Here is a 111,641-nt window from a genome sequence, read left to right as displayed (position 1 = left end):
TCCACTGGGTGGTGCCGCCTTGCAGGGTGTGCTCGGACTTGTAGCCGATCAGCCCGCGTGGGTAGCTCATCTTGTCCATGATGCTGTCGCAGGCGTCGATGCAGGCAGCGCAGCCGATGCACTCCATCTGCAGGCCGTCGCGGATGTCGATACCGGTGGGGCATACCTGCACGCACATGTGGCAGTCGATGCAGTCGCCCAGGCCCTGGGCCTTGTGGTTGGCGTCCTTCTTGCGCGGCCCGCGCGACTCGCCGCGCTGCGGGTCATAGGCGATGGTGAGGGTGTCCCTGTCGAACATCACGCTCTGGAACCTGGCATACGGGCACATGTGCATGCACACCGCCTCGCGCAGCCAGCCTGCGTTGATGTAGGTGGCACCGGTGAAGAACAGGATCCAGAACAGGCTGACGCCACCCAGCTGCAGGGTGAACAGCTCCTGGGTCAGCGGCCGGATGGGGGTGAAGTAGCCGACGAAGGTCAGTGCGGTCAGCAGGCTGACGCCCAGCCACAGGGTGTGCTTGGCTGCGCGGCGCGCCAGCTTGTTGGGGCCCCAGGGCGCCGCATCGAGCTTGATGCGCTGGTTGCGTTCGCCCTCGGTGACCTTTTCGCACCACATGAACACCCAGGTCCAGGTGCTTTGCGGGCAGGTGTAGCCGCACCAGACGCGCCCGGCGAACACGGTGATGGCGAACAGGCCGAAGGCGCAGATGATCAGCAGCGCCGACAGCAGGATGAAGTCCTGCGGCCAGAAGGTGGCGCCGAAGATGTGGAACTTGCTGTCGGCCAGGTCCCAGAGGACCGCCTGGCGCCCGTCCCAGTTCAGCCAGACGGTGCCGAAAAACAGCAGAAACAGAAAACCCGCGCCACCCAGGCGCAGGTTTCGGAAAAAGCCGGTGAAGCTACGGGTGTGGATGTGTCTGTCGCTGCTGGCGGCCTTCTTCTTGAACGTGGAGGGCTCGGCAATTTCAACGATCTGGACGGGAATTCGTTCGCTCATGGTTCGTCGCTCATCAGGCCTCGATCAGGCCAGAGCACTATGGCGTCCCATCTGTTTGCATAACAGGTGCAGATATCTGGATAAAAACCGTATCAGATTATCCCTTGAAACCCTGCAGCCCTTATATGATCGAGCCCTCCTCGGAGGTCTTCAAATGCCTGCGACTATCCACCGCACCTGCCACGGTGAGCGCGTCAGCCTCTGCCTCGGTGATCGGCACCCGTTGCCCGGCCAGGGTCGCGATCGACATGCGCAGGTCGGCATCGGTGATGATCTGCACCTCTGCCGCTTCACCTTCGATGTTCAGGTCGTCGGCTATCAGGGTGCAGCGCTTGGTGGTTTCGTTGATTTCAATGGGCATGGCGGTGTCCTCGAACGGGGGGCTTACAGCTGTGACCCCGTTGCCGGCCGGGTTGCTGAGCGTGGCCGATCAGCGGTCGACAGCACTCGCGCGCCAGGCTGTTGTCCATCCAGTATCCCCTTGCTGATGGACGCTGCTCATGGACGCCTGGTGGCACCAAGTCTGGTCGACACTGATTGCCGAATTCGCCGATATCACCGATGCCAAGCAACTGACGCAGGTGACGGTGCGCCTGTTGATGGCTGCGCTGCTGGGGGCGGTGCTGGGCTTCGAGCGCGAGCTCAAGGGCAAGGCGGCGGGAGTACGCACGCACATGCTGGTGGCCATCGGTGCGGCGCTGTTCGTGCTGGTGCCGCGCATGGCCGGGGCGGACGACGCAGCGTTGAGTCGGGTGGTGCAGGGGATCGTCGCCGGCATCGGCTTTCTGGGGGCGGGCACCATACTCAAGGGCAAGGAGGACGATGCGGGTCATGTGAAGGGCCTGACCACTGCTGCGGGCCTGTGGATGACCGCCGCCATCGGCGTGGCCGCAGGCATGGGGCGCGAAGCCACTGCACTGGTGAGCACGGTGCTGGCGTTGCTGGTGCTGGGGGTGATGCCGTGGGTGGTCGACCGCCTGGAGAAGCGCAAGCCAGAGGATGACCAGCAGAACGAGTAGGGCAGCAAGCACTGAGGGGAGCCTGGGCTCCCCTCAAATTTTGTTGCGTGTGCTCTTTTTATTATTGGAGGGTGGTCTATTGTTGTTTTTGGCGACCCTTGCCTCTTGTTGCGTTGCGATCCCCATCCGGGATCAAGAGCAAACGTATTTTTTTGAGCGCTGATCGACCTTTATCATTGCTGATCCAACCGAGACGGGCGCTACCTTGGGGTAGTTTTATTGTTCTCTATCAGGTCGCGGGGCACGCCCCCGAAAAGCCATCCACTTCAAAAAAATCTGTTAGCTGCGCCTCTGCCGTGTTGTTCTTGTTATGTCAGAGCCGGTACGTCTTATTTTTATTGGGTTGTCGCATTTTTTATTGTTGTTGTACGAAAGATATAGCAGGTGCCGTGCCAACTTTTCAAAACCCAATAAAATCAATGGCTTGCTGGTTTGGTGGAAAAATCGTCACGGGAAATTGTGCTGATTTGTTTCCGTGTTACCCGGATTTTCCCTGTCGGGTGTGGGGGCGGTAACACTCACCCCCCCATTGGGCCTGTTGCTGCGCACCGTTACCGGGCAGCGCGTGCCCTGGCCACACGCGACCCGCTGGCGCGGCCCAGCACGGCACTGATGCGCTGGCCGGCGTCGATCAGCTTGTCCAGGTCGATGCCGGTCTCGATGCCCAGGCCCTGCAGCAGGTACAGCAGGTCTTCACTGGCCACGTTGCCACTGGCGCCCTTGGCATACGGGCAGCCGCCCAGGCCGGCGACCGAACTGTCGAACACGTTGATTCCCTCCAGCAGGCTGGCGTACACGTTGGCCAGCGCCTGGCCGTAGGTATCGTGGAAGTGCCCGGCCAGCTCGGCACGTGGCACCTGCGCGCCGACCACTTCGAACAGGCGGCGGGTGGCGCCCGGGGTGCCGGTGCCGATGGTGTCGCCCAGCGACACTTCATAGCAGCCCATGTCGCGCAGCTCGCGGGCGATGGGGGCGACCTGCTCGGCATCTACCTGGCCTTGATAGGGGCAGCCCAGCACGCACGAGATATAGCCGCGTACCTTCACCCCGTGTTCGCGCGCCGCGTGCATGATGGGCGCGAAGCGCTGCAGGCTTTCGCTGATCGAGCAGTTGATGTTGCGCTGCGAAAACGCCTCGGACGCGGCGGCGAACACGGCCACCTCCTTGACGCCTGCGGCCAGTGCGTCTTCGAAACCGCGCAGGTTGGGGGCCAGCGCCGCATAGGTGATGCCGGGCTGCTGGCGGATGCTGGCGAACACGTCGGCCGAACCGGCCATCTGCGGTACCCACTTGGGCGAGACGAAGCTGCCCACCTCGATATAGGACACACCGGCGTCGGTCAGGTCATCCACCAGGCGGACCTTGTCCGCCACGCTGATGGGTTGGGCTTCGTTCTGCAGGCCGTCGCGGGGGCCGACTTCGACCAGACGCACATGGGTAGGCAATGACATGGCTAGGGTTCCTGTGGGCCTCAATGGCCGTTTTTCTGATTGTTCAGGGTGGTGGCCAGCGCCTGCTGGCAGCGCTCCTCGGCGGTGTCGAGTTCCAGCTGCATCTGCTGGATGTCGAGCAGTTGCTGTTCGAGTTGGGCGCGGCGCTCGGCGATCTTCGCCAGCATGCTGTGCAGCTGTTTCTGATTGCCGCTGGTGGGGTCGTAGAGTTCGATCAGCTCGCGGCACTCGGCCAGCGAGAAACCGATGCGCTTGCCGCGCAGGATGAGCTTGAGGCTGACCTTGTCGCGGGCCGAATACACACGCTCCAGGCCACGACGTTCGGGGCTGAGCAAGCCCTGCTCCTCATAGAAGCGGATGGCCCGGGTGGTGATATCGAGTTCGCGGGAAAGGTCGGAGATGCTGTAGGTCTGGCTGCTCATTGCATGGCTCGGGGAAGGGGGCATGCGGCTAAGCTACTGGCTGGTTGACGTATACGTCAAGCAGGCATTCGGGATGCCTGTCGCGGGTCACGCCCGCTCCCACAGCTTCAGCGCAGGTCGGGTGGGAGCGGGCTTGACCCGCGATGGCTTCAACGCAGCCCGCAGCTTATGCGCGTGCCTCCCGCTCGTCCTGCGCCACCACCGCCTGGCACAACTCGATCATCTGCTCGCGCATCCAGCGGTTGGCCGGGTCCTGGTCGGTGCTTTCATGCCAGTACAGGTGGGTTTCCAAAGGCGGCACGTCGCCCACCGGCAGGCTCACGTAGTTCAGTTGGTGGCGCCGCGCGAAGCGCTCCGGCACGGTCATCACCATGTCGGTCTGCTGCAGCACCTGCGAAGCCATCAGGTAATGCTGCGAGCGCAGCGCGATCTTGCGCTTGAGCCCCTGCTTGCCGAGCGCCAGGTCCACGTAACCCAGGCCGTTGCGCCGGCTGGAGATCTGGATGTGGGTCAGGCTCAGGTAATCCTCCAGGCTGATCCTGTCCCTGGCCAGCGGGTGGCCCTGGCGCATCGCGCACACGAACGGGTCCTGCATCAGCTTGACGTGACGCACCTGCGGGTCGGTGTTCAGCGGTGCATCCACGGCAAAGTCCAGGCGTCCGGCGGCCAGCTCCTTGGTGGTCTCGCGGCGCTTGCACAGAAAGCTCTCGATCACCACGTTCGGCGCCAGCCGGCGCAGGCGCTGGAACAGCGATGGCAGCACCACCGCCTCGGTAAGGTCGGTCATGCTGATGCGGAAGGTCTTGTTGGCCTGCAATGGGTTGAAGATGCGGCTCTCCTGCACCGACACCCGCAGCAGCGACAAGGCATTGCGCACCGGGCCGATGATGTTCTGGGCCATGGGCGTGGGCACCATGCCCTGGGCCGTGCGCACGAACAGCGGGTCGTTGAAGGTCTCGCGCAGCCGCGCCAGCGCGTTGGACACCGCAGGCTGGGTGATGCCGACGATCTGCCCGGCACGGGTCAGGTTGGCTTCGGTGTAGATCGCATCGAAGACGATGAACAGGTTCAGATCGACCTTGCTGAGGTTCATGGATGCCGCTCTTGTTGGAGTTATGGCCCGATCATATATCGGTTATGAATGTTTATACACGCCGAGAATAGGCTAGGTGGATTTTGCCCGGTGATCTAGCATCCAAGCCAGATCTCTTAAATCACTCGCCTTTCCCAGCAGGTACCGCTCATGGATTTCGCCTATTCACCCAAGGTCCAGGCACTGCGCGAACGCGTCACCGCGTTCATGGACGCCTATGTATATCCCGCCGAGGCGGTGTTCGAACGCCAGGTTGCCGAAGGTGATCGCTGGCAGCCGACCGCGATCATGGAAGAACTCAAGGACAAGGCCAAGGCCGAGGGCCTGTGGAACCTGTTCCTGCCCGAGTCGCAGCTGGGCGCCGGCCTGACCAACCTGGAGTACGCGCCGCTGGCCGAAATCATGGGCCGCTCGCTGCTGGGGCCGGAACCGTTCAACTGCTCGGCCCCGGACACCGGCAACATGGAGGTCCTGGTGCGCTACGGCAGCGAGGCGCAGAAGCGCCAGTGGCTGGAGCCGCTGCTGCGCGGTGAGATCCGTTCGGCGTTCGCCATGACCGAGCCCGACGTGGCCTCGTCCGATGCCACCAACATGGCCGCACGGGCGGTGCGCGACGGTGATGAGTGGGTGATCAACGGCCGCAAGTGGTGGACCTCCGGCGCTTGCGACCCGCGTTGCAAGATCATGATCTTCATGGGCCTGAGCAACCCGGACGGGCCGCGTCACCAGCAGCACTCGATGATCCTGGTGCCTACCGATGCACCGGGGGTGAAGATCGTTCGCCCGCTGCCGGTGTTCGGCTACGACGATGCGCCCCATGGCCACGCCGAGGTGCTGTTCGAGAACGTGCGCGTACCGTATGACAACGTGCTGCTGGGCGAAGGGCGCGGCTTCGAGATCGCCCAGGGCCGTCTCGGGCCGGGGCGCATCCATCACTGCATGCGTTCGATCGGCATGGCCGAGCGTGCCCTTGAGCTGATGTGCAAGCGTTCGGCCGAGCGCACTGCATTCGGCAAGCCGCTGGCGCGCCTGGGTGGCAACATCGACAAGATCGCCGACTCGCGCATGGAGATCGACATGGCCCGGCTGCTGACGCTCAAGGCGGCCTACATGATGGACACCGTCGGCAACAAGGTGGCCCGCAGCGAGATCGCGCAGATAAAGGTGGTGGCACCGAACGTGGCGCTGAAGGTGATCGACCGGGCCATCCAGATTCACGGCGGGGCAGGGGTCAGTGCCGACTTCCCGCTGGCCTACATGTACGCGATGCAACGCACCCTGCGCCTGGCCGATGGGCCGGATGAAGTGCACCGCGCGGCGATCGGCAAGTACGAGATCGGCAAGTACGTGCCCCGGGAGATGCTGCGCAGCGGGCACTGAGCCCGCGTCGATGCCCTCGCGGATCGCCTGCTGACCGGGTGCGGCGGGCCTGATCCGCGAGGGTATCGACACGCTGCCCGAGGCTACTCCACCCGTTTCACCTCCTCGGCCGCCGTTCGTGTCTTGAACAGCGACAGCAGCACGCCACCGGCCAGCAGCCCGAACGTCACGCACAGCGACAGCAGCGGCGGCACCTTGCCGATCAGGCCGTGGGCGAAGATCTTGCCGCCGATGAATATCAGCACCAGCGCCAGGGCGTACTTGAGGTAAACAAAGCGGTGCACCAGCGCCGCCAAGGCGAAGTACAGCGCACGCAGGCCCAGGATGGCGAAGATGTTGGAGGTGTACACGATGAAGGGGTCCTGGGTGATCGCCAGGATGGCCGGCACGCTGTCTACCGCGAACACCAGGTCGGCCAGCTCGATCAGCACCAGGGCCAGGAACAGCGGCGTGGCGTACAGCAGTGCCCTGGGCTGGCCAGCCGGCTTGAGGCGCACGAAGAAGCGCGCCCCATGCAGGTCATCGGTCACGCGCATGTGCCGGCGCACGAACCTGATCACCGGGTTGTGTGCCAGGTCCGGGTGCGTTTCGTGGCGGGTGAACAGCATCTTGAGGCCGGTAAACAGCAAGAATGCGCCGAACAGGTACAGTATCCAGTCGAATTCCTGCACCAGCGCACTGCCCAGGCCGATCATCAGGGCGCGCAGCACCACCACGCCCAGAATGCCCCAGAACAGCACGCGGTGCTGGTAGCGGCGCGGGATGCCGAAAAAGCCGAAGATCATCGCCATGACGAACACGTTGTCCATCGACAGCGACTGCTCCACCAGCAGCCCGGTGTAGAACTCCAGCGCGCTCTGCGCACCCAGCTCCAGCCACACCCAGCCACCGAACAGCAGCCCCACGCTGAAGTAGGCCGAGTACAGCAGCAGGCTTTCGCGCATTTCGATGTCGTGCGGGCGACGGTGCAGCACGCCAAGGTCCAGGACCAGCAGAGCCACCACCAGGGTGATGAACACCAGCCACAGCCACACGGCCGTGCCCAGGAAGTCGTCGAAGAGAAATAACGGCAGAGCGCTCATGAGCCCCTCCTTGTCGTCGTAGTTGTATGAAAACAACTGTGACTCCGACATGGCGGCGATCAGCCGTCAGAGGGGCCCGGTGTCACTGAGCCAAAGCCTAGCTCGCCTCTGGAAAGGGTGAGGGGGGAGGCTGTTACAAATGGTTTCCCGGGTGGGTGGGTCAGTAGACCCAGACTTCCACGCGGCGGTTGCGGATTCGGCCTTCCTCGGCGGCATTGGTCGCCACGGGCATCTGACCGCCCAGGCCCGTCACTTCGCGCAGGTTCACCCCTTCGCGCACCAGTTCGCGGCGTACCGCCATGGCCCGCAGCCGCGAGAGCAGGGCGGCGCGGTCGGGGTCGTCCTTGGCGTCGCCAAACCCCACCAGCACCACGCTGTGCTGCAGCTTCTGGTGTTCGCGCAGGTACTCCAGCACGCGCTGGACATCGCGCAGTGCCTTGTTGTCGAGGCTGGCGCTGCCTTCCTGGAAGCGGAAATTGACATTCAGGCGCCTGGCGTTGGCGATCAACTGGCGGTACTGCGCCGGCATCCCCGGCAAGGCCTGTACCTGGACCGGCCGCACCTGCTGTGCGACGAACCCGCTGCTGGCCACGATGGCCTGGCCCGCTGCGCTCTGGGCGAACTCCACCAGGGCATTGGCCAGCGGGTTGCGCTGGGCGGGTGGCAGGTACAGGTACAGTCGCCGCGACAGCGGGTAGTCTTCGCTGGCCACCAGGGCGGGGGTCGGCAGCATGGCCTGGGAGGTGCCGTCGACGATGGCCAGCACCTTGGCCCCGTGCACCGACGCCAGGCTGCTGAAGCCGATGGCCTGGCGGTCGGCACTGACCTCGTCGGCCAACTGCTCGCCGGACTCGAAACGCCTGGCGTGGCTGGCCAGCGAATACTGTTGGGCGTCCAGCACCAGGGCCTTGAAGGTGTCGAAGGTGCCCGAGCGGTCATCGCGGGCGTAGAGGTGGATCGGCCCGCTGCCGGCGCCCAGTTCATCCCAGGTGGTGATGCGGCCGGCGAAGATCTGCGCCAGTTGCGTGGTGCTCAGCTGGGGCAGCGGGTTGTCCGGGTGCACGATGACGGCCACGCCATCGAGGGCGATGACCTGTTCGGCGTCGGCACTTTTCAGGTCGCCCAGCGCGTGCAGCGCCTGCTGCTCGCTGTCGTTGATCGGGCGTGAGGTGGCCGCCAGGTCGGCGTCGCCGCTTTTGAGCGCAGCAAAGCCGGTGCTCGAGCCATGGGCGGCAATGCTCACGCGCAGTGTCTGACCCTGTGGCGAAACCCCCTGCACCCACACCTCGTTGGGCCGTGCCCCGGGCAGGGTCTGGATCGACCGGGCGCCCTGGGCCTGCAGCAGGCCGCGTACCAGCGCGGGGCCGAGCACGCTGCCCACGGTATTGGAGCCTTGCAGGCGCAGGCTGGCCGGCTCGGCGCAGCACAGCGCCGGCAGCAGGCCAAGCAGCAGACAGAAAGATCGCAACATTGCCGGGGATGCTCTGCACTCAAGATGGTGAGCGCAGATTAAGACAGATCGATGACAGTCCAATGACTGCCATCGAGCGCATGGCTCAGTTCAGTTCCAGCCAGATCGGCGCATGGTCGGAGGGTTTCTCCATGGCGCGCAACTCGTAGTCGACCCCGGCGGCCTTGATGCGCGGCAGCAGTGCCTGGGAGGTCAGGATCAGGTCGATGCGCAGCCCGCGCTTGGGCTCGTCCTCGAAGCCGCGGCTGCGGTAGTCGAACCAGCTGAAACGGTCGGCCACTTCCGGGTGCAGATGGCGGAAGCTGTCGGTCAGGCCCCAGTTCTTCAGGCGCGCCATCCACTCGCGCTCTTCGGGCAGGAAGCTGCACTTGCCGGTCTTCAGCCAGCGCTTGGCATTGTCTGGGCCGATGCCGATGTCGCAGTCCTCGGGCGAGATGTTCACATCGCCCATCACAACCAGTGGCTGGTCGTTCTGGAATCGGGATTCGAGCAGGGCCTGCAGGTCTTCGTAGAAGCGCTGCTTGGCCGGGAACTTGGTGGGGTGGTCGCGGCTTTCGCCCTGGGGGAAGTAGCCGTTCATGATTGTGATGGGGTTGCCGTGCTCGTCGGCGAAGGTGCCCCAGATGAAACGCCGCTGCGCGTCCTCTTCATCGGTGCTGAAGCCCTTGACCAGGCTCAGCGGCGCCTGGCGCGACAGCAGGGCGACACCGTAGTGGCCCTTCTGCCCGTGAAAGTGCACGTGGTAGCCCAGCGCCTGCACCTCGGCCAGCGGGAACTGCTCGTCGGACACCTTGGTTTCCTGCAGGCCGATCACGTCCGGCTGGTGCTTTTCGATCAGCGCGGCCAGTTGATGGGGGCGGGCGCGCAGGCCATTGATGTTGAACGAGACGATCTTCATGGGGGGGCGCAATCCTGAGCAAATCGGGAATGCTAGCCTATGGCGCCCGGCGTGTCAGCACGCGTGGCGTCCTGGCCTATAGTCAAAGGGAACGTTGGCCAGCGCGCACTACTCAGAAAGAGGCATTGAAGCCCACCAGGAGAGTCACCATGTCCGATACCCCTGCCGTACCGGCCGAAGTTCGTCAGCTCGACAGCGGCTACAGCCGTGAGGCGCGCTCGCTGCTGTACCAGGCCTACCGGCATGAGCCGACCTTCCGCTACCTGTTCGAGGCCGATCGCCCCGGCTACGACCATCGCGTGCGCGCCACGGTACGCGAGCTGGTGCGTCAGCATTTCTTCCAGGACCTGCCGGCGCTGGGCCTGCTGGTGCAGGACCGGCTGATCGGCATTGCCCTGATCGCCCCGCCGCAGCGGCGCCTGGGCATCACCGAGAGCTGGGCGTGGCGCCTGCGCATGCTGCTGAGCGCCGGCCTGCGCTGTACCCGGCGCTACCTGGACTACCAGGCCGCGGTCATGGCCTGTGTGCCGGGCGACGCGGTGCATGTGCTGCCGCTACTGGGCATTCACCCGCAGTTCCAGGGCCATCACTATGGCGAACAGTTGCTGCTGGCGCTGCATGACTGGTGCGCCGAGGACGAACAGTCCGAAGGGGTGGTACTGAATACCGGCAATGACCACTACCTCGAGTTCTACAAGCGACAGGGCTACCTGGAAATCGGTGAAATTGCTGTAGGACCAATCCGCGAGCATGTGTTTTTTCATCCCAATCCCCAGCGTTTGCGCCAGGCACAGGCCTGAAGGGGTGGTGTATCAGACCGTCGGCGAGCTGCGGGCAACCGCCAAGCTCTGGTAGCATCCGCGCCTATGACGTATTCAGGACGATTCACCTGCGGGTTGATTTTATGGGTTGCCAGCTGCGCGGTGTACGCACAGAGCGAGCTGGTAGTACGCATCAAGCCCGCCAACAACGAGCTCAAGGCCAACGTCGAAGGCTATATCGGCAGCCTTGGCACCCGCGATGAAGAAGCGCTGCTGCGCTTCAGCCGCGGCGCCGTGGAGCAGGCCAGAAAAGCCGCCCAGGCTCTGGGCTACTACCAGGCGCAGATCGACAGCCAGGTCAAACCTTCGCCCAAGGCCGACAAGGGCCCGCAACTGGTGCTCAGCATCGAGCCGGGCGAGCCGGTGCGCCTGCGCGAGGTGACCGTGCGCGTCGAGGGCCCGGCCAGCGAGATGACGGCCTTCCGGGTTCCTTCGAGCAAGGCGCTGCGGCCTGGGGCAGTGCTCAACCATGGCAACTACGAGGACGCCAAGCGGCTGATCCAGAACCAGGCCTCGCGCTACGGTTTCTTCAGCGGGCATTTCCTGCGCCAGCGCCTGGCGGTCGACCCGGCGGCGGGTGTGGCGGACATCGAACTGGTGTACGACAGCGGCCCGCGTTACCAGCTGGGCAAGGTCCGCTTCGAAGGCGACGCGCCGTTCGACGAGAGCCTGCTGCAACGCATGGTGCCCTTCAAGCAAGGCACCCCCTACGACTCCGAACTGATCGCCGAACTGAACAACGCGCTGCAATCGAGCGGCTACTTCGAAGGCGTGCGGGTCGACGCTGCGCCCACTGCCGCCGTGGCGCAGAGCATCCCGGTAGAGGTGCAACTGCAAACCCGCAAGCCCCGCACCATGGGCCTGGGCCTGGGCTTTTCGACCGACGTCGGGCCGCGCGGCAAGGCCAACTGGACCCGCCACTGGGTCAACCCGCAAGGCCACAGCTATGGCCTGGAAACCGAACTTTCGGCGCCGCGCCAGAACGTCGGCCTGTGGTACGACATACCGCTCGACCCGCCGCTGACCGACAAGCTGCGCTTTGCCGGCGGCTACCAGAACGAAGAGATCGCCGGCACCGACAGCCTCAGCAAACTGCTCACCGTGGGCCCGGAATGGCACAGCAAGCTGCCCAGCGGCTGGCAGCGCGTGGTATCGCTCAAGTGGCAGCGCGAAGAGTACCGTCTGGGTGACGATTCGGGCTTGAGCACCCTGCTGATGCCGGGTGTGAGCTACAGCTACCTGCGCAGCGACAACCGCATCGACCCGCACAACGGCTACCGCTTGCAGTTCGACGCGCAGGTGGCCAAGGAAGGGCTGCTGTCCGACACCAACCTGCTGCATGGCAACGTGCTGCTCAAGGGCCTGACCACCGTCGCGCAGAACCACCGCTTCCTGGGCCGGGTGCAGTTCGGCGGCAGCGCCACCAACGGCTACAAGTCGGTGCCCCCCTCGCTGCGCTTCTTTGCCGGTGGCGACCAGAGCGTGCGTGGCTACGATTACCAGACCCTTTCACCCAAGAACGCCGATGGCGACCGTATCGGCGGGCGCTACCTGGTGGCCGCCAGTGCCGAGTACCAGTACTCGATCGCCGAGAAGTGGCGCCTGGCGACCTTCGTCGACCAGGGCAACTCGTTCAACAGCCTGGAGCTTCCCAGCCTCAAGACCGGCGTCGGCTTCGGTGTGCGCTGGGTGTCGCCGGTCGGCCCGCTGCGGCTCGACCTGGCCAAGGCGCTGGACGATGACGGCGGCATACGTTTGCACTTTTCCATGGGGCCCGAGTTGTGAGCAAGGTGTTGAAACGCGGCGGGCTGGCCCTGCTGGCGCTGCTGGTCGTGCTGGTGCTGGCCGTGGGTATCCTGCTGGGTACCCAGGCCGGCAGCCGCTGGGCCTTGAGCCTGGTGCCGGGCTTGCAGCTGGACAATTTTCAAGGCCGCCTTGGCGGGCAATGGCAGGCCGATCGGCTGATCTGGCAGCAGGGCGAGGACCGGGTCGAAGTGCTTGCGCCGGTGTTTGCCTGGTCGCCCGGCTGCCTGTTGCGCATGACCTTGTGTATCGACCAGCTGCGCGCCGGGCAGGTCAACCTGGACTTCGCCCCCAGCGAGGCAGCGCCCGACAGCGGGCCGCTGCAGTTGCCCAGCCTCCAGTTGCCAGTGGCGATCGAACTGGGCGAAGTACAGGTCGGCCAGTTGCATCTGGACGGCAGCGAGCAGTTGAGCCAGTTGCAACTGGCTGCGCACTGGACCGCCCAGGGCCTGCAGATCGACAGCCTGAACCTGCAACGCGAAGACCTCAGCCTGAACCTCAGCGGCCTGCTGCAACCGGTGGGTGACTGGCCGTTGCAGCTGCAGGGTCAGGTGCAACTGCCGGCCATCGACGACCAGCCCTGGCAACTGGCGGTGCAGATAAAAGGCGACCTGCAGAAAAGCCTCGACCTGCAGGCTGACAGCAGCGGCTACCTGCAAGGGCGCCTGGCGGGTCAATTGCAGCCCCTGGCCGAGCACCTGCCGGCCCAGGTACGCCTGAGCGCCACCGGCTTCAAGCCATCGGCCGGATTGCCGGACACCCTGCAGTTCGAGCAGCTGGAACTCAGTGCCTATGGCGACCTGGCAAAAGGTTACCAACTGGTGGGCGCCGGTCGCCTGCCGGCCGAGCAGGGGCCGATCAGCCTGAGCCTGCGTGGCCGGGTGGATGCCAAGGGCGCCCAGATCGCCGCCCTGGACCTGAGCGCCGCCGCGCAGCAGCGTGTCACGCTCAGCGCCACTGCCGACTGGCAGAGCGGTCTGGTTGCCGATGCCAGCATCGACTGGCTGGACTTCCCGTGGCTGCGCCTGTACCCGCTGGACGAGGCTCCGCAGGTCACGCTGCGGCGCCTGAACGCCAAGGTCAACTACCGCGACGGCAACTACCAGGGCGATTTCAGTGGCGACCTGGACGGGCCGGCAGGTGCCTTCAAGGTCAGCAGCCCGTTCAAGGGCGACCTGGGCCAGGTCAGCCTGCCACAGCTGGCCCTTGAAGCCGGCCAGGGCAAGGTGGCCGGCAGCGTCGCCGTGCAGTTTGCCGAGGGCGTGGCGTGGGACGCGGCGCTGGAATTGTCGGCGCTCAACCCGGCGTACTGGCTGGCCGAGCTGCCGGGCACCCTGGCGGGCCCGCTGCGCAGCAAGGGCGAACTCAAGGGCGACACGCTGCGCCTGAATGCCGACCTGGACCTCAAGGGGCGATTGCGCGGCCAGCCCGCCGTGCTGCAGGCCAAGGCCGACGGTGCAGGCGAGAACTGGACCCTGGGCACCTTGCTGATCCAGCTGGGGGACAACAAGATCAACGGCAGCGCCAGTGTGCAGCAACGCCTAGCCGGTCAGCTTGACCTCAACCTGCCGCGCCTGGGCCAGCTGTGGCCGCAACTGCAAGGCCAGCTCAAGGGTCGGCTCGATGTGGCCGGTACGCTCAAGGCGCCGCAGGGGCAACTGACCTTGCAGGGCCAGCAACTGGGCCAGGCCGAAAACCGCGTGCAACGCCTTGACCTGGACGCCCGGCTGGACAGCGCCCAGCGTGCCCTGATCGACCTGCAGGCCGGGTCGATCCGCCTGGGCGAAACCAACCTGGGCACCCTGACCGCCAAAGGCCAGGGCGACATTGGCAAGCAGCAATTGCAACTGGCCCTCGATGGGCCGCAGCTCAAGCTCGACCTGGGCCTGGACGGTCAGCTCGACAAGGGCAACTGGCGCGGACGCCTGGCCCGCGGCCAGGTGCAGGCGGGCGGGCAGGACTGGCAGCTGCAGGCACCGGCCAGGTTGCAGCGCCTGGCCAATGGGCAGGTGGATTTCGGCGCCCATTGCTGGCGCTCCGGGCAAGCCAGCCTGTGTGGTGAAGACCAGCGCCTGATGCCCGACCCGCGCCTGCGCTACCACCTCAAGCAGTTCCCGCTGCAAAGCCTGGCGCAGTGGTTGCCCAAGGACTTCGCCTGGCAGGGCATGCTCAATGCCGACATCAACCTCGACCTGCCGGCCAGCGGGCCCAAGGGGTCGATCGTGGTGGACGCCAGTGGCGGCACCTTGCGGGTGCGGGAAAAGGATCGATGGCTGGACTTTCCGTACCAGGCGCTGCGCCTGAACAGCACCCTGGGCCCGCGCCGCGTGGACACGCGCCTGGAGTTCGTGGGCGGGCGCCTGGGCGAGCTGACCCTGTCGGCGCGCATCGACCCGCTGGCGCGCAACAAGCCGCTGAGCGGAGACTTCCGCCTGAGCGGGCTGGAGCTGTCGGTGGGCCGGCCGTTCGCGCCGATGGTCGAGCGCCTGGCTGGCCAGCTCAACGGCAGCGGACAGATCACCGGTACGCTGCTGGCGCCCCAGGTCAACGGCAACCTGACGCTGAGCAATGGCGAAGTGTCGGGGGCCGAGTTGCCCATCAGCCTCAGCGACCTCAGCCTGCGGGCACAGATCGCAGGCGAGCAGGTGCAACTGGAGGGCGAGTGGAAGAGCGGCCCGGTCGGCCAGGGCCGCCTGAGTGGCCAGATCGGCTGGGCCCAGGGCCTGGCGGTGGAGTTGCAACTGCAGGGGCAGCGCCTGCCGGTCACCGTCGAACCCTACGCCAACCTGGAGGTGGCGCCGGACCTGAAGATCCACATGATCGGCGAAAAGCTCGCGGTCACCGGCAAGGTGCTGGTGCCCAAGGGCAAGATCACCGTGCGCGAACTGCCGCCTTCGACTGTCAAGGTGTCGGATGACACGGTCATCGTCGGCCACCAGACCGAGCAGGGCAAGGCGCCGATGGCCGTGGCCATGGACATCGACGTGGAGGTGGGGCAGGACAAGCTGGCATTCAGCGGCTTCGGCCTGACCGCCAACCTGTTGGGGCGCGTGCACATTGGCGACAACCTCGATACCCGTGGCGAGCTCAGCCTGGCCGATGGGCGCTACCGCGCCTATGGCCAGCGCCTGACCATCCGCCGTGCGCGCCTGCTGTTTGCCGGGCCGATCGACCAGCCCTACCTGGACATCGAGGCCATTCGCCAGACCGACGACGTGATTGCCGGCATCCGCCTCAGCGGCAGCGCCGAACAGCCCACCACCCAGGTGTTTTCCGAGCCGGCGATGAGCCAGGAGCAGGCCTTGTCGTACCTGGTGCTGGGGCGTCCGCTGGGCAATACCGGCGAAGACAACAACATGCTGGCGGAGGCGGCCCTGGGCCTGGGCCTGGCGGGCAGCGCGGGGATTACCGGCAGCCTGGCATCGAGCCTGGGCATCGAGGACTTCCAGCTCGATACCCAGGGCAGCGGCGACAATACCAGCGTGGTGGCCAGCGGCAAGCTGACCGAGCGCCTGAGCCTGCGCTACGGCGTAGGGGTGTTCGAGCCGGCCAACACCATCGCCTTGCGCTACCTGCTCAGCAAGAAGGTCTACCTGGAGGCTGCCAGCGGTATCGCCAGCTCGCTGGATATCTTCTACAAGCGCGACTTCTGATACGGCCCGTCAAGGGCTGCGCACACAACAACGCCAGGCGCGACCGCTCGCGCCTGGCGTTGTTGTGTGCGGGGTGTGTCTAGCGCGTGTGCGCTTCCTGGCGCCGGATGTTGCCGATCTGGCGCAGGCTCAACCCGTACTTGTCGGCCAGCACGCTGCGTGACTGGCCATTGGAGCTTTCCTGCTGGATCTGCTGGTTGCGCAGCTGGCGATTGAAGTGGTCGGCCTTGGGAATCTCCAGCGCCATGCCGGCGTAGCGCTTGATCAATGCATCCAGCGCTTCGGTTGGCAGGATCTCGGCCAGCGTGGTGCGCTCGCGGTGCTTGGGAATGTACTTGGGGCGGCCGCCGTAGATGGTGGTCAGGCGGTAGGCATGCTCCAGCCCGATGCATTCGATGAGCATCTGCAGTGACTGGGGCAGTTGTTCGATGTCGATCTTGTTCAGGTCACACAGTTCCATGATGACTTCCTTGTTGGCGGTATGAGCGAAGGGGCCACTTCATCGGGTGCCGTCCGTGCCTGAGCATCCTTGCCAGGTGCGGCGCGCCCCACGTCGACAGCGTTGAACTGCCAAGTGGCCTGAAGGAATTCTCGGTCAACCGCCAAGGGGAGATCTAGGCAGCAAGCGGGTCAGGGGAGGTAGTCTTTCCGTACACATTGCGTGAGGAAGTCGGTGGTCTGTTGTAGGAACCAGCGGCGCCAGGGAGGGCGTGGCCGCGTGTCTGCGGCGAGCCTGCTCCAGTGCTGTGGTTCAGGTTGCTCAACCCTGAACGCAGGGCACGGGCACACCTGGCGGATGATTTCAGGTTGTCGCGTCGGGAAAAACCGGGAAACATCCTCCTGCGTGACGTGGCGTTGTATCATGGCCGCCGGCCGCAGTAGGGCCCTCAAACCCGTTGTCGTAAGGATTTTTCAATGACTCAAGCTCAACGCCTGAAATACTCGATCCTGGTTGCCCTGGTGGTGCTGGCAATCATGCTGGGCGGCTCGTACCTGCAGAACGCCGGCGTGATCAGCGAAAAGGTGTTCCAGTACATTGCCATCGGCGTAGCCGTATTGGCCGTGATCGTGAACGGCATCATGCGGCGCAAGGTCAAGTTCTGACCGCTTGCGAGGCTGCGGCCGGCGTCACCCGGCCGTTGGCCTAGCGTGAAACCGGCTGTTCCAGCACCGCGCGAGCCTCGGGGTTGAGGCTGTAGCACTTGTCGCTGCCCAGGCTGATCACACCTTCGACGCACAGGCGCTTGAGCACTTCGCGAACGCTCAGGAACGACAGCGGAATATCCAGCTGCTCGAGCTGGCTGTGCACCCCGCGCACCCCGATACTGCGCCCCTCTCTGGCGGCCGCGTGCAGCGCATCGATGACCTTCAGCCGGATCAGGCTGGTGCGCAGGCCGAATGCCTTGAGCAGTTCGCGGATATGTTCGTTGCCGGCGCGGTCCGGTTCAGCCGCTTCGGGCTTTTCCGGCAGCGGCGCGTGGGCTTTGCGTCTGAAACGCAGCGGTGTGATTGGCTGTTGCTGGTTGTACATGTGAAAACTCCCTTTCCCGAGCCTGTCCAGTTTGCGTGTGGTGCTCTCACTCTATAAGACGAACGAGCGCGGCAAATCTGCATCGGCAAGGCAAAAAATATTGCCTTTATGTAGAGAAAGACGAACGAGCGGCGCAAAAGCGGTAAATTTTCATGATGAAATTCGTCTAGTCAGGATGTTCGTTCACCCTGATGCTGCCGGAGTCCGCGTGTCTGCCAATCGCTCGATCCCCTCGTTCTGCCTGACGGCCCTGCTGGTTGCTCTGAGTTGTTCAGCCCACGCCCGCGAGGCGCCGCCGGGCGAGGCCCGGGCCGAGATCCGCCGCACCAGCTTCGGTGTGCCGCACATCGTGGCCCGCGATGAGCGTGGCCTGGGCTATGGCATCGGGTATGCCTACGCGCAGGACAACCTGTGCCTGCTGGCCAACGAAGTGGTGACCGTCAACGGTGAGCGCTCGCGGTTCTTCGGGCCGCAGGCGCTGACCCTGGAGCAGCGTGAAAACCTGGCCAGCGACGTGTTTTTCACCTGGCTGAACACGCCGGCGGCGGTGTCTGCGTACTGGCAGGCGCAACCGGCGCCGATCCGTTCATTGCTCGAAGGCTACGCGCTGGGCTACAACCGCGCGCTGGCCGAGCGCACTGCCCAGGGCTTGCCAGCCCAGTGTCAGCAGGCCGAGTGGCTGCGCCCCATCACCGCCCTGGACCTGGTCAAGCTGACCCGGCGCCTGCTGGTCGAGGGTGGGGCCGGGCAGTTCGTCGAAGCCGTGGCCGGTGCCGCGCCCCCCGGTGCAGCGGCGGGGTTGCCGGCTGCGGCCTTCAGTATGGCCCAGGCGCGTCAGGCCAACTTTGCGCTTGAGCGCGGCAGCAACGCGGTGGCGATAGGGCACGAGCGTTCGGCCAATGGCCGTGGCCTGTTGCTGGCCAACCCGCATTTCCCGTGGGTGGGTGGCATGCGCTTCTACCAGATGCAGTTGAGCATCCCCGGCAAGCTGAACGTGATGGGCGCCGCGTTGCCCGGCCTGCCGCTGATCAATATCGGTTTCAACCGGCATCTGGCCTGGACGCACACCGTCGACACCTCCCGGCACTTCACCTTGCACCGCTTGCAACTGGACCCGAAAGATTCGACCCGCTACCTGCTCGACGGCGTGTCCACCCCCATGACCCGCCAGCCGGTGAGCGTGTCGGTCAAGGCTGAGGACGGCCAGCAGCAGGTGGTCACCCGCGAGCTGTACGGCACGATCTACGGCCCGCTGGTGCAGTGGCCCGGGCGGCTGGACTGGACCGGGCAGGTTGCCTTCAGCCTGCGTGATGCCAACCTGGGCAACACCCGCGTGCTGCAGCAGTGGTACAGCATGAACCAGGCCGACAGCCTGCAGGCCCTGCAGCAGTCGGTGCAGCGCCTGCAGGGCATACCCTGGGTCAACACCCTGGCGGTGGATGCCAGGGGGCAGGCGTTGTACCTGAACCAGTCGGTGGTGCCCTATGTGGATGCGCCGCTGCTGGCGCAGTGCAGCGACCCGGCGGCGGGCCTGGAACTGATCGTGCTCGACGGTTCGCGCAGCGCCTGCAACTGGAAGGTCGATGCGCGAGCGGCGCAGCCCGGTATCTTCCCCGCGCAACTGCAGCCAAGCCTGCTGCGTGGCGACTTCGTACAGCACTCCAACGATTCGGCCTGGATGGTCAACCCGGCGCAGCCGCTGCGCGGCTACTCGCCGATCATCAGCCGCGAAGACGTGCCCCTGGGCCCGCGCAGCCGCTTTGCCCTGCAGCGGTTGAACCGCCCCGGCAAGATCAGCGCGCAGGACCTGCACCACATGGTCATGGACGACAAGGTGTACCTGGCCGAGCTGGCGCTGCCCGACCTGTTGCAGTGGTGCAAGGGCGCGACGGCCGATCCGCAGCTCAAGGCCGTTTGCGACAGCCTGGCGGCGTGGGATGGCAAGGCCGGCCTGGCCAGTGGCATCGGCCTGGTGCACTTCCAGAACATCCTGCAGGCGTTGCAGGAGCACGGTGAGTTCTGGCGCGTGGCATTCGATCCGGCCGACCCCCAGCACACCCCACGCGGCCTTGCGCTGGAGCGTGCCGAGGTGGCCAGGGCCGTGCGTGCGGCGGCATTGGCGTCGCAGGCGCAGGTGGCCGAGGCCGGGCTGAGTGCGAATGTGCAGTGGGGGCAGATCCAGCAGGCGGGCGACGGCACGCCGATGCATGGCGGGCCGTCGAGCCTTGGGGTGTACAACGCCATGCAGAGCGTGCCGGGCGAGGGGGGCAAGCGCACCGTGATCAGCGGCACCAGTTACCTGCAGGTGGTCAGTTTCGATGACAAGGGGCCGCACGCGCAGGGGCTGCTGGCGTTTTCCCAGTCCAGCGAGGCGGGGTCGGTGCATGCCAGTGACCAGACCCGTGCGTTCTCGGCCGGGCACTGGCACACCATTCCATTCACCGAGGCGCAGATCAAGGCGGACCCGCAGTATCAGGTGCAGGTGATACGTGAGACGGATACTGCAGCTGTAGCCAGCAGCCCACGTTGAGCGTCGGCTGCATCGCGGGTCAAGCCCGCTCCCACCAGGATTGCGCACTACCTGTGGGAGCGGGCTTGACCCGCGATAGCGTGGCTACGTATTCAGATCCCGCAACAACAGCCCGTAGCCCAGCTCCACCTGTTCGGGAATCGGCAGGTACACCGTGTGCCCATCCCCCGGCGCCACCTCCAGCGGATTGCCCGCGCGATCCCGCAGCTGGTGCAGGTCGAAATGGTAGTTGCCCCGCGGCGTCATCAGCTCCAGGTGATCGCCCAGCCCGAAACGGTTCTTGACCTTGACCTCGGCCAGCCCGTCGACCCGTTCCCCGGTCAGCTCGCCCACGAATTGCTGGCGCTCGGACACCGAGTTGCCCCGCTCGTAGTTCTGGTACTCGTCGTGCACGTGGCGGCGCAAGAAGCCTTCGGTGTAGCCGCGTTGCGCCAATGACTCCAGGTCGAGCATCAGCGAACGGTCGAATTCACGCCCCGCCAGCGCATCGTCGATGGCCTGCCGGTACGCCTGGGTGGTGCGGGCACAGTAGAAGTGCGACTTGGTACGCCCCTCGATCTTCAGCGAGTGTACCCCCATGCGGGTCAGGCGCCCGACGTGCTGCACGGCACGCAGGTCCTTGGCGTTCATGATGTAGGTGCCGTGCTCGTCCTCGAATGCCGGCATGTCTTCGCCGGGCCGGTTGGCTTCCTGCAGCACGAACACCTGGTTGGTGGGGGCGCCGACGCCCAGGGTCGGCTGGACTTCGCGCACGATGTCACCCACCTCGTTTTCCTGGGCCGGGGTGGCGCTGTACTGCCAGCGGCAGGCGTTGGTGCAGCTGCCCTGGTTGGCATCGCGCCGGTTCAGGTAGCCCGACAGCAGGCAGCGCCCCGAATACGCCATGCACAGGGCGCCGTGCACGAACACTTCCAGCTCCATCGCCGGCACCTGCTGGCGGATCTCTTCGATTTCTTCCAGCGACAGCTCCCGGGACAGGATCACCCGGCTCAGGCCCTGGGATTGCCAGAACGCGACACTGGCCCAGTTCACCGTATTGGCCTGTACTGACAGGTGGATCGGCATGGCCGGGAAGTGCTGGCGCACCAGCATGATCAGCCCAGGGTCGGACATGATCAGCGCGTCCGGGCCCATGGCGATCACAGGTTCCAGGTCCTTGAGGAAGGTCTTGAGCTTGGCATTGTGCGGGGCGATGTTGACCACCACGTAGAACCGCTTGCCCTGGGCCTGGGCTTCCTGGATGCCCAGCGCCAGGTTGGCATGGTCGAATTCGTTGTTGCGCACACGCAGGCTGTAGCGCGGCTGGCCGGCGTAGACCGCATCGGCGCCATAGGCGAAGGCATAGCGCATGTTCTTCAGGGTGCCGGCAGGGGCGAGCAGTTCGGGTCGGGCGAGGTGGGTCATGGCAAGGTCGCGACAAAAGCGCGGATGCTACGCGCCTGCACCACCGATTTTATTGATCCACGGCAACGGCACTTTCTGCAGTGCGCCGCGCACTAATCATCAGAGCGCAAAGGAGCGGACATGAACGAATCGGTATTGCAGCAAAAAGCCCTGATGTGGTTGCTGGTCCTGGTGACCCTGGCCTTCATCTGGATTCTATTGCCCTACTACGGCGCGGTGTTCTGGGCGGTGATCCTGGGCATCGTGTTTGCGCCGTTGCAGCGCCGGTTGCTGTTGCGCCTGGGCTGGCGGCGCAACCTGGCAGCGGGCATCACGCTGCTGGTGTGCCTGCTGATCGCGATTCTGCCGGTGATCGTCATCAGCACGCTGCTGGTTCAGGAAGGCGCCACGCTGTACAAGAACATCGAGAGCGGCCAACTGGATATCGCCGGCTACATCGAGCGCTTCAAGGACATGCTGCCCGCTGTGGCCCAGCATGGCCTGGAACGCCTGGGTATGGGGGATCTGGAGGGCTTGCGCGACAAGATCGCCAAGGGCGCGATGCAGGGCAGCCAGTTCTTCGCCACCCAGGCGTTCAGCTTCGGGCAGGGCACGTTCGAGTTCCTGGTGAGCTTCGGCATCATGCTGTACCTGCTGTACTTCTTCCTGCGCGATGGCGCCGAGCTGGTGCGCAAGATCCGCACGGCGGTGCCCCTGGCCGAACACCAGAAGCGTCGCCTGCAACTGAAGTTCAATCGCGTGGTGCGTGCCACGGTCAAGGGCAACCTGCTGGTGGCGGTGACCCAGGGCGCGCTCGGCGGGTTCATCTTCTGGGTGCTGGATATCCCCAGTGCGCTGGTGTGGGCGGTGCTGATGGCGTTTCTGTCGCTGCTGCCGGCGGTGGGTGCCGGCATCGTGTGGGGCCCGGTGGCCGCGTACTTCCTGCTCAGTGGTTCGATCTGGCAGGGTGTGGTGCTTGCCGCCTTCGGGGTGTTCGTGATCGGCCTGGTGGACAACGTGCTGCGCCCGATCCTGGTGGGCAAGGACACCCGCATGCCCGACTACCTGATCCTGATCTCGACCCTGGGCGGGCTGGCGGTGTTCGGCCTCAACGGCTTCGTCATCGGGCCGTTGATCGCGGCGCTGTTCATGTCCAGCTGGGGGATTTTCGTGGCGACCAAGCCTCAGGTGCAACTGCCCTGAGGCGCCGCTGGCGAGCGTCACTTCCAGCTATAGGACATGCCCACGTAGGCTGCGAAGCCTTCGCCGGGGGTGGAGCGTGCGGCATCGAGGCCCTTGTCGTCGTAGCCGGGCGTCACGGTTGCGGCATAGCGCTGGTTGGTGAGGTTGCGCAGGTCGAGCCAGGTGGCCCAGTCCTGTCGGGGGGAGGCGTAGCCGAAGGTTGCGCCCAGCAGGGCATACGCATCGGCCTGGTAGGAGTTGGCGTAGTCGACCTGCACCTTTGAGGCCATCTGCGTGTTGAGCCCGGCATAGAAGCCGCTGGGATGGTCCAGGCGCACCTGCGCCTGGTAGTAGTGCATCGGCATGCCGGGCAGGCGGTTGTCGCCGAACGCCGCGTCATCGCGGTAGTGGAAGTCGCTGAAGGTGTAGGCCTGGCGCAGCGACACCCGGCCAACTCCGCTGTGTTCCCACAGCAGGCTGTCGAGGCTGGCTTCCACCCCCTGGTGCACGGTAGGGCTGGCATTCACCTCGCCGACGATGGCGTTGGTGGTGCTGCTGGCGGCCACGGTTTCCACTGTCAGCAGTTCGTGGCGCACGGCCGAGTAGTACCAGGCCAGGTCCCAGCGCCCCAGCCGCGAGTCGCCGCGTGCGCCGAGCTCCAGGGTGGTGGCGGTCTGGTTGCGCAGCTCGATGGGTTGGGTCTGCAGGCCTTTGATCGCTGGCGAGCTCCAGATCAGTGCCCAGGGGTGCGCAGGCTCCACCGAGCGGCTCAGGTTGCCGTACAGCTGCAGCGCGGGGCTGAAGTCGTAGCGCAGCCCCAGGCGCGGGGCGTAGTCCCAGTCATGCTGGCTGACCTTGCCGCCGCTGGCCGGATAGGTGACGGCGCTTTCGCGGCGGGTATAGATGATCGCCAGGCCGCTGGTCAGCCACAGGTCTGGCACCAGTTCCAGTTCGTTGCTGAAGTGGAGGACGCTGTCCGAGCCCTGGTAGGTGAAGTCGCGGGTCTTGGTGCCTATGGGCTGAGTGGGGTCGGTCTCGACCCGCACGAACTCCGAGGCCCCCGTGTTGGGCAGGTGCTTTGTGGTGCGCCAGCCGAGGGTGGTCTTGCTCTCGTGGCCGAACAGGGTGTCGCGGCGCAGGTAGTTGAGCGTGCCGCTGACGTCGGTGTACGCCACCTTGAGGCGCTTGGTGCCTTCACGCAGGTCCATCGGGTAGTCGTGGTAGACCAGGCCGGCTTCCAGTTGCGAGTCGTCATCGAGGTAGAAGGTGGTCTTGTTGCCCAGCCAGGTGCTGCCCGGTTGCGGGCGGCTGGCGTCGCGGCTCAGGTACAGCGGGTTGGCAGCGCGCGGGTGGTGCTTGATCTGGTCCTTGGTCAGGCGCCCGGCCAGTTCGTTTTCAGTTTCGCGGTAACGCAGGTAGAAGCGGGTTTCCAGGTTGGGGTTGAAGCGGTAGCCGACGTTGGCGGCGATGCCCTTGCTGCTGCCGCTGCTGTGGTCCTGGTAGCCGTCGTATTCCGAGTCGGTGAGGGCGACGTAGTAGTCCAGGTCACCCAGTACCTGGCCGGAGCTGACCTGGCGTTTGCCGTAGCCACGGCTGCCGGCCTCGACCCGTACCTGCAGGGGCGCGGCGTCGTAGCCGGTGTGGGTCACGTAATTGATGGCGCCGCCCAGGGCCAGGGCGCCGCGATCGAAGCCGTTGGCGCCGCGCAGTACCTCGGCGCGGCTTAGCCACAGGGGCTCGAACAGTTCATAGGGCGTGCCGCCGGGGCCGGTCAGTGGCAGGCCGTCGAACAGGGTGTATACACCGGAGCCGTGGGCGCCGGGGGCACGGTTCAGGCCCGAGCCGCGAATCGACAGTTTGATGCCGTCGTTGCCGGCGGATTGGGCGAACACGCCGGGCTGGTAGGCGAGCACGTCCTGGTTGCTGGCGACGCGGCCTTGTTCGACCTGTTGCATGTCGATCAGGTTGGTGGCCCCGGGGATTTGCTGCAGGCGCTCACGGGCGTCCTGAAGTTCGTTGTGTTCCTGGTCCTGGATCAGTACCTGGCCGAGTTCGATGCCTGGGTTGGCTTGGGCGGTGGCGGTGCAGGCGATCAATACGGCGAGGGACGAGCGGGGCAGGGTGGGGTGCATCGAAGGGGTTCCGGAACGGTTGGGCGGGTATCTGACGTTGCAAGTATCAGACGAAGCACAGTGGGTGATCTGTAGTGCAGTCATGCTTTTGATCTGCTCTGGATATGTTCACGGTCGTCGATTTTACCGATTGGTGTGTTTATCCGGCATGGATAGCGCTGCGAATGACGCCTTCCGCTCTTACAGCGGGTCACTTTTGCAAGGACGCAAAAGTAACCAAAAGGTCCCCGGCCAAACATACGGCCCTACGCTTCGCTCCGGGTTCCCTCCCTCCGGCGCCGTCCAGGGGGCACGCGACCCGAGTTGCTGCGCAACTCTAACAGTCGCTCGCTTCGGCTAACGCCGAAGGGGCTACGCCCCGCCCCCTGCACGACACCTCCACTCGGCCTCCTGACAGGCCGGACAATCAAGATCAAGATCAAGAGCAACGGCGGTTTGGTGTATTGGTTGTTCAATCGCCAAAAACAAAACACCCCGCCGAAGCGGGGTGTCCTGTCAATGCATCAGCACTCAACCAAGCAACTGCAAACCTGCATGCTGCACCAGGTCCAGCAACGGCTGCGGATAAACACCCAGCACGAACGCCAGAATCGCAATCGCCAGCAACATCACGCCACCGGTACGCTGCTCCCAGTTCAACGGCGCATCGTGACGACGCAGGTTCGGCTCGATCAGGTACAGGGTGACCATCACGCGCAGGTAGTAGAACACCCCGATCGCACTACCGATCACCAACGCACCCACCAGCCACCACAGCTGCGACTCGACGCCGGTAGCAATGATGTAGAACTTGCCGATGAAGCCCGCAGTCAGCGGAATACCCGCCAGCGACAGCATCATCACGGTCAGCACCGCCGTCAGGTACGGACGACGCCAGAACAGGCCGCGGTACTCGTACAGGGCATCGGCATCACGGCCCTTGTAAGGCGAGGACATCAGGGTGATGACGCCAAACGCGCCCAGGCTGGTGATCACGTAGGTCACCAGGTACACGCCAATGGCTTCCACCGCCATGCCCTTGCTCGCCACCAGGGCAATCAGCAGGTAACCGAAGTGGGCAATCGAGGAGTAACCCAGCAGACGCTTGAGGTTGCTCTGGGTCAGCGCCAGCAGGTTGCCGACCAGAATCGAGGCCACTGCAATCACCGACAGCACGGTGGTCAGCACGCCGCTGCTGGCAGCAGGGGAGAGCATGAACAGGCGTACCACAACGGCGAATACAGCCACCTTGCTCGCGGTGGCCAGGAACGCTGCGACCGGCGCCGGAGCACCTTCGTATACGTCCGGGGTCCACAGGTGGAACGGTACCAGCGACAGCTTGAACGCCAGGCCGACCAGCATCATGCCCAGGCCCAGCTGGGCAATCAGGCTTGGCAGGCTGGTGGTGGCCAGGGCCTTGCCGATGCCGTCGAAGCTCAGGCTGCCGGCGTCGGCATACAGCAGCGCCATGCCGAACAGCAGGAACGCGGAACCGGCTGCCGACAGCACCATGTACTTGATGCCGGCTTCCAGCGAACGCTTGTTGAAGAATGCATACGCCACCAGGCCATACACCGGTACCGAGAGCAGCTCCAGGCCGATGAACAGGCCGGCCAGGTGTTGCGCGCAGACCAGCACCAGGCCGCCCAGGGCCGCCATCAGGATCAGCAGGTAGAGCTCTTCGCGGTTGCCCGGGTAGCCCTTGCCGCCGTCACCCAGGTAGGCATGCGCCAGGGTCACGCAGGCCAGGGTGGCGACCAGGATCAACGCCATGTACAGGCACGCGAAGCTGTCGACGGTCAGCAATGGGGTGACCGCCAGCGGGGCCACCTTGAGGGTCGGGATGATCGACAGCAGGGCCAGGTTCAGCCCCACGGTCGACAGCAGGAAGGTTTGCGAGTGATTGCGGCGCCAGGCGATGGCCAGCATCACCACGACGATGGTGATACTGGTGATCAGCAGTGGCGCAAGCGCAATAAAGTGTTGAATCGTCAGGTCCATAGCGCTCTTACCGGGCCGAAGCGAGTTGAGTGAAAGCGGAGCCGAGCCACTGCTGCACACCACTCATGGTGGCGGCGGAGGTATCCAGGAACGGCTGCGGGTAAACGCCCAGCACAATCAGCAGTACCGCCAGGCCCAGCACCATGATCAGTTCGCGGTTGTCCATGCCGGCCAGTACTTCGTCGGACTTGGCCGGGCCGAAGTAGGCGCGGTGGATCATGATCAGCGAGTACACCGAGCCGAACACCAGGCCGGAGGTGGCAATCGCGGTGACCCATGGGGCACTGACGAAGCTGCCGATCAGGATCAGGAACTCGCCGACGAAGTTGCCGGTACCCGGCAAGCCCAGCGAAGCCGCGGCGAAGAACAGGCTGATGGCCGGCAGGTAGGCGATGCGCGACCACAGGCCACCCATCTGACGCATGTCACGGGTGTGCAGACGCTCGTACAGCTGGCCGCTGAGGATGAACAGCGCCGCCGCCGACAGGCCGTGGGCCAGCATCTGGATCACCGCGCCCTGCAGGGCCTGCTGGCTGCCGGAGTAGATGCCGATCAGCACGAAGCCCATGTGCGAGACGCTGGAGAACGCGATCAGGCGCTTGATGTCGGTTTGCGCGAAGGCCAGGAATGCACCGTAGAAGATCCCGATCAGACCCAGGGTCATGGCGATCGGCGCGAACTCGGCCGAGGCATTCGGGAACAGCGGCAGGGCAAAACGCAGCAGGCCGTAGGCCGCGGTCTTCAGCAGGATACCGGCCAGGTCGACGGAACCGGCAGTCGGCGCCTGGGCGTGGGCGTCAGGCAGCCAGGAGTGGAACGGTACCACCGGCAGCTTGACCGCGAAGGCGATGAAGAAGCCCAGCATCAGCAGGTATTCGGTACCCGCCGGCAGGTCGGCCTTGAGCAACTGGGTGTAGTCGAAGGTGATCACACCGGTGTTGCCGTAGTTGACCAGTACCAGGCCCAGGATCGCCACCAGCATGATCAGGCCGCTGGCCTGGGTGAAGATGAAGAACTTGGTGGCTGCGTAGATCCGGGTCTTCTTGCCGTCCGAGGAGCTGTGACCCCAGAGCGCGATGAGGAAATACATCGGCACCAGCATCATTTCCCAGAAGAAGAAGAACAGGAACAGGTCCAGGGCCAGGAACACACCGACCACGCCGCCCAGGATCCACATCAGGTTGAGGTGGAAGAAGCCGACGTGGCGCTGGATCTCTTTCCAGGAACACAGTACCGAGAGCACACCGAGCAGGCCGGTGAGCAGGATCATCAGCAGCGACAGGCCGTCCAGGGCCAGGTGCAGGCTGATGCCGAAGCGCTCGATCCACAGCACTTTGAACTCGTAGGCCCACTGTGGCGCGGCACCCGGCGCAGGCGCCAGGGTGTAGTCGCCGTTGGCCCACAGCCAGAGGCCGATACCAAGCAGCAGGGACATGGTCAGCAGCGCGATGTAGCGCGGCAGGGTGGCGCCGAAGCGCTCACCCAGCCAGCACAGCAGGCCGCCGATAAAGGGGATCAGGATCAGCCAAGGCAAAATCATGACGGGCTCAATTCCTTTCGCAAAGTCGCAAGGTTCATATCAGACCGCAGCCACAACAACGGCACCGAGCACAAGCACGGCACCAATGGCGATCGAGGCGGTGTACCAGCGCAGCTGACCGGTTTCGGTTTTGCTCATGGCGGCATGACCGCCCTTGGCCAAACGCGGAATCAGGCCGATGCTGCGGTCAACCGGATCCTTGCGCAGGATGTGGCTGATCAGCAGGTAAGGTTTGACGAACAGCTTGTCGTAGATCCAGTCGAAGCCCCAGGCGGCGAACCACCAGGCCGACAGCACACGACCGATACCGCTGTTGGCGATCGCGGTAACCAGGCGACGCTTGCCCAGGAACAGCATGGCGGCCAGCAGGATACCGGCGATGGCGATGGCACCCGAGGCGATTTCCAGGCTGTGCTTGGCTTCGCCACCGGCATGCCCGACGCTCTGCGGCAGCACGCCGGCCAGCGGTGGGTGGATCCAGGCGCCGACGAAGGTCGACAGCACGATCAGCACGCCCAGCGGCAGCCAGTGCGAGATGCCGTGGCCAGCGTGGGCTTCGGTCTTGGCTTCGCCGTGGAAGGCGATGAAGATCAGGCGGAAGGTGTACAGCGAGGTCATGAACGCACCCACCAGGCCGGCGTACAGCAAGCCGCTGTTGCCGCTGGCGAAGGCTTCCCAGAGGATCTCGTCCTTGGAGTAGAAGCCGGCGGTCAGCAGCGGCAGGGCAGCCAGGGCGGCACCACCGACGATGAAGCTGGCGTAGGCCAGTGGCAGTTTCTTCCACAGGCCGCCCATCTTGAAGATGTTCTGCTCGTGGTGGCAGGCAACGATCACCGCACCGGAGGCAAGGAACAGCAGGGCCTTGAAGAAGGCGTGGGTCATCAGGTGGAAGATCGCGCCGTCGAAGGCGCCCACGCCCAGGGCCAGGAACATGTAGCCGATCTGGCTCATGGTCGAGTAGGCCAGGATACGCTTGATGTCGGTCTGTACCAGCGCGGCAAAGCCGGCCAGCACCAGGGTCACGCCGCCGACCACACCCACCAGGTGCAGCACGTCGGGTGCCAGGGCGAACAGGCCGTGGGTACGTGCGATCAGGTAGACACCGGCGGTCACCATGGTGGCGGCGTGGATCAGTGCCGATACCGGGGTAGGGCCGGCCATCGCGTCTGCAAGCCAGGTCTGCAGCGGCAGCTGGGCCGATTTGCCCACGGCGCCGCCCAGCAGCATCAGGGTTGCCAGCACGATCCAGAAATCACCGGCCTGGAACTTCTGCGGCGCCAGCACCAGCAGTTGCTGGATGTTCAGGGTGCCCAGTTGCTGGAACAGGATGAACAGGCCGATGGCCATGAACACGTCGCCGATACGGGTGACGATGAAGGCCTTGAGCGCTGCGTTGCCGTTGTTGCGGTTGCTGTAGTAGAAACCGATCAACAGGTACGAGCACAGGCCCACGCCTTCCCAACCGAAGTAGATGAACAGCAGGTCGTCGCCCAGGATCAGGAACAGCATGCTGGCAATGAACAGGTTGGTGTAGGCGAAGAAGCGCGAGTAGCCGGCTTCACCACGCATGTACCACGAGGCGAACAGGTGGATCAGGAAGCCCACGCCGACCACCACGCCGAGCATGGTCACCGACAGGCCGTCCAGGTACAGGGTGAAGTTGGGCTTGAAGTCGCCCACCTGCATCCACTGCCACAGCAGCTGGCTGTACGCGCCGCCTTCAGGCGGGGCGACGTTGAACTGCCAGATCACGTAGGCGGCCACGATGGCCGAGAGGCCGATCGAACCGACACCGATCAGCGCCGACAGGTTCTCCGAGAACCGCCCGCGCGAGAACGACAGCAGCACAAAGCCGATCAGGGGGAAGACGAAGGTCAGAAAGAGTAGGTTCATCCGCGCATCTCACTGGCAGCATCGATATCGAGAGTGTGGAAGCGGCGATACAGCTGCAGCAGGATCGCCAGGCCGATACTGGCCTCGGCGGCGGCCAGGCTGATCACCAGGATGAACATGATCTGCCCGTCCGGTTGCGCCCAGCGGCTGCCCGCCACGATGAATGCCAGTGCCGAGGCGTTCATCATGATTTCCAGGCTCATCAGTACGAACAGAATGTTGCGGCGCACCATCAGCCCGACCAGGCCGAGGCAGAACAGGATGCCGGCGACGGCCAGGCCGTGTTCGAGAGGAATTGCTGACATGATTTACTCCTTCGCCTCGTTGCGGCCGAGGTGGAACGCCGTCACTGCTGCAGCCAGCAGCAGCATCGAGGCCAGTTCCACCACCAGCAGGTAAGGGCCGAACAGGCTGATGCCCACGGCCTTGGCGTCAACGGTGGTATGACCGATGGCGGCGCCGCTCGGCTGCACGAACAGCACGTACAGCAGTTCGGCCAGCAGCAGGACGGCGAGGAACACCGGCCCGCCCCAGATGCCGGGCTTGAGCCAGCCGCGCTCCTGGGCGACCGAGGCCGGCCCCAGGTTGAGCATCATCACCACGAACACGAACAGCACCATGATGGCGCCAGCGTAGGCGATCACTTCGAGCACGCCGGCAAACGGCGCGCCGAGGGCGAAGAAGGTCATCGCCACGGAGATCAGCGAAATGATCAGGTAGAGCAGGGCATGCACCGGGTTGGTGTTGGTGATCACCCGCAGGGTGGACACCACGGCGACACCGGATGCGAAATAGAAAGCGAATTCCATCTTTCTTCCTTAAGGGAGCAAGCTCTTCACGTTGATCGGCTCGGCTTCGTTCTGCGCGGCGCCCTTCGGCTTGCCGGCAACGGCCATACCTGCAACACGGTAGAAGTTGTAATCAGGGTTCTTGCCGGGGCCGGAGATCAGCAGATCTTCTTTCTCGTACACCAGGTCCTGACGTTTGAACTCGGCCATTTCGAAATCCGGGGTGAGCTGGATCGCGGTGGTCGGGCAGGCTTCCTCGCAGAGGCCGCAGAAAATGCAGCGCGAGAAGTTGATGCGGAAGAACTCGGGGTACCAGCGACCGTCTTCGGTCTCGGCCTTCTGCAGCGAGATGCAACCCACCGGGCAGGCCACGGCGCACAGGTTGCAGGCCACGCAGCGCTCCTCGCCGTCGGGGTCGCGGGTCAGCACGATGCGGCCGCGGTAGCGCGGCGGCAGGTAGACCGGCTCTTCGGGGTATTGCAGGGTGTCGCGTTTGCGGAACCCGTGGGAGAACACCATCACCAGGCTGCGCAGCTGGGTGCCAGTGCCCTTAACGATGTCGCCAATATACTTGAACATGGGTCAAATCCTCACTGGGCCGCAACAGCTGGCGTGTTGAGCAACACGAGCGCAGCGGTCACCAGCAAATTGATCAGGGTCAGCGGCAGGCAGAACTTCCAGCTGAAGTCCATCACCTGGTCATAGCGCGGGCGCGGGATCGAGGCGCGCAGCAGGATGAACAGCATGATGAAGAACGCGGTCTTCAGGGCGAACCACACGAACGACAGTTGCGGCAGGATGCCGAACGGCCCGTGCCAGCCACCGAAGAACAGGGTTACCAGCAGCGCCGAGATCAGGATGATGCCGATGTACTCGCCCACGAAGAACATGCCCCATTTCATGCCGGCATATTCGATGTGGTAGCCGTCGGCCAGTTCCTGTTCCGCTTCCGGCTGGTCGAAGGGGTGACGGTGAGTCACGGCCACGCCAGCGATGAAGAAGGTACAGAAGCCGAAGAACTGCGGAATGATGAACCACAGGTTCTGCGCCTGGTATTCGACGATGTCGCGCATGTTGAACGAGCCGACCTGGGCCACGATGCCCATCAGAGCCAGGCCCATGAACACTTCGTACGACACGGTCTGGGCCGAGGCCCGCAGGCTGCCGAGCAGGGCGTACTTGTTGTTCGACGACCAGCCGGCGAACAGGACGGCGTACACCGACAGGCCGGCCATGGCGAAGAAGAACAGCAGGCCGATGTTCAGGTCCGCGACACCCCAGGTCGGGGTGATCGGGATGATCGCGAAGGCGATCAGCAAGGCGCTCATGGCCACCACCGGCGCCAGGGTGAAGATCACCTTGTCGACGAAGGGCGGGTTCCAGTCTTCCTTGAAGAACATCTTCAGCATGTCGGCGGCAATCTGGAACATGCCGAACGGGCCGACGCGGTTAGGACCGTAACGGTCCTGCCACCAGCCCAGCAGGCGACGCTCGACGAAGCTGAGCAGCGCACCGCAGACCACCACCGCCAGCAACACCACGATGGCCTTGATGACAGTGAGGATCACATCGATCACTTCAGGGGTGAACCAGGTCATTGTGCTGCCTCCTGCAAGCCTTCGACGGATGCACCGAAGATGGCAGGCGGGATGCCGGCCAGGCCTTTGGGCAATGCAACCAGGCCTGCGCCCAGTTCCTCATTGATGCGCAGCGGCAGACGCAGGGTCTGGCCGGCCACGTTCAGGCTCAGCAGTGCGCCGTCGTTGACGCCCAGGCGGTCGGCTTCGGACTTGGCCAGTGCCACGTAGGCCTGCGGGATGCGCTCCTGCACCGGGGCGGCGCGCGAAGAGTTCTCTTCACTGCCGAACAGGTGGTAGAACGGCACGGCCTGCCAGGTGCCACGGGCCGGCGAGAACGCCGCCGGAACGCTGGCGAACCAGTTCAGCCTGTCGCCCTGGGTCTCGATCAGGCGGGTGCCCGGGTCGCCTGCACGCAGGTGACCACCGACCTCGTCCTGGAACTTGTTCCAGGCCTGCGGCGAGTTCCAGCCCGGCGACCAGGCGAACGGCACCTGCTGGCGCGGTTCGGCGGAGCCCGAGTAGCCTTCCATGGAGAAGGCGAACGCGGTGTCCGGGTCTTGCGGGGTACGTGGCTCGTGCACGCTGATGTTGGCGCGCATGGCGGTACGGCCCGAGTAGCGCAGCGGCTCGCGGGCCAGTTTCATGCCCTTGATGCGGAACGCGGCCGATGGCGCGGCGTTGACGATGCCGGCCAGTTGCGGCACCACGCCAGCCACGGCGTGGGTCACGTGGTCCAGCTGGGTCCAGTCGACCGGCTTGTTGAGCAGGGTGGCACGCAGTGCATGCATCCAGCGCCAGCCTTCGTGCACCAGGATGCTGCTGTCCAGGTACTGCGGGTCGAACACCTGGAAGAAGCGCTGGGCGCGGCCTTCCTGGCTGACCAGGGTACCGTCGCCCTCGGCGAAGGTGGCGGCCGGCAGCACCAGGTGCGCGCGGTCGGTGGTCGGGGTTTTCTGGTGGTCGGCAACGATCACCACCTTGGCCGCGGCCAGGGCAGCGTCGACCTTGGCAGCCGGTACGCGGCTGTACAGGTCGTTTTCCAGCACCACGATGGCATCGGCCTTGCCGGCGATCACGGCGTCCAGCGCCGCATCGATCGACTCGCCACCGAGCATGGCCAGGCCCAGGCTGTTGGCCTCGGGCACCACCAGGCTCAGCGAGCCGTTCTTCTCGCGCAGCTTGAGTGCCTTGGCGATGTTGGCGGCAGCTTCGATCAGAGCCCTGGAGGCCAGCGAAGTACCGGCAACCACCAGTGGGCGGTTGGCCGCGACCAGGGCGTCGGCGATGCGCTTGGCCAGGTCCAGGGCTTCGGCGTCCAGGCCTTCGACGGCTGGGGCGCTCGGGTCGATGGCGTGGGCCACGGCGAAACCGATGCGGGCCAGGTCGTCCGGCGCGGCGTGCACGCACTCTTGCGCCACGTCGTCGAGCTTGGTCTCGCTCAGGCTGGCAATGAACAGCGGGTACATGGCGTGCTGGCCGATGTTCTTCACCGCGGCATCGAGCCACGGCTGAACGCGCATGGCATCGGCCATCGCCTCGGCCTTGCCCTTGACCGACTGACGCAGGGCCAGGGCCACGCGGGCAGCGGTCTGGGTCAGGTCTTCGCCAAGCACGAACACCGCGTCATGGTCTTCCATGTCGCGCAGGGTCGGCACCGGCAGCGGGCTGTCGTTGAGCACCTGCAAAGCCAGGCGCACGCGCTCCAGCTCACCGGCTTCCATGCCTGCATAGAAATGTTCGGCACCCACCAGCTCGCGCAGGCCGTAGTTGCTCTCCAGGCTTGCACGGGGCGAACCGATACCCACGATGTTGCGCCCGCGCAGCATGTCGGCGGCCTTGTCCAGCGCGGCGTCCAGGCCCAGTTTCTGGCCGTCCTGGAGCAGTGGCTGGCGTGGGCGGTCGGTACGGTTGACGTAGCCGTAGCCGAAGCGGCCACGGTCGCACAGGAAGTACTGGTTCACCGAGCCGTTGAAACGGTTCTCGATGCGGCGCAGTTCACCGTAGCGCTCGCCCGGGCTGATGTTGCAGCCGCTGGAGCAGCCATGGCAGATGCTCGGGGCGAACTGCATGTCCCACTTGCGGTTGTAGCGCTCGGAGTGGGTCTTGTCGGTGAACACACCGGTCGGGCAGACCTCGGTCAGGTTGCCGGAGAACTCGCTCTCCAGGGCACCGTCCTCGACACGGCCGAAATACACGTTGTCGTGCGCACCGAACACGCCCAGGTCGGTACCGCCGGCGTAGTCCTTGTAGTAGCGCACGCAGCGGTAGCAGGCGATGCAGCGGTTCATCTCGTGGGAGATGAACGGGCCGAGCTCCTGGTTCTGGTGGGTACGCTTGGTGAAACGGTAGCGGCGCTCGTTGTGGCCGGTCATCACCGTCATGTCTTGCAGGTGGCAGTGACCGCCTTCCTCGCACACCGGGCAGTCGTGCGGGTGGTTGGTCATCAGCCATTCGACGACGCTGGCGCGGAACACGCGGGCTTCTTCGTCTTCGATGGAAATCCAGCTGCCATCGGTGGCAGGGGTCATGCAGGACATGACGATGCGACCACGGGTGTCGTTCTCGTCGGTGTACTGCTTGACCGCACACTGGCGGCAGGCACCGACGCTACCGAGCGCCGGGTGCCAGCAGAAATAGGGGATGTCGAGGCCTAGCGACAGACACGCCTGTAACAGGTTGTCTGCACCGTTGACTTCGAGCTCTTTGCCGTCTACGTGGATAGTGGCCATGGTTCAAAGTTCTTCGTTGGCCCGCGTCTGCGGGCGTGGCTAATGGAAAGCTGTATGCCTGCGGTTCGCCGTCATCCGGGCGAGCATCGCGGGCAACGGGCGGCACGGACCGCCCGTCTTCTTGTTCGTTATGCGCCAACCACAACGGGTTTGGCCAAGTCCGGGCGCGGTGCAGCAGTGGCTGCGATGCCGGCTTCGAACTCGGGGCGGAAGTATTTGATGGCACTGCCCAGCGGCTCGACCGCACCGGGTGCGTGAGCGCAGAAGGTCTTGCCTGGGCCGAGGAAACCGACCAGCCCCAGCAGCGTCTCGATGTCGCCTGGCTGACCCTGGCCTTTCTCGATGGCGCGCAGCAGCTTGACGCTCCACGGCAGGCCGTCGCGGCACGGGGTGCAGAAGCCGCACGATTCGCGGGCAAAGAACTCTTCCATGTTGCGCAGCAGCGAGACCATGTTGACGCTGTCGTCAACGGCCATGGCCAGGCCCGTACCCATCCGGGTACCGACCTTGGCGATGCCGCCGGCGTACATCTGGGCGTCGAGGTGCTCGGGCAGCAAAAAGCCGGTACCGGCGCCGCCTGGCTGCCAGCACTTGAGCTTGAAGCCGTCGCGCATGCCGCCGGCGTAGTCTTCGAACAGCTCGCGGGCGGTGACGCCGAAGGGCAGTTCCCACAGGCCAGGGTTCTTCACCTTGCCGGAGAAGCCCATCAGCTTGGTGCCGTGGTCTTCGCTGCCTTCGCGGGCCAGCGACTTGTACCAGTCGATGCCGTTGCCGACGATGGCCGGCACGTTGCACAGGGTCTCGACGTTGTTCACGCAGGTCGGCTTGCCCCACACGCCCACGGCGGCAGGGAAGGGCGGCTTGGAACGCGGGTTGGCGCGGCGGCCTTCGAGGGAGTTGATCAGTGCGGTTTCTTCACCGCAGATGTAACGCCCGGCGCCGGTGTGCACGAACAGCTCGAAATCGAAACCGCTGCCCAGGATGTTCTTGCCCAGCAGGCCGGCAGCCTTGGCTTCCTCGACCGCACGGGTGAGGTTGCGCGCGGCGGTGGTGTATTCGCCACGCAGGAAGATGTAGCCGCGGTAGGCCTTGAGCGCGCGGGCACTGATCAGCATGCCTTCGATCAGCAGATGGGGCTGTTGCTCCATCAGCATGCGGTCCTTCCAGGTGTTGGGCTCCATTTCGTCCGCGTTGCACAGCAGGTAGCGGATGTTCATGGATTCGTCTTTGGGCATCAGGCCCCATTTGACGCCCGTCGGGAAGCCCGCACCGCCACGGCCCTTGAGGCCGGAGTCCTTGACGGTCTGCACGATGTCGTCCTGCGACATCTGCGCCAGTGCCTTGCGGGCAGCGGTGTAGCCGTCCTTGGCCTGGTACTCGTCGAGCCACAGTGGCTCGCCGTCGTCGCGCAGGCGCCAGGTCAGCGGATGGGTTTCGGCGGCGCGCGCGATGCGGTTGGCCGGGCCGAAGGAAGTGATGGTCATACGTAACCCTCCAGCAGTTTGGAAACGCCGGCAGGTTGCACGTCGCCAAAGGTGTCGTCGTCGATCATCAGGGCCGGGGCCTTGTCGCAGTTGCCCAGGCAGCACACCGGCAGCAGGGTGAAACGCCCGTCTGCGGTGGTCTGGCCCAGGCCGATGCCCAGCTCGCTCTGGATCTGGCTGACCACCGACTCGTGGCCGCCGATGTAGCAGACCATGCTGTCGCACACACGGATGATGTGGCGGCCGACCGGCTGGCGGAAGATCTGGCTGTAGAAGGTGGCCACGCCTTCGACGTCGCTGGCAGGGATGCCCAGCACTTCGCCGATGGCGTACACGGCGCCGTCCGGCACCCAGCCGCGTTCCTTCTGAACGATCTTCAGGGCTTCGATGGACGCCGCGCGCGGGTCCTCGTAGTGGTGCATCTCGTGCTCGATGGCCGAGCGCTCGGTTTCGCTCAGGGCGAAACGGTCGGTTTGGATAAGCGTGTTATTCATGCTTAGCGGTCCACGTCAGCCATAACGAAGTCGATACTGCCCAGGTACGCAATCAGGTCCGCGACCATGCTGCCGCGGATCACCGAAGGGATCTGCTGCAGGTGCGGGTAGCTCGGAGTGCGGATCCGGGTGCGGTAGCTCATGGTGCCGCCGTCGCTCGTCAGGTAGTAACTGTTGATGCCCTTGGTCGCTTCGATCATCTGGAAGGACTCGTTGGCCGGCATGACCGGGCCCCACGAAACCTGCAGGAAGTGCGTGATCAGGGTCTCGATGTGCTGCAGGGTGCGCTCTTTTGGCGGCGGCGTGGTCAGCGGGTGATCCGCCTTGTACGGGCCTTCCGGCATGTTGCGCATGCACTGGTCGATGATCTTGATGCTCTGGCGCATTTCTTCCACGCGCACCATGCAGCGGTCATAGGCATCGCCATTGCTGGCCAGCGGCACTTCGAACTCGAAGTTCTCGTAGCCCGAGTACGGGCGTGCCTTGCGCAGGTCGAAGTCGCAACCGGTCGAACGCAGGCCGGCACCGGTGACGCCCCATTCCAGGGCTTCCTTGGTGTTGTAGGCAGCCACGCCGATGGTACGGCCCTTGAGGATGCTGTTCTGCAGGGCGGCCTTGGTGTACTCGTCGAGGCGCTTGGGCAGCCAGTCGACGAAGTCCTTGACCAGTTTTTCCCAGCCGCGCGGCAGGTCGTGGGCCACGCCACCGATACGGTACCAGGCCGGGTGCAGACGGAAACCGGTGATGGCTTCGATCACGGTGTAGGCGCGCTGACGGTCGGTGAAGGTGAAGAACACCGGGGTCATGGCGCCGACGTCCTGGATGTAGGTACCCAGGAACAGCAGGTGGCTGGTGATGCGGAAGAACTCGGCCATCATGATGCGGATGGTGTCGACCTTCTGCGGCACCTTGATGCCGGCCAGCTTCTCGACCGCGAGCACGTAGGGCAGGTTGTTCATCACCCCGCCCAGGTAGTCGATGCGGTCGGTGTAGGGGATGAAGCTGTGCCAGGACTGGCGCTCGGCCATCTTCTCGGCACCACGGTGGTGGTAGCCGATGTCCGGGACGCAGTCGACGATCTCTTCACCGTCCAGCTGCAGCACGATACGGAACGCACCGTGAGCCGAAGGGTGGTTGGGGCCAAGGTTGAGGAACATGTAGTCCTCGTTGGCACCGGAACGTTTCATGCCCCAGGCTTCGGGGTTGAAGCGTGCGGCTTCTTCCTCGAGCTGCTGCTTGGCCAGGTTCAGGCTGTAGGGGTCGAACTCGGTGGCGCGCGCCGGGAAGTCCTTGCGCAGCGGATGGCCTTCCCAGGTGGGCGGCATCATGATGCGGGTCAGGTGCGGGTGGCCGGCAAAGTCGATGCCGAACATGTCCCAGACTTCGCGCTCGTACCAGTTGGCGTTGGGCCAGATACCGGTGACGGTGGGCAGGTTCAGGTCACCTTCGTTCAGTGCCACCTTGATCATCACGTCGCTGTTACGCTCGACGGACAGCAGGTGGTAGAACACGGTGAAGTCGGCGCCCGGCAGGCCGCGACGCTGGGTGCGCAGGCGCTCGTCCACGCCGTGCAGGTCGTACAGCATGCTGTACGGCTTGGCCACGTTGCGCAGGAAGGTCAGCACTTCGATCAGCTTGGCGCGGGCAACCCAAAGCACCGGCATGCCGGTGCGGGTGTCCTGGGCGGTGAACGCCTCGGGGCCAAAACGATTGTTCAATTCGACGACCACATCCTGGTCGTCAGCCTTGTAAGGCGGGATGTAAATAGCGGTGTCCGCTGTCATGGTCTCGATCGCTTTCGGTCAACGTAGAGAATGAAGCCAGGCCGCCTGCTCGAATGAACAGGCGGCAGGTCGCTGGATCAGACTTCGTCGGGGCTGCGCAGGTGGGTAACCTGGATACGCTGTTCACGACGCTGCTCTTTCTGCGACGGCATCTCGGCGCGGTACACGCCTTGATCGCCGACGACCCACGAAAGAGGGCGCCGCTCCTTGCCGATCGATTCCTGCAGCAGCATCAGGCCTTGCAGGAACGCTTCGGGGCGAGGCGGGCAGCCAGGCACGTAGACATCCACGGGGAGGAACTTGTCGACCCCCTGAACGACCGAGTAGATGTCGTACATGCCACCGGAGTTGGCGCACGAACCCATGGAGATGACCCACTTGGGTTCGAGCATCTGCTCGTACAGGCGCTGGATGATCGGCGCCATCTTGATGAAGCAGGTGCCGGCGATGACCATGAAGTCGGCCTGACGCGGCGATGCCCGGATGACCTCGGCGCCGAAGCGGGCGATGTCGTGGGGTGCCGTGAAGGCCGTGGTCATTTCCACGTAGCAGCAGGAGAGGCCGAAGTTGTACGGCCACAGGGAATTCTTGCGCCCCCAGTTGACGGCTCCACTGAGTACATCTTCGAGCTTGCCCATGAAGATGTTCTTGTGGACCTGGTCCTCTAGCAGCGAATCGGAGACGGTTTCCCGTTCACCGATTGGATACTGCTCGTTGGGCGCATCGGGGTCGATCCTGGTGAGATTGTATTGCATTGCCAAAGCCTCATTGTTTCAGCTTCGCTTGCCGCTTGCGACGACCTTCGGGAGCCCAATCGAGGGCCCCGACGCGCCATAGGTAGACAAGACCTGCCAACAGAATTGCTATGAAAACGAGTGCTTCGACGAATCCGGTCCAGCCGCTTTCGCGGACGGACACAGACCATGCAAAGAGAAAGAGGGCTTCGATATCGAAGATCACGAACAGCATCGCGACCAGATAGAATTTGGCGGAAAGACGCAGGCGGGCACCGCCTGTTGGCAGCATGCCGGACTCGAACGGTTCGTTCTTGCTGCGGCCCCAGGCCTTGCTGCCCAGCAGGGCGGACAGGCCGAGCATGAAGGCACACAGGCCGACGACACCCAAAAGGAAGATGGCAAAGCCCCAGTTGTGGGCGATGAGTCCTGTCGAATCGGGCATGCTGAAAATCCTTAACAGAGCGCTTGGTCTCTGAGCTTGAAAAGAAGTAGAGCAGTGACGATATGTCGCAGCGAAATCTATCGCGCTGATTTTATGGGTAAACCCGTAGCAAGTAAAATTTCTGCAGCAAATTTATTCGTAGCATTAAGAACAAAAATCTTTCGTAACTCGCTGCAGGCCACGTATTCCGTGGATTGCGCGTGCTTTTGTTAATTATGTTTCTTGTATGGCGTAACGAAATGCAAGTTTCGAAATGATAATTAATATCATTTGAAGAGCTCTTGTTATTCCTACCTCCTGCGTCAACTAAAAGTTGTTGTTCAAGGGTGTGGCCGGCAAGTTTGTGCGCCCCTGTTTCGGGCAGTGTCTGCGTGCTGGCGCTGGGCTCTGGCTCAGGGTTGTGCGCGGGGGTGGCGCGTCGGTATCTGCGCTGCCACGGCCGTCCGCTGACGCCGGTGTGCACTAGCATAGCCAATCGGGGGTAATAAGGAAGCCTTGTGCCGGGCGGCTGGCCTTTTCGCCGGCAAGGCTGGCGCCTGCGCGGGATATGAATGGCACAAGACCCGGAGCCCCATCACAGGCCCCGGGTCTTGCGTGTTACCCGAATGTCACCAATCGATCAGCCGATCAGTGGAACTGCTCTTCTTCGGTCGAGCCGGTCAGGGCGGTTACCGAAGACTTGCCACCCTGGATCACGGTGGTCATGTCGTCGAAGTAGCCAGTGCCCACTTCCTGCTGGTGCGCCACGAAGGTGTAGCCTTTGGACGCGTCGGCGAATTCCTGCTCCTGCAGCTTCACGTAGGCAGTCATGTCGTTGCGGGCGTAGTCGTGCGCCAGGTTGAACATGCCGTGCCACATGTTGTGGATGCCAGCCAGGGTGATGAACTGGTGCTTGTAGCCCATGGCCGACAGCTCGCGCTGGAACTTGGCGATGGTCGCGTCGTCCAGGTTCTTCTTCCAGTTGAAGGAAGGCGAGCAGTTGTAGGACAGGATCTGGTCCGGGTATTCCTTCTTGATGGCTTCGGCAAAGCGGCGTGCTTCGTCCAGGTCCGGCTTGGCGGTTTCGCACCAGATCAGGTCGGCATACGGTGCGTAGGCCAGGCCGCGGGCAATCGCCTGGTCCAGACCGGCACGTACCTTGTAGAAACCTTCCTGGGTACGCTCACCCACCACGAATGGCTGGTCGTACGGGTCGCAGTCGCTGGTCAGCAGGTCGGCGGCGTTGGCGTCGGTACGGGCCAGGATGATGGTCGGTACACCGGCGACGTCGGCTGCCAGGCGGGCAGCGCTGAGCTTCTGTACGGCTTCCTGGGTCGGAACCAGTACCTTGCCGCCCATGTGGCCGCATTTTTTAACCGAGGCCAGCTGGTCTTCGAAGTGAACGCCGGCGGCGCCTGCCTCGATCATGTTCTTCATCAGCTCGTAGGCGTTGAGTACGCCGCCGAAACCGGCTTCAGCGTCAGCCACGATCGGTGCGAAGTAGTCGATGTAGCCGTCGTCGCCCGGGTTCTTGCCGGCTTTCCACTGGATCTGGTCGGCGCGACGGAACGAGTTGTTGATGCGCTTGACCACGGTTGGCACGGAGTCCACCGGGTACAGCGACTGGTCGGGGTACATGGACTCGGCCGAGTTGTTGTCGGCAGCCACTTGCCAGCCGGACAGGTAGATAGCCTGGATACCGGCCTTGACCTGTTGAACAGCCTGGCCGCCGGTCAGGGCGCCCATGCAGTTGACGAAATCTTTTTCAGGGCGGAACGAAGGGTGGGCGCCTTTGGTTACCAGGTTCCACAGCTTCTCGGCACCCATGCGGGCCAGGGTGTGCTCAGGTTGAACCGAGCCACGCAGACGAACGACATCAGCGGCAGAGTAGGTACGGGTCACGCCTTTCCAGCGTGGGTTCTCGGCCCAATCTTTTTCGAGGGCTGCAATTTGCTGTTCGCGTGTCAGTGCCATGAAAGTAAACCTCGTCGCATAGGTCGGTAAAAAATGTTCGCTCTGTCGGCTGCGCTGTGCGTACAGGGGCAGCTCCGATTGCTCGCTGGTCAGAAGCACTGGCAGCCAGTGGTGTGGGCGAAATGGCGACGTTGAACGATGGGGCTCGAAGGGGGAAGTGAGCAGGTCCTTGGCGTGGCTGTCGGGCAGGTTGGCTCGTGGTTGCCGTGCTGCGTCGATCAGGGTGTGCCGTCTACCGTTTGATGCGCTTCCGTCCCTCGGGACAACTTCGTTCCAGTCGCAATCTCGTCAAACCGCCTTGTGGGCTGTACAGACACGAATCGGCTCAGGTCGGGTAGGTCAGAGCGCAACTCGAAGGCCCTTGCCAGGGCCTCTGATTAGCGGGAGCGGGGCCATCATGCCTCTGCGATTCGGGGGCGTCAAATGTTTTGTAGTGCTTTTTTTCATCCACTACATCTTTGGTCTAATACGACTCGTCAGTCAGTTTCGAGGCCTTTGGTCGAGGCCTTGAACGGCGCGGGGTCAGTCCAGTGCCTCGACTTTTACCCGCAAAGTCATGTTCTCACCGCGCTGGGTGGAGTAACTGAGGGTCGAAGCGCTGCGATCGGCCTGACTTTGAGCGTTGACACCTGCCAGGCTGATCCACTCGCCAAGCTTGCCGGTGACCTTCGTGTCGGTACTTTGCACCTTCACTACATCGGGACGTTCCTGGCTCATCCGGTCATTGTTGGTGCTGATGGCAAGGTGCACGGTTTCGCCGGTGACGCTGGCAGTGACGTAGAAACCCTGGGTGACGTTGCGGTACTCGGTGTTGCTCTGCACGCGTCCGTAGCTGTCGGTCTGGGTGCTGGTGATGGGAATGCTCTGGCCAACCTGGATCAGCGCCGGAGTGCCCTCGCTGGCCTGCACCTGTTGCAGCCCACCCTCGCGGTTGGCGGTGCCGTAGCGGATCACGCGGGCGTTACCGCGGTTGTCCTGGACGTTGCTGTCGGTGTTGTCGACGCTGATCAGCAGGCGCTTGGGGGCGGTGTCCAGTTGTTGCAGCAGGGTGCGAAGTTCGTCGATCTTGCCGGGCTCGGCATTGACGATCAGCTTGTTTTCGAAGGTGCTGACACTGCCGTCCTTGCCGATGAAGGCTTGCGCGGCTGGGAGCAGTTCGGCGCTGGTGCGGTGGTTCAGCGGCAGGACTTCGGTGGCGGCCAGCGCACTGAGGCTGAACGACAGAAGCAGGGTGGCGAGCAGGGGGCGTAGCGGCATGTCCATGGTCTCCGCGGGTGGAGTGGACATGATGGCAAATTTGTAGCGGTTGTGCTGGCCTGTTCGCCGGCAAGGCCGGCTCCCGCAGGTATGGGAGCTGGTCTTGCCGGCGACAGGGCTGGCGCTTACTGCGAGTCGCGCACCATGTCCACGTGCGGCAGGCCGGCCTCGAGGAACTCCTCGCTGACAACCTTGAAGCCCAGGCGCTCGTAGAATGCGGTGGCATGCACTTGTGCGGTGAGCTTCTGCTGGCGCAGATCGCGGTTCTGCGCCTCGGCGATGGCGGCCTGCATCAGTGCGTCACCCACCTTGAGCCCGCGCCAGTCCTTGAGCACCGACACGCGCCCGATCTGGCCATCCTGCAACAGGCGGGCGGTGCCGATGGCGTAGTCACCCTCAAAGGCCAGGAAGTGCACGGCGATGTTGTCGTCGGCATCCCACTCCAGCTCTGGCGGCACGTTCTGCTCGGCAATGAACACCGATTCGCGGATACGGCGGATGTCGGCGTTGTCTTTCTGCCAATCGGCCAGGCGTACTTCGATCTTATTCATTGGCAAATCCCAGGCTTCCTTGCTTGACCAGTTCGCAGATCAGGGTAAGGCCATTTTCGTCGCCAAGCCATGGCGCGAGGTTTTCCACGTGCAGGGCGTCGGCGGCGCAGATCAGCTTGAGCAGGTCGCGCAGTTCGCCCGGCAGCAGGCGGCTCTGGCCGCTGGCGAACAGCAGCACGTTGTCGTCGACTTCCGACCAGGCCAGGCGCGCGCTCGGGTTGCGGATCAGGATCGCACCCTGTTCCAGGCTGTCGATCAGGTCTTCTTCGCTCAGTGCCTCGCCAGCCACCAGTTCCGGGTAGCGTGGTTCGGTCATGAACTGGCCGAACCAGGTCAGCAGCAGGCGCTCGTCGCTCATGTGCTCGGCCAGCAGGCCCTTGAGGCGGTCCAGGGCGTCGCGCTGGATCTGGTGCGGGTCGCTCACTGGCTGGGCGTCGGCGTCGGTGTAGCGCTCTTCGTCAGGCAGGAACTGGCTGAGGAAGTCGGTGAAGTGGGTCAGCACTTCGGCGGCGCTCGGCGCGCGGAAGCCGACCGAATAGGTCAGGCAGTCGTCTTCTGCCACACCGTAGTGGGCCAGGCGCGGTGGCAGGTAGAGCATGTCGCCCGGTTCCAGGGTCCACTCGTCGGTCTGCTCGAAGTCGGCCAGGATGCGCAGGTCGGCGTGCTCGATCAGCGGGCTGTCGCTGTCGCACATCTGGCCGATCTTCCAGTTGCGCTTGCCCTGGCCTTGCAGCAGGAACACGTCGTAGTTGTCGAAGTGCGGGCCCACGCTGCCACCCGGGGCGGCGAAGCTGATCATCACGTCGTCGATGCGCCAGCTTGGCAGAAAGCGAAAGCTCTCCAGCAGCTCGCCCACTTCCGGCACGAACTGGTCGACGGCTTGTACCAGCAGGGTCCAGTCGCGCTCAGGCAGGGTGCTGAAGGTGTCGTCGTCGAACGGGCCGCGGCGCAGTTCCCACGGGCGCTCGCCATGTTCGATGACCAGGCGCGATTCGACTTCCTCTTCCAGTGCCAGGCCGGCCAGTTCATCGGCATCGATCGGGCTTTCGAAATCAGGGAAGGCCTGGCGAACCAGCAGGGGCTTCTTCTGCCAGTAGTCGCGCAGGAATTCGCGGGCAGTCAGGCCGCCCAGCAGCTGAAGTGGGGTATCAGGATTCATGTGTAACCTATTGAAAAAAAGTAATTTTCTTTCAGCAATAAAAACGCCCGGCCAAGCCGGGCGTCAAAACGCGGGGGCAATCAGATGCGTTTGGCTTGTGCCGCGGCATTACCGATGTAGTTGGCCGGGGTCAGCTTCTTCAGCTCGGCGCGGGCTTCGGCCGGCATGTCCAGGCCATCGATGAAGGTTAACAGCGCTTCAGGGCTGATACCTTTGCCGCGGGTCAGCTCTTTGAGCTTCTCGTACGGGTTTTCGATGTCGTAGCGGCGCATCACGGTCTGGATCGGCTCGGCCAGGACTTCCCAGCAGGCGTCCAGGTCTTCGGCGATGCGGGCTTCGTTGATTTCCAGCTTGCTGATGCCCTTGAGGCTGGCCTCGTAGGCGATCACGCTGTGGGCGAAACCGACGCCCAGGTTGCGCAGCACGGTGGAGTCGGTCAGGTCGCGCTGCCAGCGCGAGATCGGCAGCTTGCTGGCCAGGTGCTGGAACAGCGCGTTGGCGATGCCCAGGTTGCCTTCGGAGTTCTCGAAGTCGATCGGGTTGACCTTGTGCGGCATGGTCGAGGAACCGATTTCGCCGGCAATGGTGCGCTGCTTGAAGTAGCCCAGCGAGATGTAGCCCCAGATATCGCGATCGAAGTCGATCAGGATGGTGTTGAAGCGGGCGATCGCGTCGAACAGCTCGGCAATGTAGTCGTGCGGTTCGATCTGGGTGGTGTAGGGGTTGAACACCAGGCCCAGCTCGTCTTCGATGAAGTCGCGGGCGTTGGCTTCCCAGTCGATCTGCGGGTAGGCCGACAGGTGGGCGTTGTAGTTGCCCACGGCGCCGTTGATCTTGCCCAGCAGCGGCACGGCGGCAACCTGGGCGATCTGGCGCTCCAGGCGGTACACCACGTTGGCCAGCTCTTTGCCCAGGGTAGTCGGCGAAGCCGGCTGGCCGTGGGTGCGCGACAGCATCGGTACGTCGGCGAAGCGGTGGGCCAGTTCGCGGATCGACTCGGCGATCTGGCGCATCAGCGGCAGCAGCACGCTGTCGCGGCCTTCGCGCAGCATCAGGCCGTGGGACAGGTTGTTGATGTCCTCGCTGGTGCAGGCGAAGTGGATGAACTCGCTGACCTTGGCCAGTTCCGGCAGCTGGGCGGCCTGCTCCTTGAGCAGGTACTCGATGGCCTTGACGTCGTGGTTGGTGGTGCGCTCGATCTCTTTGACGCGCTCGGCGTGCTCGAGGGCGAAGTCGTCGGCCAGGGCGTTGAGCACGGCGTTGGCTTCGGCGGAAAACGCTGGTACTTCAGCGATTTGCGGGTGGGCGGCCAGGCGCTGGAGCCAGCGGACCTCAACCAGGGCGCGGAAACGGATCAGGCCGTATTCGCTGAAGATGGGGCGCAGGGCCTGGGTTTTGCCGGCGTAGCGGCCGTCAACAGGGGAAACCGCAGTGAGCGAGGAAAGCTGCATGGGGTGTTCTCGGACAGTCGGGCAACGAAAAGGGCGCATATCATACATGAAAAACGCGCCCGGGTTTTGAGGGTGACAAAAGGTCTTTCGGGCCTTTTCGCTGGCAAGCCAGCGAAGGCCGCGACGCGGTCAGGGTCAGCCGCGCAGCATCGGGTACAGCTCCTTGAGCAGCTTGCGCCGGCTGATCACCAACTGCCAGCGGTGCCCGCCCAGCTGGCGCCACAGGCGCGCAGCACGGATGCCGGCCAGCAGCAGGGCGCGGATCTTCGAGGCATTGTTGGGCTGCTGCAGGTTGCGCATGTCGCCATGCACCTGGATACGCTGGCGCAGGGTGCTCAGGGTGTCCTGGTAGAGGGCGCCGCACGAAGCGATCACGTTTTCATGCACCAGGCCGAAATGATCGGCCTGGGACTGGATCTGCGGCAGGCGCTTGCCGATGGTGTCGAGCATGTCGCCACGCTTGGCCAGCTGGCGCTCCAGGCCCAGCATCGACAAGGCGTAGCGCAGCGGCTCGCGCTGCAGGCTGGCAGGGTCGCGCTCCAGCGCGCTGGCCAGGGCGCGGTAGCCATCCTTGAGGTTCAGGTCGTCACCGCCGAACACCTCCAGGGTGTCCTTGGGGTCGCGTACCAGCAGGCTGCCGAGCATGCAGCCCAGGTCGGCCTCGCTGGCCTGGCCCGTGCGGGCGATTCGGTCGACCAGCACGGCGGCCTGGAATACCCCGCCCAGGGCGACCAGTTGCTCTTGCATCTGGTTCATCAGCGGCTGCTCCAGGGCTCGGCCACTTCGATCACACCGCCCCCCAGGCATACCTCACCGTCATAGAACACCACCGACTGGCCCGGCGTCACGGCGCGCTGCGGCTCGTCGAAAACGGCGCGGTAGCCGCTTGCGGTGCGTTCCAGGGTGCACGCCTGGTCGCTCTGGCGGTAGCGCACCTTGGCCGTCAGCTGGCGCGGGCTGGAGAGGTCGACGGGGTTGACCCAGAAGATCTCCGAGGCGAGCAGGGCGCGGGAGAACAGCCACGGGTGCTCGTTGCCCTGGCCGACCACCAGCACGTTGCGGCTGAGGTCTTTCTCCAGCACGTACCACGGCTCGTCGCTGGCATCCTTGAGGCCGCCGATGCCCAGGCCCTGACGCTGGCCGATGGTGTGGTACATCAGGCCGTGGTGCTGGCCGATGACTTCACCCTCGGTGGTCTGGATTTCACCGGGCTGCGCCGGCAGGTATTGCTTGAGAAAATCGCTGAAACGGCGCTCGCCGATAAAGCAGATACCGGTGGAGTCCTTCTTCTTGGCCGTGGCCAGGCCGTTTTTTTCGGCGATGGCGCGCACCTCGGGCTTTTCCAGTTCGCCCACCGGGAACAGCGTGCGGGCGATCTGCTCGCCGCCGACGGCGTGCAGGAAGTAGCTCTGGTCCTTGTTCGGGTCCAGGCCCTTGAGCAGCTCGGTACGCCCGTCGATGTCGCGGCGGCGCACATAGTGGCCGGTGGCGATCAGGTCGGCACCGAGCATCAGGGCGTAGTCGAGGAACGCCTTGAACTTGATTTCGCGGTTGCACAGGATGTCCGGGTTCGGCGTGCGCCCGGCCTTGTACTCTTCCAGGAAGTGCTCGAACACGTGGTCCCAGTACTCGGCGGCAAAGTTGGCAGTGTGCAGCTTGATGCCGATGCGGTCGCACACGGCCTGGGCATCGGCCAGGTCTTCGCGGGCGGTGCAGTATTCGGTGCCGTCGTCCTCTTCCCAGTTCTTCATGAACAGGCCTTCCACCTGGTAGCCCTGCTCGATCAGCAGGAGGGCGGAGACGGAAGAGTCCACGCCGCCGGACATGCCGACGATGACGCGTGTCTTTTCGGGTTCGTAGAGTGCTGGACTGGTCATAGGTACCGGCTGTGTATCTGGAAAAAGACGTCGATTCTATCAGGCTGCGCCGCGCAAGGCGAAAGCCGCGGCTTCAATTGCGGATCAGGCTCAGGCTGTGCAGCGGGCCGGCCAGGTAGTCGTCGATGCATTGCGGCACCAGCTCGCTGCGCCAGCGCTCGGGATCTGCCAGCAGTTCGTCGCGGGTGAGCCAGGTGGCGCGCACGATGTCGGTGTCCAGGGCGCGCTCGGGGTGGTGGCGAAGCGGGCGGGCAGCGAAGCAGATGCGCTGGTAGGTCACGCCATTGCTGGGGGCGGTATAGAGGTAGATGCCGACGATGCCGGTAAGCTCGACGTCCCAGGCGGTTTCTTCGAGGGTCTCGCGCAGGGCGGCTTCGAGCAGGGTTTCGTTGGCTTCGAGGTGGCCGGCGGGCTGGTTGAAGACGTGCCGGCCGGCCTTGAATTCCTCGACCAGCAGGAAGCGGCCGTTGTCTTCGACGATGGTGGCGACGGTGATGTGGGGTTGCCAGGTCATGCGGGTGCTCCTGCTCAGGGCAGCGTCGCCTGCATCGCGGGTCAAGCCCGCTCCCACACAACCCCTGTGGGAGCGGGCTTGACCCGCGATGCAGACGACACAGATTCCAGAAAGCACAAACCCCGGTGCGTGGCCGGGGTCTGTGTGTCAGCTCAAGCCAACCTTACAGCGCGGCAACCGCGTTGTTGAAGGTCTGGCTCGGGCGCATTGCCTTGGCGGTCAGCTCGGCATCGGGGTAGTAGTAACCCCCGATTTCAACCGGCTTGCCCTGGACTGCGTTGAGCTCGGCGACGATGGTCGCTTCGTTCTCGGTCAGTGCCTTGGCCAGCGGTGCGAAGCGTGCTTGCAGCGCCGCGTCATCGGTCTGTGCAGCCAGTGCCTGGGCCCAGTACAGGGTCAGGTAGAAGTGGCTGCCACGGTTGTCGATGCTGCCAACCTTGCGCGCAGGGGACTTGTTGTTGTCCAGGAACTGGCCGGTGGCCTGGTCCAGGGTCGCAGCCAGTACCTTGGCCTTGGGGTTGGCGTAGGCGGTGCTCAGGTGCTCGAGCGAAGCTGCCAGGGCCAGGAACTCGCCCAGCGAATCCCAGCGCAGGAAGTTTTCTTCCACCAGCTGTTGCACGTGCTTGGGTGCCGAACCGCCGGCGCCGGTTTCGAACAGGCCGCCGTTGTTCATCAGCGGCACGATCGACAGCATCTTGGCGCTGGTGCCCAGCTCCATGATCGGGAACAGGTCGGTCAGGTAGTCACGCAGCACGTTGCCGGTGACCGAGATGGTGTCTTCGCCGGCACGGATGCGCTGCAGCGAAACCTTCATGGCCTCGACAGGCGACAGGACGCGGATGTCCAGGCCGGTGGTGTCGTGGTCTTTCAGGTACTTCTGGACCTTCTCGATCAGCACGCCGTCGTGGGCGCGTTGCGGGTCGAGCCAGAAGATCGCCGGGGTGGCGCTGGCGCGGGCACGGTTGACGGCCAGCTTGACCCAGTCCTGGATCGGCGCGTCCTTGGTCTGGCACATGCGGAAGATGTCGCCGGCCTCGACGTCCTGGGACAGCAGCAGGTTGCCTTTGCCGTCGACGACGCGGATCACGCCATCAGCCTTGGCCTGGAAGGTCTTGTCGTGGGAGCCGTACTCTTCGGCCTTCTGTGCCATCAGGCCGACGTTCGGCACGCTGCCCATGGTGGTAGGGTCGAAGGCGCCGTGTTGCTTGCAGTCTTCGATCACCGCCTGGTAGATGGTGGCGTAGCAGCGATCCGGGATCACTGCCTTGGTGTCCTGCAGCTGGCCTTCGGTGTTCCACATCTTGCCCGAGTCGCGGATCATCGCCGGCATCGAGGCGTCGACGATGACGTCGCTCGGCACGTGCAGGTTGGTGATGCCCTTGTCGGAGTTGACCATGGCCAGCGCCGGGCGCACGGCATACACGGCCTGCACGTCGGCTTCGATCTGGGCCTGCTGCTCGGCTGGCAGGTCCTTGATGCGGGCGTACAGGTCGCCGATGCCGTTGTTCAGGTTGAAGCCGACCTGCTCCAGTACGGCGGCGTGCTTGGTCAGCGCGTCCTTGTAGTACTCGGCGACGATCTGGCCGAACATGATCGGGTCGGAGACCTTCATCATGGTGGCTTTCAGGTGAACCGACAGCAGTACGCCCTGGGCCTTGGCTTCTTCGATCTGGGCAGCGATGAAGCTGCGCAGGGCCTTGGTGCTGAGCACGGCGCAGTCGACGATTTCGCCGGCCTTGACCGCGGTTTTCTCTTTCAGGACGGTGGTCGAACCGTCCTTGGCCAGCAGTTCGATGCGCAGGCTGTCATCGGCTTCGATCAGCGCGGCTTTTTCGCTGCCGTAGAAGTCGCCGTTGTCCATGTGCGCGACGTGCGACTTGGAGTCGGCTGCCCAGGCGCCCATCTTGTGCGGGTGCTTGCGGGCGTAGTTCTTGACCGACAGCGGTGCGCGGCGGTCGGAGTTACCTTCGCGCAGTACCGGGTTCACGGCGCTGCCCTTGATGCGGTCGTAGCGGGCGCGGGCTTCTTTTTCCGCGTCGGTGCTGACGGTGTCCGGGTAGTCCGGGATGTTGAAGCCCTTGGCTTGCAGTTCCTTGATCGCGGCCTTCAGCTGCGGTACCGAGGCGCTGATGTTCGGCAGCTTGATGATGTTGGCTTCAGGTGTGGTTGCCAGTTGGCCCAGTTCTGCCAGGTGGTCGGCCACTTGCTTGTCGGCGCCGAGCTGTTCAGGGAAGGCAGAGAGGATACGGCCAGCGAGCGAGATGTCACGGGTTTCGACGGCGATGTCGGCAGTGGCGGTGAACGCTTCGACGATGGGCAGCAGTGAGTAGGTGGCGAGGGCGGGGGCTTCGTCGGTGAAGGTGTAGATGATCTTGGATCGGGTGGGCATATTCGGGTTAACTCTCTGTTTTGCTGAGCGTGCGCGGAATCTCGAGGGGTGCGCAGGATAGGCGCTTCGCTCAAGCGGATCCATGAGCAGAAAGTCGAGGATTCCGGGCTGTGATGGTGGGTTGCATCAGTCGAGTGTCAAACGGCTGAACTGCGGTAACAGCCCAGTCTTGTCGGGGCCGGACGTCTCTATTCGGACCGGTCGCCCCCAGTGACCCTTTGGTCACCGGCGGAGTATATCAAACCCTTGGTCGTAATCATCAAGGTCAACATGTCGGATGGCCACTTTTAGACCAAAGACGTAGAGCGTTTTACGCTGGTATGACGGTTTTTTCGGCGAGGTTTGCGTCTGCGTTCAACTGGGTTAGGCTCTGGGGATTGCATGAAGTCCTATCAACCAGAAAAAAGCGGAGTGCAGCATGGGATACCAGAAAATCAAGGTTCCGGCAGTCGGTGACAAAATCACCGTCAACGCAGACCATTCTCTCAATGTTCCCGACAATCCGATCATCCCCTTCATTGAAGGTGACGGTATTGGCGTCGATGTCAGCCCGGTGATGATCAAGGTGGTCGATGCTGCAGTCGAAAAGGCTTATGGCGGCAAGCGCAAGATCTCCTGGATGGAAGTGTACGCCGGCGAGAAGGCCACCCAGGTCTACGACCAGGACACCTGGCTGCCCCAGGAAACCCTGGATGCGGTGAAAGACTACGTGGTATCGATCAAGGGCCCGCTGACCACCCCGGTCGGCGGTGGCATCCGTTCGCTGAACGTCGCCCTGCGCCAGCAACTGGACCTGTACGTGTGCCTGCGTCCGGTGGTGTGGTTCGAGGGTGTGCCCAGCCCGGTGAAAAAACCTGGCGACGTCGACATGGTGATCTTTCGCGAGAACTCCGAGGACATCTATGCCGGCATCGAGTGGAAGGCCGGCTCGCCCGAGGCGAACAAGGTCATCAAGTTCCTCAAGGAGGAAATGGGTGTCACCAAGATCCGCTTCGACCAGGATTGCGGCATCGGCATCAAGCCGGTTTCCAAGGAAGGCACCCAGCGCCTGGTGCGCAAGGCCCTGCAGTATGTGGTGGATAACGACCGCGAGTCGCTGACCATCGTGCACAAGGGCAACATCATGAAGTTCACCGAGGGGGCCTTCAAGGACTGGGGCTACGAGGTGGCCAAGAACGAATTCGGCGCCGAGCTGCTCGATGGCGGCCCGTGGATGAAATTCAAGAACCCCAAGACCGGGCGTGAAGTGATCGTCAAGGACGCCATTGCCGACGCCATGCTCCAGCAGATCCTGCTGCGTCCGGCCGAGTACGACGTGATCGCCACCCTCAACCTGAACGGTGACTACCTGTCCGACGCCCTGGCGGCGGAGGTGGGCGGTATCGGCATCGCGCCGGGTGCCAACCTGTCGGACACCGTGGCCATGTTCGAGGCCACCCACGGCACGGCGCCCAAGTACGCCGGCAAGGATCAGGTCAACCCTGGTTCGGTGATCCTGTCGGCCGAGATGATGCTGCGTCACCTGGGCTGGACCGAGGCGGCGGACCTGATCATCAAGGGCACCAACGGGGCTATCAAGGCCAAGACCGTGACCTACGACTTCGAACGCCTGATGGAAGGCGCGACGCTGGTGTCGAGCTCGGGCTTCGGTGAGGCGCTGATCAAGCACATGTGAGCGGGCAGCAAAAGGCCGGCCTGTCCGTGAGGGCAGGCCGGCCCTGGTGTTCCTGGGGTGTTCAGGCGTCGATCGTGGTCGCGCTGCCGGCGGGCTCGCTCTGGGCGCTGGTGACGACGGGTCTTATGTTCTGCGCATGAAACCCCTTGGGTGCCTGAATGATATCGAATGTGACGACTTGTCCGGCCTTCAGGGTCTTGTAACCTTCCATGTTAATGGCAGAGAAGTGGGCAAACAGGTCCTCATCCTTGCCATCCTCGTTGATGAATCCGAATCCCTTGGCATTGTTGAACCACTTGACTTTGCCGGTTGCCATCCTCATATCCCTCTGCAAAGGACTCCATCACTGGAGTATCATCCACTCCATCCGCCTATGAACCTGCGAAAATTCTGGTTGACTGCGCGGATCTTTATCGACCACGGTGGGCTCTTATTGGTTGTAACACCGATTTGCCGATAGTCAAGGTCAGGCGACGGCCGTTCCGGCGTGTGGCCAGGCGGTCCACATTCAACCTTAACCTGTCGAAATGATGAATTTCTTTCCATGCATGCACATAGCCAGATTCGACTAACATTCAATCAGGATCGCCCGCAGCAGGATGAGGACGATGGCTCTGGTCTGGCGGTACAGGAAGCCAAGCCCGCGCTGCAGGCACCACCGATGTACAAGGTGGTTTTGTTCAACGATGACTACACACCGATGGATTTCGTCGTCGAAGTGCTCGAGGTGTTTTTTAACCTGAATCGCGAGCTGGCGACCAAGGTCATGCTGGCCGTCCATACAGAAGGGCGGGCAGTGTGCGGATTGTTTACCCGCGACATCGCCGAGACCAAGGCCATGCAGGTCAACCAATACGCCCGGGAAAGCCAGCATCCGCTACTCTGTGAAATCGAGAAGGACGGTTAATCGCCGACCACTTGGGTATGAGGTGAAGCTATGTTAAACCGCGAGCTCGAAGTCACCCTCAATCTGGCCTTCAAGGAGGCCCGTTCGAAGCGTCATGAGTTCATGACCGTCGAACACCTTCTGCTGGCGCTTTTGGATAATGAGGCCGCCGCAACCGTTTTGCGTGCCTGTGGAGCCAACCTCGACAAGCTCAAGCACGACCTGCAGGAGTTCATCGACTCCACCACGCCACTGATCCCCGTGCATGATGAAGACCGCGAGACCCAGCCAACCCTGGGCTTCCAGCGGGTGCTTCAGCGTGCCGTGTTCCATGTACAGAGCTCGGGTAAACGTGAAGTCACCGGCGCCAATGTGCTGGTGGCGATCTTCAGCGAGCAGGAAAGCCAGGCGGTGTTCCTGCTCAAACAGCAAAGTGTCGCGCGAATCGACGTGGTCAACTACATCGCCCACGGTATCTCCAAGGTGCCGGGCCATGGCGAACACCAGGACGGCGAGCAGGACATGCAGGACGAAGACGGCGGCGAAGCCTCGTCCTCGAGCAATCCGCTGGATGCCTATGCCAGCAACCTCAACGAACTGGCACGCCAGGGGCGTATCGACCCGCTGGTGGGGCGCGAGACCGAGGTCGAGCGCGTGGCGCAGATCCTTGCGCGTCGGCGCAAGAACAACCCGCTGCTGGTGGGCGAGGCCGGGGTGGGCAAGACCGCCATCGCCGAAGGCCTGGCCAAGCGTATCGTCGACGGTCAGGTGCCTGACCTGCTGGCCCAGAGCGTGGTCTATTCGCTGGACCTGGGCGCCTTGCTGGCCGGTACCAAGTACCGTGGCGACTTCGAGAAGCGCTTCAAGGCGCTGCTCGGCGAACTGCGCAAGCGTCCGCAGGCGATCTTGTTCATCGACGAAATCCACACCATCATCGGCGCCGGTGCGGCATCGGGCGGGGTGATGGATGCGTCCAACCTGCTCAAGCCGCTGCTGTCTTCGGGTGATATCCGTTGCATCGGCTCGACTACGTTCCAGGAGTTCCGCGGCATCTTCGAGAAGGACCGGGCCCTGGCGCGGCGCTTCCAGAAGGTGGATGTCAGCGAGCCGTCGGTGGAAGACACCATCGGCATCCTGCGCGGCCTCAAGGGGCGTTTCGAGTCCCATCACAGCATCGAGTACAGCGATGAGTCGCTGCGTGCCGCAGCGGAGCTTGCAGCGCGCTACATCAATGACCGGCATATGCCGGACAAGGCCATCGACGTGATCGACGAGGCGGGGGCGTACCAGCGCCTGCAGCCGGTCGAGAAGCGCGTCAAGCGCATCGATGTGCAGCAGGTGGAAGACATCGTCGCCAAGATTGCGCGCATTCCGCCAAAGCACGTCACCAGTTCCGACAAGGAGCTGCTGCGCAACCTGGAGCGCGACCTGAAGCTGACCGTGTTTGGCCAGGATGCCGCGATCGATTCGCTGGCCACCGCCATCAAGCTGTCGCGTGCCGGCCTGAAGGCGCCGGACAAGCCGGTGGGCTCGTTCCTGTTTGCAGGCCCTACCGGGGTGGGCAAGACTGAGGCGGCGCGTCAGCTGGCCAAGGCGCTGGGGGTCGAGCTGGTGCGTTTCGACATGTCCGAGTACATGGAGCGTCACACCGTGTCGCGCCTGATCGGTGCGCCTCCGGGCTATGTCGGTTTCGACCAGGGCGGCCTGTTGACCGAAGCCATCACCAAGCAGCCACATTGCGTGCTGCTGCTCGATGAAATCGAGAAGGCTCACCCGGAAGTCTTCAACCTGCTGCTGCAGGTGATGGACCACGGTACCCTGACCGACAACAACGGGCGCAAGGCGGACTTTCGCAACGTCATCGTGATCATGACCACCAACGCCGGCGCCGAGACTGCGGCACGGGCCTCGATCGGGTTTACCCATCAGGACCACTCGTCCGACGCGATGGAAGTGATCAAGAAGAGCTTCACGCCGGAGTTCCGCAACCGCCTGGACACCATCATCCAGTTTGGTCGCCTGAGCCACGAAGTGATCAAGAGCGTGGTCGACAAGTTCCTCACCGAACTGCAGGCCCAGCTGGAAGACAAGCGCGTACTGCTGGAGGTGTCGGATGCTGCTCGCAGCTACCTGGCAGCCGGTGGCTACGATGCGCAGATGGGTGCGCGGCCCATGGCGCGGCTTATCCAGGACAAGATCAAGCGGCCGCTGGCCGAAGAGATCCTGTTTGGCGAGCTGGCCGAGCATGGCGGCGTGGTGCACATCGACCTGCGCGATGGCGAGCTGGTGTTCGACTTCGAGACCACGGCCGAGATGGCCTGATCGCGTTCGCCGGCACGGCCGGCTCCTGCGGGGTGATGCAGCCCTGGTAGGGGTCGGCCTTGCCGGCGAGGCTTTTCAGGCAGGCACGCAAAAACGCCCGGCACTGGCCGGGCGTTCTTGTGTGTAGCGTTTAGCGGGCGCGGTAGGTGATGCGCCCTTTGCTCAGGTCATAAGGCGTCAGTTCGACGCGGACCTTGTCGCCGGTGAGAATACGGATGTAGTTCTTGCGCATCTTGCCGGAGATATGCGCGGTAACGACGTGCCCATTTTCCAACTCCACGCGGAACATGGTGTTGGGCAGGGTGTCGACGACAGTGCCTTCCATTTCGAAGCTGTCTTCTTTCGACATGCAGTAAAGCCCTCGGTGTCCAGTTGCCGGCCCGGTGCAACTGCGCCAGGCTAAAAAGTGGCGTGCATTGTGCCCGAAAAATGGGGTTCAAGCCAAGGGTTTCAGTTAAGCGTGACCCATCGTTGATTGATCAGCAGCTCGATGGGGCGGTACTGGGTCTTGTAATTCATCTTTTTGCAGTTCTTGATCCAGTACCCGAGATAGACCGCTTCAAGCCCCAGGCGCAGGGTTTCGCTGATCTGCCAGAGGATCGCGAAACGTCCCAGGCTGCGCCGTTCTTCCTGGGGTTCGTAGAAGGTGTACACCGCCGATACGCCGTTGGGCAGCAGGTCGGTGACCGCCACCGCCAGCAGCTTGCCGTCCAGGCGAAACTCGTAGAAGCGTGAAAACGGCAGGTCGCGGACCAGGAAGGTGGAGAACTGGTCGCGGCTGGGCGGGTACATGTCGCCGTCGGCATGGCGCTGCTCGATGTAGCGGCGGTACAGCTCGAAGTATTCTTCGTTGAACCGAGGGCGTGCGGGGGTCACCACCAGGTCGGCGTTGCGCTTGATGATGCGCTTCTGCTGGCGATTGGGCGTAAAGCGAGCCGCCGGAATGCGCGCAGGTACGCACGCGTTGCAGTTCTGGCAATGCGGGCGGTACAGGTGGTCGCCGCTGCGACGAAAGCCCATTTCCGACAGGTCTGCGTAGACGTTGGCGTCCATTGGCTGGCTCGGGTCGAGAAACAGCGTGGTGGCTTGCTCGTCTGGCAGGTAGCTGCAGGCATGGGGTTGAGTGGCATAAAACTTCAACCGCGCCAGCTCTGTCATGATCAACCCCTCGGGAGGTGCGTTTGGATTAAGTGTAAGCCAGCTGTGAAAACTCGCCTAGCAAACGCCAGGACGTCAGGCCCAGCTGACGTTGGCCGGCTGGTCGAGGTAGTTGCGCAGGTACTCGGCAAAGGCGCTGCGGGCGATGGCGCGGGCGCCGAGGCTGTGCAGGTGGTTGGTGGGCATCTGGCAGTCGATGAGCACGAAGCCGGCCGCCTTGAGGTGTTCGACCAGGTGCACGAAGCCCACCTTGGAGGCGTTGTCGGCGCGGCTGAACATCGATTCGCCAAAGAACAGGCGGCCCATGGCCAGGCCGTAGAGCCCGCCTACCAGCTCGCCGTTTTCGCGCACTTCCACCGAGTGGGCGAAGCCCTGCTGGTGCAGCGTGAGGTAGGCAGCCTGCATGGGGTCGGTGATCCAGGTGCCGTCGGCATAGTCGCGAGGCGCCGCACAGGCACTGATCACGCTGGCAAAGTCCTGGTCGAAGCTGACCTGATAGCGGCCCTGGCGAATGACCTTGCGCAGCGAGCGCGACACGTGCAGCTCGTCCGGGAACAATACGGTGCGCGGGTCGGGCGACCACCACAGGATCGGCTGGCCGTCCTGGTACCAGGGGAAGCAGCCATGGCGATAGGCCTGCACCAGGCGCTCGGCACTCAGGTCGCCGCCGGCGGCGAGCAGGCCGTTGGGTTCGTGCAGGGCCTTTTCCAGGGGCGGGAAGTCCAGGTTGTTGCGGCTCAGCCAGGTCAGCATGGAGGTGGGTCGCCGTGCGGTGGAGGAGGGGAGGGGAAGGATCGCCGCAAAAGGCTTCGTCGGCAAGGCCGGCGCCTGCCGTTGCGCCGCCGGCGTTGGCGGGCGGCGCAACTTAACCTGCACTATGCTGTCCCAACTACGCAAAAACCCCGCATAAGCCTTTGTCACAAAAGAGAATGCGTGCTCAAATTGCCGTATAGGAAATTGGCCCCCGTTTACGCCTCGTTCCGGCGTGCCGTCATGGCGGCAGGCGGGCAGTAATGTTAAAAGTAGTGGTTTGTTGACCCGGTCGCCCGGTCGACCCCTGTTGGACGCGCATTGAGCGCAGGAATAGACGCGTTTTGAAGAAATCCACCGCAACACCCAACCCCGAGCCGATCTGGCGCCAGCAGCTGCACTACCGGCTCAAGGAAGGTGCGCTGATCGCCATGGGCGCGCTGTGCCTGTACCTGTGGATGGCCCTGCTCACCTACGACCAGGCCGACCCGGGCTTCAGCCATACCAGCAATGTCGAGCAGGTGCAGAACGCCGCCGGTCGCGCCGGGGCGTTCTTTGCCGACGTGTTGTTCATGGTGCTGGGCTATTTCGCCTATATCTTCCCGTTGCTGCTGGCGATCAAGACCTGGCAGATCTTCCGCGAACGTCATCAGCCCTGGCAGTGGAGCGGCTGGCTGTTCTCCTGGCGTTTGATCGGCCTGGTGTTCCTGGTGCTGTCGGGCGCCGCGCTGGCGCATATCCATTTCCATTCGGCCCCGAGCCTGCCGGCCTCGGCGGGCGGCGCGCTGGGCGAAAGCCTGGGTGACCTGGCCAAGAATGCGCTGAACGTGCAGGGCAGCACCCTGATGTTCATCGCGCTGTTCCTGTTCGGCCTGACCGTGTTCACCGACCTGTCGTGGTTCAAGGTGATGGACATCACCGGCAAGATCACCCTCGACCTGTTCGAACTGTTCCAGGGTGCTGCCAACCGCTGGTGGGCCGGGCGCAACGAGCGCAAGCGCCTGGTTGCCCAACTGCGTGAAGTCGACGAGCAGGTGCACGACGTGGTGGCGCCTGTGGTGCCCGACCGCCGCGAGCAGCTCAAGGCCAAGGAACGCATCATCGAGCGCGATACCGCGCTGAGCAAGCATGTGGCCGAACGCGAGCAGCATGTGCCACCGGTGATCATGCCGGCGCCGGCCAAGGCGCCAGAGCCGAGCAAGCGCGTGCAGAAGGAAAAGCAGGCACCGTTGTTCGTGGACAGCGCCATCGAAGGCACGCTGCCGCCGATTTCGATTCTCGACCCGGCCGAGAAGAAGAAGGTCAACTATTCGCCAGAGTCCTTGGCGGGCGTGGGCCATCTGCTGGAAATCAAGCTCAAGGAGTTCGGGGTTGAAGTGTCGGTGGACTCGATCCACCCCGGCCCGGTGATCACCCGCTACGAAATCCAGCCGGCCGCCGGGGTCAAGGTCAGCCGCATCGCCAACCTGGCCAAGGACCTGGCGCGCTCGCTGGCGGTAACCAGCGTGCGCGTGGTCGAAGTGATCCCGGGCAAGACCACGGTGGGTATCGAGATCCCCAACGAAGACCGCCAGATCGTGCGCTTCTCCGAGGTGCTGTCGTCGCCGCAGTATGACGAGGCCAAGTCGCCTGTGACCATGGCCCTGGGGCACGATATCGGCGGCAAGCCGGTGATCACCGACCTGGCCAAGATGCCGCACCTGCTGGTGGCCGGTACCACAGGTTCCGGTAAATCGGTGGGCGTGAACGCGATGATCCTGTCGATCCTGTTCAAGTCCGGCCCCGAAGACGCCAAATTGATCATGATCGACCCGAAGATGCTCGAGCTGTCGATCTACGAAGGCATCCCGCACCTGCTGTGCCCGGTGGTCACCGACATGAAGGACGCCGCCAATGCCCTGCGCTGGAGCGTGGCCGAGATGGAGCGCCGCTACAAGCTGATGGCGGCCATGGGCGTGCGCAACCTGGCCGGCTTCAACCGCAAGATCAAGGACGCCGAAGAAGCGGGCGAGCCGATCTACGACCCGATGTTCAAGCGCGAAAGCATGGATGACGTGCCGCCGCTGCTCAAGACCCTGCCGACCATCGTGGTGGTGGTGGACGAATTCGCCGACATGATGATGATCGTCGGCAAGAAGGTCGAAGAACTGATCGCCCGTATCGCGCAGAAGGCGCGGGCTGCCGGTATCCACCTGATCCTGGCCACCCAGCGTCCGTCGGTGGACGTGATCACCGGCCTGATCAAGGCCAACATCCCGACCCGCATGGCGTTCCAGGTATCGAGCAAGATCGACTCGCGCACCATCATCGACCAGGGCGGCGCCGAACAACTGCTGGGCCATGGTGACATGCTGTACATGCCGCCGGGCACCAGCCTGCCGATTCGCGTGCACGGCGCCTTCGTGTCCGACGAAGAGGTTCACCGCGTGGTCGAGGCCTGGAAGCTGCGCGGCGCCCCGGACTACAACGACGACATCCTCAGCGGTGTCGAAGAGGCCGGCAGCGGCTTCGATGGGGGCGGTGGTGGTGGCGGTGACGATGACGCCGAAACCGACGCGCTGTACGACGAGGCCGTGCAGTTCGTGCTCGAAAGCCGTCGTGCCTCCATTTCCGCGGTACAGCGCAAGCTCAAGATTGGCTACAACCGCGCCGCCCGCATGATCGAGGCGATGGAAATGGCCGGTGTGGTCACTGCCATGAACACCAACGGTTCGCGTGAAGTGATTGCGCCCGGACCGATGCGCGACTGATGATTCCTTATCTGCCGGCGGCCATTGACGGCCGCCGGCCCACCCCTACTGCAACGAGGATTTCCATGCGCCTGATTCGCATGCTGTTGGTTTCCGCCATGGCCCTGTCCAGCGCTTCGGTTTTCGCCGCAGAGGCGGACGTCAAAAGCCTGACCCAATTGCTGGAGACGTCCAAGACCATTTCTGCCGGTTTCTCGCAACTGACCCTCGATGGCAGCGGCACCCAGTTGCAGGAAACCACCGGTCAGATGGCGGTACAGCGCCCTGGCCTGTTCTACTGGCACACCGATGCGCCTGCCGAGCAGGTGGTGGTGTCGGACGGCAAGAAGGTGACCCTGTGGGACCCGGACCTGGAGCAGGCGACCATCAAGAAGCTCGACGAGCGTCTGACCGAAACGCCGGCCTTGCTGTTGTCGGGTGATATCTCGAAAATCAGCCAGAGCTTCGATATCACCTCCAAGCAACAGGGTGACGTGATCGATTTCACGCTCAAGCCCAAAACCAAGGACACCCTGTTCGACTCGCTGCGCCTGTCCTTCCGCAAGGGGCTGGTGAACGATATGCAACTGATCGACAGCGTCGGCCAGCGCACCAATATCCTGTTCAGCGGGGTCAAGGCCAATGAGCCGATCCCGGCGAGCAAATTCAAGTTCGTCGTGCCTGAAGGCGCCGACGTGATTCAAGAGTAAAGAGGTCAAGCCCGCGTCCATGGACCTGTTTCGAAGTGACCCTGTTGCCCAGCCCTTGGCCGCGCGCCTGCGCCCGGCCAACCTGGACGAATACGTCGGCCAGCAGCACCTGCTGGCGCGCGGCAAGCCGCTGCGCGAGGCACTGGAGCAGGGCGCGCTGCACTCGATGATCTTCTGGGGCCCGCCCGGGGTGGGCAAGACCACCCTGGCGCGTTTGCTGGCACAGTTCTGCGAGGCGCACTTCGAGACTGTTTCAGCCGTACTGGCCGGGGTCAAGGAGATCCGCCAGGCGGTGGAGATCGCCAAGCAGCAGGCCGCCCAGTACGGGCGGCGCACCATCCTGTTCGTCGACGAAGTGCACCGCTTCAACAAGTCGCAGCAGGACGCCTTTCTGCCGTATGTGGAAGACGGCACGCTGATCTTCATCGGCGCCACCACCGAAAACCCCTCGTTCGAACTCAACAACGCCCTGCTGTCGCGGGCGCGTGTGTATGTGCTCAAGAGCCTGGACGAAGCCGCGTTGCACCGCCTGGTGGAGCGCGCACTGACCGAGGAGCGCGGCCTGGGCAAGCGCAACCTGAGCCTGGGCGACGAAGCCTTCAAGATGCTGCTGGCTGCCGCCGATGGCGATGGCCGGCGCCTGCTCAACCTGCTGGAGAATGCCTCGGACCTGGCCGAAGACGGCAGCGAGATCGGGGTGGAGCTGCTGCAAAGCCTGCTCGGTGATACCCGTCGACGTTTCGACAAGGGCGGCGAGGCCTTCTACGACCAGATTTCCGCATTGCACAAATCGGTGCGCGGCTCCAACCCCGATGGGGCGCTGTACTGGTTCGCACGCATGCTCGATGGCGGCTGCGACCCGTTGTACCTGGCGCGGCGCGTGGTGCGCATGGCCAGCGAAGACATCGGCAACGCCGACCCGCGTGCGCTGAGCCTGTGTCTGGCCGCGTGGGACGTGCAGGAGCGCCTGGGCAGCCCCGAGGGCGAGCTGGCCGTGGCCCAGGCCATTACGTACCTGGCCTGTGCGCCCAAGAGCAACGCGGTGTACATGGGCTTCAAGACCGCCCTGCGCGAAGCCGCCGAGCATGGTTCGCTGGAAGTGCCACTGCACCTGCGCAACGCACCCACCAAGCTGATGAAGCAGCTGGGCTACGGCGACGAGTACCGTTATGCCCACGACGAGCCCGATGCCTATGCGGCGGGCGAAGACTACTTTCCCGATGACCTCGCGCCGCGCCAGTACTACCAGCCGGTGCCTCGCGGCCTGGAACTGAAGATCGGCGAGAAGCTGCGCCACCTGGCCGAACTCGATCGCCTGAGCCCGCGCCAGCGGAGGAAGCCATGATTGCCCTGGTGGCCGCAGTCAGCGCCGGGGGCATTGCCGGCACGCTGCTGCGCTTTGCCGCGGGAAATTGGGTCAATGCCCACTGGCCACGCCACTTCTATCTCGGTACGCTGGCGGTCAACCTGATTGGCTGCCTGCTGATCGGCTTGCTCTACGGGCTGTTTCTGCATCGCCCGCTGGTGCCGGTCGAGCTGCGCGCAGGCCTGATCGTCGGCTTCCTTGGCGGCCTGACGACCTTTTCATCCTTTTCCATGGACACCGTACGCCTGCTCGAAAGCGGGCAAGCGCCCCTGGCGTTCGGCTATGCCAGCCTCAGTGTAGTGGGTGGCCTGCTCGCCACCTGGGCCGGTTTGTCCTTGACCAAATTCTGAACCAGCGAGAAAACGATATGCTCGATTCCCAACTGTTACGCGGCCAACTTCAGGAAGTGGCGGATCGCCTGGCTTCCCGTGGCTTCAGCCTGGATGTCGCGCGCATCGAAGCACTTGAAGAGCGCCGCAAGTCTGTGCAGACCCGCACCGAACAGCTGCAGGCCGAGCGTAACGCCCGTTCCAAATCCATCGGCCAGGCCAAGGCCAAGGGTGAGGACATTGCCCCGCTGATGGCCGACGTCGAGCGCATGGCCAACGAACTGGCTGCCGGCAAGGTGGAGCTGGAAGGTATCCGCGAAGAGCTGGACGCTATCCTGCTGACCATCCCCAACCTGCCGGACGCCAGCGTACCGGTGGGCGCCGATGAAGACGACAACGTCGAAGTGCGCCGCTGGGGCACCCCGCGCAGCTTCGATTTTGCGATCCAGGACCACGTCGCCCTGGGCGAGCGCAACGGCTACCTCGACTTCGAGACCGCAGCCAAGCTGTCGGGCGCGCGGTTTGCCCTGCTGCGCGGCCCGATCGCCCGTCTGCACCGTGCCCTGGCGCAGTTCATGATCAACCTGCACACCGCCGAGCATGGCTACGAGGAAGCCTACACCCCGTACCTGGTACAGGCCCCGGCGCTGCAAGGTACCGGCCAGCTGCCCAAGTTCGAGGAAGACCTGTTCAAGATCAGCCGCGAAGGCGAGGCTGACTTCTACCTGATCCCGACGGCCGAAGTGTCGCTGACCAACATCGTGGCCGGCGAAATCGTCGATGCCAAGCAACTGCCGATCAAGTTCGTCGCCCATACCCCGTGCTTTCGTAGCGAAGCCGGTGCGTCGGGTCGCGATACCCGCGGCATGATCCGCCAGCACCAGTTCGACAAGGTCGAGATGGTCCAGGTGGTCGAGCCGGGCAAGTCGATGGAAGCCCTCGAAGGCCTGACTGCCAACGCCGAGCGCGTGCTGCAACTGCTGGAGCTGCCTTACCGCGTACTGTCGCTGTGCACCGGCGACATGGGCTTCAGTGCCGTGAAGACCTACGACCTGGAAGTGTGGGTGCCGAGCCAGGACAAGTACCGCGAAATTTCCTCGTGCTCCAACTGCGGCGACTTCCAGGCGCGCCGCATGCAGGCCCGCTGGCGCAACCCGGAAACCGGCAAGCCGGAGCTGGTGCACACCCTCAACGGCTCGGGCCTGGCTGTAGGCCGTACCCTGGTGGCAGTGCTGGAGAACTACCAGCAGGCTGATGGCAGCATCCGTGTACCGGACGTGCTCAAGCCTTACATGGGTGGCCTGGAGATCATCGGTTAAATGGAGTTCCTGCCGCTGTTCCACAACCTGCGGGGCAGCCAGGTGCTGGTCGTGGGTGGAGGCGAGATTGCCCTGCGCAAGTCTCGCCTGCTGGCCGATGCAGGTGCCGTGCTGCGGGTGGTTGCCCCTGAAATCGAGGGGCAACTGGCCGAACTGGCACGCTCCAGTGGCGGCCAGACCCTGGCCCGCGGCTATCACGAAAGCGACCTCGACGGTTGCCAGCTGATCATCGCCGCCACCGACGACCAGGCGCTCAACGCACAGGTATCGGCCGATGCGCGCCAGCGCTGTGTGCCGGTCAACGTGGTGGATGCGCCGGCCTTGTGCACGGTAATCTTCCCGGCGATCGTCGACCGTTCGCCACTGGTGGTGGCGGTGTCCAGCGGCGGCGATGCGCCGGTGCTGGCACGCCTGATCCGCGCCAAGCTGGAAACCTGGATTCCTGCCGCCTATGGCGAACTGGCCGGCCTGGCCGCGCGCTTTCGCCATCGGGTCAAGGAGCTGTACCCCGACGTGAACCAGCGTCGTGGGTTCTGGGAAGACGTGTTCCAGGGCCCGATTGCCGAGCGCCAGCTGGCCGGGCAGGGCGCCGAAGCCGAACGCCTGCTGCAGGCCAAGGTGGATGGCGCGCTGCCGCAGACCTCGGGCGAGGTGTACCTGGTGGGGGCGGGGCCGGGTGATCCGGACTTGCTGACCTTCCGTGCGCTGCGCCTGATGCAGCAGGCCGATGTGGTGCTGTACGACCGCCTGGTGGCGCCCGCCATCATCGAGTTGTGCCGGCGCGACGCCGAGCGCATCTACGTGGGCAAGCGCCGTGCCGATCACAGTGTGCCGCAGGACCAGATCAACCAGCTGCTGGTGACCCTGGCCAAGCAAGGCAAGCGCGTGCTGCGCCTCAAGGGCGGCGATCCGTTCATCTTCGGCCGGGGTGGCGAGGAGATCGAAGAGCTGGCCGAGCATGGCATACCCTTCCAGGTGGTGCCGGGCATCACTGCGGCCAGCGGCTGCTCGGCGTATGCCGGCATCCCGCTGACCCATCGCGATTATGCCCAGTCGGTGCGCTTCGTGACCGGCCACCTCAAGGACGGTACTAGCAACCTGCCGTGGAATGACCTGGTGGCGCCTGCGCAGACCCTGGTGTTCTACATGGGGCTGGTGGGCTTGCCGACCATCTGTGCCGAGCTGATTCGTCACGGTCGTGCGGCTAGTACGCCGGCGGCGCTGGTGCAGCAGGGCACTACCACCAACCAGCGGGTGTTTACCGGCACCCTGGCCGACCTGCCGCAACTGGTGGCGGAGCATGAAGTGCATGCGCCGACGCTGGTGATCGTGGGCGAGGTGGTGCAGCTTCGCGAGAAGCTGGCGTGGTTCGAAGGGGCTCAGTAACAACAGCTTCGCCAGCAAGGCTGGCTCCTGCAGGTACACGCGACCCACTGCAGGGGCCAGCCTTGCTGGCGAAGGGCCCCTTCAACCCCTGATCAAAAACTGGTCTTGTCCCAAATCCCCCGGCCCACCAGCCGCTCCCGATCATGTCGCGCCGCAAAGTCCTGCAATGGCCCCTTGGGCACGATCCCGTTCGGGTTGATGGTTTTGTGGCTCATGTAATAGTGATGCTGGATATGCTCCATGTTCACCGTCTCGGCCACTCCCGGCCACTGGTACAGCTCCCTCAGCCAGTTCGACAGGTTCGGATAATCGGCGATGCGCCGCAGGTTGCACTTGAAGTGCCCGTGATACACCGCATCGAACCGAATCAGCGTGGTGAACAGCCGCCAGTCAGCTTCGGTCAGGTATTCGCCGGCCAGGTAGCGCTGGTCGTTCAGTAGCTTTTCCAGTGCATCCAGCTCGGCAAACAGCTCGTCAAACGCCTGCTCGTAGGCTTTTTGCGTAGTCGCAAAGCCTGCGCGGTACACGCCGTTGTTCACGGCAGGGTAGATCCGCTCGTTCAGTGCATCGATGCTCGCGCGCAGCGGCTCGGGGTAAAGGTCCAGGCGATTGCTGGTCAGCCCGTCGAAGGCGGTGTTGAAGATACGGATGATCTCGGCCGACTCGTTGTTGACGATGCGTTGTTCCTGCTTGTCCCACAGCACCGGCACCGTGACCCGGCCGGTGTAATGCGGGTCGTCGCGGGTGTAGCGCTGATGCAGGAATTCAAGCTGGTCGAGCTTGTCGCCTGTCGAACCCAGGGCTGTGTCGAAGGTCCAGCCGTTCTCGCCCATCAGCCAGCTGACCACCGACACGTCGATCAGCTTGTCCAGGCCCTTGAGCGTGCGAAAGATCAGCGTGCGGTGCGCCCAGGGGCAGGCCAGCGACACATACAGGTGATAGCGCCCGGCGTCGGCTGCGGGCAGCTGATTGCGCCGCTGCGCGTTCTCGCGCTGGAAGGTGCCGTCTTTGCTGCTTTCATACCACTGGTCATGCCAGCGGCCATCGATCAACAGGCCCATGGTGGTCTCCTTGGCGATTCGTTCAACTTGGAGCCCAGTGTACGGGTTCAAGTTCGAACCAATGGCGCAAAGCATCGGCCTGTTTGATCGAAAACCCCGATCAGTCGCCTAGCTCAGGCGTTGATCCCACCAGTGCTGCGCCTGCGTGAAGGCGTCCTCTCGGGTTTGCCCCAAGCCGCGTAGCGCCAGCGCCATGCTCGATACAAGAGCCAGTTCACCGTAGCTGTTGCGGGCCTCGCCGCGCCATACTGCCAGCAGGTGCTGCAGGTCGAGGCTGGCCGGCTTCACATGGCGCTGGGCCGACAGCTGCGGCCATTCTTCATCCCAGTCTTGGCCATGGGCAGTGCCGTACAGGTGGCTGGTGGCATCCGGATTGATCTCGATCTCACCGCCGTCACCCTTGACCACAATCGCCGTATCGCCCAGCAGCCGACTGGCTTCGCGGTGTACGGCCTGGTAGCCGGGGTGGAAGATGCTCTGCAGGCCGCACCGCGCCCCCAGCGGGTTGAGCACCCGTGCCAGGGAGTGAATGGGCGAGCGCAGCCCCAGGGTGTTGCGCAGGTCGATCATGTGCTGCAGGCGCGGCGCCCAGTCCTGCAGGGGGATGAACGCGATGCAGTGCTCGTCCAGGGCACTGGCGACGCTGGCCCAGTCGCGGCACAGCGGGATCTGCACCTGTTCCAGCACCTGCTCGGTATACAGGCGCCCGGCGGTGTGAGCGCCGCCGCCGTGTAGCAGGATGCGCACGCCGTTTTTCGCAAGGCACTTGGCCGCCAGCAGAAACCACGGCAGGTGGCGCTTCTTGCCCGCATAGCTCGGCCAGTCCAGGTCGACCGCGATGGGCGGTGCCTGTACACGCTGGCGCACGGCTTCGGTGAAGCCGGCCAGCTCCTCGGGGCTCTCCTCCTTGTGACGCAGCAGCATCAGGAAGGCGCCCAGCTGCGTCTGCTCGACCTTGCCGTCCAGCAGCATGCCCATGGCCTCGCGGGCTTCTTCCCGGGTCAGGCCGCGGGCGCCGCGTTTGCCTTTGCCCAAAATGCGCACGAACTGGGCGAAGGGGTGTTCGGCGGGCGTTTCGAGGGTGAGCGGGGTAGGGGCAGTCATATGCAGTTGGTCGGCTTTGGCAGGCCCGCGAGCTTCGCGGCAAGTTTGGCGGGGGTGCCGTTGAACAGGCGGTTCAGGTGCAGGCTGTTGCCTTTGTCCGGGCCCAGCTTCAAGGCGGTGTACTTGATCAGCGGGCGCGTGGCCGGCGACAGCTCGAACTCCTGGTAGAACTGGCGCAGCAGCTCCAGTACCTCCCAGTGTTCGGGAGTCAGTTCCAGGCCTTCGCGCTCGGCCAGGGCTTGTGCCACGGGCTTTGACCAGTCCTTCAGGTCGACCAGGAAGCCGTCCTTGTCCAGGGCAATGTCGCGGTTGTCGAGGCTCAGGGTGCTCATAGCCAGCTGTTGACCTTGTCGTGGTCCAGCGACAGCTGCACGAATGCCGGGTAGTCGATGGCCCGGGCCGCGTCGCTGGAGATACCGCGGGCTTGCAGGTCTTCTTCCAGCGCAAACAGCCTTGCGCCCAGGTTGGCTTGTTGCAGCGCCTTCAGCGGCTCGCTGCCGGGCTGCAGCGCATACACCGCGTCGCCGCACAGCAGCAGGCCATCGTTGCTGCCCAGCAGGCGCAGGCAACTGCTCAGGCGGTTATCGCCGAAGGGCGAATGGGAAATGACGTGCAGGGTGCTCATCAGAGGGTTACCAACTGGTCAAAACGGTCGATCAGGGCTGCCAGTGCAGCGTCGTCGAGTACCTCGACGTCCAGTGTCAGGTGTTCAGCGTCCAGGCCGCGCTCGAGCAGGCTGCGGGCGTCGGCGAACAGGGCCTCCACGCCGAACATCGGTAGCGCCTGGAGATTGGCCGCCAGGTTCTTCTGTTGCAGCTGTGCCGGTTGCTGCGCAGGTGCCAGCTGAAACACGCCATCATCCAGAAACAGCATGCCCAGCGGCAAGTCGAAGGCGCCGCCGGCCAGGGCGATATCCAGTGCCTCGCGGGCCGACGGGCCGGCCCAGGGGGCCTGGCGGCTGATGATCAGCAATGACTTGGCCATTCAATCGCCTCCAAAGCAGACCAGGCGGTCGGCGGTTTGTGCAGCTTCGTGCAACTGACCCAGGCCCGACAGCTCCCACGGCGCGGGCAGGTTCACCGCGGGGCGTTGATAACGCTGGGCTTCTTCGGCGTTCAACACGCCACGGCGCAGGGCGGCGGCAATGCACACCACTGCATCGAGCTGGTGCTCGGTGACGAAGGCACGCCATTGCGCCGGCACGTCCAGCTCATCCTGCGGCGCGACCACGTTGGCCGAGGCGCTGTGCACGCCATCCTGATAGAAAAACAGCCGCACGATCTCGTGCCCGCTGGCCAGGGCAGCCTGGGCGAACAGCAGTGCACGGCGCGAGGAGGGCGCATGGCCGGGGGAAAATACCGCGAGGGCGAACTTCATGGCAGGCTCTGTCAGCAAAACTGCGCCCATGATAAAGCAAAAAGCCCGCGCCTTGTGGGCGCGGGCCAGGTTGGGGCAGCTTGGCAAGCGGCCTCAGTTCTGAGCTTTGGACTCGGGCAGGAACCAGTTCAGCACCAGCGCACAGATGCCGCCGGTTGCCACGCCAGACTCCAGCACATTGCGCAGTGCCGATGGCATGTGCGCCAGGAATTCCGGCACCTGCGCCACGCCCAGGCCCAACGCCAGGGACACCGCGATGATCAGCAGGGCGCGACGGTCCAGGCTGATGCTGGCCAGAATATTGATACCCGAGGCCGCTACGGCACCGAACATCACCATCGCAGCGCCACCCAGCACCGGCTCCGGCACCGCCTGGATCACCCCGGCCACGCTTGGGAACAGCCCCAGAATCACCAGCATTGCGGCAATCCAGATACCGATATGGCGGCTGGCAATACCGGTCAGCTGGATCACGCCGTTGTTCTGCGCGAACACCGAGCTGGGGAAGGTGTTGAATACACCGGCCAGCAGCGAGTTGGCGCCGTTGACCAGCACGCCGCCCTTGATGCGTTGCATCCACAGCGGGCCTTCGACCGGCTGGCGCGACACCTTGCTGGTGGCGGTAACGTCGCCGATGGCTTCCAGCGAAGTCACCAGGTAGATCACCAGCATCGGAATGAACAGCGCCCAGGAGAAACTCAGGCCGAAGTGCAATGGCACCGGCACCTGGAACACGGCGGCTTCATGCATGCCGGTAAAGTCCAGGCGGCCCAGGTAGCCGGCCAGTGCGTAGCCGACGGCCAGCGCGATCACGATCGCGCAACTGCGCATCCACACCACCGGGATGCGGTTGAGTACCACGATGATGGCCAGCACCACGCCGGACAGCAGCAGGTTTTCGCCGTTGGCGAAGGTACCGTTGGCCATGGCGCCGAAACCGCCGCCCATGCTGATCAGGCCCACCTTGATCAGCGTGAGGCCGATCATCAGCACTACTATGCCGGTGACCAGGGGGGTGATCAGGCGCTTCACGAACGGCAGGATGCGCGAAATGCCCATCTCAACGAACGAGCCGGCAATCACCACACCAAAGATCGCCGCCATCACGCCTTCTACGGGCGTACCTTGCTTGACCATCAGCGCGCCGCCGGCGATCAGCGGGCCAACGAAGTTGAAGCTGGTGCCTTGCACGATCAACAGCCCGGCGCCGAAGGGCCCGAAGCGTCGGCATTGCACGAAGGTGGCGATCCCGGAGATCACCAGCGACATCGACACGATCAGGTTGGTATCGCGGGCCGATACGCCGAGTGCCTGGCAGATCAGCAGGCCGGGGGTAACGATAGGCACGATGATCGCCAGCAGGTGCTGCAGGGCAGCGAGCAGGGCGATCAGCGGCCGGGGCCGGTCTTCCAGGCCTAGAACCAGTTCATTGGCCTGTTCGGGCGCTTGTTCGAGTGAGCTCATGGGTGTTGCTGCCCCGGGCAGAAAAAAGGAGCGCATTCTACGGCGCGCGCGGGGATTGGGGTAGTCCAGTTTGCCAGCATTATCTGGCGCTACAGCCCGCGGGGCGTAGGGGTCGGCCTTGCCAGCGAACGAGCGCGAAGCCAGCGCCCCTCAAACGCCACCCACAAAAAAGCCCGCCGAAGCGGGCTTTTTCAACACTCAACCAACCAAGCTCAGATCAGTCGTCCCGACCCATCAGCCCGAACAGTTGCAGCAGGCTGACGAACAGGTTGTAGATCGATACATACAGGCTGATGGTCGCCATGATGTAGTTACGCTCACCACCGTGGATGATGGCGCTGGTCTGGAACAGGATGCACACCGACGAGAACAGCACGAAACCTGCGCTGATCGCCAGTTGCAGGCCGCTGATCTGGAAGAAGAAGCTTGCCAGCACAGCGCCCAGCAGCACGAAGAAGCCTGCGGTGATGAAGCCGCCCAGGAAGCTCATGTCCTTGCGGGTGATCAGCACGTAGGCCGACAGACCACCGAACACCAGTGCGGTCATGGCGAATGCCGAGCTGACCACTTCAGCGCCGCCGGCCATGCCCAGGTAGCGGTTGAGGATAGGGCCGAGCAGGAAGCCCATGAAACCGGTCAGCGCGAAGGTGGACACCAGGCCCCATACCGAATCACGCAGCTTGTTGGTGAGGAAGAACAGGCCGTAGAAGCCGATCAGCACCACGAAAATGTTCGGGTAGCCGACGCGCATCTGTTGGGCCACATAGGCCATGACACCACTGAAAGCGAGGGTGATGGCCAGCAGGCCATAAGTGTTGCGCAGGACGCGGCTGACCTCTTGCTGTTCGACCTGCAGGCCGTGGTTGACGGCGTAATCCTGTTCGCGCATGGCGACACTCCTGTGGGTTTGAAACGTTCAGATGCAAAGATCATAACAGAGGCGCGCAGACCAGCCACCTAGAGAGTTTGACAGCTTGTTTCATTTCGGTATTATGGCGCCCGCAATACGAGGAAGCGTGGCCGAGTGGTTTAAGGCAACGGTCTTGAAAACCGTCGATGGGCAACTATCCTAGAGTTCGAATCTCTACGCTTCCGCCATATAAAGTCTTGTTTTTAAAGGATTTTTTCAGGTCGAGGACTCCAAAAGGGAGCGATTTGGGAACACTTTGGGAATAACAGACATAAAGAAGGGGCCTTGCGGCCCCTTTTTTGTTGCCCTCAGTTCAACCTGAGCGCCTGATTCAGCAGGCCCACTACATCCGGGCCGTCCTTGCTGATCCACTTTGCGTAATGCTTGAAGATCATCGCTGTGGAAGTGTGGCCCATTTGGTCCGCAATCCACTCTGGCGTGGCTATTCCGCTGCTCAACATCTGGCTGGCGAATGTATGGCGGCAGGTGTTCGGGCCCCGCTGACGCACGCCGGCGTTCTTCAGGTGAGAGATCCACCACCCATGGCGCAGTGCGTCCGACGTCTGATACGGCTCGCCGGTAATAGTGTTGTGAAACACGAAACGCACGTGCTGCACCTTTTTTGTTCGATTATCGCGGTCGGTGACCTCGATCTCCTCAGAGGGCAGGTGCTGGGTGTGGCGTGCTTGGGCTCTCAAGGCTCGTAGAGCGGGAGCCAACAGCTTCACCTGGCGTGTCGATCGGCGCGTTTTGGTCACCTTGTACTGGCTGCTGACGCGCGCGCGCCGGAACAGCGCAGTGCCTGCCTCAAGGTCGACATCCTCCCAGGCCAGGGCCATGGCTTCGCTGACGCGCGGGCCGCTCCAGATCATGAACTCCGTCAGGTTGATTTCCTGCTGCCGGCTGGTCTCGGTGCGAAGGATGGCGTCGATCTCCTCGCGGGTGAATGGATCGGGATCATCTGCATCGGGCAGGGTGATAGTGATGCCGTCAGTTGGGTCGTGGGCACTCCGGTTGCGCGTGCGGTACAGCCGAAAAATCTGCCGCAGATGGCTGACGATCTCGCGCACAGTCTTATTGTGCAGTTTGGGCATCAGTGTGTTTTGCACCCAGCCCTGGACATCCAGGTGATCGATCTGGTCGGCCTGAAGGTCACCCCAGCGCGGACGGATGTGTTTTTCAGCCCGACTGCGGTACATGGCGAAGCCACTGGCGGCCATCTGGTTGCGTTTAATGTCGAGCCAGTGGTCGATGTAGTGCCCCAGGGTGTTTGTTTTCACTCTGGCCGAATTGGGAAAGTGGCGGGCATAGCTGAAAGTGCCGGCCTGGATTTCGTAGTTAATGATGCCGACCAGGCGCTCGGCGTTGGCCAGGCTCGCTGGCGACGCATCGCCAGGAATCGTCTCCCTGCATAGCTCGCCCTGGTAACGGAAATACACGCGGATATGCTTGCCGCGTACTTCGACTCCATCTGCCATTTGCTTTGTCACTCGGAACAGAAGAACGGCCCAGTGTATGGGCCGTTGGAAGAGAGTGGCCCATTGCGAGGCCTAGAAGATGTGGGGTGAGATTCTTGCTACGTCTGCCCCTGCGGTGGGGCGTCGGTGCCCGAGCAACCAGGATGTTCGAAGCGCGAGCAGCCGTAGCTCAGTTCCCGGCTCTGTGCTTCCTTAAGGAGATCTGGCGCAAGTCCGAGTTTGTGAGCCAAAGCCTCAGCCGCTTGGGCTGGGCCAGCGGTGCAGCTAGCACTCAGCTTGCAGCCTTTGGCCTTGGCAATATAGGTGCCGGTGCTCTGGCGAACATTGATAGTGACGGGCTCAACGGGCATAACGCCGACCTCCGATCGCCTTCTTGGCGGCGATGTTATCCATATAGGTCGCCCATTCAGCTGATTTGCGTTGCTGACGTAGCCGACTACAGGCGGCGTGCGTGCGGGTTGCGCGATACTTTCCGCAGATGTCGCACAGGTTTGGCAAGTCCAGTTGATTGGACGCCAGGCGAGGGCGGGTACTTGGGGATGTGATAGCCTGTGCCGCGCTGGCCTTGGGGGTTTGTACTTGCATGGTGCTTCTCCTTGGGGTTGGTCAGGCGCTGGGGAGTTGCCGCTCCCTGGCGCCTTCTTTTCCGGCTTTGGCCGGTGTCAGCTGAGGCAGTACTGCTTACCGTCCTCGATCACGAACAAATCCACATCGCGTTGGCGGTACAAACCGCCGGGCCCTCCATGAATGACGTAGTCATCAAACGGCGCCTTCGCGACGCGAACTGAAAACACCTCGCCCGTCTGATGGGCGTACTCGCTGGTTTTCTTGAGTTGGGCGTAGAGCTGCTGACCGATGGGACGACAGCCAGCTGGACCGTGCGCCCCTTCGAAGCCCAGCCATGCATTGCGAGTTTCCAGATTTATGAAACTGCCACCGTTGGGGTGGGTGGCCAGGTCATAGCCGCGGGGCTTTGCCCATTTCTCGAAGGCGAACATCAGTTCCAGGTTGGCCAATGATTGAGTGCTCATGGCGCCGCTCCTTGAGTGCCCAGGCGTTGCCGCGCCTAGGCGAGTTGATTAATGAACCAGTGTCGTCAGCAGATCAGGGACGGCGTAGCCGACTGCCACCAGCAGAGCCAGGGTCAAACCGCTGGCCACCAGCGTGGCTAACGCTTCGCGTCGGCTGTGGTGAAATAGCTCGTCGTTGTCATCGTTGCGCATGGTGCTTCTCCTTGGGGTCGATACCTGGGCGTTGCCGCGCCCTGGTGGGTTAGCTGGCTTTGAAGGTCCAGCACTTCACTGTGGTGCTGCGCTGGTTCGCAGCGTTGTTCCGGTTGTTAAAGGCAGCACGCACGGCGCTGTCGACCGCGCGATTGGCGTCGATGAATGGCCGCGACCGGCTGTTGCGCAGCAGCGTGCGCAAGGTGGCGGCGTCGGCCAGCTTTTGCTTGTGCTCAGCGGCGCGCTCGCAGAAGTCGTTGAGGTTGATGGCGATCAGGTCGTCTTTCTTGCTGTGGTTGACCACGGCGTCATCACTGAGCGATTCCAGGTATTCGTACACCTCCCAGAACTCGGCCACTTCCTTCGGATCAGCGTTCACATCGTGTTGGCGGGCGATGGCCATGCAGGTCAGCTCGCGCAGCACACCGGCGTGCTGGCGGTCGGACATCGGTACGACGACTCGCAGCGCGTCGACCAGAGCCATCAGCTGTGCATGGTTTTTGATGATCCGTTCAATACGGATCTCCCGCATTTCGCGTAGAGCCTGTTCGTGCACCTTCAACTGGGCACGGAAGGTCTCCATGATTTTCTGCTCGGCCTTAGCAGCCATCAGCAGGAAGTGGCTGACTTCGCTGGCCTGCAGGTGGTTCAGGTTGTCGGCTGCGGCTCGACTGTCGCTTGTGACTTCAGGTCGAACAAAGTGAAGTTTGACGATGCGAGTGAGGATCGCCTCGGATGCCGCGACCGTGGCGTTCTGACTGAATACCAGGCTTGCACGGAAAGGCGGTGCGTTGGTGTCGTTACCGCCATTCTTCACGCCGGTCAGGCCCAGGCCCCGACCGTTGTAGAGCGGCTTGAACTGGTCGAAGTCGAAGGACTTCGCTGCCCCTGTCTCGGTGTCGCTACGGTCAGCCTCAAGCATCACATTGGGCATGTTAGAGGTCTGGCTCAGCCAGCGGCGCAAGCCTGCCTTGGTCATCTTCACCGGGTCGTCACCTTCTTCGTCCGGACGACCCAGGAGCTTCCACAGGAACATCAACAACGTGGACTTACCGGCGCCGGCCTCGCCGGTCACCTCCAGGAATGGGAATGACTGGAACTCGGCACGGATCTGCTCGGCGAACAGCGAGCCGAACCAGAAGGCGAGGGCGATAACGCCTTGGGTGTTGAAGCATGTCCACAGCCATTTAAACCATTCGTCCCGGTACCCCGAGACGTCCTGGTTGATCTCCATCTTGATGGACTTCTGTAGTGTCTTCAGGCGTAGGCCCTTGAACTCGAAGTAATCCTCCGCGTTGGCCTTTTCCAGAATGCCCCCGCGCACGGCTAGGTCACCGAACACGTAGCAACCGTGTTCTTTGCTGTAGCCGACGTAATCGATGGTCTTCACGGTTTTCAGGCCGAACAGCTGGTTTTGCATGATGCGATCGAGTTGGGAGCCGGTGCCGGTGAACACCGCTCCCGCCGCCATGCCGAGCAGACGCTTCTTGAACTCGCTGGCCGCTGCTACCTGGCCACCGGTGAAGGTGTTCAGGACGCTGGGCTCGTCATGGGGGAAGTCGACGCGGAAGTAGTACCAGGACTCATCCGTCACTTCATTGCGCTGGAAGTACAGCGCCTGCGGGTTGCAGTTGGCGATTTCAATCACCATCCCGCACTGGCGCATGGCCTTGTCGCGGAGCTGGCGATCGTTCAGCAGCGCATTTTCATGGCTGTCGGAGTCTTTCAGCTGTTGGGTAGTCTTTGTCAGTTTCTCCGTGTCCATCTTGAACCAGTAGAGACGGTTCTCGAATGAGAAGTGAAATTCAAAGCGCTCACGCCAGTCGTACATCAGCACGCCTTTCTCCGCTGCGGACTCTGCCAACAGCAGACTGCCGTGATAGCGCGCTTCGCGGATATCGCGCTCGACCTGGTCCAGTCGCTTGACGGAGTCGTCGACGAACGCCCAACGTTGATGCAGATCGTTCCAGTCAACCTTGCGGCTACGCTGCGGAATCTGCGCAGCTTCGCAGCTGTAGCCGAGTTCGCGCGCCATGGCCGTATGCTTGCGGGTGAAACGATGGGCGCCGGGCTCGTTGTCCAGACCCCACACCAGAGTGGGCAGTTTTTTCCCCTGGTCGGTGCGTTGCTTGGCCAGTGCTTTGAGCGATTCAAAAGGGAATGCCCCGGAGCTCATCGCCGCAACCGCATCAAGGCCGTTATGCAGCAACGCGATGGCGTCGAAGATACCCTCGACGATCCACAGCTCCTGGACTTCCAGCAGGTCAATGGATGGCGGGCACCACCAGTAGCCTTTCGGGGATTGGCCGGGAGCGAATCGGGCTTTCTTCTTGCCGAACCGGTGCGGCTGGTCAATCAGGCGCTCCCAGAACCCGCCTTTCTCCAGGGCAAACCGAATTGTCGCGCTGCCGATGTTCAGTTCACGGTCCCAGTAGTTCTCCTGGGTGTACCAACCCTTGACCAACCCCAGGTCGAAGCCCCGAGCAAACTTTAGATAGGCGTCAGCAGAGGCGCGGGGTGCCTCCTGGGTGGTCGGGTAGCGCTTGCTGTAATCGTCGAACAGGTCGTCGAACAATTCTTTGACGTGCCACTGCTCACCACACTTGCTCTCGCGGCCGCACTTGATGAACCAGGGCTCGTCCTGCCTTGAGTACAGTTCTTTCTTGCCGCAGCTTGGGCAGGTGCCTTGGCGCAGGTACTGCGTACCGGCCCTGGGCTTCAGCCCGTACTGGTCCTGCAGGCGCTGCAGAACTTCACTGCGCAGCTGCTGCTCCATTGGTTTGATGTTCACTTGGCACGCTCCGTTGCACAGGCGTCGAGCTGTTTCTTCAGCTCGCTGCGGGTACGGCAGATGCCGGCAAGGTGGGGCAGGTCCAGCAGTACCTTGGACCCGCGCTGGCCGCTGGGTACATGCCGGTAGCGGTCGGAGTACCAGACCTCGGCCATGGTGGTGTCGTATTGGCTGTTGAGCCACTGCAGGTATTGCTTCGCCTGCTTCTCATCGAGCTTCAGTTGAATGGTGATGTTGCTCATTTCGGCCACCAATGGAATGCAGTTTCCCCTTACCCACGCGGAACGGGGCATCGGGAAGGGGTTGGTTCGGAGTTACTTCGAAGTGTTGCGGTGTTGCTGCAGGCGCCGAGGTAGATAACGCGCCGGCACCTGGTAACGCTGTTGGGTGGTGGTATCCAGCAGGATCAGCCGTGCCCGAAAGATCCCGCTGGTGGGGCAGACACCTAGGAGCCGCAAGCGTCCAGTGGTCTTGCTTTCGAACTCGGCGACTGCCAGCTCGGCGATGCGTTGCACCAGGTGATCAGGAACCTCAAGTGTCTGGCACAGGTATTGAGTGCAGTTCTCCAGCACCTGATGGTCACCGGCGAGATGCAGGCCCTCTTGGCGGAACAGGAAGGCCACAGCCGCCTGCTGCATCGCAGCGCGGTAGTTGGTTTCAGGATTCAAGGTCAGGGCTACAGCGTTCATGCGGTGGCTACCTCCATGTCCAGTTGGTCCAGCAAATCAGGATGATCGTCGGCGGACTTCATCGCTTGACGACGCATCACCACAGGGGCGACTGGCAACCGCACAGCCGGATTGGCCATGCCGCTGGGGCTCATTTCGTGGGTCATTTCGAACTGGGCGCGCACCGACCAGCCGCAGGCCTCGTTGGTGCATTGCAGGTAGGCCACCCGAAGGAAGATGTGCGTGCCTTCACTGGTGCGGATACGCATGCGCTGGCTGCAATGAGGGCAAACGAGCTTGTAGGTGCTCACTTTTCACCCCCTTCGCTGTGCAGTTGGATAGTGGCGATCACCTCGGCGTGGCGAGCAGCCTGGTAGCGGCTGTGGGCCTGCAGAATGGCCTTGGCTTCGTCTTCTTCAATGACGCCATCGGCAAGGGCTTTTTCGATGATCTGGTCGACAACGCCACGTTTGGCGGCGGTGTTCACCGTGCGGGTGTACAGCTCGACGTTGTCCAGGGTTTCAGGTGCAACCAACGGCACGTACATACCGCCGTAGAGGCTGGCAATGAACTCCGGAAGAAACGTTGTGCCGGCATCGCACTCAAGCAAATGGATCTGGTCGTAGCTCAGTGGGCGGCTACCGGCGTTCTCGTATACATGATTGTCGAACCGCTTGAGCTCGTAACCGAGGCGGGCGGCAGCGCATTCACGGCCACCCGGAAAGGCGCAGACCACTGCACTGACCACCTGGCGTAGGGTTTCTAGAACTGGACGCTTCATCTTCTGGTTTCTCCCCGGCTACAGTGCCGCTACTTTTGCTTTTGTTCCGAAGATGATTGATGCGACTCGTTTGCGAGGATCCCCGGTATGACTTCTCGTCCAATTTCTCTCGATAGTTCCTGCAAAATGCAAAACGAAAGGCGTCCTCGGGGAAGCGAGTCATGGCCTGCCCAGCGATGCACTACCTGCGTGACGGTGCGTGGCTCATAACCATGGCTGATAGCGAATTGGCGGAAATTGCTCCCCTTTTCAACCAATCGAGCCAGTATCTGGCGCTTCTCCATGGTTTTGCTCATGGTTGGAGTGTTCCTAGTTGGTTAAGATGTTCTCATATGGGAGCAAGGTTAGGTTCTCAATTGAATACTTGTCAAGAGGCAAAGGTCCCAAATGGGAATTGGTGAGAGGATTCGACAAGCAATCGAGGCACGAGGGCTTTCGCTCAAGGAGGCCGCTAAGTCGTGCGGTTTATCCTATAGCTCGTTGCAAAATTGGGTTGGTGGATTGCGTGAGCCAAGGCCTGAAGCACTTATTGCTTTAGGTTCCCATTTGGGAATTTCCATTGATTGGCTATTGACTGGCGAAGGTGGGATGTTCCGAGGGGAGTCCGAGCCTCAGGTGGGAGGATCTCCTAACGATCCACAGGAGGAGGCCATCTTGGCGTTGTTCCGATCGTTGGGCGAGGCAGGAAAGCGGGAGATACAGAGCGCTGCTGAAGAAAAGAAACGTTTGATGGATGTCGAGCAGCGTCTTAAGGATTTGACTGAGGCCCTTGCTGATATCAAACGGCCGGCATAATCTGTACCCATCAAGAACAGATCGGTCAGACAGGATGCCAAAGGCTCGATGTGCTCCAGGAAGCATAGGGCTGTAGAGCTGTGTTGCGGGGCATCTTCATAAAAACATATGGATGTGGTTCATGTTGAAGTTTTTTCTGACTACCGCGCAGTTACCTCTTTTGAGTGATTCCTCATTTTTTCTGAAACGATCAGTTCAGCAGCTTATTAGGACGGTCTACAAGTTATTTAAGTTTTTATGGCAGTCCGCGCCACTATGGAAGATGACATTTGTACACGTCTGGGTGATGCGGTAAGACTAACGAATAGGCTTGTCTGTTTTTCTATTGATGTGCTTAACATATATAAAAGGTAGCTGTATGAATATGGTCAATGAGGTTAAGGTTGAAGTTGAAAAGCTTATCCTTGAAAATACAATCCACAAGGTCATTGTTCATACTGTTATTAAGAAGGATGGAAAGTTTGAGTTGGATCCTAGGGACGAGACGCTAGAGGTCGGTGTTACAGTTCAGCGTCTAATCGATCAGCTTGCACATCTTTATGCGACCAAAGCTGGTAAGGAATATGGTCGATTTGAAGAAGATGAAGTGAATTATCCCGTGAGCGGGTTTCTCAGGGACTATTACACGTCCGAAGCTCTTGACTTGGTGCAGGCATCTTTGAATATGTCTGGAACCTTGATAAGGGAGGCCCAGCGAACTGCCTCTCCCGGGGGACATGTCTTTTTTGCTCACTTCACTAGGAATACAGCAAGTGACAATGATGATTACTTCATCGTGGCGATTCTTAATGATGAGCTTGGTACTGCGTTAAAAGATAAAGAAGTCGTAGACTCGGTGCATTTGGATATTAAAGGCTTTCGCTTGGCTGGTCGTATTAACCTCACGAAGTGGCAAGAGAAAGCTGAAACTTATCTCAGTTTTCTCAAGGGGAAGGGGCAAGATAAGGTCTCGGGATTTTTCAAGGCATTTCTAGGGTGTAATAACTCTGTTGCCGCTGCGGCTGAAACGAGAAGTCTTACGCAGGTTTTAGAGTTGTTTGCCGAAAACAAAGAGATGGTCGACGAGGTTAAAAGTGAGTTTCTTCGCAAGGCGTATAGTATCTGCAAGGGGTATGCGGATATTGATCGTCCGTTCGAGCTAGAGACATTTGCAAATGAACTGTGGCCTGATAACCCAGAAGAGCTAACAACCGCTATATTGGAGTCGGATGCTAATATTTCTGATGGCTTTGTGCCGGATAAGCGCTCACTAAATAGATTAGTTAAATTTAGTGGTAAGTCAAAGCATTGGAGGTTGGATTTTGATAGACTGGCTTTGGAGAATAAAGAGATCCAGTTCGATAAAGATACTGGCTCCTTGACGATCTCGCAGTTGCCTGCTGAACTGCTTGAGCGGATGATGAAAGAGCATCGAGACGACGAAGAAGATGAGGCTTAATTTTACACAGCTATTACCTATATACAGAGTCATGCAGCCAGTGCGTGGCTCTACCTATACGGTGTATGTGAGCCTGGAGATAAAAGAAAGTTTAGGGTTGATTCTTGATGATGATGATGCTCTTCCTGATTCAGGCTTCCATTTTGCTGGTAATTGCCATGAAATAGTTGAGGGTGGAACTATTGAGATGAGGGTTGACTCTCCTAGGCTTGGGCTTGGGATTTTGGCGAACTCCTTTTCTGACTACCTATCAAGGGCAGGTGTTGCATTAAAGGAAAAAAATCATTTTTTTCTTAAAGACTGTTCGTTTTATTCTAAAGATGATGTTGTCCCTCTTGAGGTAGTGAGCTATAGGTCGGTTTTGCGGTTTATAGGCTTGCTGGAGGAAAGTGCTTATTATTTAGATGAAAAAGCGGAGGCTTTGATTTTCTACAAGGACGGTAGATTTGAGGTTCCTGTTAAGTATGGGCATCAAGATGTTTCTGTATTTGACAATGCTGCTCTGGAAAAGCTTCATGTGTTGATGAGTGGTAAACTCCATGAGGAGCAAAAAAGATCTCTTCTTGCTGAAACTGTAATTGAGCTTACTGCGTCTTTGTCACCATCTGAAAGGTTCTCGTATTTAGTAAAAAATATCGATGAGCTGTATAGTAAGGCTCAAGTTGGATATAATTTGTTTTCGACGGACTTTACGTACGAGAAGGCAAAGGAGGAAGTTCATACCTTTAAGTTGGAGACTACTTCAAGGTTGCACAAGGTTATTTCTGAAATTCAAACACAGCTGCTTGGCATTCCAATTGCTACTTTTATTGCTTTGAGTCAAATAAAGAGAACTAATGCTCTGGATGCGCAATTTGCTATAAACACAGTTATCTTTTTTGGTGCTGTGGTTTTTTGTTTGCTTTTGGGAGGTCTTTTGGTGAATCAGTACCTTACGCTGACCACAATCGAGGCCGATGTGAAACGTCAAAGAAAGGCATTTGAAAAGCGTTTTGAGACAACGCCGGAGGCTTATGTTGGTGTGTTTGATGGCATATGTTCGCGCCTGGTTTTTCAAACCGGTGCGATTGTTTCCATCGCGGTTTTGACGGTATTGGTTGCCTTGATTTCACTTGTTTTTTATGTTGTTCATACGCGTCCAATTTTTGATGCTCTATTTTCTTGATATTCCGCATGCTCGTGAAAATTTTTTAGGGTAGTGGTCTCTTTATTTGGACTCATTGATCTGTAATTTTTCCATTCCCTATCCACTGCACGCTGAGCACTGCCTTTACTGGCGTACAGGTGGGTGAGCCGCCGAGCATTGGTCTGATCTCCCACAGCGACTGTGTTTTGCTGTCCTGTCTTTTCATCGCGATACCAGGCGGATATTCCGGTGTGTTTCTCACGGCTTTGGACCAAGTCCGCAATGCCATCTTGTTCCGGTAGTTTGGACTCAAGATCTAGGCTGGTGGTGAAGCTGTCAGATGTAAAGCTGTGACGTAGATTTCCACCCAACCAAATGATGGCGTCGATTTCTGCCTTGACCCCAAAGAGGCTGTAGGTCTGATCGGGGGTGAGCTCTGGTCGGCCTTTGGCCAGGTTGTAACTCAGCGTCGCAGTGCCGCGCTGTATACGTTTCCACTCGGCCCGGGCGGCCTGCAATGCGCTGGCCTGATCGGTGTAGCTGTGCCGCAGCTCTTTGAGGTTGTCACCGGCACCGGCGATAGCTTCCTTCTTCTCTGCGCTGTTGACCTCGTAGTAGTACGCCTTGACGCCGGTGTAGCTGTCGCGGTCAGCCTGCAGAAACCGATGTTGGTCGCCATCTGCCCGCGTCAGTATTACATGCGGTAAGGCCTTGCCACTGGCGGTGGTGCTGTTGCCGGCCGGCATGAACAGCAACCGGCCAGCCTTCACGGCTGATATCGCGTCGTGCTCCTGGCCCAAGCGGGTCAGTAAGTTGGCGTCGCTTTCGTTGGCTTGGTCCAGGTGCACCAGCTCGATGGCGGCGAGCAATGGGCTGATCACCGGCGCCAGGCCGTGGGCGGCGGCAATGGCTCCGATTACGGTGCCCAGGGCGGTGCTGCTCCAGCTGCGTTCGCGTTTGGTCTTGAGTCCTCCCCGCAGATCCGCGCTGCGGGCGCGAATGCTGAGAGTGTCCGGGGCGCCGCTGTGCTCGGTTTCGTCAACCGTGAAGCTGCCCTTGTCGACCAGGCCGGTATCGCTCCAGCCCAGCCACAGCCGGACCGCAGCGCCGCGTGGCGGGATGGCCAGCAGGCCGTCGTGATCACTGAGGTTGATGTCGAGTTGGTCCGCCTCCATGCCACGGTTGTCGGTCAACTCGATGCTGATCAGGCGCTTTTCAATCGCACTGGTAATGTCCTGGCCATTGACCACCACGCGGCATCTCGGTTGAGGATAGGCGGTTGCTTTGCGGTATTCGCTGGCGGCGTCCTGGAGCAGGTTCTCCGCTTGCTCCAGTAGGCTCACAGCGCACCTCGCAGCAGACCGCCAACGGCGCCAGTCAGGATGCCCAGTTGGTCTACGCGTCCGTCGTCAATGCGGGTCAGCTTTAGGGTGAACTCGATCCGGCGGGCGGCGCCATCCGGGAAGAACACGGTGCGGTTATCAGTGAGAGACTCAATCACCCAAAGGCCGTAAATCTTCCCGGTGCCCTCGACCAAAGGCCATGCTTTGCCCGTGTCGGCCATCATGCGCAGCGTGTCGAGGCTGAGCGGACTGCCGGCCAACGCGGGCAGCAGTACGCCCGGCAAGGTGATGCTGTCATCACCACGGCCCAGATACTGGCGTGCCGGGTTGGTACCAATGCGCGACGTGCTGCCGTGGCGCCAGTCTGTCTGGCGTTGAAACTCCTGGTAGGCGAGGGTTTCCAGGCTGAACACGAACATCCCGAGAGCCATCATCATGGCGGGTTACTCCCCATCGGATAGCGCGCTACGGCTGCGCGCTTGGCTGGTGCGTTGAATTTTGGCCACTTCGGCTGCAACTAGGCGCGCCAGTGCCTGCTCATCCATGCCCGTGGTCGGGTGGACGTTAATTACGATGGGCGCCGCTTGGCCGCCTGCCCCAGAACTTCTGCCAGCTCCCGGCGCCGCAGACAGCGGTGGACGGTTGTCCATGGTCATGCCTTGGGCACTGGCGCCGAAAGCGAACGCGCCGGCATCGGTGAGTTGCTTACTCAGGCTCCTGACCGCGCCAAAAGATTCGCTTTGGCCTCCCCGCGCCCCATGATCAAAGCCGGCAGCCGGAGCCGCAGGCAGTGGCGGACGAGTATCAGTAGTCATGTCCTGAGCACTGGCGCCGATAGTGAACGCACCAGCATCGGTAAGTTGCTTGCTCAGGTTCGTGACCGTGTTTAGAGGCCCGCTTTGGCTGCCTGCCAACCCCTGCTCAAGACCGGCCATGGTGAAGCCACCCAGTTCGGCGAACACCCGGGAAGGGGAGTGGATGCCGAGTTTTTCCTTGAACCAGCCAATCGTGGATTCGCCGGCGCCGGTGATGGCCTCTTTGACGGCACCGAGTTTGCTGGTGATGCCGCTGACCAGGCCATCGATGAGCATGCTGCCGAAGCCGGTGAATTGGGTGGGCAGTTCGACACTGAAGTAATTCATTACTGCAGCAAAGGCACGGTAGAACATACCTTGTGGGCTGAAATTGGCGATCAGGCCCAGAATGCCGCTCAGGCCCCCGCTGAAGCCGGCTCTGATTTCAGTCCATAGGTCCTGGAAGAAGACCTTGATCGGCTCCCAGTACTTGTAGATCAGGTAGGCAGCGGTGGCGATCGCCATGACAGCCAGGCCGATGGGGTTCATCAATAGCGCGCGGCCGATGAACAGCACGGCCTTGCCTACCCAGAGCAAGGCTGTGCCGAGGCCTTTGACGGCTGTCACAGCGCCGAGGCTCTTGATGCCGAATAGGGTAATGGCGTAACGCACCATGGCGAATGGTCCGAGTAACGAAGCCATCGCCAAGACTACAGCGCCACCGCCGGCGGCCAATACGGCCATACCTGCGACAACCCGAATGATCTGCCCTGCGAGTGCAGGGTTAGCTTTCACCCATCCGGTCACGCCACCGATGACACTGTTGAAGCTTTCCACGAGGTTAACCAATGTGGGGCGCAGCGTTTCGCCCAGGGTGGCAGCGAGGTTGAAGGCGCGGTTCTTGGCCATATCCATTTTCGCGGACATTGCAGCAGCGCGGATATCGGCCTCACGCTGCATCGACCCATTACCTTCGGTCGAGCTGGCCAGTTCCAGCTGGCGACGGTACTCCCCGATGTTCTGAGCCAATTTGGAGGCGTCATCTCCGAACTCTTTGCCGAACAGTTCCGTGGCGACACCCATCTGTTCCTTTTTAGGGAGGCGTTTGATAGCGTCTAGAACTTTGAGGATGGTTCCTGTGGAGTCTGTAGCCATGCCGTCCTGCAAGGCCCGAGCTTCCATTCCCAGGGCTTTCAGTCCGCTCTGGAAACGCTTGGGTTGCTGGGTGGCGATCGCGAGCTCGCGGATCATGGCATTGGTCGCGGTGCCTGCAGTTTCGGCGGTGGCACCCAGGGTGAGGAAGGTCGAGCCGAGGGCTGCAGCATCCTTGTAGCTCATACCGACCGAAGCCGTGACACCTGCCGTGCGCTGCAGCACGTCGATGATGTCCGCCCCCTTGGACTTTGCGTTGTCATCCAGGAAGTTGATCGCATCACCGAGTTGGCTGACATTCTTGATCGGGATCTTGTACAGGTCGGCAATGCGCGCCAAGTTCTCGCCGATCGCATCAGCAGGTAGTTCAAAGGCTGTGGCGGCGTTTGCCGCGACCTCGGCAAAGCTGAGCAGGTTTTCCTTGCCCTGGACGCCCATGCGCGCGGCGCCTTCAACAAGGGCAGCGATGTCAGTGGTGGCCATTGGGATGCGTTCCGCCATGGCTTTGATGGCGTCGCCCATTTCGTAGTAAGTGGAGGTCAGATTGCCGTTGTCGTCGCGTGCGCCGGCCACCTGTTTGGCTACACCGAGCATGGCATCTTCGAAGCTCATGTAGCTTTTCACTGTGCCGAGTACCGGCGCCCCCATGGCGGCTCCCGCTGCTGCAGCGCCTGCGCCGTTTGCTGCCATGCTGCCTGCCAGCGCCTGCGACTTCTCAAGACCTTGCTTGGCTGCCGCCAACTGACGCTGCTGAGCAGCCAGGCGCTTGAGGCGGGCTTCCTGCTGTCCGATCGCCTGAGTGGTACTGGCGATCGCCGCACGCAGCTGTCGTTCGCCCTCGCCAAGGCTTTTGGTGCTGATGCCCGCAGCCCGCAGCTTGTCTCGTAGCCCCTGGAGTACTTGCCCTTGCGCGCTGTGCTTGGCCTTGAGTGTCTGGGACTCGCGCACGGCAGTGCGAAAGTCCTGGTTAAGCCCCTGCATCGGGGCCCGGGCTTCCCGGAGCTGCCCGGCAAGATCTGCCAGACGTTCTCTCTGCTCGCGAGCACTACTGGAACTGGCTCGGTGCTGTTGCTGGAGCTCCTTTTGCCCGCCACTGAGCCTGCGCACCAGCTCAAGCTGGGCTCGCTGTTGGGTGACCAGGGCGGCGTATTCGTCACGTAGCTTTTGCGTGGGCTGAGCGGTGCTGCCGATCTGCTGGCCCAGTTCGCGGATGCGCTTGCGGTTGTCCTGCCAGACCTGGTTGGCCGCCCGGGCCTGCTCGCGGGTCTGGCGCAGTTGCTGGGTGAGCGCTTTGTGCTGGGTATCGAGCGCGGTTGCCTCTCCCTTCAGCTGGTCATAGCTGGCTTGCAGCGGGCGGACGGTCTGCTCATGAGCTTTCAGTGCACCAGACAGCTGGTTCACTCTGTCTTGACTGGCCTTCAGGGCGGCGGCTTGTTCAACGCTGGCAGCCTTGGCCTGGCGGAAGCTGGTGACGTCGGACTGGGTAGCCTGCAGTTGTTTGAGGCTGTCACGCGATTGCTTCAAGGCCTGGCCAAGGCCAATGCTGCTCTGGGTGACTGCTCGAATAGGACGTGTGGCGCGGTCGATGGCCTGGAGAACTACTTCCATCTTCAGGTCATTTGCCATGGGTTTGCTCCCAGCGTGTGATGGCCCGCTCGCGCCAATCCATCAGTTCGGAAAGGGGCAGCGGATCCATGTCCGCAGGCCCCCAGTGAAAGACGATGGCCAGGTCAGCCATCGCGTCGTCTACGCAACGAGGGCAGCTTCCCTGTCCGACTTCTTCAGCAAAAAACTGCCGACCGCCACGCCGCATTGCAGCAGGTCTGCAGGGTCCATGCGTCCGATCTCGATGTCGGTCAGGGTCGGAGTGGTGATGCGCGGCAGGACCTTGCGCAGCGCCAATACGTCCATTTGGGCCAGGTCGATCAGGCTGACCCCGCGCAGTTCGCCGCTGGCGGGCTTGCGCAGGATGATGCTGGTGATCGACGTCTCGCCACGAATGATCGGGGTGTCGAGGGTGATGGTCTCTTCGTTGAAGTTCTTGGTCGGCGATGCTGGTTCGGTGGTTTTCATGGGGTTGCTCCTTGGTACTGAGGTGGCCGCTGGCAGGTGTGCCGGCGGCAGTTGGTGTTAGATGCCTAGGGCCTTGCGGTGCTCTTCGAGCCGGTCCTTGCCGTCAACCACATAGATGAAGTTGAGCAGATCGATCTCGACGAGCTCTTCACCGTCCACGGTGAGCTTGTAGTAGGTGAGGGCGGTGGTGATCTTGTGCTCGGTGTCTTCACCAGGCTCGGCGTCGCCGAAGTCGACTTCCTCATGGCGGCCGCGCATGACGATCTCGACCGCGCTGACTTCGGCGGTGTCGTCACGCTGTACCGAGGCAGCGAAGCGCAGTTGCACACCGTCTGCACGCACGGTGCCGAACTGGCGTAGGGCGATCAGGTCCCAGCCGCCGAGGGTCCATTCAATTTGCAGCCCGTCGTCGCTGTGCCCGAGGTCGACCTTGACCGGGCCGTCCATACCGCCGCCCCGGTAGGCTTCGAACTTGCGGCCGAGGGTTGGCAGGGTCAGCGACTTGGCCACGCCCAGGTAGCTGTTGCCGTCGTTGAACAGATTGAGGTGCTTGAGTTTCTTGGGCAGGGCCATGGTCGGGCTCTCCTACGGCGCGGCCGGGGCCGCGCGGGCAAATGGGATCAGGCGTTGACGGCGGCAGCGAACTGCACCAGGTGGCGGTCGGTGATGCGCTGACGCAGCAGCAGGTTTTCCAGCGGCGGTACCGGGGTGTAGTCGTAGTCCAGGTACAGCTTGCCGGCCTTGAGGGTGTCCTTGTCGTTGGCTGCCTCGTCGTACCAGCACTCACCGCCCAGCAGGTAACCGTTGCGCACCAGCTCGCGCATCTTGGCGTTGATGCCTTCGACGATGTCGCGGACCAGGCTCGGGTGCATCGGCTTGTCGACCGCCCAGAAGTGCGCCTCGGCCATGGTGTCGGCCAGCACCTGGGCCGAACGGGTGTAGTTCTCGAAAGCGAACAGCGGGTCCTCCGAACAGGTGCGCGAGCCCCAGAAGCGGAAACCTTCGCGGCGGATCAGGGTAGTGACCTCGTCGGCGTTCAGCAGACCGGCGTCGGTGGCGGGGTTCTGCAGGTCGAAGAAGATGTCTTTGGACAGCCCCGACACGCCGTTGACCGGCACGTTGGACAGGGTTTTGTGCCAGCCCACCTGCTCATCGAGCTTGGCGCGCAAGCCCAGGGCACGGGCTACGGCGGCGGCAGGCTGTGCGCTGCTGGTGACGGTGTCCCAGTTGATGAAGTCGGGCCAGATCAGCATCAGCTCACGTGCGCCAAAACCTGCGCGGTAGGCCAGGGCCTCCGAGACGGTTTCGCAGCCGAAACAGTTGGCGTAGGCGAAGCCTCGCAGCTTTTGGGCAATGGCCACCAGTTCGGTGGTCACGGCCAGGTTATCGAGACCTGGTACACCGAGAATGCGCGGTTTGACGCCGAGCTGCGCTTCAGCGGCCAGCAGTGCCTTGAGACCGGTGTACTGACCGGTTGGAGTGACGCCGCCGACGATGTTGGTGGTGGTTTCCGCTTCGGTTTCGCCTTCGGCGACCCGCACGACGACGGTGACAGGGCTGGCCTGATCGGCGATCGCGTCCAGGCTCTTGGCCAGGGTGCCTGCTTGACCGGCCTTGCCGGACGCGGTGAGCACATCGGTCAGCAGGACGGGCTTGTTGAGCGGGAAGACAGTGGCGTCGGCATCCTGCGCAGTGCAGACCATGCCCACCACGGCAGTGGCGACGGTGCGAATGGGGCGGGTGCCCTCGTTGATTTCGAGGACGCGTACACCGTGATGGTAATCGGTGGCCATGGGAGTGTGCCTGTGCAGTTGAATGACACTGCACAGGCTGCCGCGCGCGTGTTGAATCAGCGAGCGCGGGGGCTTGTAGAGCTTCTGCTTACAAGCCCCAGAAGGCTACTGGATCTGATCTGCAATCCAGGTCAAAGCCACGGGGCGGTGGTTATTGGAGGGGAAACCTTCAGATTGGGGCCAATCGCGCAGGGCCTGGCGATAATTCAGCAGTTCCGCGAACTGCTCAACTGTCAACGTGGTCTCGCGGCGCATGTCCTGCTCGTCACGGTGGCGCGTTACCAACCACTCAGTGGACGCCACCTCCACATCGCGCCAGACGCGTTCAGACGCAGCGTCATGCGCAAGTTTGGCCGACTCATCGAGTGTCCAGGTGGAGCCATTCCACAAGTAGAAAGCCCCGGGCTTCGGCTCAGTGGTGAGCGATGGCGGCAGATCACCCAAGATCGCGTGGTGCTGTTCTTCGCCACGTTCGGTGTCGTAGACAACGCCGCGATAGTCCGGCAATTGCTCCAGCTCCCCCTCAACCAGCCCCCAGGCAAAGCCTGGATTCGGTGCCGGTAAAGCCTCCTGTAAAACCACTGCGTTGCTGGGCAACTGCACGCCCAAGCCTGGAACTTCAGGCAGGGTTACCGGCCCTTCAATCGCTCCCATAGGGTCGTGTAAGTAAATATGCATGCTCACCTCAGATCATCTTGATTCGGGCTGGAAGGGCAATGCTTCGCGGACGCGACTCTGCCCCACCAGAGGCTCTGGAAAATGCTCCACTCGAACTCGCGTGGTCGGTGGTACTGGTCAAAACGATGTTCGTGTTATTGGCGAAGTAGCTTTTGGCGTAGTAAGACCCACCCGGCGGCGTAGTACCTGCCGCCGCCCCGCCATACAGGTAGTAGTCCTTATGGTCATGCGAAAGGTTAGCGCTGCCCTGGCCGCTACCGGCAACCCGGCCAGCATCCACTCCGCGTGACTCATCTAGAGCGCGAAAGAATTCACTACGGCCTTCCGGGCCTCGGAAGGTCTGGACACCGTCGCCACTGGTCCACCCGCCCTCCATACCGGCCCGCGCCGCTTCGGTCGTCAGCATCCCTGACTGTTGCGCGTGATCCCACAACCAGGGCCACTCAGATCGAACCAGTACCGGCCCGTTTAAAAGGCCATATCCGCCCGGACTGATTTCCGTAGCTGTCTCGAAGACCGGACGCCCCAGCGCCGTGTTGTCGTATCGCGAAATTGGCCACCAGTTACCCTGACCATCGCTACGCAAGTGCCAGTAATCGCCCGCGCCCATGAGCACAAAGAACGGATAGCCTTCGCCGCGCAAGTGGGTGTGAAAGCGGATCTTGTCTGAGCCAGACGCCTTTACAACGAGACGGTTGCCCGAGTTATCGAGGCGCCTAACAATCAGATCGACACCGGCCAGGCCGACAATCGAGGCAGGGAGCTGGAACTCTCGCGCTCCAGCGGTGGCATTCAACAAGAAGAAGCTTGCGGCACCCAGATCCAGCGCAGCGCTTTCGCTCAAGGTGGCGAACCGCGCTTTAGCCACCGCATCGATAATACCGTAGCCGGCCAACGTGGTTGCTTTGTCGGCCTTGGTGGCAATTTGAGCCATGACGGTCGCCGAGAAATTCGCATCGTTACCGAGCGCTGCAGCCAGTTCATGAAGCGTGTCCAGTGCGCCCGGCGCTGAGTCAACAAGGCGACTCAGTGCCACCTGCACAAAAGCCGTTGTCGCCAACTGGGTGTTATTGGTTCCGACCGCCGCCGTTGGTGCCAAAGGCAGACCGGTGAACGTCGGGCTAACCAGGTTTGCCTTGAGCAATGGGTCAAAATTGCCCGTATGCCAGACGGTGCGCACCTGCCCGTAGGTACCGCCCGAATGGCCACGAAACAAGAGGTTATCGTCACGCCCGTAGAGCTGGAAGCCCGACGCGTCGGCAAAGCTCACCGTTAGCACCGGCCCAGCAGCCGGCCCCATAGGGTTCAAGTGTCCAGCTGACGGATTCTGATACACCACAGAGCAGGTGGTGACTTTCCCGATGTCTCCCGCCCCGAAACTGAACACTGACAGCGCGTCGGTGATCCCATAACCCGCCAAGGTCGTCGGGTTGGTCGCAGCTACAACGCGACCATATTTGTCGACCGTAACACTCCGGTAAGTCCCAGTGACCCCGGTACGGCCAAAGGCCATTTCAAAAACCAGGGCGGTGACACCCAGAGTAATCGGGCCATCGGTCACCAGTTGCCAGGCGCTGTCAGCATTGGCAGTGCCCTTTTCCACCGACACCAACAGGCCCGGCGTGACTTTGATACTGGCGTCGGCATCGGTGCAGCGCGTCCAAGCGCCGCCGGCGACGACCAGATACAGCCCGTTGTCTTTGGCCGCGGCCTGATTTTTCACCAGCACCCGAGCCCCGGCCGTGAGTGCTACCCCGTCGACCGTTTGGAGTCCGCTCAAGACGACAGCCGCGGTCGTAGCTACCAGTACCGAATGCTTGAAGTCCTGCTTCGCAAGTTCTTCGGTGACCCATTCGCGGGTCGCCAGTACCACACTGGGGTCAATTTTCAACTGCACGTTGGCTGTGCTGGTTACGATGATGTTCAGGCGCACGACTTGTGTCTTGCCGGTGCCTTGACTCAATAGTGGCTTGAAGCTTGGTGCGCAGTTGGCCACTGCGACCAAGTCCCCATCAGAGTCATAGAGACCAATTTCGCGAATCCACCAGCCGCCGACGTCAGGCGGAATCACTTGCTCGGCGATAATGATGTTCAGGTTTTCGGGGTCAACTTTGAGTTGATTCAAAGGCGCTCGGCGGCGCTCTCTGATTAGGCTGGTTTGCGTGCGCGACGGAACTGGATCGGTGCCGTTGGCATCGCCGACGCCCATCTGGGAAAAAGTCCAGGGGACGCCCAAGGCGTCGGCGTTGGCCTGTTTAGCCTCACCCACCGCAGTGAGGATCGCAAAGAACTGGCTGTTTTGATCAGTCATGGATAGACGTCCAGGGTTTCGATTGTATGTTCCCGGCCCACTGGGCCATAGGTGCCTGTCACTTCAATGTCTCGTAGAAGAGGGGGGTAAACGTCGACCTCATCACCCTCGTACAGGCCAACGGCCAGGCGCATGTGTCCACTGGTGGCGAGGGTGATGGCGAGGCCGGTCAAATGCCGGGTTAGTGGCCTCGCGTCGTCGATTAGCCAGGTGAGCTCCTGGTACATCTCTTCGGTGATGCCGGTATCCAGTACGCCGATCTTCAACGCAAAGGTTCCGGGTACGCCTTCGGGTACGGTCTCAAACCATTCAACGACTTCGATCAGATAGCCGAGAGGCTCTACGACTCGACGCAGGGCGCCGATGGTGCCTTTGCGTGAATGGATGAAGAACGAGGACCGGATCGCGGCGCGCTTCGCCGTCTCAGGCCAGCGACTGTCCCAGCGGTCGACTGAAAACGCCCAGGCCAAGTAGGGCAACAGGGGGACGGGGCAGCGGTCCGGGTTGACCAGGTCCCGCAGCGGGATCGGTACCCGTTGGAGCTGCGCCAGGGCCAGGGCTGCCTGCCGCTCCAGGGCGGTGGCATTACTGGGCAGCAGGCTCATGGCTCGGTACCCGGAGTGAGCGTGATACCTTTGCAATAGGGCGCTTGGGCGCTGGTAGCGTTCAGGTCTACCCAGTCTTCGAGCTCGACCTTGCGGACGCCTTCTACGTGCAGCGCCGCATGGATGGCCGACTCTGATACCTGCATGCCAAGGCGACGCCGTTGATGGACGTAGGCCAGCAACTTCTGTTCAGCCGCAGCGAGAATCGGCTCGGCTTCCGGGCCCTGGGTCTTTAGGAACAAGGTGGCTTTGACCTGGTACGGCAAGACCTCAGCGCCCTGGACGGTCAGGCGATCGGCAACCGGTCGGCGGTCTTCATCATTCAGGTAGGTGCGGACCACGTCGAGCAGGGCAGGGCTGGCGGTGCCGTCGCCCGAAATCGATTGAACGGTCACCACTGCCACCGCTGGCGATGGGCTGTCTGCAGAAGCGTCGGCGACACGACCGTCAGCGCCGCGCGCATGGAAGATGTAGGAGTTTCGCGGCCCGGCGGTACTCAAGCCCTCGAATGCCATCTGTGCGCGTTCGCGCAGCGCATCGTCACTTTCTTTTTCTTCAGGGATCGGGGGCACAGCCGCTGGATTGGCCAGGCGAATTACCAAGCGTTGAACGTTGAAGTTCGCAGCCACCTGATCGATGTCATTGCCACGGGCTGAACTGAGCATGACAGCGAGTGACGCCTCGTTGACCCGCTGACGCCAGACCGTTTCGCGGTACGCGCTTTCCTGCAACAGCTTGGTCATCGGTTCGGATTCCAGCTCCAGGGTGGCGGCAATCGCTGCCTGCTGCTCTTCTGGCCAGAGGGCAACGGCGTAGGCTTTACGCTCGGCCAGCAGTTGCTCGTAATCGATCTGCTCGACCACGGCAGGCTGCGGCAACTGAGACAGGTCAATCGGCGTGAAAATAGTGTTCATGCTGTGGCCCCCAGAGTGAGCGGAACGCGCAGGCTAAATGGTTCATTTGAGTCGGCGAGGGCGCCTTCCACGTCAAGAATTGCTTGGCCTGGAATCTCGCCCAAGCTCAGCTGGACGCGGCTCAGACGGATACGCGGCTCCCAGCGCATCAACGCGGTTGCAGTGGCGGCGTAGGCCTGCAGGCGCGTGGCGCTGTTTAGCGGCCAATCAATCAGGTCAACCAGCTGGCTACCGTATTCTCGGCGCATGACGCGACTGCCCAGCGGGGTGGTCAGGATGTCGGCAATGGACTGCGCCAGGTGCTGACGATCGGCGATGGTGCGGCCGGTGTGGGCATTCATGCCGCTCATGGGACAGGCGCTCCAGAGGTGCCCGGGCCAGGCATAACGCCGGAGGTGCGGTGTTTGACCAGGCTGATGTTGTTGGCGCCGGCGACCACGTCCTCGGACACGGTAACCTTGCCGGTTACGGTCTGGTTACCCTGCTGGGTGTAGTCACCAGTGTGATTGATGGGGCCGACGATGTTGATGCCGCCGGTGCTGGTCAGGTCGGTGACGCCGCCTTCTGGCAGGATGGCGCGCAGTCGGTGGGCGATGCTGTCGTACTCAATCACCGCGCCATCGCGGTAGGTGCGGCGGTGCAGACCTTCACGGTCGCCATTGGCTGGGATCAGGTCGCTGAACAGACCGGTGATCGCGATGCCTTGGGTGAGCAGCCCCGACGGGCTCAGCAGCACGACTTGCTCACCCACAGTGGGCGGGTCCCACTCCCGATCAGCACCGGCACGCAGGCTCAGCCACGGACGCCAGGCGGTGATGATGTTGCCGCTTTTCACCTTTACGCGAGGCGGCTGCATCTGGACCGCTTCGACGGTACCGAGGCGGACAAGATTTTCGATGAGGCGAGCGAGTTCGGCGATGTTCATGCCGCTGATGCTGCGATGCGCGCGCGTGAAGCGCACGGCGGGCGGCTTGTATTGAGCCTCGCTACAGCGGCAGGGTTAGCGGGTGAGGTGATCGAGCAGGCGGTCGCGGATCAGTTCAATGTCCTGATTGCTAAAACCCAGCAGTTCGCGGCGCTCGTACTGGACATCGGCCACACCCTTGCCCGGGCGATCGCGCAGGCCTTCCTGGTGGACTCGGGCAATCCGTGCCGTGCGCGCCAGAAAGCCGATGGCGATTGAATTCGGCGTGCTCTGTAGTTTCAGGTGCTTGGCCTGGCGTAGTTTGGTGAACATCTGCCGCTTGATTCGCCCAGCCTTGCCCCGCAGTTGACGCGGCTTGCGCTTGGCGTAGGGCGTTCCGTCCGGGTTGCGTTGCACGGCGATGCGTTGTTGTTGGTTGCGGCGCAGGTCCCGGGCGATCTCCTGATTGAGCTTGCTGCGGGCGCCGGGTTCCAGCTTGGCAAGTAGCGCACCGGCCCATTCTTCCAGGGCGTGGAGGTTGTCAGCCATGGCGGAGGGGGTGCGGGCTGGCGATATCGCCGCCGTCCTGTGCGGTGCTCTGCCATGCGGCGATCAGGGAGTCGCCTGCGTACAGCTCCCAGTCACCGGCCGGCAGGTACGGTTCGAGCTGAGGCTCGTCTGGGTGGCTGACCTGCAGTGTGCCGTCGTCCTGTTTCTTGACGATCACCCGTTCCGTGAGCGGGATCTCGATCGACAGATCGACCTTGCTGTTGTCCAGGATGTCTGCCTCAAACTTGATGGCTTCCTTGCCCTTTTCCAGATTAGCGAGTAGTTCATGCTGATTGACCATCAGCCAGGCCAATAACGGGATCATCAGGGCGTCCGGGTGCCCGGCGAAGTCGGTGAGCATCACGTTCAGGGTGTACGCGTACTCGAATGACAGACCTACCGCAGCGGTGCTTCGGACGGTGCCGTTGTCGATGAAAACCAACAGACGGTCGGGGTCATTGCGCAGCTCTGGCACGGCAGCGAGCAGATGATTGCGCAGGGAATCGGGCTTGTTCATGGTTGTTTGGCTTCCTGCTGGGCCTGGTAAACCGTATCGACCTGGGCGGCGCAATCGGCCCATGCCGCCTCTACTGTTTCCACGTCGCGCAGCAGCTCGCCATTACCGGTCGGTTTCGCTGCTGGCAGGCGGCAGGGCACGACGACTGGACAGCCACTGACGATAACTTGCGGCTCCGGTGATGGCGGGACGCTCGCGCAACCGGCGAGCAGCAACAGGCAGAGGCTGGCGGGACCAATCGGCGAGTTCAGCGTTTTCATGTTCGAGCTCCTGGATCTGGTTGAGGCTGTCGGCCAGGTCTTGGCGCAGCTGGTTCTGGGTGAGTCGCAGGGCCGTTTGGGCGGCGCGCTCGGTCTGCACTTCGTCACTCAGGCGAACGATGGTGGCGGCTTGGCGATCGCTGCGCTCCTGGAGCGTTTGCAAGCGCTGTTCGGCGTTGGTGGACTTGGCTTTCTCCACCTGGAGGCGCTGATGTTGCCCCCAGAACAGCAGGGCCAATACAGCCGCGGCTACAGCCGACAGACCCCACTGACGCAGTGCGCTCATGCGCGGTACCAGCCAGCGGCGTTCATTGCGGCGACGTCCAAGCGACGGATGTCGGCCATGACCACCAGGCACTTCACCCCCGGGCACGCCAGATGCAGGGCCTCGGCGAAGTCCTGGGCGAGCTGGTGGTCAGTGTCTTCGGGCAGTACGAACACGTCGCCATCTTGGGGGCTGTGCTTGCGGATCTGGGCAATGTCGAGCATGTGAACTCCTGGACCGATGATTGTTGGTCACGCGGCGTCGAGGGTGCAGCCGCAGTTTGCGTGTCGTTCGTAGGCACGTTCGAGCTTCACGTCGTAGAGGTTCCGGGCGTAGGCAGGGCCGTTATAGAGCTTGGCGAACTGGGCCCACTTCTTGCCCTTGAGAGCTTTGTGCAACGCTGGTTCGGCTTCAATGAAGCGAATGAAGGCATCGAACTGCTCGTTTTCGTCCTTGGACATTCGGGCCACAAAGTCGGCCAGACTCGAATAACCCAGGTGTTCCCAGTGGTAACCCATGATCTGGAAAGCGCCCCAACTTGCTGACTCGTCGGCGCGTTGAGCATCGAGCATGCGGGCTTGCGCCAAGCGCTGGTGTTCACCAGCTCCGCCGATGTAGCCGCCGTACTTTGGGTTGACTAGGTGCGGGTGCGAAGCAGCCAATTCATCGGCGTGTCGTTTCAGTTCAGCCACGTTGTCGTCTTCATGGCGAGGCATCGCCAGGCGTTCGTACATGACATGGCGCTCGAAGAGGATCTTCGGTTTGCCGTTGGCCAGGAAGCCCTTACCCTGGCTCTCTACCTCGTTGATGGCATAGATCGAAGCGAGCTCAACGCCAAGGCGCTGGGCACCGGCGAGCAACGTGGCATTGCCCAGGAGCAGCCGACAGTCCCCGCCGAGAAGTGCGGATTGGGTCTTCTCACCGGCTATGCCGTCGTCGACCAGACCAGCACGGGCCTGGAAAGCACGCACGGCCTTTTCGGTGGCGTCGCCGAAGTCACCATCGACAGCCAAGGCAGGCTTGGCACCGGCCCGATTGAGCTGTTTTTGCAGCTGGCTAACGGCTTGGCCACGGTCACCGTGACGTAGGGTAGGGGTCATAGACTTGGCCTCAACAGGGCGGCAACGTTGCCGCGCGATCGATAAATCAGGGTGCAGAGCAGTACGGCGGTAACGGCTTGCCACAGGCTGACCGGTGGGCGGTACAGCAGTAGCTCAAGCCCACACATGCACAGCGCAGCGCCGAACAGGCTGGCCAGCAGCGAAATACCGCGCCGGTACCGAGCACTGCCTCGGCTGTAACAGGCCAGCCGCAGGGCACCGAGCAAGTAGGCGCTGGCGGTGATCAGCGGAATGACCAGGGTGATGATGGACATTTCAGCTACCCCCTCTGATGCGGCGCAGGATCTCGAACAGGTCGGCCTGCTCGACCCAGAGCATGGCCTTGATGCTGATTGGGATAACGATCAGAGCACAGGCAAAAGCGGCACCACCGCTGTTGATAATCGGCGCGAGTTTCAACGCCACCGGTGCGAACAGGTAGCCCACACCAGCTGAAAGCAACAGCGAACCCAACCGCTGCCAGGCCTTGAGGTCGCGCTTGATACTGGTCACCAGCCAGGCACCGAGGATGGCGCCGAACAGCGCTTCTCCATCGATCAGCGGCACGGCGGTGGCCAGGCCGAGGCCCATCAGCAGGCCGGTAATGGAGCTGGAAGTCGGATCAGCCATGGCTCGGGGTCCTTTGATTGGCGGCGGTCAGTCCCATAGGTTCACCACCTGGCGTTGTTCAACTTGTGGCGCGGCATCGGGCAGGGTGACCTGTGTGCCGTGCGGAATGATGGGACCGTGATCGGCCAGGCCGGGGTTGGCGTCGAAGACGGTCTCGGTGACGCCGGCGGTGCGGCCGTAGTAGCGCCAGCAGATGGCATCGACGGTGTCGCCCTGGTTGGCGATTACGGTAGCCATCAGGGGCGATCCTCGACTGTCACTTGATCCGGGTAGACCCAAGGGCCGTCACCCGATACCAGCGCGCCGGGGGACTTCCCGGTCTCTACCTCGCGGCAGACTGCGTATCCGAGCGGATGCATGATTTCCCGGTTGATGCGCTCCAACAGCCCCAAACGGGAGATTTTGTTCCAGTCGATGAGCTTGGGCTGGTTCATCACAACAGCTCCACAGTGGTGTGGCTGATACCGAGAAGCGTGCGCAGGGCCTTGCGGGCATCCCGACGCAGTTGGTCGGCGCTGCTTTCTTCTTCGGTGACCTTCTTCTCGCCGCTGTTGGTGGCGTCGAAGCTGCTGTAGCGCTCCACCAGTTCGGCCAGGGCGTTGCAGTAAATGACGCGGCGATAGAGGTGCAGCTGCTGGCTTTCGCCTTTGATCTGTTCCGCCGGTACGTCAACCAGGCTGTTGAAGCCCTGGGCGATCTGGGCATCACGGAAGCCGGCAAGCTCCCGGTTGGCCTCGATCATGGCATTGACGGCGGCGACCTCCAGGCGGTCGTCAGTGACGGAGTCGGTAATCCGCATCGCGGCGCGCAGGTGCTGTCCGTTGATCTCTGGCCAGAAATCACCGTTGCTGATCGGGAAGGCGGTGGTTGGAATACCGCCGGCAATGAATCCGCTCATGCTGGTCGCTCGAATAGGTCGGCGGTGGTCGGGACTTCACAGCTGGGCCAAGGAGTTAACCCGCTGATCCGCCCCGAGCCGCCGGGTGCGTGGGGACGCTCGGTTAGCCGGCAGTGCCGGCGTGTTTTTTGAGGAGGCGCTCGGCGCGCTCCAGATCTTTCTTGCCGCCGCAGCTGCTGTTCAGTTCGATCGCACGTTTGAGCAGGTCGATACCGGCTTGCAGCTTCCCCGGTTGACCTGGCTGCTCGTCGGTAATGCCCTCCAAGGTGGCGCGACCAAGGGCCAGGATCAGCTTGGCGCGAGCCTCATCCGGCATATCCTGGTCGTCAGTCAGCATGGCGGTAGCGGTCAGAATGTCTGCCGGGAAGGTGCCGCCAGCCTTTTGCGCTTTCAGCGCTGCGGTGGCCACTTCCTCGGCCACCAGGCAACCGGTGGTGCGGTTGAAGCGGTCCGGCATCAGTAGCCCGTGTTTCAGGACGTATTCGGCAACCTGCAGGCCTCCGGTGAAGTCGCCGGCGTCGAAGCGCCAAACCATCAGGGTGGTGAGCACATCGTCCTGGGCACCCTGGCCAGCCGAGAGCACGCCATCAACGTAGGGCACGTATTCCGGCAGCATCTCGGTCTTGAGCTTTGCCTTGCCCTCCTGAGACTGCACTTGCTTCAGGCGGAACTGGTCCTGCTGCAGTGCGGCGAGCATTACCTCATAACCGGTGGCGCCATCCATCAGGGCGGCAGGGGCGACGGCTGCCGCCTCCTGGGCCGCGATTTTTCGCAACTGGGTACGTTGGGCAAGAGTCAGGCTCATGGCTTAAGCCTCACTCGGGGCCGGGTAGGTCATGGCTTCGATGTTCTCAACCAGGGCCACGGCGCCGAAGTCTTCAATAACGTAGGCGTCATTGCTGGACTGGTAGTCGGCGATACGGTCGAACTCCGGCTCGTCTTTGATGTGCCGACGGCGGGCGCCTTCCTGCCAGTAGATGGACAGGTTCTTGAGGAAAGTGACCATTACGGTGCCTTCGGGGAAGAACGGGGCATCGACCACTGGCAGGCCGCCGAGACGCGCGCGGCTGACGATTTCCTGAGCGGCGTTCTCTTCCTGGTTGGACGCTGCGCCTTTTTCAACGGCCTTGAGCAGCTTCTCGTGCATCAGATCGCGGCTTACCAGCACGACCAGGTCGGGGCGGGAGCGATGCCAAGGTGAGAGCAGTTGGATAGCGTCGAACACCAGGCCGTCGAGGGTCTGATAATCGCCGCTGATCTCAGTGGCGACGCCGGCCACCTTGATGACCTTGGTACCGCCGACGGTAACCTTGCCGGATCCTTGCACGCCTTCGTCGATGACTTGAGCAGGGGCAGAAGTGCGGATCTTCTGCAGCCAGCCAATGTTGACGTCCTGCAGGAGCGGGTTGGCAGCGCGGTCGGTGGCTGCCGCAGCGGTGGTGCCGTTGAAGCCGATCATGATGCGGTCGAGTGCTTGGCGATCGACGATGGCGTTGGTCAAGCGTACCTGGAAGTCGGGGAACTTAGCCCAGGCATCGAGCAGTGAGTACGGGAATGCGGTGTCGAAGTTGGTCTGTTTGCAGGTGTAGCTGTCTTTGGTCAGCTGGGCGACATTGGCCGGGTTGCGACGATTACCGCCGGCGGTGTTAGTGCGGCTGGCTACCGGGCCATTTACGCCAGCGAGCAGTGCTTCACCTTCCTGATCGTTGACGCCGATTAGGTTGATGGCCTTGAGGAACAAGCTGGATTCCTGCATCGCACTTTCCAGCGTCTGCTGCACGCTGGGGGCAACGTTGAACTTCTCGGTGGCGCTGGCTACGCCGTTGAGCAGCGCGATCTGCGCGGCCAGGGCGGTGAAAACTAGGCGGGTTGCATTACGCATGGGGTGTTCTCCGGGGGCTAAGTTGGGTCAGAACTGGGTCAGCACTTTGCCGTCGCCGCCGGTGACGGATGGGCGAGGCTTGTGACTGTGGTCTTCGGTTTCACCCAGGCGCTTAACCAGGTCGGTGAACTCTTTTTCCAGCTTCTCGAACTTGGTTTGCAGGTCCTGGCGGGCTTGCTGTTCAGCAGCGAAGGCGGTCGCTTGCTCGCTGCCATGGGTGGCCAGGCTTTCGATCAGTTCGCCCAGGGCGGCGAAGCTGGCGGCGTCCTTGCCATCTTTTTCCTTGCTCTTGCCGAGGAGCTCGCCAACTTTGTCCTTCAGCGCTGCAAACATGCCGGGGGTGTCGGTGACTTCCTCGAATTCCAGAGGGGTTTCTTCCGCAGCGGTGAACAGGTTGTCCTTGTCCTTTTTGCGGTTGGAAAAGGTGCCGTGTTGGGCACTGAAGGACAGTGCTTCGGTACCGAGGCTGGCCGGTGTGTCGGTGATGGCGAGACCCACCAGGTAGGCCTTGCCGCTGTCGGCGAACTTCGGCTGCACCTCGATCGAGGTGTAAATCTTTTGACCGGCTTTGTTCAGGGCGAGCAGGGCGTCGTTGGGTTGAAGCTGAGCGAACAGGGCCAGCTTTTTCACACCGGCAATCTCGACCTCTTCGGCCTTCAGAGCCAGAACGTCACCGTAGGAACCGAACTCACCAGCAGGCAAGTAGCTCTTGATGTGCTCGCAATTGATCCGCGCGCCATAGGTGTTGGGGCTGTAGGTGCTGGCCATGTCTTCGATCCAGCTGCGTTCGATGGTGCGACCGTCAGTGGTGGCGCCTTCAACGGCGATGCGAGTCCATTTGGAGCGGTACTTCTTGGCTGTGGTGTCGGTTTTGCCGGCCATGCTGGGAGTCCTCATTGCGGTGGCGTTGTGCCTGGCGATGAGGGCATGGTCGGCATCGCGCGATGGCGCGGCAATGTGGGGGAGTTGTAGCGGGGAGGGATACAGGGCACGGAGATAGGGCCACGCGCGCGCGAACGGCAGCATCTGCGGCATGAACGCTATCGTCGATTTACCCACCGATCACCGCCGGCATGCCAAGCATCTGTACTGGCAGGGCTACCGTGTGTGCGAGATCGCCGAGCTGATCGGCGAGAAGGAAAAGACCCTTCACAGCTGGAAGGCCCGCGACGAGTGGGACCGGGCAACGCCGCTGGAGCGCATCCAGGCAGCCACCGAGGCCCGCCTGGTACAACTGATCCTCAAGGATCCGAAATCGGGCGCGGACTACAAGGAGATTGACTTACTCCACCGGCAAATGGAGCGGCAGGCCCGCATCCAGCGTTACCAGGACGGCGGCACCGAGACCGACCTCAACCCCGAGCTGGCCAAACGTAACGCTTGTGAAAAGCGTAAACCCAAGCGCAACGATATCCCAGAGGAACACGTCGAGAGGTTGATCGAGGCGTTTCTCGATGGTTGCTTCGATTATCAGAAAGACTGGTACCGCGCAGGCAACCAGCGTACCCGCGCCATCCTGAAGAGCCGGCAGATCGGCGCGACCTACTACTTCGCCCGGGAAGCCCTGATTGATGCACTGACCACCGGGCGCAACCAGATTTTCCTGTCGGCCAGCAAGGCGCAGGCTCACATTTTCAAGGCCTATATCCAGGCGTTCGCCCGGGAAACGGTTGGGGTAGAGCTAACCGGCGATCCGATCATCTTGCCCAACGGGGCCGAGATGCACTTTCTCGGTACCAACGCGCGGACTGCCCAGGGCTACCACGGGAACTTCTACTTTGACGAATTCTTCTGGACCTTCAAGTTCAACGAACTCAACAAAGTCGCCTCGGGCATGGCGATGCAGAAGCAGTACCGCCGGACTTACTTCTCGACGCCCAGCTCAATGGCGCACGAGGCATACACCTTCTGGACCGGCGAGCGTTTCAACAAGGGCAAACCCTCTGCCCAGCACCTGAAACTGGACGTCAGTCATGACGCGTTGCAGCAGGGCAAACTTTGCGACGACCGAATCTGGCGCCAGATCGTCACCATCCTGGACGCAGAGGAACGGGGCTGCGACCTGTTCGACATCGATGAGCTGCGACTTGAATACGATGCGGCGGCGTTTCAGAACCTTTTGATGTGTCAGTTCGTCGACGACGGCGCGAGCATTTTCCCGCTGAACATGCTGCAGCCTTGCATGGTGGACAGTTGGTCGATCTGGGAGGACTACCAGCCATTCGCGGCAAGACCATTTGCCGATCGGCAGGTTTGGGTCGGATATGACCCCGCCGAATCAGGCGATACCGCTGGCCTTATCGTAGTGGCACCACCGCTGGTACCGGGTGGAAAGTTCCGGGTCCTGGAGCGACATCAGTTCAGGGGGATGGACTTCACCGCGCAAGCCGAGACCATTCGCCAGGTGACGCGCCGCTACTGGGTCACCTACATCGGCATCGACACCACTGGGCTGGGTAGTGCTGTTGCACAGTTGGTGCGCCAATTCTTCCCCGCCCTGCGCACGTTCTCCTACAGCCCAGAGGTTAAGACGCGCCTGGTGATGAAGGCCTGGGACGTTATCAGCAAGGGGCGACTTGAGTTCGACGCGGGGTGGACAGACCTGGCTCAGTCACTGATGGCCATTCGAAAAACCGTTACCCCAGGCGGGCGACAGTTCACCTACACCGCCGGGCGCACTGACAACACCGGCCACGCGGATCTGGCGTGGGCACTCTTTCACGCATTGCACAACGAGCCGCTGGAGGGCCAGACCGTGGCTAACACCGGCATCATGGAGATTTACTGATGAATAGCCCCCAGGAACTGGCCACTGTGCCGCAGACCACTGAAGGTGAGCTTCTGGCACAGGCCAGGGGCGGGCAGTCGATGGCGTTCACTTTTGGTGATCCGGTACCGGTGCTTGATGGCCGGGAGATCCTCGACTACCTGGAGTGCTGGTCCAACGGCCGCTGGTATGAGCCGCCGGTTGCGCTGGATGGCCTGGCGAAGTCGTCGAAGGCCAGCGTTTACCTGCAGTCTGGCCTGATCTTCAAGCGCAATGCACTGGCCCGCACATTCATACCGCACCGGTTGTTGAGCCGACACGCCTTCGAGCAGATCGTCATGGACTGGGGCTGGTCGGGCAATCTCTACCTGGAGAAGCGCGACAACATGCTGCGCCAGGCGATCGGCCTGCAGCCCTGCCTGGCCAAGTACATGCGCCGCGGCAATGACCTGACCACTTACTACCAGGTGCGCGGCTGGAAGGACGAGCACGAATTCAAGTCGGGAAGCGTCTGTCACTTGCGTGTGGCGGATATCAACCAGGAGATCTACGGCCTACCCGAATGGCTCCCGGCTTTACAGAGTGCGCTGCTCAATGAGAGCGCCACCTTGTTCCGTCGCAAGTACTACCAGAACGGCAGTCATGCCGGTTTCATCATGTACATGACCGACGCCGCTCAGAATGAGGATTTCGTCAACGACCTGCGCACGGCGATGAAGAACAGCAAGGGCCCGGGCAACTTCCGCAACCTGTTCATGTACGCACCTGGTGGCAAGAAGGACGGGCTGCAACTGATCCCAATTAGTGAGGTGGCGGCGAAGGACGACTTCGGGGCGATCAAGAACATCAGCCGCGACGACCAGCTCGCTATGCTGCGCATCCCGCCGCAGTTGATGGGGGTGGTCCCGCAGAACGCTGGGGGCTTCGGATCGATCCGCGATGCGGCTGAGGTGTGGGCTGTTAACGAACTGGAGCCAGAGCAGGCCAGGCTACTGCAGATCAATGAATGGTTGGGGGAGGAGGTTGTGCGCTTCCGCGACTTCAGCTTACCGAGCAGTTCGGCAAACTGAAGTCAGATCGCACATTAGAAAGCCGCCCTAGAGGCCAATGCTGTTCACTTAAGGAAAAACGGCGCTTACCCCGAAATGGGAAAGCGCCGTTTTTCTTGGACTTCGCCGCAGCACCGAAAAACTAAAACCTTCGGTCAGCGGCTTAAGTGAGCAGCATTGGCCCTAGAGGCGGCTTTTCTCATCCTTCGCCGATTGGAATACCCGTCAGTTTTTCAATCTGTTTTTTGACGAATCCCTTGCCGAGTGCCGATAACAATTGAAGCGTGTATCCGCCAGCCTCTTTCGCTCCGTCTTTCGTCAGCTTCCAAATCACGTCATCCCTTACTGAGTCTACGAAGTCGTGTCCCTTTGGGGTCAGTCCATGGAAGGAAAACTGACCACCGGGAGTCATGCCCGTAATACTCAGGGGGCCTCCACTGTCGATCCACCCGATTTGTAGGATTTGATCGACGTGATAGTAGACTTCGTCATCGGTGTAGCCCGCGATAGCAAGGTCTTTTTTATATCCGATGTACTGAATTGCAGTGGCCGGCTTCTCCCAAGCTTCAAGCTTGAGCATAAGCAGTCGGATCAGTTCTGGGTCTCTACGCATTCCTCTTCTCCCTGATTTATTGCAGCAGCATTCGCATGAAACCTTGTAGTGCCATAGGCACGTGAACTCAGCGGATCCTACCTTCTTCGGTTCTACCAGACCAATGTCGACATCAGCGTCGTCCGGGAGTGGCTGCTGTCATTCAGGCCCTGGCGCGCGCACTCGTCCCCCCGCCACGCCGGCGGTCTAAATGTGTCGTTTTTTCTGCACCCCTGCAGACTACTCCCGACGGCCCAGGCTCTGGGCTTCTGGGGCATAGATAGGGTGGGGAAACCCTTCGAATCCCTGCATTCCCCTCCGTTTCTCCGATGCACCAACTGTGGCGCTTCTGAGGCCTTTTTCAGGAGCACCCTTTTTGAGAGGTAATTTTGGTAAGGGGGTAGTTCGGACTGGCTTGGAGGCCTTGATTTACAAGGGGTACAGCGATTACCTGAATAGGTAATTTGAAGTAATCGAAAAGGTAATTTTTCTCTAAGCTATTGATTTTAAAGGGTCTTGAGTTTTCCCATTTCAACCGCTCACAGAGGTAATTCACTTACCTTTCAATTACCAAAAAATTACCTTTAGTAAAATCGTTCAACACATTGTTCTGTAAGGGTTTTCAGCCGTTAAAAAAAATCGATTACCTAAATTACCTCTTTTTGACGGGTCAACCTGAAACGCGACTAACCCCATGTAGAAGGTGCCGCGCGGGTCCCGCCCACAAAGTCGATGGGAACAACTTGGGAACAAAAACACGCACATTCGCACGCTGCAGCCCACGCAAATCAAGGCCTCCAGCCCGGAAGAGCGCTTTACGTTGAGTTCGAATCTCTACGCTTCCGCCATATTCAAAGCCCTGATTACTCAGGGCTTTTTGCGTTTTTGGTGCATAGAAAAACTACTCATGGGAACACCCTTGGGAATGGTTTTGATTTGTCAGCGCTGACAATACTTTGCTACTTGGAGGGTTTCGCCAAGGCTCCAATTCGACGATAAACACGCTCGGTAATGTCGCCCTTGGTGTGGCCCAGCAGCAGGCTGGCGTGGTCGACATCTGTGATCTCGGAAGCCGCCTTCGGGCGAATGTCGCGGAACTGGAACTGGCTGACCTTGCCAGCCAGGACCTGGTGTCCGGCGGAGACTGCTTCTTTCACCGCCTCCTCTCGGGCGTCGTCCCAGCGATGACGCAGCATCGGTGCCGTCACCCGTTTACCGTAGTCGGTCAGCAGCAGGTATGGCGACCCATGCGAAGCGTTGCGCGCCAGAATCTTCCTGATCAGGGCGCCCAGGCTGCTCTCCACGCCATCCACTTCCAGCATGATCTGCAGCTTCTTGTCGGTCTTCTTCTGCTTCACACCCAGGGCATTGCCCTCGATGTCGTCCCGCCTCATCACCAGCACGTCCGCCGGACGCTGGCCCGTCAGATACGCCAAGTCCATGGCGTCCTTCAGTTCACCCACCGCTTTCGCATAGACCGCGCTCCAGATCGCGTCATTGGCATAGAAGTCTCGCGGTACTTCCTTGTTCTTGCGCACGCCCTGGCACGGGTTCTCGTTGATGGTGAGGCCCCATTCCCGGGCGATATTGAAAATGTGCGACAGGGTGGCGATCTCACGGTTCGCCCTGACCGGCGCAGTCCTAGCATCGCGATACTTCGCCACATGCGCAGGCGTGATTCCGTCAATTGGCGCCTTCTCGAAGTAATTGCGCAACTGGCGTATCTCGGCCAGGTTATCTTTCTGGGGACGGGCCACCTTCTTCAGAACGATGTCACACTCGTACAGATCGAATATCGCGCCCATGGTGACCAGGTCCTTGGGTTTCTCCTTGGCCTCCAGTTCGGCCCACTTCAATCGAGCCAGGCTAAGATCGGTGCCCAGGGGGGCTGGCGCGAGGGCTTGGCACCGGAATCACTACGCGGTCCAAGTTGGCGCTGCCGCCGTCTTCGGTGCACGCAGCCGCTGCGGCTTTGCCGGCCTCGATTGCAATGCGGACCTTTGCAGGCAGGCTCGAGAGTTCTTCTTTCGTCATGGCAATAGCTCTCCATTCCCGCGCATGTCTGCAGGCTTGATAATTGAGTAGAATTCCTGGGGTGAGGGTGGCTATTTGCTACTTGTTATCTGGATGGCTATTCTTTCGCCTCCTCATCGTTGAATGGAGACGACTATGAATCTGGCAGCACTTCGCTATTTGGTGAAAAACGAACCTGAAACCATTGAAGGAAATGTGCCTACAGGTACAGACTCGGATGCGACCTTGGGCGTCGCTAAATTTATAGCTGCGGATGAGGCTAACCTGGGGCAGTTATCTGCCAATCAGCGCTATCACTTCGAGCGCTTCATCCTTCCTCTCATTCAACGTGTAGCTTGTGAAGGTGTTTTCGGGCCGGAGGACGAGGGCGGAGATGGTTGTGTCGGTAGCGGGTTCATCAATGACGAAGATCTGGAGAGCTGCTACGAGTCAGGTGACATGCTCTGCCAAGAATGCACTTACGTCCAAAATAAGATGAGCGAAGACTGAGTTTATTCTGTCTGGGGCATCAGCTCCTTGGGCACCTCGACGGTACCGCCGAGCTTGGCGGCGGTGATGGCGCGGTATGCAGCGAGTAGGTGGGTCGAACCGTCCGCGTCGCCTGAGACGTCATCCCGCCCGGTGACGGCAAAGAACGAATCCGAGTAGAGGCCAAAGACGATACGGTACTTTTCGATCAACTGCCCGCCAAGCATCCAGTTCTCTTGCGGGCTGTACCGCTCGCAGCGCTCGGTTGCTTCGCCGCGGTACCGGACGAACACCCTTGCCGGCGCGCCATAGTGCGGCTTGGCCACATGCACATCCAGCCCCTCGGCCTCGGCGACCGCCCAGGCCAACTGCTCGCCCAGCAGCTCGGCAGTATTCACTTCGATCAGGTCTGTCATGCGTGCCCTTCCTTCCGGCGCTCTGCGTCGATTTGGTCATACAAGGGGTCAACTCGCTGCTTGCGGCTGATCGCTTCGGAACGCTTGAGGTGTGCTGACATGGCCTTGCTGTAAGGCTCGATCTTCTCGATCAGTTGCAGCTGCTCATGACGGCATGTCGACTCATTGAAATGCCGGGCCAGACGGTCACGCTCGCCAAAGTTGAGATGATCAAGTGCGCGGTTCTCCTTCTCCATCTCGGCCAGTGCTTCCGCTGATTGCAGCTTCCAGCGCAGGTACAGCACGTCGCTTTTCTTGGGCCTGATAAAGAAGAGCTGCGACCTGATCCACTCCACCAAGTCTTCCTTGGTCATTTCGTCGATCACATCTTTGCGGGCAGCTTTGCTCACAGTGAATACCTCTCTTCGTTTCAGCACGCTGGCGCCTGGGCTGGGGTAGGGGTGGTGTCTTGTTCGTGTGGAGAGAGCTGGCGCTCGTTGCCGGCCTGCAGCTGGCTGTCGGGGATGCAACTGATCCCAACGCCGTTGAGGATGTAGCAGGTGACGCCGCGATGACTGTCGTGCTCAACGTCGATGACGTTCTCGGTCGCGCTGGCGCCGGTGGCCAGCAGCAGGAGGCAGAGGGCGAGGCGGGTCATTCCTTCACCTTGATCGTCACGTCGTCATGAATCCACTCGATGTCGAGCAGGTCGTCCTCAGTGATCTGGTCCTCCCTGGTGTCACTCATGCTCACCAGGTCCTGAACCTCTTCATCCGGCACGTTCTCCATGACCTTGCGGAAGTTCACGACCGCTTTCCCGGTCAGGATAATTGTTTTGCCCACGGCATATCTTTGGCCGCCATATCGCGACAGTGAATAGAAGTGAGAGGGGTAGGGGTGTTGCTACGGAACGCAGACCCACCAGCTTTGCGCGTAGGCCACGCCGTCGATGATCTCGATGCCGGTGAACGTCACGCTCATACTCGACATACCCGTCATCACCGCTTCGTACAGCGGCGGCAGGGGAGGTTTTCCGGACATTGTGTGATGCAGGTGAGCAGAGTTGGACGGCCTGCCCAGCGGCGCGAATTCATCCAGGCGCAGGTGCACGTCGCCGCGGATCGGGTTGAATGCGCGGATCTCTTTCTGGCTACGCGGCACGCCGCGCACGCGCATTGAAACGATGAGGAAATGCATAGATAGTACTGTTCAAATAAGCAGTATTTTGTTCACGCAAACCGCACCCGCCGATGGCGCTTCGTCGGGTGGAGTACAAATGTTCTCCTGCTAGGGCTTGCGCTCCAGGGCGGCTCGCTCAGCCATATTTTTCGCAGTCCGTGTAGAAGTAGTCCAGGAGCCTGTGGGGTACGAGCTGGCCGCGTGGACCCGTTTTCGTAGGCGAGGGAGTCTTCTGTCACTTGTCCATTTTCCGTCCGATAGGGTCAAATAGTCGCTTAGTAAGCGCCCGCGCACAGGATTTAAACTGAAGGGATGGGGTATGCGTTCATTATACATGTATGGTTTTTTAATTTTTCTAGTGTCTCTTATTTCGGGTTGTGGCAACCCGTTGGACGACCGGCTAACACAGCTCACCGGAGCGAAAAGTAATGTGGAGCGGGTTTACGTTTGCGGTGAGATTTACCAAGAGGACGCGGTAAAGGCGCGGATGCTACGAGACAGCGTCAAATCTCACTCAGACAGAACCACCGCTATTGCGATGATTGAGGAGGCCGATCTCAATTCCGGTAGATTCATAGTTATGCTTGAGGATTTCTCGCCAGAAGAATTTCAGTTCGCCTCTAGGAGTTTTTCGAAGCGCTTTACTAGGAGTGAATTTACTAGCCTCTTTGACGAGTATGGGAGTGTGCTTAAAGCTCACTGTGAGGATATGCTGTGATTGAGCTAAATATCATATGTCCGGGCACAGTAATATATTAAGATCTGTGAAACTGCCACGTACCGTCGTTTGCAAATGATCCGACTCTGCCAGCGTAGAATTAGGCGTTAGGCTATGGGACCTTTCGGCGTCGGGCGATACGTGGCGGTATTCGGTCCAGCCGGTCATCGGTAGCTTGGTCTTGGGGTTGATCAACGGATTGCCTTTTGAATCGGTGAGTTCGCATTTCGCCCTGATGCGCAGATCGCGGCACTGGCCTGACTTCCTGGCCAGCTCAATGAACTGCTGGGCGTACTGCGGAGCATCGAACAGATGGCTCAGTTGCTTGACCTTCTCGGTGACCATGATCGCTGCGGCGCGCTGCTCGACGGCTTCATTCCATTCAGCAAGGGTCAGCTGCAGAGGGGGGGGCGCCGGCTTTCCCGCTCGACCTGGTCGTCTTGGTGATCTTCCTCGCTTCAGCCAGCGCTACGTCGGCGGTCACGCCGAAGACTGCGAATGTGCTCATGGTGATCTCCGGGCAGCCACCAGCCTCGCCGGGGTGGCGTGATTCGTTGAATTGGGGTATTGGTGTTCGCCTCGAATTGGAGCGGAGCAAGGGACTTTTATGCTTACAACGATGTTGACTCTAATTGCTGCTGCTGTTGCAGCGTACTCTGCCGTATTGAAAGCTAAGCACGAGAAACTTTGGTCAGAGCGCTATGAAAAGTCTGGGCTAGCACTGACTCGCGCAAATATAATCGTCAGGTTTTTAGAAAGCGAGGTGAACGGTGAGCATGGTATTCACGGTTTGACCGCTCACGAAAAAAAGCTCCTTAATGAAAGTTGGCCCGTTGCGCGCTATGAGTTGGAGCGGGATATCCTAATGCTGCAACTCTTGTTCAATGATCAGGATATGGGCGCTCTCAAGGGTGCGTGGACAGACCTTCAAGGGGCGTTGTTTCTCCTTATGGAGGAAGCTTCCACGCATGATAGTCATGCCTATGTGAGGAAGGCGCTACCTCTTGCGGAGCTGCTTGAGGGGGAGCTCATAATGCTTGCTCGCAAAAATTGTGTTTTGCCCTTCTACGCAAGGTGGCTTGTCAGATAGCAGGGCGAGGCTGGTTTGTTTTCTACCGATTTCTCCATGCATGCGCCGCCCTCCGTGGCCGGATGCGGCATGCTGGTAATTAGGGGATTCGATGGCGCGTCATTGGGTCACGAAACTGGCTTGATCTGTAGCAATGGGGTATTACGGGTTACCGGTGTAGTGGTCAACTAATCCCGGACACTGCGTTAAGTTTTTCTTCAACCACGGCGGGCGCTAGTCCGCCGTTGAATTGGTGTGGCCGTTGCCAGTTGTAGCGCTGCATCAAAAACCGACCAATATCCTGCTGTGCCAGGGAAGCACTCATGTATCCCACTGTTGGCACCCATTCTGTTTTCAAACTGCGAAACAACCGCTCCATCGGCGCGTTGTCGTGGCAGTTTCCCCG

General features: G+C 62.0%; 114 protein-coding genes, 1 tRNA gene and 2 pseudogenes (1 of these 117 running past the window's edge). 25 read left to right on the top strand and 92 right to left on the bottom strand.

Annotated features, from left to right (window positions below):
• Both ccoG and FW760_RS22710 read right to left on the bottom strand, forming a co-directional pair.
• Positions 1-997, bottom strand: partial view of a cytochrome c oxidase accessory protein CcoG gene (gene ccoG, locus FW760_RS22715; protein WP_054915116.1) — the 5' portion only. Its footprint begins 416 nt before the window's first position; only the first 997 of its 1,413 coding nucleotides appear in the window; its start codon is at positions 995-997; the stop codon falls past the left edge of the window.
• Positions 998-1,118: 121 nt separating this feature from the next.
• The gene (locus FW760_RS22710) at positions 1,119-1,358 is read right to left on the bottom strand and encodes a DUF3203 family protein (protein WP_054915115.1); all 240 of its coding nucleotides are present in this window, start codon (positions 1,356-1,358) and stop codon (positions 1,119-1,121) included.
• A 139-nt stretch (positions 1,359-1,497) separates the two neighbouring features.
• Between FW760_RS22710 and FW760_RS22705 the strand changes: the two genes are divergently transcribed.
• On the top strand, positions 1,498-2,016 hold the full coding sequence (locus FW760_RS22705) for an MgtC/SapB family protein (RefSeq protein ID WP_043860891.1): 519 nt from the start codon (positions 1,498-1,500) through the stop codon (positions 2,014-2,016).
• Between the two features lie 551 nt (positions 2,017-2,567).
• Here FW760_RS22705 and FW760_RS22700 read toward each other — a convergent pair.
• The 3 genes from FW760_RS22700 to FW760_RS22690 all read right to left on the bottom strand — a co-directional run bounded on the left by FW760_RS22700 (position 2,568) and on the right by FW760_RS22690 (position 4,982).
• Positions 2,568-3,467 (bottom strand): hydroxymethylglutaryl-CoA lyase, encoded by a 900-nt coding sequence (locus FW760_RS22700; RefSeq protein WP_104572632.1) that lies wholly within the window; start codon positions 3,465-3,467, stop codon positions 2,568-2,570.
• 20 nt (positions 3,468-3,487) lie between these two features.
• Positions 3,488-3,889, bottom strand: a complete 402-nt coding sequence (locus FW760_RS22695; RefSeq protein WP_043860889.1) for a MerR family transcriptional regulator — start codon at positions 3,887-3,889, stop codon at positions 3,488-3,490.
• Positions 3,890-4,055: 166 nt separating this feature from the next.
• Complete coding sequence (locus FW760_RS22690; protein ID WP_116054822.1) at positions 4,056-4,982, bottom strand: LysR family transcriptional regulator; 927 nt, start codon at positions 4,980-4,982, stop codon at positions 4,056-4,058.
• 150 nt (positions 4,983-5,132) lie between these two features.
• Between FW760_RS22690 and FW760_RS22685 the strand changes: the two genes are divergently transcribed.
• Positions 5,133-6,362, top strand: a complete 1,230-nt coding sequence (locus tag FW760_RS22685) for an acyl-CoA dehydrogenase (RefSeq protein ID WP_043860887.1) — start codon at positions 5,133-5,135, stop codon at positions 6,360-6,362.
• A gap of 83 nt (positions 6,363-6,445) precedes the next feature.
• Here the strand turns inward: FW760_RS22685 and FW760_RS22680 are convergent, their stop codons facing one another.
• The 3 genes from FW760_RS22680 to xthA form a co-directional block, all read right to left on the bottom strand.
• Entirely contained in the window at positions 6,446-7,444 is a 999-nt protein-coding gene (locus FW760_RS22680) for a TerC family protein (protein WP_078480753.1), read from the bottom strand.
• 160 nt (positions 7,445-7,604) lie between these two features.
• Entirely contained in the window at positions 7,605-8,915 is a 1,311-nt protein-coding gene (locus tag FW760_RS22675) for a substrate-binding domain-containing protein (RefSeq protein WP_116054816.1), read from the bottom strand.
• An 85-nt stretch (positions 8,916-9,000) separates the two neighbouring features.
• Complete coding sequence (gene xthA, locus FW760_RS22670; protein ID WP_043860884.1) at positions 9,001-9,813, bottom strand: exodeoxyribonuclease III; 813 nt, start codon at positions 9,811-9,813, stop codon at positions 9,001-9,003.
• A gap of 149 nt (positions 9,814-9,962) precedes the next feature.
• Between xthA and FW760_RS22665 the strand changes: the two genes are divergently transcribed.
• The 3 genes from FW760_RS22665 (at position 9,963) to FW760_RS22655 (ending at position 16,090) form a co-directional block, all read left to right on the top strand.
• Positions 9,963-10,613: a GNAT family N-acetyltransferase gene (locus FW760_RS22665; protein ID WP_043860883.1), complete on the top strand. Its 651-nt coding sequence runs from the start codon at positions 9,963-9,965 to the stop codon at positions 10,611-10,613.
• 66 nt (positions 10,614-10,679) lie between these two features.
• On the top strand, positions 10,680-12,419 hold the full coding sequence (locus tag FW760_RS22660; protein WP_043860882.1) for an autotransporter assembly complex protein TamA: 1,740 nt from the start codon (positions 10,680-10,682) through the stop codon (positions 12,417-12,419).
• Positions 12,416-16,090: a translocation/assembly module TamB domain-containing protein gene (locus tag FW760_RS22655; protein ID WP_104572628.1), complete on the top strand. Its 3,675-nt coding sequence runs from the start codon at positions 12,416-12,418 to the stop codon at positions 16,088-16,090. The genes FW760_RS22660 and FW760_RS22655 overlap by 4 nt, the downstream gene beginning before the upstream one ends.
• A 79-nt stretch (positions 16,091-16,169) precedes the next feature.
• Here FW760_RS22655 and FW760_RS22650 read toward each other — a convergent pair whose 3' ends face one another.
• Positions 16,170-16,550, bottom strand: coding sequence for a Mor transcription activator family protein (locus FW760_RS22650; protein WP_043860880.1), 381 nt, complete (start codon positions 16,548-16,550; stop codon positions 16,170-16,172).
• Positions 16,551-17,005: 455 nt separating this feature from the next.
• Between FW760_RS22650 and FW760_RS22645 the strand changes: the two genes are divergently transcribed.
• The gene (locus tag FW760_RS22645; RefSeq protein WP_043860879.1) at positions 17,006-17,194 is read left to right on the top strand and encodes a hypothetical protein; all 189 of its coding nucleotides are present in this window, start codon (positions 17,006-17,008) and stop codon (positions 17,192-17,194) included.
• 40 nt (positions 17,195-17,234) lie between these two features.
• On the opposite strand, the gene FW760_RS22640 is transcribed toward FW760_RS22645, so the two are convergent.
• Positions 17,235-17,621: a fe2+ zn2+ uptake regulation protein gene (locus tag FW760_RS22640; RefSeq protein ID WP_088515161.1), complete on the bottom strand. Its 387-nt coding sequence runs from the start codon at positions 17,619-17,621 to the stop codon at positions 17,235-17,237.
• A gap of 208 nt (positions 17,622-17,829) precedes the next feature.
• Here FW760_RS22640 and pvdQ point away from each other — a divergent pair, with 208 nt between their 5' ends.
• Positions 17,830-20,151 (top strand): bifunctional acylase PvdQ, encoded by a 2,322-nt coding sequence (pvdQ, locus tag FW760_RS22635; protein WP_415378142.1) that lies wholly within the window; start codon positions 17,830-17,832, stop codon positions 20,149-20,151.
• 84 nt (positions 20,152-20,235) lie between these two features.
• Here the strand turns inward: pvdQ and trhP are convergent, their stop codons facing one another.
• A complete protein-coding gene (gene trhP / locus FW760_RS22630) occupies positions 20,236-21,555 on the bottom strand; it encodes a prephenate-dependent tRNA uridine(34) hydroxylase TrhP (RefSeq protein WP_116054807.1) in 1,320 nt (439 codons plus the stop codon).
• 120 nt (positions 21,556-21,675) lie between these two features.
• Here trhP and FW760_RS22625 point away from each other — a divergent pair, with 120 nt between their 5' ends.
• A complete protein-coding gene (locus FW760_RS22625; RefSeq protein ID WP_043860876.1) occupies positions 21,676-22,737 on the top strand; it encodes an AI-2E family transporter in 1,062 nt (353 codons plus the stop codon).
• Between the two features lie 17 nt (positions 22,738-22,754).
• On the opposite strand, the gene FW760_RS22620 is transcribed toward FW760_RS22625, so the two are convergent.
• The 23 genes from FW760_RS22620 to FW760_RS22510 form a co-directional block, all read right to left on the bottom strand.
• Positions 22,755-24,848 carry a TonB-dependent receptor family protein gene (locus FW760_RS22620; protein ID WP_116054804.1) on the bottom strand — a complete coding sequence of 698 codons (2,094 nt, stop codon included), beginning with the start codon at positions 24,846-24,848 and terminating at the stop codon, positions 22,755-22,757.
• A gap of 510 nt (positions 24,849-25,358) precedes the next feature.
• Positions 25,359-26,828: an NADH-quinone oxidoreductase subunit NuoN gene (gene nuoN / locus FW760_RS22615; RefSeq protein WP_043860874.1), complete on the bottom strand. Its 1,470-nt coding sequence runs from the start codon at positions 26,826-26,828 to the stop codon at positions 25,359-25,361.
• Positions 26,829-26,835: 7 nt separating this feature from the next.
• Positions 26,836-28,368, bottom strand: coding sequence for an NADH-quinone oxidoreductase subunit M (gene nuoM, locus FW760_RS22610; RefSeq protein WP_043860873.1), 1,533 nt, complete (start codon positions 28,366-28,368; stop codon positions 26,836-26,838).
• Positions 28,369-28,407: 39 nt separating this feature from the next.
• The gene (gene nuoL / locus FW760_RS22605) at positions 28,408-30,261 is read right to left on the bottom strand and encodes an NADH-quinone oxidoreductase subunit L (RefSeq protein ID WP_043860872.1); all 1,854 of its coding nucleotides are present in this window, start codon (positions 30,259-30,261) and stop codon (positions 28,408-28,410) included.
• Positions 30,258-30,566, bottom strand: a complete 309-nt coding sequence (nuoK, locus tag FW760_RS22600) for an NADH-quinone oxidoreductase subunit NuoK (RefSeq protein ID WP_010220409.1) — start codon at positions 30,564-30,566, stop codon at positions 30,258-30,260. Before nuoK ends, nuoL begins: the two co-directional genes overlap by 4 nt.
• Before the next feature lie 3 nt (positions 30,567-30,569).
• A complete protein-coding gene (gene nuoJ / locus FW760_RS22595) occupies positions 30,570-31,070 on the bottom strand; it encodes an NADH-quinone oxidoreductase subunit J (protein WP_043860871.1) in 501 nt (166 codons plus the stop codon).
• 9 nt (positions 31,071-31,079) lie between these two features.
• On the bottom strand, positions 31,080-31,628 hold the full coding sequence (nuoI, locus tag FW760_RS22590) for an NADH-quinone oxidoreductase subunit NuoI (protein ID WP_009400993.1): 549 nt from the start codon (positions 31,626-31,628) through the stop codon (positions 31,080-31,082).
• An 11-nt stretch (positions 31,629-31,639) separates the two neighbouring features.
• A complete protein-coding gene (nuoH, locus tag FW760_RS22585; RefSeq protein ID WP_054915105.1) occupies positions 31,640-32,647 on the bottom strand; it encodes an NADH-quinone oxidoreductase subunit NuoH in 1,008 nt (335 codons plus the stop codon).
• Positions 32,644-35,358: an NADH-quinone oxidoreductase subunit NuoG gene (nuoG, locus tag FW760_RS22580; protein WP_043860869.1), complete on the bottom strand. Its 2,715-nt coding sequence runs from the start codon at positions 35,356-35,358 to the stop codon at positions 32,644-32,646. The genes nuoH and nuoG overlap by 4 nt, the downstream gene beginning before the upstream one ends.
• A 128-nt stretch (positions 35,359-35,486) precedes the next feature.
• Positions 35,487-36,842, bottom strand: coding sequence for an NADH-quinone oxidoreductase subunit NuoF (nuoF, locus tag FW760_RS22575; RefSeq protein ID WP_043860868.1), 1,356 nt, complete (start codon positions 36,840-36,842; stop codon positions 35,487-35,489).
• Positions 36,839-37,336: an NADH-quinone oxidoreductase subunit NuoE gene (nuoE, locus tag FW760_RS22570; protein ID WP_043860867.1), complete on the bottom strand. Its 498-nt coding sequence runs from the start codon at positions 37,334-37,336 to the stop codon at positions 36,839-36,841. The genes nuoF and nuoE overlap by 4 nt, the downstream gene beginning before the upstream one ends.
• Positions 37,337-37,338: 2 nt before the next feature.
• Positions 37,339-39,120, bottom strand: a complete 1,782-nt coding sequence (nuoC, locus tag FW760_RS22565; protein WP_043860866.1) for an NADH-quinone oxidoreductase subunit C/D — start codon at positions 39,118-39,120, stop codon at positions 37,339-37,341.
• Between the two features lie 77 nt (positions 39,121-39,197).
• A complete protein-coding gene (locus FW760_RS22560) occupies positions 39,198-39,875 on the bottom strand; it encodes an NADH-quinone oxidoreductase subunit B (protein WP_043860865.1) in 678 nt (225 codons plus the stop codon).
• Positions 39,876-39,885: 10 nt separating this feature from the next.
• Positions 39,886-40,299, bottom strand: a complete 414-nt coding sequence (locus FW760_RS22555; protein ID WP_010220397.1) for an NADH-quinone oxidoreductase subunit A — start codon at positions 40,297-40,299, stop codon at positions 39,886-39,888.
• Between the two features lie 627 nt (positions 40,300-40,926).
• Positions 40,927-42,252: an isocitrate lyase gene (gene aceA / locus FW760_RS22550; RefSeq protein ID WP_043860864.1), complete on the bottom strand. Its 1,326-nt coding sequence runs from the start codon at positions 42,250-42,252 to the stop codon at positions 40,927-40,929.
• 522 nt (positions 42,253-42,774) lie between these two features.
• A complete protein-coding gene (locus tag FW760_RS22545; protein WP_231390883.1) occupies positions 42,775-43,509 on the bottom strand; it encodes a secretin N-terminal domain-containing protein in 735 nt (244 codons plus the stop codon).
• 125 nt (positions 43,510-43,634) lie between these two features.
• Positions 43,635-44,060, bottom strand: a complete 426-nt coding sequence (locus FW760_RS22540; protein WP_043860862.1) for a GNAT family N-acetyltransferase — start codon at positions 44,058-44,060, stop codon at positions 43,635-43,637.
• Complete coding sequence (locus tag FW760_RS22535) at positions 44,053-45,219, bottom strand: ribosomal protein uL16 3-hydroxylase (RefSeq protein ID WP_043860861.1); 1,167 nt, start codon at positions 45,217-45,219, stop codon at positions 44,053-44,055. Before FW760_RS22535 ends, FW760_RS22540 begins: the two co-directional genes overlap by 8 nt.
• 80 nt (positions 45,220-45,299) lie before the next feature.
• Positions 45,300-46,670, bottom strand: coding sequence for an adenylosuccinate lyase (gene purB, locus FW760_RS22530; protein WP_116054801.1), 1,371 nt, complete (start codon positions 46,668-46,670; stop codon positions 45,300-45,302).
• Positions 46,671-46,805: 135 nt separating this feature from the next.
• Entirely contained in the window at positions 46,806-47,426 is a 621-nt protein-coding gene (gene hflD, locus FW760_RS22525; protein ID WP_043860859.1) for a high frequency lysogenization protein HflD, read from the bottom strand.
• Positions 47,426-48,547, bottom strand: coding sequence for a tRNA 2-thiouridine(34) synthase MnmA (gene mnmA, locus FW760_RS22520; RefSeq protein WP_043860858.1), 1,122 nt, complete (start codon positions 48,545-48,547; stop codon positions 47,426-47,428). Before mnmA ends, hflD begins: the two co-directional genes overlap by 1 nt.
• Positions 48,548-48,620: 73 nt before the next feature.
• Positions 48,621-49,061 (bottom strand): NUDIX hydrolase, encoded by a 441-nt coding sequence (locus FW760_RS22515; protein WP_054915102.1) that lies wholly within the window; start codon positions 49,059-49,061, stop codon positions 48,621-48,623.
• A 163-nt stretch (positions 49,062-49,224) separates the two neighbouring features.
• Positions 49,225-51,450 carry an NADP-dependent isocitrate dehydrogenase gene (locus FW760_RS22510; protein WP_054915101.1) on the bottom strand — a complete coding sequence of 742 codons (2,226 nt, stop codon included), beginning with the start codon at positions 51,448-51,450 and terminating at the stop codon, positions 49,225-49,227.
• 418 nt (positions 51,451-51,868) lie between these two features.
• Here FW760_RS22510 and icd point away from each other — a divergent pair, with 418 nt between their 5' ends.
• A complete protein-coding gene (icd, locus tag FW760_RS22505; RefSeq protein WP_043860855.1) occupies positions 51,869-53,125 on the top strand; it encodes an NADP-dependent isocitrate dehydrogenase in 1,257 nt (418 codons plus the stop codon).
• Between the two features lie 61 nt (positions 53,126-53,186).
• Here the strand turns inward: icd and cspD are convergent, their stop codons facing one another.
• Positions 53,187-53,441: a cold shock domain-containing protein CspD gene (cspD, locus tag FW760_RS22500; RefSeq protein WP_058541364.1), complete on the bottom strand. Its 255-nt coding sequence runs from the start codon at positions 53,439-53,441 to the stop codon at positions 53,187-53,189.
• A gap of 228 nt (positions 53,442-53,669) precedes the next feature.
• Here cspD and clpS point away from each other — a divergent pair, with 228 nt between their 5' ends.
• Positions 53,670-54,032, top strand: a complete 363-nt coding sequence (gene clpS, locus FW760_RS22495) for an ATP-dependent Clp protease adapter ClpS (RefSeq protein ID WP_043860853.1) — start codon at positions 53,670-53,672, stop codon at positions 54,030-54,032.
• 30 nt (positions 54,033-54,062) lie between these two features.
• On the top strand, positions 54,063-56,333 hold the full coding sequence (clpA, locus tag FW760_RS22490) for an ATP-dependent Clp protease ATP-binding subunit ClpA (protein WP_043860852.1): 2,271 nt from the start codon (positions 54,063-54,065) through the stop codon (positions 56,331-56,333).
• Positions 56,334-56,463: 130 nt separating this feature from the next.
• Here clpA and infA read toward each other — a convergent pair whose 3' ends face one another.
• From infA to aat, 3 genes are all read right to left on the bottom strand, one after another.
• On the bottom strand, positions 56,464-56,682 hold the full coding sequence (gene infA, locus FW760_RS22485) for a translation initiation factor IF-1 (protein WP_002553999.1): 219 nt from the start codon (positions 56,680-56,682) through the stop codon (positions 56,464-56,466).
• Between the two features lie 101 nt (positions 56,683-56,783).
• The gene (locus FW760_RS22480) at positions 56,784-57,491 is read right to left on the bottom strand and encodes an arginyltransferase (protein WP_043860851.1); all 708 of its coding nucleotides are present in this window, start codon (positions 57,489-57,491) and stop codon (positions 56,784-56,786) included.
• A gap of 75 nt (positions 57,492-57,566) precedes the next feature.
• On the bottom strand, positions 57,567-58,244 hold the full coding sequence (gene aat / locus FW760_RS22475; RefSeq protein WP_302100401.1) for a leucyl/phenylalanyl-tRNA--protein transferase: 678 nt from the start codon (positions 58,242-58,244) through the stop codon (positions 57,567-57,569).
• 341 nt (positions 58,245-58,585) lie between these two features.
• On the opposite strand from aat, the gene ftsK reads away from it, so the two are divergent.
• The 6 genes from ftsK (at position 58,586) to cysG (ending at position 66,080) form a co-directional block, all read left to right on the top strand.
• The gene (gene ftsK, locus FW760_RS22470) at positions 58,586-60,991 is read left to right on the top strand and encodes a DNA translocase FtsK (protein WP_043860849.1); all 2,406 of its coding nucleotides are present in this window, start codon (positions 58,586-58,588) and stop codon (positions 60,989-60,991) included.
• Positions 60,992-61,056: 65 nt separating this feature from the next.
• Positions 61,057-61,680, top strand: coding sequence for an outer membrane lipoprotein chaperone LolA (gene lolA, locus FW760_RS22465; RefSeq protein ID WP_043860848.1), 624 nt, complete (start codon positions 61,057-61,059; stop codon positions 61,678-61,680).
• A 19-nt stretch (positions 61,681-61,699) separates the two neighbouring features.
• Complete coding sequence (locus FW760_RS22460; RefSeq protein WP_043860847.1) at positions 61,700-63,025, top strand: replication-associated recombination protein A; 1,326 nt, start codon at positions 61,700-61,702, stop codon at positions 63,023-63,025.
• On the top strand, positions 63,022-63,396 hold the full coding sequence (crcB, locus tag FW760_RS22455; protein ID WP_043860846.1) for a fluoride efflux transporter CrcB: 375 nt from the start codon (positions 63,022-63,024) through the stop codon (positions 63,394-63,396). Before FW760_RS22460 ends, crcB begins: the two co-directional genes overlap by 4 nt.
• Before the next feature lie 17 nt (positions 63,397-63,413).
• Positions 63,414-64,694, top strand: a complete 1,281-nt coding sequence (gene serS, locus FW760_RS22450; RefSeq protein ID WP_043860845.1) for a serine--tRNA ligase — start codon at positions 63,414-63,416, stop codon at positions 64,692-64,694.
• Positions 64,695-66,080, top strand: coding sequence for a siroheme synthase CysG (gene cysG, locus FW760_RS22445; RefSeq protein WP_043860844.1), 1,386 nt, complete (start codon positions 64,695-64,697; stop codon positions 66,078-66,080).
• Positions 66,081-66,172: 92 nt separating this feature from the next.
• On the opposite strand, the gene FW760_RS22440 is transcribed toward cysG, so the two are convergent.
• The 8 genes from FW760_RS22440 to FW760_RS22405 form a co-directional block, all read right to left on the bottom strand.
• Complete coding sequence (locus tag FW760_RS22440) at positions 66,173-67,141, bottom strand: glutathione S-transferase family protein (protein WP_043860843.1); 969 nt, start codon at positions 67,139-67,141, stop codon at positions 66,173-66,175.
• A 108-nt stretch (positions 67,142-67,249) separates the two neighbouring features.
• Complete coding sequence (locus FW760_RS22435) at positions 67,250-68,245, bottom strand: glycosyl transferase family protein (protein WP_078480769.1); 996 nt, start codon at positions 68,243-68,245, stop codon at positions 67,250-67,252.
• On the bottom strand, positions 68,242-68,577 hold the full coding sequence (locus tag FW760_RS22430) for a TusE/DsrC/DsvC family sulfur relay protein (RefSeq protein ID WP_043860841.1): 336 nt from the start codon (positions 68,575-68,577) through the stop codon (positions 68,242-68,244). Before FW760_RS22430 ends, FW760_RS22435 begins: the two co-directional genes overlap by 4 nt.
• A complete protein-coding gene (gene tusB, locus FW760_RS22425) occupies positions 68,574-68,870 on the bottom strand; it encodes a sulfurtransferase complex subunit TusB (RefSeq protein WP_043860840.1) in 297 nt (98 codons plus the stop codon). Before tusB ends, FW760_RS22430 begins: the two co-directional genes overlap by 4 nt.
• The gene (tusC, locus tag FW760_RS22420) at positions 68,870-69,229 is read right to left on the bottom strand and encodes a sulfurtransferase complex subunit TusC (protein ID WP_446444003.1); all 360 of its coding nucleotides are present in this window, start codon (positions 69,227-69,229) and stop codon (positions 68,870-68,872) included. Before tusC ends, tusB begins: the two co-directional genes overlap by 1 nt.
• Entirely contained in the window at positions 69,230-69,622 is a 393-nt protein-coding gene (gene tusD / locus FW760_RS22415; RefSeq protein ID WP_043860838.1) for a sulfurtransferase complex subunit TusD, read from the bottom strand.
• 93 nt (positions 69,623-69,715) lie between these two features.
• Complete coding sequence (locus FW760_RS22410) at positions 69,716-71,086, bottom strand: nucleobase:cation symporter-2 family protein (protein WP_043860837.1); 1,371 nt, start codon at positions 71,084-71,086, stop codon at positions 69,716-69,718.
• 217 nt (positions 71,087-71,303) lie between these two features.
• On the bottom strand, positions 71,304-71,975 hold the full coding sequence (locus tag FW760_RS22405) for a Bax inhibitor-1/YccA family protein (protein ID WP_043860836.1): 672 nt from the start codon (positions 71,973-71,975) through the stop codon (positions 71,304-71,306).
• 121 nt (positions 71,976-72,096) lie between these two features.
• Between FW760_RS22405 and FW760_RS22400 the strand changes: the two genes are divergently transcribed.
• Positions 72,097-72,184 (top strand) — tRNA-Ser (locus FW760_RS22400).
• A gap of 120 nt (positions 72,185-72,304) precedes the next feature.
• On the opposite strand, the gene FW760_RS22395 is transcribed toward FW760_RS22400, so the two are convergent.
• From FW760_RS22395 to FW760_RS22350, 10 genes are all read right to left on the bottom strand, one after another.
• Positions 72,305-73,474: an Arm DNA-binding domain-containing protein gene (locus tag FW760_RS22395; protein WP_446444002.1), complete on the bottom strand. Its 1,170-nt coding sequence runs from the start codon at positions 73,472-73,474 to the stop codon at positions 72,305-72,307.
• 339 nt (positions 73,475-73,813) lie between these two features.
• Positions 73,814-74,059, bottom strand: coding sequence for a hypothetical protein (locus FW760_RS22390; protein WP_446444001.1), 246 nt, complete (start codon positions 74,057-74,059; stop codon positions 73,814-73,816).
• Between the two features lie 77 nt (positions 74,060-74,136).
• Positions 74,137-74,505, bottom strand: coding sequence for a hypothetical protein (locus FW760_RS22385; RefSeq protein ID WP_446444000.1), 369 nt, complete (start codon positions 74,503-74,505; stop codon positions 74,137-74,139).
• A gap of 48 nt (positions 74,506-74,553) precedes the next feature.
• Entirely contained in the window at positions 74,554-74,697 is a 144-nt protein-coding gene (locus FW760_RS22380; protein ID WP_446443999.1) for a hypothetical protein, read from the bottom strand.
• Between the two features lie 49 nt (positions 74,698-74,746).
• The gene (locus tag FW760_RS22375) at positions 74,747-77,473 is read right to left on the bottom strand and encodes a toprim domain-containing protein (protein WP_446444012.1); all 2,727 of its coding nucleotides are present in this window, start codon (positions 77,471-77,473) and stop codon (positions 74,747-74,749) included.
• Positions 77,474-77,484: 11 nt separating this feature from the next.
• A complete protein-coding gene (locus FW760_RS22370; RefSeq protein ID WP_446443998.1) occupies positions 77,485-77,730 on the bottom strand; it encodes a hypothetical protein in 246 nt (81 codons plus the stop codon).
• A 72-nt stretch (positions 77,731-77,802) separates the two neighbouring features.
• Positions 77,803-78,177 carry a hypothetical protein gene (locus FW760_RS22365; RefSeq protein WP_446443997.1) on the bottom strand — a complete coding sequence of 125 codons (375 nt, stop codon included), beginning with the start codon at positions 78,175-78,177 and terminating at the stop codon, positions 77,803-77,805.
• Positions 78,174-78,467, bottom strand: a complete 294-nt coding sequence (locus FW760_RS22360; protein ID WP_157193347.1) for an ogr/Delta-like zinc finger family protein — start codon at positions 78,465-78,467, stop codon at positions 78,174-78,176. Before FW760_RS22360 ends, FW760_RS22365 begins: the two co-directional genes overlap by 4 nt.
• The gene (locus FW760_RS22355) at positions 78,464-78,937 is read right to left on the bottom strand and encodes a YmfL family putative regulatory protein (RefSeq protein ID WP_446443996.1); all 474 of its coding nucleotides are present in this window, start codon (positions 78,935-78,937) and stop codon (positions 78,464-78,466) included. Before FW760_RS22355 ends, FW760_RS22360 begins: the two co-directional genes overlap by 4 nt.
• 29 nt (positions 78,938-78,966) lie before the next feature.
• On the bottom strand, positions 78,967-79,221 hold the full coding sequence (locus FW760_RS22350; protein WP_446444011.1) for a hypothetical protein: 255 nt from the start codon (positions 79,219-79,221) through the stop codon (positions 78,967-78,969).
• A 103-nt stretch (positions 79,222-79,324) separates the two neighbouring features.
• Between FW760_RS22350 and FW760_RS22345 the strand changes: the two genes are divergently transcribed.
• The 3 genes from FW760_RS22345 (at position 79,325) to FW760_RS22335 (ending at position 82,335) form a co-directional block, all read left to right on the top strand.
• Positions 79,325-79,732, top strand: coding sequence for a helix-turn-helix domain-containing protein (locus FW760_RS22345; RefSeq protein WP_446443995.1), 408 nt, complete (start codon positions 79,325-79,327; stop codon positions 79,730-79,732).
• A gap of 358 nt (positions 79,733-80,090) precedes the next feature.
• Complete coding sequence (locus FW760_RS22340) at positions 80,091-81,170, top strand: nucleoid-associated protein (RefSeq protein WP_446443994.1); 1,080 nt, start codon at positions 80,091-80,093, stop codon at positions 81,168-81,170.
• A gap of 31 nt (positions 81,171-81,201) precedes the next feature.
• Positions 81,202-82,335: a hypothetical protein gene (locus FW760_RS22335; protein ID WP_446443993.1), complete on the top strand. Its 1,134-nt coding sequence runs from the start codon at positions 81,202-81,204 to the stop codon at positions 82,333-82,335.
• Here FW760_RS22335 and FW760_RS22330 read toward each other — a convergent pair.
• From FW760_RS22330 to FW760_RS22200, 27 genes and pseudogenes are all read right to left on the bottom strand, one after another.
• Positions 82,299-83,639, bottom strand: a complete 1,341-nt coding sequence (locus FW760_RS22330; protein WP_446443992.1) for a phage late control D family protein — start codon at positions 83,637-83,639, stop codon at positions 82,299-82,301. The genes FW760_RS22335 and FW760_RS22330 overlap by 37 nt on opposite strands.
• On the bottom strand, positions 83,636-84,076 hold the full coding sequence (locus FW760_RS22325; RefSeq protein WP_446443991.1) for a phage tail protein: 441 nt from the start codon (positions 84,074-84,076) through the stop codon (positions 83,636-83,638). Before FW760_RS22325 ends, FW760_RS22330 begins: the two co-directional genes overlap by 4 nt.
• A gap of 6 nt (positions 84,077-84,082) precedes the next feature.
• Positions 84,083-87,211 carry a phage tail tape measure protein gene (locus tag FW760_RS22320; protein ID WP_446443990.1) on the bottom strand — a complete coding sequence of 1,043 codons (3,129 nt, stop codon included), beginning with the start codon at positions 87,209-87,211 and terminating at the stop codon, positions 84,083-84,085.
• The gene (locus FW760_RS22315) at positions 87,201-87,323 is read right to left on the bottom strand and encodes a GpE family phage tail protein (RefSeq protein WP_133210031.1); all 123 of its coding nucleotides are present in this window, start codon (positions 87,321-87,323) and stop codon (positions 87,201-87,203) included. Before FW760_RS22315 ends, FW760_RS22320 begins: the two co-directional genes overlap by 11 nt.
• An 8-nt stretch (positions 87,324-87,331) precedes the next feature.
• A complete protein-coding gene (locus FW760_RS22310) occupies positions 87,332-87,658 on the bottom strand; it encodes a phage tail assembly protein (protein WP_446443989.1) in 327 nt (108 codons plus the stop codon).
• A 57-nt stretch (positions 87,659-87,715) separates the two neighbouring features.
• The gene (locus FW760_RS22305) at positions 87,716-88,231 is read right to left on the bottom strand and encodes a phage major tail tube protein (RefSeq protein WP_446443988.1); all 516 of its coding nucleotides are present in this window, start codon (positions 88,229-88,231) and stop codon (positions 87,716-87,718) included.
• A 47-nt stretch (positions 88,232-88,278) separates the two neighbouring features.
• Complete coding sequence (locus tag FW760_RS22300; protein ID WP_446443987.1) at positions 88,279-89,451, bottom strand: phage tail sheath protein; 1,173 nt, start codon at positions 89,449-89,451, stop codon at positions 88,279-88,281.
• Positions 89,452-89,556: 105 nt separating this feature from the next.
• Positions 89,557-90,129 (bottom strand): phage tail assembly chaperone, encoded by a 573-nt coding sequence (locus FW760_RS22295; RefSeq protein ID WP_446444010.1) that lies wholly within the window; start codon positions 90,127-90,129, stop codon positions 89,557-89,559.
• A gap of 7 nt (positions 90,130-90,136) precedes the next feature.
• Positions 90,137-92,440 carry a phage tail protein gene (locus tag FW760_RS22290; protein ID WP_446443986.1) on the bottom strand — a complete coding sequence of 768 codons (2,304 nt, stop codon included), beginning with the start codon at positions 92,438-92,440 and terminating at the stop codon, positions 90,137-90,139.
• Positions 92,437-93,045, bottom strand: coding sequence for a phage tail protein I (locus FW760_RS22285; RefSeq protein ID WP_446443985.1), 609 nt, complete (start codon positions 93,043-93,045; stop codon positions 92,437-92,439). The genes FW760_RS22290 and FW760_RS22285 overlap by 4 nt, the downstream gene beginning before the upstream one ends.
• A complete protein-coding gene (locus tag FW760_RS22280) occupies positions 93,042-93,959 on the bottom strand; it encodes a baseplate assembly protein (protein ID WP_446443984.1) in 918 nt (305 codons plus the stop codon). The genes FW760_RS22285 and FW760_RS22280 overlap by 4 nt, the downstream gene beginning before the upstream one ends.
• Positions 93,956-94,309: a GPW/gp25 family protein gene (locus FW760_RS22275; RefSeq protein ID WP_446443983.1), complete on the bottom strand. Its 354-nt coding sequence runs from the start codon at positions 94,307-94,309 to the stop codon at positions 93,956-93,958. Before FW760_RS22275 ends, FW760_RS22280 begins: the two co-directional genes overlap by 4 nt.
• Positions 94,306-94,884, bottom strand: coding sequence for a phage baseplate assembly protein V (locus FW760_RS22270; protein ID WP_446443982.1), 579 nt, complete (start codon positions 94,882-94,884; stop codon positions 94,306-94,308). The genes FW760_RS22275 and FW760_RS22270 overlap by 4 nt, the downstream gene beginning before the upstream one ends.
• A 75-nt stretch (positions 94,885-94,959) precedes the next feature.
• The gene (locus FW760_RS22265; protein ID WP_446443981.1) at positions 94,960-95,412 is read right to left on the bottom strand and encodes a phage virion morphogenesis protein; all 453 of its coding nucleotides are present in this window, start codon (positions 95,410-95,412) and stop codon (positions 94,960-94,962) included.
• Positions 95,405-95,929 (bottom strand): phage tail protein, encoded by a 525-nt coding sequence (locus tag FW760_RS22260; protein ID WP_446443980.1) that lies wholly within the window; start codon positions 95,927-95,929, stop codon positions 95,405-95,407. The genes FW760_RS22265 and FW760_RS22260 overlap by 8 nt, the downstream gene beginning before the upstream one ends.
• Positions 95,926-96,189: an Rz1-like lysis system protein LysC gene (lysC, locus tag FW760_RS22255; protein ID WP_446443979.1), complete on the bottom strand. Its 264-nt coding sequence runs from the start codon at positions 96,187-96,189 to the stop codon at positions 95,926-95,928. The genes FW760_RS22260 and lysC overlap by 4 nt, the downstream gene beginning before the upstream one ends.
• A pseudogene (locus tag FW760_RS22250) lies at positions 96,113-96,475 on the bottom strand (hypothetical protein); the annotation flags it as partial. The gene lysC and the pseudogene FW760_RS22250, both read right to left, overlap by 77 nt.
• Positions 96,472-96,678: a hypothetical protein gene (locus tag FW760_RS22245; RefSeq protein WP_446443978.1), complete on the bottom strand. Its 207-nt coding sequence runs from the start codon at positions 96,676-96,678 to the stop codon at positions 96,472-96,474. The gene FW760_RS22245 and the pseudogene FW760_RS22250, both read right to left, overlap by 4 nt.
• A gap of 27 nt (positions 96,679-96,705) precedes the next feature.
• Positions 96,706-97,554 (bottom strand): N-acetylmuramidase domain-containing protein, encoded by an 849-nt coding sequence (locus tag FW760_RS22240; protein WP_446443977.1) that lies wholly within the window; start codon positions 97,552-97,554, stop codon positions 96,706-96,708.
• Positions 97,551-97,829 (bottom strand): phage holin family protein, encoded by a 279-nt coding sequence (locus FW760_RS22235; RefSeq protein ID WP_446443976.1) that lies wholly within the window; start codon positions 97,827-97,829, stop codon positions 97,551-97,553. Before FW760_RS22235 ends, FW760_RS22240 begins: the two co-directional genes overlap by 4 nt.
• 1 nt (position 97,830) lies before the next feature.
• A complete protein-coding gene (locus FW760_RS22230; RefSeq protein ID WP_446443975.1) occupies positions 97,831-98,184 on the bottom strand; it encodes a putative holin in 354 nt (117 codons plus the stop codon).
• Positions 98,185-98,211: 27 nt separating this feature from the next.
• Positions 98,212-98,421, bottom strand: coding sequence for a tail protein X (locus FW760_RS22225; RefSeq protein WP_446443974.1), 210 nt, complete (start codon positions 98,419-98,421; stop codon positions 98,212-98,214).
• On the bottom strand, positions 98,421-98,618 hold the full coding sequence (locus tag FW760_RS22220) for a DUF7415 domain-containing protein (RefSeq protein ID WP_446443973.1): 198 nt from the start codon (positions 98,616-98,618) through the stop codon (positions 98,421-98,423). The genes FW760_RS22225 and FW760_RS22220 overlap by 1 nt, the downstream gene beginning before the upstream one ends.
• Positions 98,618-99,082: a head completion/stabilization protein gene (locus tag FW760_RS22215; RefSeq protein ID WP_446443972.1), complete on the bottom strand. Its 465-nt coding sequence runs from the start codon at positions 99,080-99,082 to the stop codon at positions 98,618-98,620. Before FW760_RS22215 ends, FW760_RS22220 begins: the two co-directional genes overlap by 1 nt.
• 103 nt (positions 99,083-99,185) lie before the next feature.
• The gene (locus FW760_RS22210) at positions 99,186-99,887 is read right to left on the bottom strand and encodes a phage terminase small subunit (protein WP_446443971.1); all 702 of its coding nucleotides are present in this window, start codon (positions 99,885-99,887) and stop codon (positions 99,186-99,188) included.
• Between the two features lie 3 nt (positions 99,888-99,890).
• Positions 99,891-100,964, bottom strand: a complete 1,074-nt coding sequence (locus FW760_RS22205; protein WP_446443970.1) for a phage major capsid protein, P2 family — start codon at positions 100,962-100,964, stop codon at positions 99,891-99,893.
• A 27-nt stretch (positions 100,965-100,991) separates the two neighbouring features.
• Positions 100,992-101,846, bottom strand: coding sequence for a GPO family capsid scaffolding protein (locus FW760_RS22200; RefSeq protein WP_446444009.1), 855 nt, complete (start codon positions 101,844-101,846; stop codon positions 100,992-100,994).
• Between the two features lie 151 nt (positions 101,847-101,997).
• Here FW760_RS22200 and FW760_RS22195 point away from each other — a divergent pair, with 151 nt between their 5' ends.
• A complete protein-coding gene (locus tag FW760_RS22195; protein ID WP_446443969.1) occupies positions 101,998-103,752 on the top strand; it encodes a terminase ATPase subunit family protein in 1,755 nt (584 codons plus the stop codon).
• Entirely contained in the window at positions 103,752-104,801 is a 1,050-nt protein-coding gene (locus FW760_RS22190) for a phage portal protein (RefSeq protein ID WP_446443968.1), read from the top strand. Before FW760_RS22195 ends, FW760_RS22190 begins: the two co-directional genes overlap by 1 nt.
• 178 nt (positions 104,802-104,979) lie before the next feature.
• Here the strand turns inward: FW760_RS22190 and FW760_RS22185 are convergent, their stop codons facing one another.
• A complete protein-coding gene (locus tag FW760_RS22185) occupies positions 104,980-105,393 on the bottom strand; it encodes a DUF2513 domain-containing protein (protein ID WP_446443967.1) in 414 nt (137 codons plus the stop codon).
• Between the two features lie 938 nt (positions 105,394-106,331).
• Positions 106,332-107,255, bottom strand: a pseudogene (locus tag FW760_RS22180) (tyrosine-type recombinase/integrase); the annotation flags it as partial.
• Between the two features lie 286 nt (positions 107,256-107,541).
• On the opposite strand from FW760_RS22180, the gene FW760_RS22175 reads away from it, so the two are divergent.
• Positions 107,542-107,895 (top strand): hypothetical protein, encoded by a 354-nt coding sequence (locus FW760_RS22175; RefSeq protein ID WP_116054648.1) that lies wholly within the window; start codon positions 107,542-107,544, stop codon positions 107,893-107,895.
• Between the two features lie 2 nt (positions 107,896-107,897).
• Here FW760_RS22175 and FW760_RS22170 read toward each other — a convergent pair whose 3' ends face one another.
• From FW760_RS22170 to FW760_RS22145, 6 genes are all read right to left on the bottom strand, one after another.
• The gene (locus FW760_RS22170) at positions 107,898-108,290 is read right to left on the bottom strand and encodes a phage protein NinX family protein (RefSeq protein WP_043860834.1); all 393 of its coding nucleotides are present in this window, start codon (positions 108,288-108,290) and stop codon (positions 107,898-107,900) included.
• Positions 108,287-108,679, bottom strand: coding sequence for a hypothetical protein (locus FW760_RS22165; protein WP_043860875.1), 393 nt, complete (start codon positions 108,677-108,679; stop codon positions 108,287-108,289). The genes FW760_RS22170 and FW760_RS22165 overlap by 4 nt, the downstream gene beginning before the upstream one ends.
• Positions 108,680-108,699: 20 nt before the next feature.
• Positions 108,700-108,927, bottom strand: coding sequence for a hypothetical protein (locus FW760_RS22160; protein WP_043860833.1), 228 nt, complete (start codon positions 108,925-108,927; stop codon positions 108,700-108,702).
• A complete protein-coding gene (locus FW760_RS22155) occupies positions 108,924-109,076 on the bottom strand; it encodes a hypothetical protein (protein WP_446443966.1) in 153 nt (50 codons plus the stop codon). The genes FW760_RS22160 and FW760_RS22155 overlap by 4 nt, the downstream gene beginning before the upstream one ends.
• Positions 109,077-109,172: 96 nt before the next feature.
• Positions 109,173-109,466 (bottom strand): hypothetical protein, encoded by a 294-nt coding sequence (locus FW760_RS22150; protein ID WP_043860831.1) that lies wholly within the window; start codon positions 109,464-109,466, stop codon positions 109,173-109,175.
• Positions 109,467-110,178: 712 nt separating this feature from the next.
• Entirely contained in the window at positions 110,179-110,511 is a 333-nt protein-coding gene (locus FW760_RS22145; RefSeq protein WP_218568496.1) for a hypothetical protein, read from the bottom strand.
• 262 nt (positions 110,512-110,773) lie between these two features.
• Here FW760_RS22145 and FW760_RS22140 point away from each other — a divergent pair, with 262 nt between their 5' ends.
• The gene (locus FW760_RS22140; protein ID WP_043861028.1) at positions 110,774-111,256 is read left to right on the top strand and encodes a hypothetical protein; all 483 of its coding nucleotides are present in this window, start codon (positions 110,774-110,776) and stop codon (positions 111,254-111,256) included.
• Between the two features lie 163 nt (positions 111,257-111,419).
• On the opposite strand, the gene FW760_RS22135 is transcribed toward FW760_RS22140, so the two are convergent.
• The coding region (locus FW760_RS22135; RefSeq protein ID WP_446443965.1) for an integrase core domain-containing protein at positions 111,420-111,641 on the bottom strand (222 nt) is incomplete at its 5' end.

Source organism: Pseudomonas sp. 1176_21 (genome assembly GCF_052850635.1).
Note: the sequence above shows the minus strand (reverse complement) of the source record. Positions and strands in the feature narration are given on the sequence as shown.

Coding starts and splice junctions, on each gene's coding strand:
- FW760_RS22680 (WP_078480753.1), bottom strand. CDS start 7,444: ATGAGCGCTCTGCCGTTATTTCTCTTCGACGACTTCCTGGGCACGGCC.
- FW760_RS22645 (WP_043860879.1), top strand. CDS start 17,006: ATGACTCAAGCTCAACGCCTGAAATACTCGATCCTGGTTGCCCTGGTG.
- FW760_RS22375 (WP_446444012.1), bottom strand. CDS start 77,473: ATGGAGCAGCAGCTGCGCAGTGAAGTTCTGCAGCGCCTGCAGGACCAG.
- FW760_RS22390 (WP_446444001.1), bottom strand. CDS start 74,059: ATGCAAGTACAAACCCCCAAGGCCAGCGCGGCACAGGCTATCACATCC.
- FW760_RS22405 (WP_043860836.1), bottom strand. CDS start 71,975: ATGCGCGAACAGGATTACGCCGTCAACCACGGCCTGCAGGTCGAACAG.
- purB (WP_116054801.1), bottom strand. CDS start 46,670: ATGCAGCTTTCCTCGCTCACTGCGGTTTCCCCTGTTGACGGCCGCTAC.
- FW760_RS22340 (WP_446443994.1), top strand. CDS start 80,091: ATGAATATGGTCAATGAGGTTAAGGTTGAAGTTGAAAAGCTTATCCTT.
- FW760_RS22170 (WP_043860834.1), bottom strand. CDS start 108,290: ATGACAGACCTGATCGAAGTGAATACTGCCGAGCTGCTGGGCGAGCAG.
- nuoC (WP_043860866.1), bottom strand. CDS start 39,120: ATGACAGCGGACACCGCTATTTACATCCCGCCTTACAAGGCTGACGAC.
- nuoK (WP_010220409.1), bottom strand. CDS start 30,566: ATGTCAGCAATTCCTCTCGAACACGGCCTGGCCGTCGCCGGCATCCTG.
- FW760_RS22200 (WP_446444009.1), bottom strand. CDS start 101,846: ATGGCCGGCAAAACCGACACCACAGCCAAGAAGTACCGCTCCAAATGG.
- nuoE (WP_043860867.1), bottom strand. CDS start 37,336: ATGAATAACACGCTTATCCAAACCGACCGTTTCGCCCTGAGCGAAACC.
- trhP (WP_116054807.1), bottom strand. CDS start 21,555: ATGACCCACCTCGCCCGACCCGAACTGCTCGCCCCTGCCGGCACCCTG.
- FW760_RS22285 (WP_446443985.1), bottom strand. CDS start 93,045: ATGAGCCTGCTGCCCAGTAATGCCACCGCCCTGGAGCGGCAGGCAGCC.
- FW760_RS22480 (WP_043860851.1), bottom strand. CDS start 57,491: ATGACAGAGCTGGCGCGGTTGAAGTTTTATGCCACTCAACCCCATGCC.
- FW760_RS22220 (WP_446443973.1), bottom strand. CDS start 98,618: ATGAACCAGCCCAAGCTCATCGACTGGAACAAAATCTCCCGTTTGGGG.
- FW760_RS22305 (WP_446443988.1), bottom strand. CDS start 88,231: ATGGCCCTGCCCAAGAAACTCAAGCACCTCAATCTGTTCAACGACGGC.
- FW760_RS22385 (WP_446444000.1), bottom strand. CDS start 74,505: ATGAGCACTCAATCATTGGCCAACCTGGAACTGATGTTCGCCTTCGAG.
- FW760_RS22365 (WP_446443997.1), bottom strand. CDS start 78,177: ATGAACGCTGTAGCCCTGACCTTGAATCCTGAAACCAACTACCGCGCT.
- FW760_RS22215 (WP_446443972.1), bottom strand. CDS start 99,082: ATGAGCGGATTCATTGCCGGCGGTATTCCAACCACCGCCTTCCCGATC.
- hflD (WP_043860859.1), bottom strand. CDS start 47,426: ATGAACCAGATGCAAGAGCAACTGGTCGCCCTGGGCGGGGTATTCCAG.
- nuoL (WP_043860872.1), bottom strand. CDS start 30,261: ATGAACCTACTCTTTCTGACCTTCGTCTTCCCCCTGATCGGCTTTGTG.
- FW760_RS22265 (WP_446443981.1), bottom strand. CDS start 95,412: ATGGCTGACAACCTCCACGCCCTGGAAGAATGGGCCGGTGCGCTACTT.
- FW760_RS22260 (WP_446443980.1), bottom strand. CDS start 95,929: ATGAACAAGCCCGATTCCCTGCGCAATCATCTGCTCGCTGCCGTGCCA.
- crcB (WP_043860846.1), top strand. CDS start 63,022: ATGATTGCCCTGGTGGCCGCAGTCAGCGCCGGGGGCATTGCCGGCACG.
- nuoI (WP_009400993.1), bottom strand. CDS start 31,628: ATGTTCAAGTATATTGGCGACATCGTTAAGGGCACTGGCACCCAGCTG.
- FW760_RS22210 (WP_446443971.1), bottom strand. CDS start 99,887: ATGAGCCTGACTCTTGCCCAACGTACCCAGTTGCGAAAAATCGCGGCC.
- FW760_RS22175 (WP_116054648.1), top strand. CDS start 107,542: ATGAATCTGGCAGCACTTCGCTATTTGGTGAAAAACGAACCTGAAACC.
- serS (WP_043860845.1), top strand. CDS start 63,414: ATGCTCGATTCCCAACTGTTACGCGGCCAACTTCAGGAAGTGGCGGAT.
- FW760_RS22195 (WP_446443969.1), top strand. CDS start 101,998: ATGAACGCTATCGTCGATTTACCCACCGATCACCGCCGGCATGCCAAG.
- FW760_RS22370 (WP_446443998.1), bottom strand. CDS start 77,730: ATGAGCAACATCACCATTCAACTGAAGCTCGATGAGAAGCAGGCGAAG.
- FW760_RS22325 (WP_446443991.1), bottom strand. CDS start 84,076: ATGATGATGGCTCTCGGGATGTTCGTGTTCAGCCTGGAAACCCTCGCC.
- FW760_RS22430 (WP_043860841.1), bottom strand. CDS start 68,577: ATGAGCACCCTGAGCCTCGACAACCGCGACATTGCCCTGGACAAGGAC.
- nuoH (WP_054915105.1), bottom strand. CDS start 32,647: ATGACCTGGTTCACCCCTGAAGTGATCGATGTGATCCTCACTGTCATC.
- FW760_RS22515 (WP_054915102.1), bottom strand. CDS start 49,061: ATGACCTGGCAACCCCACATCACCGTCGCCACCATCGTCGAAGACAAC.
- FW760_RS22620 (WP_116054804.1), bottom strand. CDS start 24,848: ATGCACCCCACCCTGCCCCGCTCGTCCCTCGCCGTATTGATCGCCTGC.
- FW760_RS22675 (WP_116054816.1), bottom strand. CDS start 8,915: ATGTTGCGATCTTTCTGTCTGCTGCTTGGCCTGCTGCCGGCGCTGTGC.
- FW760_RS22625 (WP_043860876.1), top strand. CDS start 21,676: ATGAACGAATCGGTATTGCAGCAAAAAGCCCTGATGTGGTTGCTGGTC.
- cysG (WP_043860844.1), top strand. CDS start 64,695: ATGGAGTTCCTGCCGCTGTTCCACAACCTGCGGGGCAGCCAGGTGCTG.
- FW760_RS22240 (WP_446443977.1), bottom strand. CDS start 97,554: ATGACCCCTACCCTACGTCACGGTGACCGTGGCCAAGCCGTTAGCCAG.
- FW760_RS22310 (WP_446443989.1), bottom strand. CDS start 87,658: ATGAAAACCACCGAACCAGCATCGCCGACCAAGAACTTCAACGAAGAG.
- FW760_RS22650 (WP_043860880.1), bottom strand. CDS start 16,550: ATGGAACTGTGTGACCTGAACAAGATCGACATCGAACAACTGCCCCAG.
- FW760_RS22395 (WP_446444002.1), bottom strand. CDS start 73,474: ATGGCAGATGGAGTCGAAGTACGCGGCAAGCATATCCGCGTGTATTTC.
- FW760_RS22665 (WP_043860883.1), top strand. CDS start 9,963: ATGTCCGATACCCCTGCCGTACCGGCCGAAGTTCGTCAGCTCGACAGC.
- FW760_RS22380 (WP_446443999.1), bottom strand. CDS start 74,697: ATGCGCAACGATGACAACGACGAGCTATTTCACCACAGCCGACGCGAA.
- nuoM (WP_043860873.1), bottom strand. CDS start 28,368: ATGATTTTGCCTTGGCTGATCCTGATCCCCTTTATCGGCGGCCTGCTG.
- nuoF (WP_043860868.1), bottom strand. CDS start 36,842: ATGACCATCACTTCCTTCGGCCCGGCCAACCGCATCGCGCGCGCCGCC.
- lysC (WP_446443979.1), bottom strand. CDS start 96,189: ATGAAAACGCTGAACTCGCCGATTGGTCCCGCCAGCCTCTGCCTGTTG.
- FW760_RS22190 (WP_446443968.1), top strand. CDS start 103,752: ATGAATAGCCCCCAGGAACTGGCCACTGTGCCGCAGACCACTGAAGGT.
- FW760_RS22545 (WP_231390883.1), bottom strand. CDS start 43,509: ATGCCGCTACGCCCCCTGCTCGCCACCCTGCTTCTGTCGTTCAGCCTC.
- FW760_RS22150 (WP_043860831.1), bottom strand. CDS start 109,466: ATGCATTTCCTCATCGTTTCAATGCGCGTGCGCGGCGTGCCGCGTAGC.
- FW760_RS22410 (WP_043860837.1), bottom strand. CDS start 71,086: ATGAGCTCACTCGAACAAGCGCCCGAACAGGCCAATGAACTGGTTCTA.
- cspD (WP_058541364.1), bottom strand. CDS start 53,441: ATGGCAACCGGCAAAGTCAAGTGGTTCAACAATGCCAAGGGATTCGGA.
- FW760_RS22705 (WP_043860891.1), top strand. CDS start 1,498: ATGGACGCCTGGTGGCACCAAGTCTGGTCGACACTGATTGCCGAATTC.
- lolA (WP_043860848.1), top strand. CDS start 61,057: ATGCGCCTGATTCGCATGCTGTTGGTTTCCGCCATGGCCCTGTCCAGC.
- FW760_RS22440 (WP_043860843.1), bottom strand. CDS start 67,141: ATGGGCCTGTTGATCGATGGCCGCTGGCATGACCAGTGGTATGAAAGC.
- infA (WP_002553999.1), bottom strand. CDS start 56,682: ATGTCGAAAGAAGACAGCTTCGAAATGGAAGGCACTGTCGTCGACACC.
- FW760_RS22685 (WP_043860887.1), top strand. CDS start 5,133: ATGGATTTCGCCTATTCACCCAAGGTCCAGGCACTGCGCGAACGCGTC.
- FW760_RS22710 (WP_054915115.1), bottom strand. CDS start 1,358: ATGCCCATTGAAATCAACGAAACCACCAAGCGCTGCACCCTGATAGCC.
- tusC (WP_446444003.1), bottom strand. CDS start 69,229: ATGGCCAAGTCATTGCTGATCATCAGCCGCCAGGCCCCCTGGGCCGGC.
- FW760_RS22280 (WP_446443984.1), bottom strand. CDS start 93,959: ATGAACACTATTTTCACGCCGATTGACCTGTCTCAGTTGCCGCAGCCT.
- FW760_RS22355 (WP_446443996.1), bottom strand. CDS start 78,937: ATGAAGCGTCCAGTTCTAGAAACCCTACGCCAGGTGGTCAGTGCAGTG.
- FW760_RS22345 (WP_446443995.1), top strand. CDS start 79,325: ATGGGAATTGGTGAGAGGATTCGACAAGCAATCGAGGCACGAGGGCTT.
- aat (WP_302100401.1), bottom strand. CDS start 58,244: ATGCTGACCTGGCTGAGCCGCAACAACCTGGACTTCCCGCCCCTGGAA.
- tusD (WP_043860838.1), bottom strand. CDS start 69,622: ATGAAGTTCGCCCTCGCGGTATTTTCCCCCGGCCATGCGCCCTCCTCG.
- nuoJ (WP_043860871.1), bottom strand. CDS start 31,070: ATGGAATTCGCTTTCTATTTCGCATCCGGTGTCGCCGTGGTGTCCACC.
- FW760_RS22690 (WP_116054822.1), bottom strand. CDS start 4,982: ATGAACCTCAGCAAGGTCGATCTGAACCTGTTCATCGTCTTCGATGCG.
- FW760_RS22435 (WP_078480769.1), bottom strand. CDS start 68,245: ATGACTGCCCCTACCCCGCTCACCCTCGAAACGCCCGCCGAACACCCC.
- FW760_RS22225 (WP_446443974.1), bottom strand. CDS start 98,421: ATGGCTACCGTAATCGCCAACCAGGGCGACACCGTCGATGCCATCTGC.
- FW760_RS22535 (WP_043860861.1), bottom strand. CDS start 45,219: ATGAATCCTGATACCCCACTTCAGCTGCTGGGCGGCCTGACTGCCCGC.
- FW760_RS22245 (WP_446443978.1), bottom strand. CDS start 96,678: ATGCTCGACATTGCCCAGATCCGCAAGCACAGCCCCCAAGATGGCGAC.
- FW760_RS22335 (WP_446443993.1), top strand. CDS start 81,202: ATGCAGCCAGTGCGTGGCTCTACCTATACGGTGTATGTGAGCCTGGAG.
- FW760_RS22160 (WP_043860833.1), bottom strand. CDS start 108,927: ATGACCCGCCTCGCCCTCTGCCTCCTGCTGCTGGCCACCGGCGCCAGC.
- xthA (WP_043860884.1), bottom strand. CDS start 9,813: ATGAAGATCGTCTCGTTCAACATCAATGGCCTGCGCGCCCGCCCCCAT.
- FW760_RS22695 (WP_043860889.1), bottom strand. CDS start 3,889: ATGAGCAGCCAGACCTACAGCATCTCCGACCTTTCCCGCGAACTCGAT.
- tusB (WP_043860840.1), bottom strand. CDS start 68,870: ATGAGCACCCTGCACGTCATTTCCCATTCGCCCTTCGGCGATAACCGC.
- FW760_RS22275 (WP_446443983.1), bottom strand. CDS start 94,309: ATGAGCGGCATGAATGCCCACACCGGCCGCACCATCGCCGATCGTCAG.
- FW760_RS22540 (WP_043860862.1), bottom strand. CDS start 44,060: ATGAATAAGATCGAAGTACGCCTGGCCGATTGGCAGAAAGACAACGCC.
- nuoN (WP_043860874.1), bottom strand. CDS start 26,828: ATGGACCTGACGATTCAACACTTTATTGCGCTTGCGCCACTGCTGATC.
- FW760_RS22235 (WP_446443976.1), bottom strand. CDS start 97,829: ATGTCCATCATCACCCTGGTCATTCCGCTGATCACCGCCAGCGCCTAC.
- FW760_RS22270 (WP_446443982.1), bottom strand. CDS start 94,884: ATGAACATCGCCGAACTCGCTCGCCTCATCGAAAATCTTGTCCGCCTC.
- FW760_RS22290 (WP_446443986.1), bottom strand. CDS start 92,440: ATGACTGATCAAAACAGCCAGTTCTTTGCGATCCTCACTGCGGTGGGT.
- clpA (WP_043860852.1), top strand. CDS start 54,063: ATGTTAAACCGCGAGCTCGAAGTCACCCTCAATCTGGCCTTCAAGGAG.
- FW760_RS22640 (WP_088515161.1), bottom strand. CDS start 17,621: ATGTACAACCAGCAACAGCCAATCACACCGCTGCGTTTCAGACGCAAA.
- FW760_RS22560 (WP_043860865.1), bottom strand. CDS start 39,875: ATGCAATACAATCTCACCAGGATCGACCCCGATGCGCCCAACGAGCAG.
- FW760_RS22295 (WP_446444010.1), bottom strand. CDS start 90,129: ATGCATATTTACTTACACGACCCTATGGGAGCGATTGAAGGGCCGGTA.
- FW760_RS22460 (WP_043860847.1), top strand. CDS start 61,700: ATGGACCTGTTTCGAAGTGACCCTGTTGCCCAGCCCTTGGCCGCGCGC.
- icd (WP_043860855.1), top strand. CDS start 51,869: ATGGGATACCAGAAAATCAAGGTTCCGGCAGTCGGTGACAAAATCACC.
- FW760_RS22320 (WP_446443990.1), bottom strand. CDS start 87,211: ATGGCAAATGACCTGAAGATGGAAGTAGTTCTCCAGGCCATCGACCGC.
- clpS (WP_043860853.1), top strand. CDS start 53,670: ATGCATGCACATAGCCAGATTCGACTAACATTCAATCAGGATCGCCCG.
- FW760_RS22315 (WP_133210031.1), bottom strand. CDS start 87,323: ATGGCTGACCTGGCCATCGTCTTTCACTGGGGGCCTGCGGACATGGAT.
- FW760_RS22555 (WP_010220397.1), bottom strand. CDS start 40,299: ATGCCCGATTCGACAGGACTCATCGCCCACAACTGGGGCTTTGCCATC.
- FW760_RS22510 (WP_054915101.1), bottom strand. CDS start 51,450: ATGCCCACCCGATCCAAGATCATCTACACCTTCACCGACGAAGCCCCC.
- FW760_RS22185 (WP_446443967.1), bottom strand. CDS start 105,393: ATGCGTAGAGACCCAGAACTGATCCGACTGCTTATGCTCAAGCTTGAA.
- FW760_RS22660 (WP_043860882.1), top strand. CDS start 10,680: ATGACGTATTCAGGACGATTCACCTGCGGGTTGATTTTATGGGTTGCC.
- mnmA (WP_043860858.1), bottom strand. CDS start 48,547: ATGACCAGTCCAGCACTCTACGAACCCGAAAAGACACGCGTCATCGTC.
- nuoG (WP_043860869.1), bottom strand. CDS start 35,358: ATGGCCACTATCCACGTAGACGGCAAAGAGCTCGAAGTCAACGGTGCA.
- FW760_RS22350 (WP_446444011.1), bottom strand. CDS start 79,221: ATGGAGAAGCGCCAGATACTGGCTCGATTGGTTGAAAAGGGGAGCAAT.
- FW760_RS22140 (WP_043861028.1), top strand. CDS start 110,774: ATGCTTACAACGATGTTGACTCTAATTGCTGCTGCTGTTGCAGCGTAC.
- FW760_RS22700 (WP_104572632.1), bottom strand. CDS start 3,467: ATGTCATTGCCTACCCATGTGCGTCTGGTCGAAGTCGGCCCCCGCGAC.
- FW760_RS22145 (WP_218568496.1), bottom strand. CDS start 110,511: ATGGTCACCGAGAAGGTCAAGCAACTGAGCCATCTGTTCGATGCTCCG.
- FW760_RS22300 (WP_446443987.1), bottom strand. CDS start 89,451: ATGGCCACCGATTACCATCACGGTGTACGCGTCCTCGAAATCAACGAG.
- aceA (WP_043860864.1), bottom strand. CDS start 42,252: ATGGCACTGACACGCGAACAGCAAATTGCAGCCCTCGAAAAAGATTGG.
- FW760_RS22205 (WP_446443970.1), bottom strand. CDS start 100,964: ATGCGTAATGCAACCCGCCTAGTTTTCACCGCCCTGGCCGCGCAGATC.
- FW760_RS22230 (WP_446443975.1), bottom strand. CDS start 98,184: ATGGCTGATCCGACTTCCAGCTCCATTACCGGCCTGCTGATGGGCCTC.